General features: G+C 49.2%; 112 protein-coding genes and 1 tRNA gene (2 of these 113 cut by a window edge). 34 read left to right on the top strand and 79 right to left on the bottom strand.

Going from position 1 to position 115,343, the window contains the following annotated elements; all coding sequences use genetic code 11:
- From ACJJIV_RS10345 to ACJJIV_RS10365, 5 genes are all read right to left on the bottom strand, one after another.
- A protein-coding gene (locus tag ACJJIV_RS10345; RefSeq protein ID WP_444891633.1) for an amidase crosses the window boundary here: on the bottom strand, window positions 1-694 show its 5' portion. 707 nt of this gene lie to the left of the window's left edge; only the first 694 of its 1,401 coding nucleotides appear in the window; the start codon lies at window positions 692-694; its stop codon lies beyond the left edge, outside the window.
- Between the two features lie 66 nt (window positions 695-760).
- Window positions 761-1,645 carry a helix-turn-helix domain-containing protein gene (locus ACJJIV_RS10350; protein ID WP_444891634.1) on the bottom strand — a complete coding sequence of 295 codons (885 nt, stop codon included), beginning with the start codon at window positions 1,643-1,645 and terminating at the stop codon, window positions 761-763.
- A 395-nt stretch (window positions 1,646-2,040) separates the two neighbouring features.
- A complete protein-coding gene (locus ACJJIV_RS10355) occupies window positions 2,041-3,201 on the bottom strand; it encodes a slipin family protein (protein ID WP_444891635.1) in 1,161 nt (386 codons plus the stop codon).
- 374 nt (window positions 3,202-3,575) lie between these two features.
- Window positions 3,576-3,644 (bottom strand) — tRNA-OTHER (locus tag ACJJIV_RS10360).
- Window positions 3,645-3,828: 184 nt separating this feature from the next.
- Window positions 3,829-5,058, bottom strand: a complete 1,230-nt coding sequence (locus tag ACJJIV_RS10365; protein ID WP_444891636.1) for an RtcB family protein — start codon at window positions 5,056-5,058, stop codon at window positions 3,829-3,831.
- A 229-nt stretch (window positions 5,059-5,287) separates the two neighbouring features.
- Here ACJJIV_RS10365 and rtcR point away from each other — a divergent pair, with 229 nt between their 5' ends.
- From rtcR to ACJJIV_RS10380, 3 genes are all read left to right on the top strand, one after another.
- Window positions 5,288-6,886 carry an RNA repair transcriptional activator RtcR gene (gene rtcR / locus ACJJIV_RS10370; protein WP_444891637.1) on the top strand — a complete coding sequence of 533 codons (1,599 nt, stop codon included), beginning with the start codon at window positions 5,288-5,290 and terminating at the stop codon, window positions 6,884-6,886.
- A gap of 60 nt (window positions 6,887-6,946) precedes the next feature.
- Entirely contained in the window at window positions 6,947-8,437 is a 1,491-nt protein-coding gene (locus ACJJIV_RS10375; RefSeq protein WP_444891638.1) for a C13 family peptidase, read from the top strand.
- 133 nt (window positions 8,438-8,570) lie between these two features.
- Window positions 8,571-9,350, top strand: a complete 780-nt coding sequence (locus ACJJIV_RS10380) for a TSUP family transporter (RefSeq protein ID WP_444883358.1) — start codon at window positions 8,571-8,573, stop codon at window positions 9,348-9,350.
- A 106-nt stretch (window positions 9,351-9,456) separates the two neighbouring features.
- Here ACJJIV_RS10380 and ACJJIV_RS10385 read toward each other — a convergent pair whose 3' ends face one another.
- Window positions 9,457-11,241, bottom strand: a complete 1,785-nt coding sequence (locus tag ACJJIV_RS10385; protein ID WP_444891639.1) for a DUF885 domain-containing protein — start codon at window positions 11,239-11,241, stop codon at window positions 9,457-9,459.
- 229 nt (window positions 11,242-11,470) lie between these two features.
- Window positions 11,471-12,208, bottom strand: coding sequence for a YopT-type cysteine protease domain-containing protein (locus ACJJIV_RS10390; RefSeq protein ID WP_252084082.1), 738 nt, complete (start codon window positions 12,206-12,208; stop codon window positions 11,471-11,473).
- Window positions 12,209-12,849: 641 nt separating this feature from the next.
- Between ACJJIV_RS10390 and ACJJIV_RS10395 the strand changes: the two genes are divergently transcribed.
- Window positions 12,850-13,707, top strand: a complete 858-nt coding sequence (locus ACJJIV_RS10395; protein ID WP_444891640.1) for a carbon-nitrogen hydrolase family protein — start codon at window positions 12,850-12,852, stop codon at window positions 13,705-13,707.
- 94 nt (window positions 13,708-13,801) lie between these two features.
- Here ACJJIV_RS10395 and ACJJIV_RS10400 read toward each other — a convergent pair whose 3' ends face one another.
- From ACJJIV_RS10400 to ACJJIV_RS10415, 4 genes are all read right to left on the bottom strand, one after another.
- On the bottom strand, window positions 13,802-14,809 hold the full coding sequence (locus tag ACJJIV_RS10400; protein WP_444891641.1) for a fumarylacetoacetate hydrolase family protein: 1,008 nt from the start codon (window positions 14,807-14,809) through the stop codon (window positions 13,802-13,804).
- Window positions 14,806-15,366, bottom strand: coding sequence for a VOC family protein (locus tag ACJJIV_RS10405; RefSeq protein ID WP_252084079.1), 561 nt, complete (start codon window positions 15,364-15,366; stop codon window positions 14,806-14,808). The genes ACJJIV_RS10400 and ACJJIV_RS10405 overlap by 4 nt, the downstream gene beginning before the upstream one ends.
- 15 nt (window positions 15,367-15,381) lie before the next feature.
- A complete protein-coding gene (gene hppD, locus ACJJIV_RS10410; protein WP_444887697.1) occupies window positions 15,382-16,461 on the bottom strand; it encodes a 4-hydroxyphenylpyruvate dioxygenase in 1,080 nt (359 codons plus the stop codon).
- Between the two features lie 256 nt (window positions 16,462-16,717).
- Window positions 16,718-16,966 carry a hypothetical protein gene (locus ACJJIV_RS10415; RefSeq protein ID WP_252084077.1) on the bottom strand — a complete coding sequence of 83 codons (249 nt, stop codon included), beginning with the start codon at window positions 16,964-16,966 and terminating at the stop codon, window positions 16,718-16,720.
- Window positions 16,967-17,314: 348 nt separating this feature from the next.
- Between ACJJIV_RS10415 and ACJJIV_RS10420 the strand changes: the two genes are divergently transcribed.
- Both ACJJIV_RS10420 and ACJJIV_RS10425 read left to right on the top strand, forming a co-directional pair.
- Window positions 17,315-18,295, top strand: a complete 981-nt coding sequence (locus ACJJIV_RS10420; protein WP_444891642.1) for a calcium/sodium antiporter — start codon at window positions 17,315-17,317, stop codon at window positions 18,293-18,295.
- A 140-nt stretch (window positions 18,296-18,435) separates the two neighbouring features.
- Window positions 18,436-19,425, top strand: a complete 990-nt coding sequence (locus ACJJIV_RS10425; protein WP_444891643.1) for a glycerophosphodiester phosphodiesterase family protein — start codon at window positions 18,436-18,438, stop codon at window positions 19,423-19,425.
- A gap of 3 nt (window positions 19,426-19,428) precedes the next feature.
- On the opposite strand, the gene ACJJIV_RS10430 is transcribed toward ACJJIV_RS10425, so the two are convergent.
- From ACJJIV_RS10430 to ACJJIV_RS10465, 8 genes are all read right to left on the bottom strand, one after another.
- Window positions 19,429-19,752: a chaperone modulator CbpM gene (locus tag ACJJIV_RS10430; protein ID WP_252084074.1), complete on the bottom strand. Its 324-nt coding sequence runs from the start codon at window positions 19,750-19,752 to the stop codon at window positions 19,429-19,431.
- Between the two features lie 2 nt (window positions 19,753-19,754).
- Window positions 19,755-20,708: a DnaJ C-terminal domain-containing protein gene (locus ACJJIV_RS10435; RefSeq protein ID WP_444891644.1), complete on the bottom strand. Its 954-nt coding sequence runs from the start codon at window positions 20,706-20,708 to the stop codon at window positions 19,755-19,757.
- Between the two features lie 137 nt (window positions 20,709-20,845).
- Window positions 20,846-21,214: a hypothetical protein gene (locus tag ACJJIV_RS10440; protein WP_444891645.1), complete on the bottom strand. Its 369-nt coding sequence runs from the start codon at window positions 21,212-21,214 to the stop codon at window positions 20,846-20,848.
- A 355-nt stretch (window positions 21,215-21,569) separates the two neighbouring features.
- Window positions 21,570-22,133 (bottom strand): TFIIB-type zinc ribbon-containing protein, encoded by a 564-nt coding sequence (locus tag ACJJIV_RS10445; RefSeq protein ID WP_444891646.1) that lies wholly within the window; start codon window positions 22,131-22,133, stop codon window positions 21,570-21,572.
- A gap of 128 nt (window positions 22,134-22,261) precedes the next feature.
- Window positions 22,262-23,971 carry a flotillin family protein gene (locus ACJJIV_RS10450; protein ID WP_444891647.1) on the bottom strand — a complete coding sequence of 570 codons (1,710 nt, stop codon included), beginning with the start codon at window positions 23,969-23,971 and terminating at the stop codon, window positions 22,262-22,264.
- Window positions 23,972-24,625, bottom strand: coding sequence for a YqiJ family protein (locus ACJJIV_RS10455; protein ID WP_444891648.1), 654 nt, complete (start codon window positions 24,623-24,625; stop codon window positions 23,972-23,974).
- Window positions 24,625-25,287: a PspA/IM30 family protein gene (locus ACJJIV_RS10460; protein ID WP_444891649.1), complete on the bottom strand. Its 663-nt coding sequence runs from the start codon at window positions 25,285-25,287 to the stop codon at window positions 24,625-24,627. Before ACJJIV_RS10460 ends, ACJJIV_RS10455 begins: the two co-directional genes overlap by 1 nt.
- 166 nt (window positions 25,288-25,453) lie before the next feature.
- Window positions 25,454-25,909, bottom strand: a complete 456-nt coding sequence (locus ACJJIV_RS10465; RefSeq protein ID WP_444891650.1) for a hypothetical protein — start codon at window positions 25,907-25,909, stop codon at window positions 25,454-25,456.
- Between the two features lie 295 nt (window positions 25,910-26,204).
- Between ACJJIV_RS10465 and ACJJIV_RS10470 the strand changes: the two genes are divergently transcribed.
- From ACJJIV_RS10470 to ACJJIV_RS10515, 10 genes are all read left to right on the top strand, one after another.
- Window positions 26,205-27,587: a nicotinate phosphoribosyltransferase gene (locus ACJJIV_RS10470; protein ID WP_444891651.1), complete on the top strand. Its 1,383-nt coding sequence runs from the start codon at window positions 26,205-26,207 to the stop codon at window positions 27,585-27,587.
- Window positions 27,588-27,796: 209 nt separating this feature from the next.
- Window positions 27,797-29,428 (top strand): TldD/PmbA family protein, encoded by a 1,632-nt coding sequence (locus ACJJIV_RS10475; RefSeq protein WP_252084065.1) that lies wholly within the window; start codon window positions 27,797-27,799, stop codon window positions 29,426-29,428.
- Between the two features lie 35 nt (window positions 29,429-29,463).
- On the top strand, window positions 29,464-30,795 hold the full coding sequence (locus tag ACJJIV_RS10480; protein ID WP_444891652.1) for a TldD/PmbA family protein: 1,332 nt from the start codon (window positions 29,464-29,466) through the stop codon (window positions 30,793-30,795).
- A 27-nt stretch (window positions 30,796-30,822) separates the two neighbouring features.
- Window positions 30,823-32,454, top strand: coding sequence for a TldD/PmbA family protein (locus tag ACJJIV_RS10485; protein WP_444891653.1), 1,632 nt, complete (start codon window positions 30,823-30,825; stop codon window positions 32,452-32,454).
- A gap of 214 nt (window positions 32,455-32,668) precedes the next feature.
- Window positions 32,669-33,394 carry a DUF4159 domain-containing protein gene (locus tag ACJJIV_RS10490; RefSeq protein WP_282930459.1) on the top strand — a complete coding sequence of 242 codons (726 nt, stop codon included), beginning with the start codon at window positions 32,669-32,671 and terminating at the stop codon, window positions 33,392-33,394.
- A 2-nt stretch (window positions 33,395-33,396) separates the two neighbouring features.
- A complete protein-coding gene (locus tag ACJJIV_RS10495) occupies window positions 33,397-34,395 on the top strand; it encodes an AAA family ATPase (RefSeq protein ID WP_444891654.1) in 999 nt (332 codons plus the stop codon).
- A gap of 5 nt (window positions 34,396-34,400) precedes the next feature.
- The gene (locus ACJJIV_RS10500; RefSeq protein WP_444891655.1) at window positions 34,401-35,303 is read left to right on the top strand and encodes a DUF58 domain-containing protein; all 903 of its coding nucleotides are present in this window, start codon (window positions 34,401-34,403) and stop codon (window positions 35,301-35,303) included.
- A 1-nt stretch (window position 35,304) separates the two neighbouring features.
- A complete protein-coding gene (locus tag ACJJIV_RS10505; protein WP_444891656.1) occupies window positions 35,305-36,534 on the top strand; it encodes an N-terminal double-transmembrane domain-containing protein in 1,230 nt (409 codons plus the stop codon).
- A complete protein-coding gene (locus tag ACJJIV_RS10510; RefSeq protein ID WP_444891657.1) occupies window positions 36,527-38,755 on the top strand; it encodes a hypothetical protein in 2,229 nt (742 codons plus the stop codon). Before ACJJIV_RS10505 ends, ACJJIV_RS10510 begins: the two co-directional genes overlap by 8 nt.
- The gene (locus ACJJIV_RS10515; RefSeq protein WP_444891658.1) at window positions 38,752-40,443 is read left to right on the top strand and encodes a hypothetical protein; all 1,692 of its coding nucleotides are present in this window, start codon (window positions 38,752-38,754) and stop codon (window positions 40,441-40,443) included. Before ACJJIV_RS10510 ends, ACJJIV_RS10515 begins: the two co-directional genes overlap by 4 nt.
- Here the strand turns inward: ACJJIV_RS10515 and ACJJIV_RS10520 are convergent.
- On the bottom strand, window positions 40,435-40,995 hold the full coding sequence (locus tag ACJJIV_RS10520; protein WP_444891659.1) for a lipocalin family protein: 561 nt from the start codon (window positions 40,993-40,995) through the stop codon (window positions 40,435-40,437). The genes ACJJIV_RS10515 and ACJJIV_RS10520 overlap by 9 nt on opposite strands.
- Before the next feature lie 140 nt (window positions 40,996-41,135).
- Complete coding sequence (locus ACJJIV_RS10525; RefSeq protein ID WP_252084055.1) at window positions 41,136-41,912, bottom strand: ferredoxin--NADP reductase; 777 nt, start codon at window positions 41,910-41,912, stop codon at window positions 41,136-41,138.
- A gap of 124 nt (window positions 41,913-42,036) precedes the next feature.
- Between ACJJIV_RS10525 and ACJJIV_RS10530 the strand changes: the two genes are divergently transcribed.
- The 3 genes from ACJJIV_RS10530 to ACJJIV_RS10540 all read left to right on the top strand — a co-directional run bounded on the left by ACJJIV_RS10530 (window position 42,037) and on the right by ACJJIV_RS10540 (window position 44,148).
- On the top strand, window positions 42,037-42,924 hold the full coding sequence (locus ACJJIV_RS10530) for a LysR family transcriptional regulator (protein ID WP_444891660.1): 888 nt from the start codon (window positions 42,037-42,039) through the stop codon (window positions 42,922-42,924).
- Between the two features lie 300 nt (window positions 42,925-43,224).
- Window positions 43,225-43,722: a hypothetical protein gene (locus tag ACJJIV_RS10535; RefSeq protein WP_444891661.1), complete on the top strand. Its 498-nt coding sequence runs from the start codon at window positions 43,225-43,227 to the stop codon at window positions 43,720-43,722.
- A gap of 27 nt (window positions 43,723-43,749) precedes the next feature.
- Window positions 43,750-44,148, top strand: coding sequence for an ApeA family protein (locus tag ACJJIV_RS10540; RefSeq protein ID WP_444883332.1), 399 nt, complete (start codon window positions 43,750-43,752; stop codon window positions 44,146-44,148).
- Between the two features lie 52 nt (window positions 44,149-44,200).
- Here ACJJIV_RS10540 and ACJJIV_RS10545 read toward each other — a convergent pair whose 3' ends face one another.
- From ACJJIV_RS10545 to ACJJIV_RS10635, 19 genes are read right to left on the bottom strand one after another with little or no spacing between them, the layout of a single operon-like run.
- On the bottom strand, window positions 44,201-44,734 hold the full coding sequence (locus ACJJIV_RS10545) for an acyloxyacyl hydrolase (RefSeq protein ID WP_444891662.1): 534 nt from the start codon (window positions 44,732-44,734) through the stop codon (window positions 44,201-44,203).
- A 36-nt stretch (window positions 44,735-44,770) separates the two neighbouring features.
- A complete protein-coding gene (locus ACJJIV_RS10550; protein ID WP_252084050.1) occupies window positions 44,771-45,997 on the bottom strand; it encodes a beta-ketoacyl-ACP synthase in 1,227 nt (408 codons plus the stop codon).
- Window positions 45,997-46,725, bottom strand: coding sequence for a 3-oxoacyl-ACP reductase FabG (gene fabG / locus ACJJIV_RS10555; protein ID WP_252084049.1), 729 nt, complete (start codon window positions 46,723-46,725; stop codon window positions 45,997-45,999). Before fabG ends, ACJJIV_RS10550 begins: the two co-directional genes overlap by 1 nt.
- A complete protein-coding gene (locus ACJJIV_RS10560) occupies window positions 46,726-47,172 on the bottom strand; it encodes a hotdog family protein (RefSeq protein WP_444883328.1) in 447 nt (148 codons plus the stop codon). It abuts the gene before it with no gap.
- Between the two features lie 5 nt (window positions 47,173-47,177).
- The gene (locus ACJJIV_RS10565; RefSeq protein WP_444891663.1) at window positions 47,178-48,338 is read right to left on the bottom strand and encodes a beta-ketoacyl-ACP synthase; all 1,161 of its coding nucleotides are present in this window, start codon (window positions 48,336-48,338) and stop codon (window positions 47,178-47,180) included.
- Window positions 48,339-48,340: 2 nt separating this feature from the next.
- Complete coding sequence (locus ACJJIV_RS10570; RefSeq protein WP_444891664.1) at window positions 48,341-48,892, bottom strand: ApeN family LolB-like membrane protein; 552 nt, start codon at window positions 48,890-48,892, stop codon at window positions 48,341-48,343.
- Window positions 48,877-50,106 (bottom strand): NAD(P)/FAD-dependent oxidoreductase, encoded by a 1,230-nt coding sequence (locus ACJJIV_RS10575; protein WP_444891665.1) that lies wholly within the window; start codon window positions 50,104-50,106, stop codon window positions 48,877-48,879. The genes ACJJIV_RS10570 and ACJJIV_RS10575 overlap by 16 nt, the downstream gene beginning before the upstream one ends.
- A 3-nt stretch (window positions 50,107-50,109) precedes the next feature.
- Window positions 50,110-52,374: an MMPL family transporter gene (locus ACJJIV_RS10580; protein WP_444891666.1), complete on the bottom strand. Its 2,265-nt coding sequence runs from the start codon at window positions 52,372-52,374 to the stop codon at window positions 50,110-50,112.
- Window positions 52,375-52,378: 4 nt separating this feature from the next.
- The gene (locus ACJJIV_RS10585) at window positions 52,379-52,996 is read right to left on the bottom strand and encodes a LolA family protein (protein ID WP_444891667.1); all 618 of its coding nucleotides are present in this window, start codon (window positions 52,994-52,996) and stop codon (window positions 52,379-52,381) included.
- Window positions 52,996-53,430: an acyl-CoA thioesterase gene (locus ACJJIV_RS10590; RefSeq protein ID WP_444891668.1), complete on the bottom strand. Its 435-nt coding sequence runs from the start codon at window positions 53,428-53,430 to the stop codon at window positions 52,996-52,998. The genes ACJJIV_RS10585 and ACJJIV_RS10590 overlap by 1 nt, the downstream gene beginning before the upstream one ends.
- Window positions 53,420-54,979 (bottom strand): HAL/PAL/TAL family ammonia-lyase, encoded by a 1,560-nt coding sequence (locus ACJJIV_RS10595; protein ID WP_444891669.1) that lies wholly within the window; start codon window positions 54,977-54,979, stop codon window positions 53,420-53,422. The genes ACJJIV_RS10590 and ACJJIV_RS10595 overlap by 11 nt, the downstream gene beginning before the upstream one ends.
- Entirely contained in the window at window positions 54,976-55,899 is a 924-nt protein-coding gene (locus tag ACJJIV_RS10600; RefSeq protein ID WP_444891670.1) for a lysophospholipid acyltransferase family protein, read from the bottom strand. The genes ACJJIV_RS10595 and ACJJIV_RS10600 overlap by 4 nt, the downstream gene beginning before the upstream one ends.
- Entirely contained in the window at window positions 55,896-56,636 is a 741-nt protein-coding gene (locus ACJJIV_RS10605; protein ID WP_252084039.1) for a glycosyltransferase family 2 protein, read from the bottom strand. Before ACJJIV_RS10605 ends, ACJJIV_RS10600 begins: the two co-directional genes overlap by 4 nt.
- A complete protein-coding gene (locus tag ACJJIV_RS10610; RefSeq protein WP_252084038.1) occupies window positions 56,629-58,335 on the bottom strand; it encodes an ApeI family dehydratase in 1,707 nt (568 codons plus the stop codon). The genes ACJJIV_RS10605 and ACJJIV_RS10610 overlap by 8 nt, the downstream gene beginning before the upstream one ends.
- A gap of 9 nt (window positions 58,336-58,344) precedes the next feature.
- The gene (locus ACJJIV_RS10615; RefSeq protein ID WP_444891671.1) at window positions 58,345-58,896 is read right to left on the bottom strand and encodes a COG4648 family protein; all 552 of its coding nucleotides are present in this window, start codon (window positions 58,894-58,896) and stop codon (window positions 58,345-58,347) included.
- Entirely contained in the window at window positions 58,893-59,147 is a 255-nt protein-coding gene (locus tag ACJJIV_RS10620) for an acyl carrier protein (RefSeq protein WP_252084036.1), read from the bottom strand. Before ACJJIV_RS10620 ends, ACJJIV_RS10615 begins: the two co-directional genes overlap by 4 nt.
- Window positions 59,148-59,158: 11 nt before the next feature.
- The gene (locus tag ACJJIV_RS10625; RefSeq protein WP_252084035.1) at window positions 59,159-59,416 is read right to left on the bottom strand and encodes an ApeE family acyl carrier protein; all 258 of its coding nucleotides are present in this window, start codon (window positions 59,414-59,416) and stop codon (window positions 59,159-59,161) included.
- A complete protein-coding gene (locus ACJJIV_RS10630; RefSeq protein ID WP_444891672.1) occupies window positions 59,413-60,198 on the bottom strand; it encodes a lysophospholipid acyltransferase family protein in 786 nt (261 codons plus the stop codon). The genes ACJJIV_RS10625 and ACJJIV_RS10630 overlap by 4 nt, the downstream gene beginning before the upstream one ends.
- Complete coding sequence (locus tag ACJJIV_RS10635; protein WP_444891673.1) at window positions 60,188-60,919, bottom strand: beta-ketoacyl synthase chain length factor; 732 nt, start codon at window positions 60,917-60,919, stop codon at window positions 60,188-60,190. The genes ACJJIV_RS10630 and ACJJIV_RS10635 overlap by 11 nt, the downstream gene beginning before the upstream one ends.
- Before the next feature lie 521 nt (window positions 60,920-61,440).
- Here ACJJIV_RS10635 and ACJJIV_RS10640 point away from each other — a divergent pair.
- Complete coding sequence (locus tag ACJJIV_RS10640; protein ID WP_444891674.1) at window positions 61,441-62,148, top strand: 4'-phosphopantetheinyl transferase family protein; 708 nt, start codon at window positions 61,441-61,443, stop codon at window positions 62,146-62,148.
- 68 nt (window positions 62,149-62,216) lie between these two features.
- Here ACJJIV_RS10640 and ACJJIV_RS10645 read toward each other — a convergent pair whose 3' ends face one another.
- From ACJJIV_RS10645 to ACJJIV_RS10685, 9 genes are all read right to left on the bottom strand, one after another.
- Window positions 62,217-63,836 carry a M28 family metallopeptidase gene (locus ACJJIV_RS10645; protein WP_444891675.1) on the bottom strand — a complete coding sequence of 540 codons (1,620 nt, stop codon included), beginning with the start codon at window positions 63,834-63,836 and terminating at the stop codon, window positions 62,217-62,219.
- 149 nt (window positions 63,837-63,985) lie between these two features.
- Complete coding sequence (locus tag ACJJIV_RS10650; RefSeq protein WP_252084030.1) at window positions 63,986-64,729, bottom strand: hypothetical protein; 744 nt, start codon at window positions 64,727-64,729, stop codon at window positions 63,986-63,988.
- Window positions 64,730-64,739: 10 nt separating this feature from the next.
- Window positions 64,740-65,150, bottom strand: coding sequence for an ACT domain-containing protein (locus tag ACJJIV_RS10655; RefSeq protein ID WP_444883311.1), 411 nt, complete (start codon window positions 65,148-65,150; stop codon window positions 64,740-64,742).
- Window positions 65,151-65,336: 186 nt separating this feature from the next.
- A complete protein-coding gene (locus ACJJIV_RS10660) occupies window positions 65,337-66,062 on the bottom strand; it encodes a hypothetical protein (protein ID WP_444891676.1) in 726 nt (241 codons plus the stop codon).
- Between the two features lie 75 nt (window positions 66,063-66,137).
- On the bottom strand, window positions 66,138-66,623 hold the full coding sequence (locus ACJJIV_RS10665) for a hypothetical protein (RefSeq protein ID WP_444887657.1): 486 nt from the start codon (window positions 66,621-66,623) through the stop codon (window positions 66,138-66,140).
- Between the two features lie 276 nt (window positions 66,624-66,899).
- Window positions 66,900-67,364 carry an ecotin family protein gene (locus ACJJIV_RS10670; protein ID WP_444887656.1) on the bottom strand — a complete coding sequence of 155 codons (465 nt, stop codon included), beginning with the start codon at window positions 67,362-67,364 and terminating at the stop codon, window positions 66,900-66,902.
- Window positions 67,365-67,409: 45 nt separating this feature from the next.
- Window positions 67,410-68,603, bottom strand: coding sequence for a c-type cytochrome (locus tag ACJJIV_RS10675; protein ID WP_444891677.1), 1,194 nt, complete (start codon window positions 68,601-68,603; stop codon window positions 67,410-67,412).
- A 112-nt stretch (window positions 68,604-68,715) separates the two neighbouring features.
- Window positions 68,716-69,402, bottom strand: coding sequence for a thiol:disulfide interchange protein DsbA/DsbL (locus ACJJIV_RS10680; protein WP_252084024.1), 687 nt, complete (start codon window positions 69,400-69,402; stop codon window positions 68,716-68,718).
- Between the two features lie 229 nt (window positions 69,403-69,631).
- Window positions 69,632-70,291 carry a c-type cytochrome gene (locus tag ACJJIV_RS10685; RefSeq protein WP_444891678.1) on the bottom strand — a complete coding sequence of 220 codons (660 nt, stop codon included), beginning with the start codon at window positions 70,289-70,291 and terminating at the stop codon, window positions 69,632-69,634.
- 124 nt (window positions 70,292-70,415) lie between these two features.
- Here ACJJIV_RS10685 and yihA point away from each other — a divergent pair, with 124 nt between their 5' ends.
- Complete coding sequence (gene yihA, locus ACJJIV_RS10690; RefSeq protein ID WP_444891679.1) at window positions 70,416-71,084, top strand: ribosome biogenesis GTP-binding protein YihA/YsxC; 669 nt, start codon at window positions 70,416-70,418, stop codon at window positions 71,082-71,084.
- Window positions 71,085-71,216: 132 nt separating this feature from the next.
- On the opposite strand, the gene ACJJIV_RS10695 is transcribed toward yihA, so the two are convergent.
- From ACJJIV_RS10695 to polA, 5 genes are all read right to left on the bottom strand, one after another.
- On the bottom strand, window positions 71,217-71,453 hold the full coding sequence (locus tag ACJJIV_RS10695; RefSeq protein WP_444891680.1) for a hypothetical protein: 237 nt from the start codon (window positions 71,451-71,453) through the stop codon (window positions 71,217-71,219).
- Entirely contained in the window at window positions 71,425-71,883 is a 459-nt protein-coding gene (locus tag ACJJIV_RS10700; protein WP_444891681.1) for a hypothetical protein, read from the bottom strand. The genes ACJJIV_RS10695 and ACJJIV_RS10700 overlap by 29 nt, the downstream gene beginning before the upstream one ends.
- Window positions 71,884-72,576: 693 nt before the next feature.
- Window positions 72,577-73,545, bottom strand: a complete 969-nt coding sequence (locus ACJJIV_RS10705) for a ribose-phosphate diphosphokinase (protein ID WP_252084020.1) — start codon at window positions 73,543-73,545, stop codon at window positions 72,577-72,579.
- A complete protein-coding gene (locus ACJJIV_RS10710) occupies window positions 73,542-74,186 on the bottom strand; it encodes a dienelactone hydrolase family protein (protein ID WP_444891682.1) in 645 nt (214 codons plus the stop codon). Before ACJJIV_RS10710 ends, ACJJIV_RS10705 begins: the two co-directional genes overlap by 4 nt.
- Window positions 74,187-74,646: 460 nt before the next feature.
- The gene (gene polA / locus ACJJIV_RS10715; protein ID WP_444891683.1) at window positions 74,647-77,385 is read right to left on the bottom strand and encodes a DNA polymerase I; all 2,739 of its coding nucleotides are present in this window, start codon (window positions 77,383-77,385) and stop codon (window positions 74,647-74,649) included.
- 339 nt (window positions 77,386-77,724) lie between these two features.
- On the opposite strand from polA, the gene ACJJIV_RS10720 reads away from it, so the two are divergent.
- On the top strand, window positions 77,725-78,021 hold the full coding sequence (locus ACJJIV_RS10720) for a hypothetical protein (RefSeq protein ID WP_444891684.1): 297 nt from the start codon (window positions 77,725-77,727) through the stop codon (window positions 78,019-78,021).
- A gap of 88 nt (window positions 78,022-78,109) precedes the next feature.
- Here the strand turns inward: ACJJIV_RS10720 and ACJJIV_RS10725 are convergent, their stop codons facing one another.
- Window positions 78,110-79,015 carry a metal ABC transporter substrate-binding protein gene (locus tag ACJJIV_RS10725; protein WP_444891685.1) on the bottom strand — a complete coding sequence of 302 codons (906 nt, stop codon included), beginning with the start codon at window positions 79,013-79,015 and terminating at the stop codon, window positions 78,110-78,112.
- A 135-nt stretch (window positions 79,016-79,150) separates the two neighbouring features.
- On the opposite strand from ACJJIV_RS10725, the gene znuC reads away from it, so the two are divergent.
- The 3 genes from znuC (at window position 79,151) to ACJJIV_RS10740 (ending at window position 83,611) form a co-directional block, all read left to right on the top strand.
- Entirely contained in the window at window positions 79,151-79,936 is a 786-nt protein-coding gene (znuC, locus tag ACJJIV_RS10730) for a zinc ABC transporter ATP-binding protein ZnuC (RefSeq protein ID WP_444891713.1), read from the top strand.
- The gene (gene znuB / locus ACJJIV_RS10735) at window positions 79,937-80,746 is read left to right on the top strand and encodes a zinc ABC transporter permease subunit ZnuB (RefSeq protein ID WP_444888953.1); all 810 of its coding nucleotides are present in this window, start codon (window positions 79,937-79,939) and stop codon (window positions 80,744-80,746) included.
- Window positions 80,747-80,977: 231 nt separating this feature from the next.
- Window positions 80,978-83,611, top strand: a complete 2,634-nt coding sequence (locus ACJJIV_RS10740) for a TonB-dependent receptor (protein ID WP_444888954.1) — start codon at window positions 80,978-80,980, stop codon at window positions 83,609-83,611.
- Window positions 83,612-84,022: 411 nt separating this feature from the next.
- On the opposite strand, the gene ACJJIV_RS10745 is transcribed toward ACJJIV_RS10740, so the two are convergent.
- The 8 genes from ACJJIV_RS10745 to ACJJIV_RS10780 all read right to left on the bottom strand — a co-directional run bounded on the left by ACJJIV_RS10745 (window position 84,023) and on the right by ACJJIV_RS10780 (window position 90,613).
- Entirely contained in the window at window positions 84,023-84,232 is a 210-nt protein-coding gene (locus ACJJIV_RS10745) for a hypothetical protein (RefSeq protein WP_444888955.1), read from the bottom strand.
- A gap of 98 nt (window positions 84,233-84,330) precedes the next feature.
- Window positions 84,331-85,527, bottom strand: a complete 1,197-nt coding sequence (locus tag ACJJIV_RS10750) for a dipeptidase (protein ID WP_444888956.1) — start codon at window positions 85,525-85,527, stop codon at window positions 84,331-84,333.
- A 110-nt stretch (window positions 85,528-85,637) separates the two neighbouring features.
- Window positions 85,638-86,417 carry a CPBP family intramembrane glutamic endopeptidase gene (locus ACJJIV_RS10755; RefSeq protein WP_444888957.1) on the bottom strand — a complete coding sequence of 260 codons (780 nt, stop codon included), beginning with the start codon at window positions 86,415-86,417 and terminating at the stop codon, window positions 85,638-85,640.
- Window positions 86,418-86,484: 67 nt separating this feature from the next.
- A complete protein-coding gene (locus ACJJIV_RS10760; protein WP_444888958.1) occupies window positions 86,485-87,168 on the bottom strand; it encodes an SCO family protein in 684 nt (227 codons plus the stop codon).
- A gap of 3 nt (window positions 87,169-87,171) precedes the next feature.
- On the bottom strand, window positions 87,172-88,065 hold the full coding sequence (gene cyoE, locus ACJJIV_RS10765) for a heme o synthase (RefSeq protein ID WP_444888959.1): 894 nt from the start codon (window positions 88,063-88,065) through the stop codon (window positions 87,172-87,174).
- A 43-nt stretch (window positions 88,066-88,108) separates the two neighbouring features.
- Entirely contained in the window at window positions 88,109-89,215 is a 1,107-nt protein-coding gene (locus ACJJIV_RS10770; protein WP_444888960.1) for a COX15/CtaA family protein, read from the bottom strand.
- Between the two features lie 11 nt (window positions 89,216-89,226).
- A complete protein-coding gene (locus ACJJIV_RS10775; RefSeq protein WP_444888961.1) occupies window positions 89,227-89,868 on the bottom strand; it encodes a redox-active disulfide-containing membrane protein in 642 nt (213 codons plus the stop codon).
- Window positions 89,869-89,878: 10 nt separating this feature from the next.
- Window positions 89,879-90,613, bottom strand: a complete 735-nt coding sequence (locus ACJJIV_RS10780; RefSeq protein WP_444888962.1) for an SURF1 family protein — start codon at window positions 90,611-90,613, stop codon at window positions 89,879-89,881.
- A 33-nt stretch (window positions 90,614-90,646) separates the two neighbouring features.
- Here ACJJIV_RS10780 and ACJJIV_RS10785 point away from each other — a divergent pair, with 33 nt between their 5' ends.
- Window positions 90,647-90,871: a DUF2909 domain-containing protein gene (locus ACJJIV_RS10785; protein ID WP_252086046.1), complete on the top strand. Its 225-nt coding sequence runs from the start codon at window positions 90,647-90,649 to the stop codon at window positions 90,869-90,871.
- A gap of 53 nt (window positions 90,872-90,924) precedes the next feature.
- Here the strand turns inward: ACJJIV_RS10785 and ACJJIV_RS10790 are convergent, their stop codons facing one another.
- The 4 genes from ACJJIV_RS10790 to coxB are packed head-to-tail and all read right to left on the bottom strand — an operon-like array spanning window position 90,925 to window position 95,123.
- On the bottom strand, window positions 90,925-91,815 hold the full coding sequence (locus ACJJIV_RS10790; RefSeq protein ID WP_252084005.1) for a cytochrome c oxidase subunit 3: 891 nt from the start codon (window positions 91,813-91,815) through the stop codon (window positions 90,925-90,927).
- 5 nt (window positions 91,816-91,820) lie between these two features.
- Window positions 91,821-92,390 carry a cytochrome c oxidase assembly protein gene (locus ACJJIV_RS10795; protein WP_444888963.1) on the bottom strand — a complete coding sequence of 190 codons (570 nt, stop codon included), beginning with the start codon at window positions 92,388-92,390 and terminating at the stop codon, window positions 91,821-91,823.
- A gap of 18 nt (window positions 92,391-92,408) precedes the next feature.
- Window positions 92,409-93,959: a cytochrome c oxidase subunit I gene (gene ctaD / locus ACJJIV_RS10800; protein ID WP_444883290.1), complete on the bottom strand. Its 1,551-nt coding sequence runs from the start codon at window positions 93,957-93,959 to the stop codon at window positions 92,409-92,411.
- A gap of 18 nt (window positions 93,960-93,977) precedes the next feature.
- Window positions 93,978-95,123, bottom strand: a complete 1,146-nt coding sequence (gene coxB / locus ACJJIV_RS10805; protein ID WP_444883289.1) for a cytochrome c oxidase subunit II — start codon at window positions 95,121-95,123, stop codon at window positions 93,978-93,980.
- A 740-nt stretch (window positions 95,124-95,863) separates the two neighbouring features.
- Here coxB and ACJJIV_RS10810 point away from each other — a divergent pair.
- Window positions 95,864-97,204, top strand: a complete 1,341-nt coding sequence (locus ACJJIV_RS10810; protein ID WP_444888964.1) for an MATE family efflux transporter — start codon at window positions 95,864-95,866, stop codon at window positions 97,202-97,204.
- Between the two features lie 280 nt (window positions 97,205-97,484).
- On the opposite strand, the gene ACJJIV_RS10815 is transcribed toward ACJJIV_RS10810, so the two are convergent.
- The 3 genes from ACJJIV_RS10815 to ACJJIV_RS10825 are packed head-to-tail and all read right to left on the bottom strand — an operon-like array spanning window position 97,485 to window position 100,675.
- Window positions 97,485-98,315 carry a hypothetical protein gene (locus ACJJIV_RS10815; RefSeq protein WP_444883287.1) on the bottom strand — a complete coding sequence of 277 codons (831 nt, stop codon included), beginning with the start codon at window positions 98,313-98,315 and terminating at the stop codon, window positions 97,485-97,487.
- Between the two features lie 3 nt (window positions 98,316-98,318).
- Complete coding sequence (locus ACJJIV_RS10820) at window positions 98,319-98,591, bottom strand: YheV family putative zinc ribbon protein (protein WP_444888965.1); 273 nt, start codon at window positions 98,589-98,591, stop codon at window positions 98,319-98,321.
- Between the two features lie 35 nt (window positions 98,592-98,626).
- Entirely contained in the window at window positions 98,627-100,675 is a 2,049-nt protein-coding gene (locus ACJJIV_RS10825) for a M3 family metallopeptidase (protein ID WP_444888966.1), read from the bottom strand.
- A gap of 65 nt (window positions 100,676-100,740) precedes the next feature.
- Here ACJJIV_RS10825 and ACJJIV_RS10830 point away from each other — a divergent pair, with 65 nt between their 5' ends.
- From ACJJIV_RS10830 to ACJJIV_RS10840, 3 genes are all read left to right on the top strand, one after another.
- A complete protein-coding gene (locus ACJJIV_RS10830; RefSeq protein WP_444887638.1) occupies window positions 100,741-101,295 on the top strand; it encodes a gamma carbonic anhydrase family protein in 555 nt (184 codons plus the stop codon).
- Between the two features lie 25 nt (window positions 101,296-101,320).
- Window positions 101,321-102,235 (top strand): LysR family transcriptional regulator, encoded by a 915-nt coding sequence (locus tag ACJJIV_RS10835; protein ID WP_444887637.1) that lies wholly within the window; start codon window positions 101,321-101,323, stop codon window positions 102,233-102,235.
- Between the two features lie 86 nt (window positions 102,236-102,321).
- Window positions 102,322-102,840 (top strand): hypothetical protein, encoded by a 519-nt coding sequence (locus ACJJIV_RS10840; protein WP_252083995.1) that lies wholly within the window; start codon window positions 102,322-102,324, stop codon window positions 102,838-102,840.
- Window positions 102,841-102,893: 53 nt separating this feature from the next.
- Here the strand turns inward: ACJJIV_RS10840 and ACJJIV_RS10845 are convergent, their stop codons facing one another.
- From ACJJIV_RS10845 to ACJJIV_RS10885, 9 genes are all read right to left on the bottom strand, one after another.
- Window positions 102,894-103,304 carry a hypothetical protein gene (locus tag ACJJIV_RS10845; protein ID WP_444888967.1) on the bottom strand — a complete coding sequence of 137 codons (411 nt, stop codon included), beginning with the start codon at window positions 103,302-103,304 and terminating at the stop codon, window positions 102,894-102,896.
- A 38-nt stretch (window positions 103,305-103,342) separates the two neighbouring features.
- Window positions 103,343-104,164, bottom strand: coding sequence for a shikimate dehydrogenase (gene aroE / locus ACJJIV_RS10850; protein WP_444888968.1), 822 nt, complete (start codon window positions 104,162-104,164; stop codon window positions 103,343-103,345).
- On the bottom strand, window positions 104,161-104,613 hold the full coding sequence (locus ACJJIV_RS10855; protein WP_444888969.1) for a DUF6841 family protein: 453 nt from the start codon (window positions 104,611-104,613) through the stop codon (window positions 104,161-104,163). The genes aroE and ACJJIV_RS10855 overlap by 4 nt, the downstream gene beginning before the upstream one ends.
- A 29-nt stretch (window positions 104,614-104,642) precedes the next feature.
- Complete coding sequence (gene hemF, locus ACJJIV_RS10860) at window positions 104,643-105,548, bottom strand: oxygen-dependent coproporphyrinogen oxidase (RefSeq protein ID WP_444883280.1); 906 nt, start codon at window positions 105,546-105,548, stop codon at window positions 104,643-104,645.
- Between the two features lie 28 nt (window positions 105,549-105,576).
- Window positions 105,577-106,143, bottom strand: a complete 567-nt coding sequence (tsaC, locus tag ACJJIV_RS10865) for an L-threonylcarbamoyladenylate synthase type 1 TsaC (RefSeq protein ID WP_444888970.1) — start codon at window positions 106,141-106,143, stop codon at window positions 105,577-105,579.
- 278 nt (window positions 106,144-106,421) lie between these two features.
- The gene (locus tag ACJJIV_RS10870; protein ID WP_444888971.1) at window positions 106,422-107,645 is read right to left on the bottom strand and encodes a transglutaminase domain-containing protein; all 1,224 of its coding nucleotides are present in this window, start codon (window positions 107,643-107,645) and stop codon (window positions 106,422-106,424) included.
- Between the two features lie 87 nt (window positions 107,646-107,732).
- Window positions 107,733-109,175 carry a catalase gene (locus ACJJIV_RS10875; RefSeq protein WP_444888972.1) on the bottom strand — a complete coding sequence of 481 codons (1,443 nt, stop codon included), beginning with the start codon at window positions 109,173-109,175 and terminating at the stop codon, window positions 107,733-107,735.
- A gap of 89 nt (window positions 109,176-109,264) precedes the next feature.
- On the bottom strand, window positions 109,265-110,410 hold the full coding sequence (gene dprA / locus ACJJIV_RS10880) for a DNA-processing protein DprA (protein WP_444888973.1): 1,146 nt from the start codon (window positions 110,408-110,410) through the stop codon (window positions 109,265-109,267).
- A gap of 95 nt (window positions 110,411-110,505) precedes the next feature.
- Window positions 110,506-111,576 carry a LysM peptidoglycan-binding domain-containing protein gene (locus ACJJIV_RS10885; protein WP_444888974.1) on the bottom strand — a complete coding sequence of 357 codons (1,071 nt, stop codon included), beginning with the start codon at window positions 111,574-111,576 and terminating at the stop codon, window positions 110,506-110,508.
- Between the two features lie 183 nt (window positions 111,577-111,759).
- Between ACJJIV_RS10885 and def the strand changes: the two genes are divergently transcribed.
- The 4 genes from def to trkA form a co-directional block, all read left to right on the top strand.
- Window positions 111,760-112,266, top strand: a complete 507-nt coding sequence (gene def, locus ACJJIV_RS10890; protein WP_444887632.1) for a peptide deformylase — start codon at window positions 111,760-111,762, stop codon at window positions 112,264-112,266.
- A gap of 64 nt (window positions 112,267-112,330) precedes the next feature.
- Entirely contained in the window at window positions 112,331-113,284 is a 954-nt protein-coding gene (gene fmt, locus ACJJIV_RS10895) for a methionyl-tRNA formyltransferase (RefSeq protein ID WP_444888975.1), read from the top strand.
- Window positions 113,281-114,588: a 16S rRNA (cytosine(967)-C(5))-methyltransferase RsmB gene (rsmB, locus tag ACJJIV_RS10900; protein WP_444888976.1), complete on the top strand. Its 1,308-nt coding sequence runs from the start codon at window positions 113,281-113,283 to the stop codon at window positions 114,586-114,588. Before fmt ends, rsmB begins: the two co-directional genes overlap by 4 nt.
- A gap of 30 nt (window positions 114,589-114,618) precedes the next feature.
- A protein-coding gene (gene trkA, locus ACJJIV_RS10905) for a Trk system potassium transporter TrkA (protein ID WP_252083983.1) crosses the window boundary here: on the top strand, window positions 114,619-115,343 show its 5' portion. Its footprint extends 661 nt past the window's final position; only the first 725 of its 1,386 coding nucleotides appear in the window; its start codon is at window positions 114,619-114,621; the stop codon falls past the right edge of the window.

The following is a 115,343-nucleotide window of genomic DNA, read 5'->3' on the forward strand; positions in this document are numbered from 1 at the left end:
ACTCTTTCTGCCCAACGTCTGGCTGGTTATTCATATGTGTCCATACCAGGTCCAAGTCATCGCAATTTCTGGCAATCGGCCCCATACGCGCAAAATGCTTCAGCGGTGCAGCCTGGTTTGGCATAGTCCCATCAATGGGAATGGCATCCTCGCTCGGCAAAAGGCTAAACACACCACAAAATGAGGCGGGGATACGCAAAGACCCACTCAAGTCTGTACCAATATCGACAAAGCTCATCCCCCCCGCTATCGCAGCTGCGCCGCCACCACTACTCCCGCCCGGTGTGTATTCTAAATTCCAAGGGTTGTTAGTGGTGCCAAATAGAGTATTACTGCACTGAAAGTCCATCGAGAGGGGCGGGAGATTCGTTTTACCCATAACCTGTGCACCAGCATTCAGCAGTCGTTCCACGGCAGATGCGGTTTGGGTAGGGTGGAACCCCTTGAAACGTTCCGACCCGAATGTGCAGGCCATCCCTCGATAGTAAATTTGATCCTTCAGGGTGATGGGCAAACCCGCCAACGGACGCATGTTACTTGTAGGCTGGTTTTCATTGAGTGTTACAACGGCATTGATCACCGGGTTGAGGCGCTGTATACGTTCTAGCTGGTGGTGTATTACCTCTTTGGCCTGGATATCCCCTGCCGACAAGGCTGCACAAATCTGGGTGGCTGGGTATTGATGAAGTTGCATGGCTTAATCCCGAACAATTTTGTTCCGGACGAATTTAGCAAGTAAAGTGGAAACCTGCTGTTCCTATCATGCTTTTCTGAGTGGAATATAAATACGAGTGAGTTGTTTTGCTGGGGCGATGTAGTTCGGTGTTCCCGAATAAGCTTCGAACGGAAATTCATCACGCAGCCTATACGCTGTCTGAGCAAGCCAGTTGCGATAAATCTGGTTCCAAGTTTGGTAGAGGAATTTGTAATCCCCCCAGTGTTCAAAGACCGCCCATATTCCAGCGTCGAACATGTGCCAATTATAGCTTTTGTTGTTGTTCGGGCGTTCTGAGTAGGCTCCACCGTACCAAACTGTAACGGTATCATCATTGAGCATCTGGGGGGTGTTAGGAAAACAGCTCATTAAGAATTGATCCGGTGGCACTGTCTCTTTCAGTAGCGCTAAAAAATATGCACCAATATCTAAATCACTCTTGTGGAAAAACTGGCCTTCATAGGTTCCTCTCGACTGCTGAAACCGGAAATAGAATGGTCGTAGAGTGACGATCTCGACTGGCTCAATCACCTGGCGCGGCGGCTGATTGATCAAATACGGGCGGCCCTGTTGCACCCCTGTTTCCGCGGCTTCGGGAGAATTGCGAAAAGCAGAGGGGCTTATTCCGAACTGTTTTTTGAATGCCCGAGAAAAAGCGCTATGGGTTTGAAAACCGCAATTTATTGCAAGCTGCAGTAAGTTGATGTTTGGAGTGTTGGTGAGTTCCAATGCTGCGGTCTCCAGACGGCGCACAGCAATATAGCGATTCACAGGTTCTCCCATATAAGCAAAAAACAATCGTTGAAAATGAAAAGGCGATAGATGAACATGATTAGCAATATCGGTGATTTTCAAATTTCTATGAAGGTTTTCCTCAATTAACTGCGCTGCTTGAGTTACTTTATTTCTATTTTTATCTAACTTCTTCATCGGATTACTTTAGTAGCCCTTGAACCGATCTCTCATGAAAAATCTACAGCCAGTATTTATATCTTCGTCCAGCTTCTTTTCCTGCACCCATACGCATTAACGCTGGTAAAAAATTCTTTTTAGAAAAATCCAAGCTGGGGAATTTTTTATTGTAGGTACAGCATTCAAAGCATAATTTTCTTAAGCCATGGTCAACAATAGCGGTGGCAATACGATTTGAAAGGCCAGGCTTTTACGGCCTGCACGAATAGTTTTAATAAGAATCGGCATTCCCAGGCACAAGGACAAAGTAAGGGAAGTCCGCAAAATCTGTCTGCGGCCCGTCCCCTGAGCACCGCCTATCTTAGCACTGCCTAAGTCCTTAAAACTCAAAGCTTACTCGGTGGCTTGCTACCTTAAGCTGTTGGACGCAGCTTCACCAAATCATTAAGCACGCCTTCTAGGCCGCCATAAACTGATATTTTATCGATGCGTGTACTGACTTTTTCTAAGGATTCCAATTCTTTTAGACGCAGTAATGTAGGATTGTTATCCATCATCTTGGCAGTGTTATGCAGGGAACGCATAGCCTGGGTCTCTTCACGACGCTTTATTAAATTCGCTTCAGACTCCTTCTGATCTTCCACTACCTGATTAAGAATCATCTTCATGTCGCCTGGTAAGATAATATCTTTCACTCCGACACTGACAATTTCGATACCGTAATGCGCTAGTTTTTTATGGATAGCCGTTGCAATAACAATATTCAGTCGATCTTTATCTGCCAATAAGCTATCCAGAGTCTGGGTACCCACTGCTTCACGCAAACTTAGTTGTAATTCACGATAAATATGGTTTTTATAATCACTGAGCTTCAATGCCACCCGCTGTGGATCTGTAATCTTGAAACTGCCACTTAAGTTGATACGCAGGCTAACTCTATCTTTGGTTAGAATTTCCTGGCCACTCACTTCAATAGTTTGCAGGCGCATATCTATCAATTTCACTGCGATAGAGCGATTGTATTTCCAAAATCCATAGCGACCCGGCTGCAGCGCTTTCTCCAACTTTCCATTGACAACTAAAAGACCCACATGCTCATCGGGAACTTCGTTATAGCTTACCGCCTGAGCAGCGATGCGTATTTGGCTTGCGCAGGCACCGCGACCGAGAAGCCCCAGTACATTGTCATCAATGGTGAATTCCCTGGAAATATCCACAATACCTACACGAACGGTTTCCCCTCCTTTCCATACGGCCCGGTATGAACCAGGGGGAAGGATATCTACCAGGTTACCATCACGATAGAAAAGTCCGACTTGTTGATCAGACAATTCGTAGGACTGCAAATATTCACCTAACACTTCGCTATAAGTATTCAGCAGGAATTTTGCTTTAATCGCATCAAAAACCACCTCAGTAATATCATAGGTCTCCACCCGTACATCACCTGAGAGCAGCCAAATACGGTGACGCCCTGGTGGCAGCACCCTTTCAAATCGGCTGCGGCGAAACAGTAGTGCTCGCTCGTTATCAGCCACATTGACAATCTTCCATATTTTAAAGAGAGACTTCATTTCTCCGATCTCTTATCATTTTATTCCTTTAGGGTGGGGCCCACTTGATCTCAGAGTGGCCCAACGCTTATACACAGGGGGTGCAAAATACAGCGGTTCTGCAAAGTTCTTCTTGCACCCATCCTGGGTAACGAAGCCAACATCCTTGGCCAGAATAGAATCAATGCAAATGCTGTAATCCACACGCACAGCGTAAACCCACGCAAGGCGACACTGTCGCCGGCGTGCCTTTATGGCTGGCTATTGCTGCAATTCCCAATAACCGAAACCATAAGGCACTGTAGGCCCCGGATAGATTTCAACAAAGAGGGCTTCTTTGTGGGGACTCGAACCCCAGGCTCTCGCCTTCCCTTAAAGTCGCTTTCCAGGCGACGTGACTTTGACAGGAATCGAACCTGTAACAAACCGATTTAACGGTTGCTCTACCAATTGAGCGACAAAGTAGGCGTTTGAAGATTGCCCCAGTGGGTACACCTACCGCCAGCGTCGGGGGTGCCAGGCCGGCATACAGAACCGGCTCCGCTGACTGGAACACAAACATTCAAACTTGCTTGCGGAGAGCCTGCCCTTTAGGCATTACTTCCGACATTCCTCACTATTAAACGCCTTATCCCTGGCCGGTGCTAACTATCCTTTGACACAGACTACCTGCTTGAGGGTGTAAACGATTTCCACCAGGTCTTTTTGTGCTGCCATAACCTTGTCAATAGGTTTGTAGGCCGATGGGGTTTCGTCGATCACACCTTCATCTTTACGGCATTCCACGTCGACAGTAGCCGCGCGATGCTCTTCCAGGGACACCAGTTTTTTCGCCTTGGTGCGGGACATCACCCGCCCGGCACCATGGCTACAGCTGCAGAAGCTTTCCTCGTTTCCTAACCCCCGCACAATAAAAGACTTGGCCCCCATACTTCCGGGAATAATGCCCATTTCATCAACACGCGCCCTTACAGCGCCCTTGCGCGTTACCAGAACCTCCTTGCCGTAGTGTTGTTCGCGGGAAACGTAATTGTGATGGCAGTTAACCGCCTCCATGCGCGCCTCAAAATCTATACCCAGTGCCTGCTTCACCGCGCCAATAGTGCGTACCATCATGACTTCACGATTGATGCGAGCAAATTCCTGCGCCCACTCCACCGCCTGCACATAGTCATCGAAATGCTCGCTACCCTCGGGGAAATAGGCCAAGTCACTATCGGGCAAGTGGATATGCCAGCGTTCCATATCCCGCTTGGCCTTTTCGATAAAGTAGGTACCAATACGGTTACCCACACCACGAGAGCCACTGTGCAACATCAGCCACACGCTGCTTTGCTCATCCAGACACATCTCAATAAAGTGATTACCGGTACCAAGCGTTCCCAAGTGATTGATATTATTGGTATTTTTCAATACTGGGTGTTTCTCTTTCAGCGTCTCAAACTGCGCTGCCAACGGCGCCCAGCCGGCAAGTGCATCGTCCGGCGGATTCTCCCAGGCACCCTTATCCCGACCCCTACCCCGGTGTCGACCAGTGCGGCCGTGGGGCACGGCGCGCTCAATGGCACTGCGGACGCCCGCCAGGTTGTCTGGCAGCTGTGCTGCGGTGAGGCTGGTGCGGACTGCCATCATGCCACAGCCAATATCCACACCCACAGCTGCGGGGATTACCGCTCCCAGGGTGGGTACCACACTGCCAATGGTGGCGCCTTTGCCCAGGTGTACATCGGGCATTGCCGCCACCCACTTGTGGATAAAAGGCAACTGCGAAATATTTTTAAGCTGAGCCCTGGCTTCTTCTTCAAAGGGCACACCTAAAGTCCAGGACTTAATCGGTACCCCACCTGCCTGCATCACTTCATACGGCAATGGTTTCATCTCTCGCTCCTTTAAGAATCTCATGAAACCGCGTTACCACTTCACGCGCTTCTTTTGCCATTGATATAGCGAATTGAGTGCCAACTTTTACAGAAACTTTCCAAATTTCTGTAACTCATTGTTTTTTATGAAAAAATTATTTTATAGGTAGCATTCTAAGGGATGGTTAGCCCAGTACGATGTATAGGAAATCTATCTTTTAAGATAGCTATTTATTATTTTAGATAGTATGAAAACAGTAGCTATCAGTATTCTCGGCACGACTAAAGACCGGCGCGGTAAAAGTGACAAGCGTTGGGACAAGTGGCGCCCCAATATCTCTATGTGCCAGCACGATGACCTGCTGATCAATCGGCTGGAGCTCCTTTTCGACAACCACTCAAAAAACCTGGCAGACCAGGTCACTGAGGACATTGCACGTATTTCCCCTGAAACCAACGTGGTCCATCACCGGGTCAACTTCAATGACCCCTGGGATTTCGAGAGTGTGTACAGCAACCTGCTGGATTTCGCCCGCGATTACACTTTTAAGCCGGATCAGGAGCAATACCTGGTACATATCACGACTGGTACCCACGTGGCCCAGATTTGCCTCTACCTGCTCACAGAGGCCGGATACCTCCCTGGGCGCCTGCTGCAAACTTCTCCTGCACAGAAAAACAGTAATTTGCCGGGTCAGTACCAGATTATCGATTTGGATCTATCCAAGTACGACCAGATTGCCTCACGTTTCCAGCGAGAACACCAGGAGGGCACCACCTACCTGAAAGGCGGCATCGAAACCAATAACCAGGCCTTTAACCAGATGATCGAGCAGTTAGAGAAGGTCTCTATTCGCTCCGATGCGCCCATTCTCATTACAGGACCGACGGGGGCAGGAAAATCCCAGCTGGCCCAGCGTGTCTATGAGTTACGTAAACAGCGTGGAAAATTGGAAGGAGGCCTGCTAGCAGTAAACTGCGCCACCCTGCGTGGTGAGAATGCCATGTCCGCCCTATTCGGCCACCGCAAAGGGGCCTTTACCGGTGCCACCACACACCGCCCTGGGCTATTAATGGAGGCGGATAAGGGTCTGCTATTTCTGGATGAGATTGGCGAGTTGGGACTGGACGAACAGGCAATGCTACTGCGGGCCATAGAGCACAAGCGCTTTATGCCCTTTGGCTCAGATAAAGAAGTGAGCAGTCACTTCCAGCTGATCGCTGGCACCAACCGGGATCTAGTACAGCTCAGTCGCGAGGGTAAGTTTCGTGCAGACCTGCTGGCCCGTATCGACTTATGGACCTACCGCTTGCCCTCTCTGCGTGAGCGTATTGAAGACCTGGAACCCAATATCGACTTTGAGCTTGAAGCCTTCTCCACAAAGTCTGGCCACCTGGTGAGCTTCAATAAAGCGGCGCGGGAGAGGTACCTAAACTTTGGCCGCTCGGTAGAGGCCAGCTGGTCAGCGAACTTTCGCGATCTTAACGCCAGTATCCTGCGCATGGGCACCCTCGCCGACGGCGGGCGTATCACGACCCAGGTAGTGGAGGAGGAAATTCACAGATTACAGATTAAGTGGCAAAGCCCACAGAGTAAGTCATCACTGCCCTTGGTCCGTATTGAAACGTTGTTGGGCCGTGACCGCATCGAACAGATGGATTACTACGAGCAGATCAAGCTGGCGGGACTGATTCAAGTTTGTGAGGAGTCCAACTCTATGGCGGCGGCCGGGCGCAAATTGTTTCAAGTGAGCCGCACAGCAAAAAAATCCAATAACGACTCTCACCGGATACGCCAACTTTTAGATAAATACGGTCTTAAATTCGACCAACTGAATAAAACATAGAGGCCGCCTGGCACCATTTTTTGTTAGTCTCATTCCTAAACCCTGATGCTGGATCATGGAATGAGATCTATCTACTTTTTCCCGCTTATTTTTTTACTCAGTGCCTGCGAGCCAACTCAGTTTGCAGGCGGAACCGCCTTGCCAGATGGCTCGGTATACAAAGGCGATATGTTAAACGGCCTGTTTCATGGGCAGGGCCAACTCGAATGGCCCAATGGCAGCCTTTATCGTGGCTTCTTTCGAGAAGGCCGCATGACGGGCGAAGGCGTATTAACCGGAAATGATGGTTGTACTTATGAAGGCGAGTTTCTCAATGGGGAGCCCCACGGCAAAGGTCGCTATACCTGCAATGGAACTGTGTGGATAGGTGAATTCCTTGAAGGGGAGCTAAAAAACGGTACGTTAAATTGGGATGACGGTGACATTTACAATGGCGAGTTTTTGGCTTTTGACCCTCATGGCGAAGGCAAACTCAGTACCGATGATGGCAGCCTTTATCAGGGCACTTTTGAAAACGGCTATTTAATACAAGGCAACTACTCGGATAGCGATGGCTATCGTTATACCGGCGGCTTCGAGTACGGCTCATACTCTGGCGAGGGTGAACTCACTCAGCCTGACGGCACTGTGATCCATGCAACATTCAGCTATGGGGAAGCTGAGGGGGAAGGTACACAAATTAGTACGGATGCTGAAGGCAACATTATCGAGAAACCTGGCTATTTCTCCGAAGGTATTTATTACCCTAGCGAAGCCGCTTGGCGCGCACTGGCGAATATACCCGGCGCCCAAGCGGAAACCCGCCTCTACAGTGAGAGTGAACGCTTACGAAATGCTATAAACGCACTGCCCCCACAAAGACCCGGCATCCGTGATATTTACACACTACTAGTAGGTGGTGATGGTACCTCTCCGGTATTTGCAAGGGAGCTGGAGTGGGTGGCAGAACGCCTAGATGAAGCTTTTGATATCGACCAGCGACTGCTGCGCCTTAGTAACGGTGGCGGTTACGGTTTTCCCTTGGCCACTCGAACCAGTATCCAGGAAAGTCTAACAGCTCTAGATCAACTGATGGACCCCAAAGAAGATCTGCTTCTGGTGCACCTTGTAAGCCATGGTGCTCGCAATGGAGACTTCAAAATTGCCGAAGGTGAAATACCACTTAACGACCTATCTCTAAAAGATGGGCAACAGTGGTTAGACAATATTAACGCCCAGCACCAATGGATCATAATTTCGGCTTGCTTTTCCGGACAGTGGATAGAAGCTTTAAATAACCCCAACAGAGTAATCTTTACTTCAGCCGCTGCCGACCGCAGCTCCTTTGGTTGCAGTGACGACTCTCAGCGCACCTGGTTTAGCTCAGCCCTTTACGGTGAGGCCCTTAACCAAGGTGTGGACAATCCTGAAGCCTGGTTTGAAGCTACAAAATTAAAAGTAACCGAAATGGAGCAGGAGCAGGAAATTAGCAGAAGCCGCCACTCCCTGCCCCAGTATTCAGTGGGAGAGGACTTCCTGATGTGGTGGCAGGGGAAAGAGAAAGCAAATTAGACGGGTATTTCTTCGTCAGAAATAAGTTATTTCTTATTAGTTTGGCGGGAAATTTATAAATGCTTCTTCCTGTAAAAAATATTCAGGCTTTATTAGCTAATAAATCTAACAGTAAGCGAAAGGAGGTATCTTTTTGGATTTCGCTAGTTTCTCTACAGAGTTATTACTTATCTTATTTTTCGTTGCTATTGTTGCCGGCCTACTCGATACATTAGCGGGTGGCGGCGGCCTGATAACCGTTCCGGCCTTAATCTTAAGCGGTGTTCCACCACTATCTGCCTTAGGTACCAATAAATTACAAGGCAGTATCGGTACAGCAACAGCCACTTATATGATGATTAGGGGTAAAAAAGTAAGCTGGGATGGGGTTAGGAGGTTGATGCTATCCGCCTTTATTGGAGCCGCTATTGGAACCATAGCCGTACAACTTATCAATACTGACATCTTATCTTTTGTTATCCCTATAGTACTGTTATTTATTGCTATTTACTTTCTGATTTCTCCGGCTATAGCGCAGAATAATGATGAACCAAAACTATCTAGCAAGAAATATCAATATGGGGTAATTCCATTTATTGGATACTACGATGGCATGTTTGGGCCTGGGACTGGGTCATTTTTCACCTTGTCAGGCATTGCTTGCCGAGGACAAGATTTATTGACAGCCACCGCAATGGCAAAGCCTCTTAACTTCTCCACCAACGTAGCCTCTTTATTGGTATTTTTAGTTGCAGGGCAAGTGGTATGGGTCATAGGCATTTTGATGATGGCTGGACAAGTCATAGGTGCATGGATAGGGTCACACTGCCTTTTTAAAATCAACCCCACCTATTTGAGAGGGGTAGTCGTACTGATGTGTAGCGGGATGCTAATAAAATACGCACACGCTATGGGATGGATAGATTTTATCTGAAAACAAGCTGCTTTACCGTTTGTATCAATAATTTGCCGGTTATACGCCGGCTTATTCTTGCAATCCCGCCCTAACAATGAAGAGTGGGATTGCAAAACAAGACACTTTAAGAGGCTTTCTGCTCCGCAATAAACCGTTGCATCTGCTCTTCCAACATGGAAAGCGGTAGGGCTCCATTTTTTAACAGTGCATCGTGGAAAGCACGCAGATCAAATTTTTCTCCCAACTCCTTTTCCGCTTGAGCGCGTAACTGGCGGATCTTAATTTCTCCCATTTTGTAAGAGAGGGCTTGGCCCGGCCAGGATATATAACGATCCACTTCTGCGCGTACATTCGCGGGAGATAGCGAGGTATTACTGGAGAGGAAATCGAGCGCCTGCTGGCGAGTCCAGCCCTGAGAGTGAATACCGGTATCAATCACCAAACGTGCCGCACGCCACATTTCATAGCTGAGACGGCCAAAGTGTTCATAAGGCGTTGTATATAAGCCCATTTCCTTGCCAAGGCGCTCGGAGTAAAGCGCCCATCCCTCACCAAAAGCGCTTAAGTAAAGTTCACGGCGGAAGTCCGGTACATTCTCCAGTTCCTGAGACAAAGCACCTTGCAAGTGATGACCGGGTACCGCCTCGTGTAAGGTCAGTGCAGGCAGTTCATATAAGGGGCGCTGATCCAGGCCGTGTGTATTCAGCCAATAGGCCCCACCACGGGTGCCACCGATAGCGGCAGGATTATAGGAAGCCGTGGTGTAGTTGGGCGCGATTTCGCTGGGTACCGGAACGACGCCATAGGGGGTGCGTGGCAGCAGATTAAAGAACTCCGGCAACACATAGTCGATTCGCTTAGAGATATAGGCAGTCTCCTTTAGCAGCTCTTCCGGCGTTTTGGCATAGAACTGGGGGTCCGTACGCAGAAAGTGAGTAAATTCCGCAAAGCTACCTTTAAAACCAGATTCCTTTATTAACGCTTCCATTTCTGCACGAATACGCTTCACCTCGGCCAAACCTGTGCGGTGAATTTCCGTTGGATCCATATCCAAGGTGACGTAATAGCCGATGTTGTAGCGATAGTAATCCTTACCACCACGCAGCTGTTCAGCCCCAAGGGTCTCACTGGCGGCTTTCAGATAATCCCCTTCCAGGAAGTTTGCTACACGGTCAAAAGCCGGAATAGCGACCTGTTCAATGGCTTCTTTGCCGGCATTGCGCAGGCGCTGCTGCTCTTCAGTAGTAATTGCAGCAGGCATCTCCGCAAATGGCTTATACAAGCTGCTTTTAGTTGGGTCTTTATAAACCTGGGCTCGCACCGTAGGGGCTATGCCTTGCACCACTATTTTGGGCAAAACAAAACCTGTGCGAATACCCTCGCGCATATTGGCAATATTCTCATCAAAGAAGCGGCCAAACTCGCGGATACGAGCGGTGTAATCCTCATAATCCGCGACGCTGGTCATCGCCAGGCCACTGTGCGCATCCAGGGCTGTACCGAAGAAACTAGAGAAGGTATTGAGCGGTATACGCTTTAAGAATAACTGATTGGCCTCGATGGAGTTTTCCAGTACCCAGGTGAGCAACTCCCGATTAACCTTGTCCGAATCCGCTAACTCGCTAGGGTCTATCGTTTGCAAGCGCTGTAGCAATTCCTGTTCAGACTTCAACCGACGCGCTCTATCCTCAGCAGTCACCCCCGGCAACTGACGGTTATAGTCCGACACCCCCATACGTCCCGCGGTAATTGGATCCTCGCGCAGGCGATACTGCCAGTGGTCTTCGATCACATCCTGAAGCTGTTCTGTTGCCGTTGTGGCCCAAGATACTGGGGTTAGTACACAAGTGGCCAAGATAACGCCAGATAGCCGCTTAAAGTGTTTTGCCAGGGCCTTGCCGGATTTCACGCTGCTCTCCATTTAATCGCTAAGTTTATGCTCATCGAAATTGATATTCGTTATGATCGGCCAACCTTAACATGAGTGACACACTGCAAGATTGTTTTCCGTGACTCTGAAACCGAGATAGTTCGTGACTTGAGGACGAGGTGGTTAAAGATTGATTACATAAAAAGGTGTGAATTGAGAGGACTGTGGGAGCCGCAGTGGCTGCAACTCCCACACTATCGGTGACTAATTAGCCCCTGCGCGCATAAGAGCGAATAGCAAAGCCACCACTCAAACCGGCGGAATACATGGACTGATACCAGAAGGATTGGGTAAACCAATTAAAGAAAGACGCGCGGGATTCAAACCAGAATTCGCCAAAGTTCGGATCAAAGAAGGCGATGTCTTGCGCTACCCAGGCAGCCATGGTGTGACCGGCGAAAGTGCCATCCAGGCTGATTTTTTTATAGCAGCCCGCTCCGCCCGTTTGATCGAGAATAATTTCCCGAGCCAAGGCATTGGGAGAGAACAAACCGCTCTGCCCATTGGCTCTGCGCGGATTATTAATACCACGAATCGTATTACCACCACGCCCATTGGGGAAAGCCCCCCCAAAAATATTCTGACTGACAGGATACAGGTTTTGCACCCCCAACCAGGCTTCGGTAATCCGATCCTGATCATCGTGCATGCCTGCCTGTTGTAAAGTCATCACATGATAGAGATGGCGCTCATCGAGCGTGTTATTGGGGTATAACCAGCTCCACAAAGTACCGCCTTCAGAGTGATACTTCATCCAAAAAGCCGAGAGGGATTCACACACACCACCAGCAGTATCTTCATGCATGGTGATCAACCCCTTCACCGGATCGAAGCATTGGCTAAAGTCCTTGACAATTACTCCATTGTATCTGGGCACCGCCTGTTGCACGGGCTGTACACGTGTACCAGTTACGGTAAGAATGGTTTTGTCGACCCAAATAGGCATTTTTATTCTCTCACTTCTACTAGGCAAGAAAAGCGCTTTTAAAATCCCTTTTAAAAATTTAGTGGAATTTTTCTACGCCACTTATCAGATTGGGCCGGCATTGAAGCAGAAAAGTTTCAGCGCCAACAGGAAATAGAAAAGCTTTTTAAATCGACTCTGGCACTCTTTTTCCAGGCCGCATAAATGCTTATTTTGAAGGGAGGTTTTAAGTGGTGCTGGCCAAATTTTATTGGCTATAGTGGTATTTTTTTGTTCAACCACGAAAAAAATAGATAGTAAGAGTCTAAAAATTACTGCTGAAATTTTAATTGGTAGGGCTTTCCCTCGGAATTACCATTTCTGCTAAGACCATATACAAAACCACCCAGTTTTTTAATTGCTTAAAAAGTATAAAGAAAAATGGAGAGGGAAATTTTGGCAGAAAACTATTGAGAAATTTCAGTAGCCATCCCCCTACGAAACTGGACCTACACTAAAAAGAGCTTGTTAAACCAATATGGGGTTCACCCTATCCAAAGTTCGCCTCAAGATAAGTGGGGCTAGCAAAGTGAGAATTATCATTCTGTTACATTTCATTCTCATCATCAGATTTTAGCTTTATCAATACTCCGCAATAAAACTGGAGAAAAAGGAGACCCGTAGTGAAAAGCCTTTGTGTTGCTGCAGTGCAAATGGTCAGTGGCGAGAGCGTTACAAATAATCTCTCACAGGCTTACAAACTTCTTGTGGAAGCAGTCGGGCACGGCGCGCAACTGATACTACTGCCGGAAAACTTTGCGCATTTCTCGGATAAAGGTAGTTTTTCCGTGGCCGAACCTTTTTGTGTTTCTGGTAAAGCCAACGCAGATAGACAACCCATTCAACACGCACTTGCAAATTGGGCAGAGGAGCTGGGTATCTGGCTGGTCGCAGGCTCGATACCCTTACTGGAGCGAGCCGACAGTAGTCCTACTGAGGGGAGGCGCAGCCGCTCAGCGTGCCTGCTATTCGACGATCAAGGCGCTTTGCTTGCTCGCTACGACAAAATACATTTATTTGATGTGGAAGTTGAGGACGCTACCGGCAGCTATCGTGAATCCGCCAGTATTGAACCCGGCAACGAGCCCTGTGTGGCGACATCGCCCTGGGGGGCTCTGGGGCTCAGTATCTGTTTTGATCTGCGCTTTCCCGAACTCTACCGCCAGCTGGCCATAGCCGGTGCTGAGATTTTTTTGGTGCCTGCGGCATTTACCCACACCACAGGGCGGGCACACTGGATGACCCTATTGCAAGCACGTGCGATTGAGAACGGCTGCTTTGTAATTGCAGCCAATCAGGGGGGGATCCACTCGGAGAAAAGACGTACCTGGGGACATTCCGCGATTATTGATCCCTGGGGTGAAATCCTGGCCGAAGCCGGCGAGGGTGAAGCAGTCATCACTGCCACATTGGAAGCTGAAAAGTTGGCCAATATACGGCGGCAAATGCCATTACTTTCCATGCGTCGGCTTGGGGTCTAAATAAAAGGAATCTAAACAAAAGGTATCTAAATAAAAAAGGGGCACCTAACGGTTGCCCCTTTTTTACGACATAGACTGTGGCAAGAAGGTGATATTAAACCTTCTCCACTGTCTGCTCGATACGCCCAAAAATAGACTGACCTTCACCATCGAACATCTCGATAGCGATAGTGTTGCCGAAATCCATAAACGGTGTACTAGGTGAACCTTTCTGGATGGTTTCGATCATGCGGATCTCAGCGATGCAGCTGTAGCCAACTCCACCCTCTGCTACCGGTTTGCCGGGACCGCCATCCAGCTTATTGGATACGGTACCGGAACCGATAATAGTACCCGCACAGAGTGGGCGGGTCTTCGCCGCGTGGGCGATCAACTGGCCAAAGTGGAAGGTCATATCCACACCAGCATTGGGCTCACCAAACTTCTCACCGTTCAGTTGTGAGACCAGTGGCAGGTGCAATTTGCCCTCACGCCAGTTTTCACCCAGCTGCTCTGGAGTCACGCATACCGGTGAGAAAGCACTGGAGGGTTTGGACTGGTAGAAGCCAAAACCTTTAGCCAACTCCGCAGGAATCAATCCACGCAGGGAAACGTCATTAACCAACATTACCAATTTGATATGGGAGAGCGCATCCTCGGCGGATACTCCCATGGGTACATCGTCGGTGATTACGGCGATTTCCGCCTCGAAATCGATACCAAAGCCCTCACTTTGCGGCATGGTCACCGGCTCACGCGGGGCCAGGAAGGTATCAGAGCCCCCTTGGTACATCAGCGGATCGCTGTAAAAGCTCTCAGGCACCTCGGCACCACGGGCTTTGCGCACCAACTCAACATGGTTCACATAGGCACTGCCATCCGCCCAGTGATAAGCGCGCGGTAGAGGCGATGCACACAGGCTCTGATCGAATGGCTCACCGGCAATCTCGCCGTTGTGCAAACGCTCGTGCAGCTTCTCCAGCTCGCCACTGACGGCTGCCCAGTTGTCCAATGCACTCTGCATGGTTGGGGCAATATCGCCAGCTGGCACCATACGGGTAAGATCGTCGCTAACAACAACCAATTGGCCATCGCGGCCGGATTTAAGGCTGGCTAACTTCACTGTGCCTCCCCTTCAGTTTTTTCCACAAATTCTTCTTCCCCATGCATCCAGGCGGCGTGCCTTGGGGCTTTTTTAGTACGCGACCACTCTTCCAACATATCCTCAGCAACCCGCTTCAGCTCTTTGTGCATACCGGGCTTGGCGGTATTAGCGGCCAGCTCGATACGATGGCCGTTGGGGTCGAAGAAGTAAATCGACTGGAAGATAGTGTGATTGGTAGGGCCGAGTACGTCGACCCCGGCCGCTTCCAGTCGTGCTTTGGTCTCAAGCATTTCTTCCATGGACTCCACTTCGAAAGCGATATGCTGCACCCATTTGGGTGTGTTCTCATCGCGCCCCATCTCCGGGGAGTTGGGGATTTCGAAGAAGGCAAGCACATTCCCCATACCCGCATCCATAAAGACATGCATGTAAGGGTCCGGCTCACCGGTTGAGGGTACCTCGTTTTCGGCAATGGCCAGCTGGAAGTCCATGCCGAGAAGATCGCGGTAAAATTCCACCGTCTCCTTAGCGTCCCTGCAGCGATACGCCACGTGGTGAATGCGCTTAATGCCCATAGAAGCCTCCGATTGTTATTCCTTTTCTTTAATGACGCCACGCTTGAGCTGGTCACGCTCAATGGATTCAAACAGGGCTTTGAAGTTGCCCTCACCGAACCCTTCGTCTTCCTTGCGCTGGATAAACTCGAAGAATACCGGGCCGAGCATATTGGCAGAGAAAATTTGCAGCAGCAGACGCGGCTGGCCGCCCTCAGTGGTGCCATCCAGCAGGATGCCGCGGCTCTGGAATTCCTCAGTAGGTTCGCCATGCCCTGGCAGGCGCTCTTCCAGCATTTCGTAGTAAGTGTCCGGCGGCGGGGTCATAAACTCCATACCGCGTTCTTTCAGGCGATCCCAACAGGCAATTAAGTCATCACAAGCAAAGGCGATATGCTGGATACCTTCGCCGTTGTACTTCATCAGGAACTCTTCGATCTGGCCACCGCCACCAGCTGCTTCTTCGTTCAGCGGGATACGGATCTTGCCATCCGGTGCTGTCATCGCCTTGGACAGCAGGCCGGTGTATTCGCCTTTAATGTCGAAGTAACGGATCTCGCGGAAATTAAACAGATCTTCGTAGTACTTGGCCCAGTAATCCATGCGGCCGCGATACACGTTGTGGGTGAGGTGATCCAGAGTGTGGAAGCCGCAACCTTCCGGACGACGGTCAACGCCCTCTTCCCAGATAAAGTCGATATCGTAGATAGACTCACCATCTTCGTAACGGTCGATCAGGTACAGAGTCGCACCACCGATACCCTTGATAGCCGGCAGCTTCAGCTCCATAGGGCCTGTCTGTACATCTACCGGTTGAGCGCCCTTGCGCAAAGCTTCTTCGTAGGCAAACTTGGCATCTTTCACCCGGAAGGCTAGGCCACAGGCAGAGGGACCATGCTCCTGGGCATAGTAGTAGGCGTGGCTGTCGGGCTCGTAGTTGGTGACAAAGTTGATATCACCCTGGCGCCACAACTCCACAGCTTTAGAGCGGTGGCTGGCCACCTTAGTAAAGCCCATGGCGCTAAACACAGTCTCGAGAATGCCTTTCTCCGGCGCAGTGAATTCTACAAATTCGAAGCCATCCAAACCCATCGGGTTCTCAAATAAGTCGGCCATGCAGTCCTCCGTCTCTTATCATCGCGGCGCCATTTATCGGGGCTGCGCGCTGGTTAATTTCTAGCGCAAAGGAAGTTAGTTGCAGATGTAACTAATGTCAAGGGGGCCAGGAATACGTACCCAAAGGCAGTATTCAGTCACTGAACATGAGGGGATTATGCATTCACGTGAATTGTAAAAAGGACCGCTAGATAAGCGATTCAGGTGAGAAAGAGAGGCGCAGCACAGGCTTGTACCGCACCCTCAGCAGCAGATGCTATTTACGAGCGCACTTGCCGGTATCGGTGCGGCACATATGCTCTTTATGAAACTTGCCGCTCATCTGGTCGCACTGGGATTTGGTAACATCCCCGGCGCAGGCACTTTCTGCATGCTGGCAGCACCCGGTTTCAGCAGTGCCCATACCGCCTTTGTCCATGGACTCTTCCTTTTTCCTCTGTTCACAAGCGGAGAGGGTCAGCACCAGCGCAGCCGCCAGTATTCCGATTGAAGCTTTGAATTGCATATAGGCCTCCTAACTAGCCGGCGAGTGGCCGGTGACATGGATGTCGCGGAATCCGCCGCCCATGGCTCTGTGCGACCCGCGTAAACATACCCGACATCTCCACCAACTGAGCGGGCTTCGCACCGGGGCACAGAGCCTCTCAGCCATCCCGTAGATTTACCGGGCCATGCATTGACTGTAGCCCACACTGGCAGCGGAACCATCTGACTGGCGGGACACTTTCGATTTTTTACAGATATCGCGCCTACCTTTTCAGCAATTCACTGATTGTGACGCCGAGAGCCGGTACAATCGCTGACCGTTTGTCGGGCCATGCCCCAATCCGCCTGTATCTTTTGAGGACTGCCTATGCTTCTCGCCGCTCTCGCCATTATCGCCGGCTTTATTGTGCTGGTCTGGAGTGCTGACCGCTTCGTGGAAGGCGCCGCTGCCACAGCCAAGCACGCCGGTATGCCCACGCTGTTGATCGGCATGGTGATTGTCGGTTTCGGTACTTCTGCCCCTGAGATGGTAGTTTCAGCCATTGCCGCGCTGGATGGCAGCCCCGGCCTGGCCCTGGGCAACGCCTATGGTTCCAATATCACCAATACCGGCCTGATCCTTGGCCTCAGCGCCCTGATAATTCCCTTGAGCGTACATTCGAAAATTGTGCGCAAAGAGCTACCGCTATTAATGGCCATCACTCTTCTGAGTGGCGCCTTCCTATGGAATGACAAGCTGGAGCGCTGGGAATCAATCATTCTGTTACTGGGTTTCTTCGGCTTGATCGGTTGGAGTGTATTCTCCGCCCTGCGCGGCAAAGGCGATAATCTGGAAGGTGAGGTCGCTGAGGAGCTGGAAGAACACGCCATGCCCCTGGGCCGGGCTCTGTTCTGGGTAGTCGCCGGCTTGGTACTTCTGATTATCAGCTCGCGGTTGTTGGTTTGGGGCGCAGTGACCATCGCCGAATCGCTGGGCGTTAGCGATCTGATTATCGGCCTTACTATTGTCGCCCTCGGTACTTCTCTACCAGAACTGGCAGCCACCATAGTAGCCGCGCGCAAAGGCGAACACGATATTGCGATAGGCAACGTGGTGGGTTCGAATATGTTCAATCTGCTGGCCGTGGTGGGGATTGCCGGCACTATCGCTCCCATGTCCAGTGTGCCACCGGAAGTACTCACCAGAGACTGGCCCATGGTGATCGGCTTGACCCTGGCCCTATTTGTCTTCGCCTATGGCTTTCGTGGCCAGGGTCGAATCAACCGCTGGGAAGGCGGTGCTCTTTTGACAGCTTACCTTATCTACACTGGCTACCTCATCACCACCATTACTAAAGCCGCACTTTGACCGTACTTGGGGTGGCTTCACACCACCCCAAGTTTACCGCCTGAATTCGCCATAATTTGCCCCCAAAAAGCCCGTTCTTCCAGACCAGTGCCAGCTAGTATTGGCAGCACCTCAAGGGAAATAATGACGGAGATGCTTTTATGAGGCGGAGCTTTTTTGCCAAAGTTGGCATGTTGGGTTCTTTATTCGGCTTTGGAGCTATTTACCTATTAAATGCTTCCTGGTTGGCTCCAACACCCCAGGGCGAGCCCGTTCTTATTTCCCATCGCGGTGTCTACCAAACCTACAATCGCGATAATCTAGGGCGTGACGATTGTACGGCTATTCGCATATTCCAGCCTGAGCACCGCTATCTTGAAAACACCATTCCCTCCATGGAAGCAGCATTTGCGCATGGCGCGGATATTGTCGAACTCGATATCCATCCCACAACCGACGGTGAATTTGCCGTATTTCATGACTGGACTTTGGATTGCCGTACAAATGGAAGAGGCGTCACTCGGAAGCATGCCATCACTGACCTAAAGAAGCTCGATATCGGCTATGGGTACACCTTCGATGGCGGAAAAAGCTTCCCTTTTCGCGGCCAGGGCATTGGACTGCTACCCACATTGAAAGAAGTTCTGCAACACTTCCCAGATCGACAATTCCTGATCAATATAAAAAGTAATGACCCCAAAGAAGCAGACCTACTCAATAACTATTTACGCCAACACCAACTACTCTCCGATTCGCGCTTAATGGTCTACGGCGGCCCCCGCCCAGTCGCAAGAATACGGGAGTTAAGGCCCAAAGCTTTGGCCTTCAGTAGGGACAGCGCAAAAAGTTGTGCACTGGGATATTTGCTGATTGGGTGGAGCGGCTATATCCCCGAGGCTTGCCGCAACAGTATTGTTATGGCACCCAATACCTGGCAATGGGCACTCTGGGGCTGGCCGAACCGATTTATCGACCGGGTAGCCCGAAGCGGCAGTTTAGTCATAGTGCTGGATCATCGAGACAAAAAGGGCGGCCTTACCGCTATCTACCGACCAGAGGATTTAAATTTCCTGCCTAAGAATTACAACGGTGTTATCTGGATTGAGAAAATTGAAGTCATTGGTCCACTGTTACAAGCCAGCCATGAATAAACACTAACGTTTTCGCCGCTGTTCTAATCGCGCCAGCTGTGCTTGTAACCGCTCTATCTCTTCGAGTAATTCCAGCGCCAGCGCAGCACCGGCAAGATTGACTCCAAGATCCCGCTCCAGGGTGTAGACACGACGAACCCTGCGCACGCAAATACCACTAAAGCGCCAGCGGGGTTTGCGCGCACGTGGCTCGATAATACCTTCCTCCACCAGTGCCAATATACGTTCAGCAGGAAGCTCACAGGCGCGACACAATTCGCTCAAACTCAGTTCACTCTCTTCATCAAGCAGCACACCGGTGACCTGTTCGGCCTTTCTAACTCTCATTATCAGCTCCCCATGGATTGGCGCGGATTAAAGTCAAAGGCCTTACTGAATTGACGATAGGCCTCGCGCTGGGCATCGCTAGTGGCAGAGGGGGTAACTGTCTGCAGCACGATGTACATATCACCAGGTTGTTTGGCAGGGATACCCCGCCCCTTGAGGCGAAGCTTCTTGCCGTTATCACTATTGGCAGGGATGGTAACTTTCAGGGGCCCGCTCGGTGTTGGTACCTGTACTTTGGCCCCCAAGGCCATCTCCCAAGGGGCCATGGGTAAGTCCAGGTAAACCGTTGGGCCCTCGGTATGATAGAGACGGTGAGAGTTGAACATGATCTCGAGGTAAAGGTCACCGGGTTTACCGCCGCCAATGCCTGCTTCACCCTGCCCGGCCAGACGAATTTGCTGACCTTCAGTAATCCCTTTTGGAATCTTGACGTTTAGTGTGCGCTCCTGCAGTTGCGGGCGCCCATTCTCCCCCAACACCGTGTGTTTAAGGGTAATCTGCCGACTGCTGCCGCGATAACTGTCTTCCAGGTCTATGGCGATTCGCGCGTAGGTGTTTTCCCCCTGAGCACTGTACTGGCGCCGCTGTCTGCCGCCGTAGCCCTGACTAAATCCGCCTCGCCCAAATAAGCTCTCAAAAAAATCGCTGAAGGCCTCGCTATCAGCATCGGTATAACCACCACCGTGAAACTCAAACCCCTGATCCCAATTAGGGGGCGGCCGGAAATCCTGACCGGACTGAAAGCCACTACCCAACTGGTCATAGGCCGCACGTTTCTCTGGATCCTTAAGCACTTCGTAGGCCTCATTCACCTCTTTGAAGCGCTCCTCGGCATCCTTCTCACTACTGACATCGGGATGGTATTTACGTGCCAACTTTCGATAGGCACGCTTGACCTCCGCCTGATCAGCATTCCGCTCCAGACCGAGAATCTTGTAATAGTCCTTGTATTCCATGGCTTTAATAAAAGCCGATGATGAGAGGGTTCGCCACGTATTTAAAGTGAGAAAATCGACGCGACTATTATCTGATTAAGTAGATATCCACTGGTAAATAGAAGCGCCGATAGAACAATCGGCGCCGTAGTATTAACTTAATGCCCAGTTTCGTACCACATGTTGGCTGTTACATATTCGATACTTCCATCCTTGTAATGGATATAGGCCTGCGCCTCGTTGGATGAATAAGCTCTGACTGTCACACCGCATGAGAGCCCAGAATTACAGCCTTTTACCCAATGGACTCGATCAATAGACTTAGAGATATTGGTAATACTCCAACTCCCAGAAGTGGAGCTTCCAAAACTGAAATCTATTCCATTACAGTGGGAAGTGCCATTACCCATTACATGGCCACCAGGCTTAACATTTAGTTGGCAAACAAGATTGGCAGAAAAAGCCGGCACGGCTAAAGAAGAGGCAAAAATTAGGGAACTCGCTAATAGAATTTTTTTGATAGTCATTTTCCTAACCTAGTTATTTTTATATATTAGTTGTCGCAGCAAACCAAATTAGCGACCTTAATCAGGTTAACATCCAGATTTTAATCTTCAAAGGCGCTTCCAGAATCCTAACGAAAAAAATTGAGAATCTTTTATCAATTTTATGCAATTTTTTTCCATTATTAATAGATCAATTTATAAAATCCAAATACGGATAATTTAAATGACGATTCAGCCTTTAAAGACGACATCAAAAAAAGAGTATTGATACGCCATTTCAATTAGCGACTTAAATAGCACATAAACATCAACTACTCAGCTAAAGGAAACAAAAATGAATCATGCTCCCAGGGTAACATTACTACAAAACTGGTAATTATCGCTCGGCAGAATAAGGATCTTCCGCGGTCAAATAGGCAAGAATATCTGCTTTCTTTTCTTGGGAATGTAACCACTCTCGAATTTCTTTTACTTTGTCATATAACTCTTCGCCAAATCTGCTTCTATAAACCTCCGAAAAAGTCTCTTGTGCCCTAGTATCCCTAACCTTTTTCTGCCACTCATGGGTAACCAATGAATTCAAAGAAGCAGCAAGCCCCTCAGCTCTCAGAAGCTCCCACTCCCCCTTATCCAGCCAAATACCACCAACTGTCGGGCTATAATCTAAACGGTGCTCACTACCCGCAGTAATTTTTAACTTCTGCATGATCATGCCTGTTACCGGACATAAAATAGCTTTCTTGGTATCTTCGGCCACGATTTCATTTAGCACAGCTATATTATCGGAAAACTTATACTCGGGATTTTTTCTTTTCCAAGTCAGATAGTCTTCAATCAGAATCCAGTTCCCACCACAACTTGAGCAGGTATGTGCACGAAACAACTGCTCAATGACAACTGGTTTGAGCACACCTTTTTTACAACTGGTACAGCGTTTCATAATTTCTTTTCCATAAAAAATAACCCAGATCTTTTTTAAAGACCTGGGTTGCGAGATTAGAGTTTTTATCAGATAAATAACTAGTAAATAAAGCCCGAATATCGTTTATCTACCAAATCTGAAAAATATTAACTCTCTGTCTCAACGGGTTTACTTAAGTTGCCAACACCCGCTTCTTTCAAGAGAGAATCCACTAAGGGGGCCATCGCACGGTGCTTCAGAGCACTGCCGACTAAAGCTTCCGGCAGGCTTTGGCCTTTAGCTTCCGACTCTCCATCCAGAATTCCACTGGAGGCACGACCATCCACACCATTTAAACCTTCGACAGAAATAATTTTCATGCCATCAATACTTTCCATCGGTTTAACACTTTCACGGATAATATTGGGCAGATTCTCATGCAGGCTCAGCACCTTCTTCAATGCAATCTGAGCTTCACTGAGACTGTTGTATGCCTCGTTCATCAGACGCTGACCTTCAGCATCCACGGCGTATTTCTCGCGATCTGCTTCAACCTTAATACGAATTGCCTCTGCCTCTGCAGAAGCCTGCAGGCGAAGTGCTTCGGCTTTATCTTCTGCAGCTGACTTCTCCGCTTCGGCCATTACTTTAATACCGGTAGCCTGACGCTCAGCCACTTTCTGGGCTTCGATAATCTCAATGCGCTTATCACGCTCTGCCACTTCCACGTCCTTGGCAGTGCGCACCTGCTCCTCCGCTTTTACCGCTTCAGCCAGTGCAACGTTGGCCTGCTGGTCTGCCTGGGACTGCTCTTTGGATTTTTCCGCAACGGCAATTGCCCGCTCCTGCTCCGCAATCTCTACAGATTTCTCTTTGGAGATACGCTGCTCATCGAGAATACGCTCGCGCTCAATTTCCTGCTCTTTCAGGCGGCGCTCCTTTTCAATCTCCAACAGTTTAGTCGCCTGCTCTGCAGCAATCTGGGATTGGCTAACTTCACGCTGGGCTTCAATTTCTGCCTGACGCGCAGCCCTGTCTTGTGCGGCCAATTCACGAGCAATATCAGCTTTTTGTGCGGCTTCGCGATTTTCCAGCTCGCGTTGTTGCTCTAAATGGGCGTAACGTTTTTCCTTATCAATTTCCAGTTTCTGGCGCTCGGCTTCGAGGTTTTTCTTCTCGATCTGCACCATAGTTTCCTGTTCGACGTCGTTCACTTCCTTGCGGCGCGCTTCAATGGAGCGGGTCATGCTGGCAAGGCCTTCGGCATCGAAGACATTATCCTGGTTAAAAAACTCTTTGTGAGTCTGGTCCAGACCGGTCAAAGAAACAGACTCCAGTTCCAGTCCGTTTTTCAACAAATCCTCGGAAACTACCTGTTGTACTTTTTGTACAAACTGACTGCGTTGTTCATGCAACTCTGCCATTTCCATTTCGGCGGCCACAGAGCGAAGCGCATCGACAAATTTGCCCTCAATCATTTCTTTCAAGGCTTCCGGGTCCAGAGTGCGTAGGCCCAAAGTCTGTGCCGCATTGGCAATCGCCTCGGCATCGGGCTTCACGCGCAAATAGAATTCCGCAAGTACATCCACACGCATGCGATCCTTGGTAATCAGCGCCTGGTGCTCTTTGCGGGATACCGCAAGGCGCAGGGTATTCATATTCACCGGAATAATTTCATGTAACACCGGCAATACCAGTGCACCACCATTCATAATAACTTTTTGCCCACCCATACCGGTACGCACAAAAGAACGCTCTTTAGAGGCACGGGTATAAAGCCGTGCAAAAATAGTCCCAATAACAATCAGGGCCACTAATATAGCCCCGGCAATAAATACCATAATCGGAAGGTTTCCTATCACTGCTAGATTCTCCATTTAGTTATTCTCCATAAGATGTATACTGCTGGGGCGAGTTACTCGAAAATGTGCTCCCAGCTCTTCAACCAGTAACACCTTATCCCCCTGATTAAATATTTCACTCTCATCCGGCTCCACCATTACATAGTGTGTGGTTCCATATTCATCACTAAAACGCGCCTCTGCCGGTGAACCGGCTTCTGCTCTGCCGATCGTAATAATCGCTACACGGCCAATAAAGGAGTTTCTCTCAACCGCCTCAGATTCATCACCCACGGCAAAGCGTCGCATAATATTGCCAACAAAACGTACCTGGGGGAGAGCCAGGAAAAGGACTCCGACAGCAAGTAAACCACCCGGCAATAGATACCCAAAGAATGACTCCATGAGCATTTGGATTAATAAGCCCGTTACTCCAAAACCAACCAAAAAAGTAACTAACAGGATAAGTGCAGGCACTTCCCCAAAGCGTAACCATCCGAGTAGTTTAGTCATCCCCCCTGATAACCCTGTGTCTGGTACGTCAACATTAAAATCTGGTAGTACGTTATCCAGTAAGTCTGAAATACCAACACCAATCAATGTCATCACGCCTTCAAGAAGCGCTATCATAAACATTAAAAGTAGCGCGCCAGTGAAGATCAGGTTTTGATCTTGCAACAAAAATATCATCAGCCCCCCGATTTAATTTTGGCTAAACGTTCTTTCACACGATTATTTCGTGCAAACTCCTCAAGCTCTGCTAACTTGCTGGCATCTATTTCGGAATCAAATGCCGATATAGCTGTACTACCTATTGCTCGATTAAATGCATCTGTAGCTTGTTCTACCTGGGCTTTCGACTTTCTATCCCTACCATATTCATCAGTAACAACGCTACCTCTTGCATTTTTATTGACTGCAATAAATTCCTGTAATTGCTCACGCATTTCACGCTTCTTACCTTGCAGAGCAAGAATATAAGAACCTAGTTCCTTTATTTCTATCTCATTTTCACTGATCGCTTTCTCTAAAATTGGAAGCTGCACCTCAATATCCATTTGCTTGGCGATGGCGACTTCAGCCAAATCATCACGACCTTCATTTACAGCGATGGTAATTTGTTCAGCTAAACGTTTATGACGTGTTTTTTCTTCGTTTAACGTTCTACTATTTAGATATTTAGATGCTTCTGCTTTCCCTAGCTGATCTCGCACATCCTTAATCGCATCATCCACATCCCGGATTGCCTGTTCCATCACTGACTCTGGCGCAGCGGCTTCAACTGAGTCTACAACTGCATTCGCAGACACAGAGATTAAGCGTGAAATGCGCTTAATTAATCCTTCTCTCAAAATTTTCTTTCCTTTTACTGTTTAATTTCCACCAAAGCCAGACCAAGTCCCTCAAGATCTGACAAACTCTATTAAGTACTTACCACAACAGACTGTGGAATTACCGTTTTTATTTCAACAGTAATTCTGCCGCTTGCTTAACCATAAAACTCATTTGCGCAGATACTTATTCCGCAGTTTCACTTTCAAGGCGTTCACGTATTTTCACAACGGAATCACGGTGAATGCTGCGTGGACTGCTCTGTTGGGACAACAGCAACATTTTTTCCAGGAAAGCCTCGACACTTGGCAACAAGTCTTTCTCCAATTCCGGTGCCATTGGTTCTTTTCCGGCCACATTTTGGATAATGGCGGCACCTTCTGTGAGCAACTCCATTACCGCCTCAATCAACAGGCTCCGCTGGTTTTCCTCTATATAGCGGGCCTTTAACGGCAGCATGGCTTCTGCAGAGGAGAGATAGCTGCGGGAAAGACAATCCCCGCCAATAGACTCTCTCGCCATTGCAATAATTTCGCGTACTTTTTCACTTTGGGTGACCGCCCCATTGCGATCAATCGACATCAAATATGCATAATCTTCCGCCGATAGGCGTGCCGATATAGATTGTGTTTTATTGAGCATAATGATCCCTTGCTTGCCATGTATACAAAAGTACACACCACTATGTGTAGGGTCAATTAAAACTCGCATGACCTATTGGTACGACAGAACCAGCCGGTGTGGAAAAATAATCTTTTGTTGATTGTGCTATCTATAATTCAGGGGATTTTTGTAAGGAATTGTTCTTATTACCGCCAGTTGTTTTAAATTACACATCCTTACAGGGATAAATTCCCGCAAAAATATTTTTATTTTTCACACCTGGAACAGGCTTTTGGCGACACACCCATAGTTCCATCGCCAACTGACGGATGTAATGTCGATAGAAAACCTGATTCTCAATGTCGATAGCTATAAAGCCAGCCACTACCTGCAGTATCCACCAGGTACGGAATTTATTAGCAGCTATATCGAGTGCCGCGGCGGGGAATTTTCTGAAACGGTATTTTTTGGTTTACAAGCTTTTATTAAACAGTACCTACAAAGACCTATCACATTTGCCAATATCGAAGAGGCAGGAAAGCTACTCAAGGCCCACGGTTTGCCCTTTAATCGCGCGGGCTGGGAACATATCGTCAGTAAACATCGGGGGCTGCTGCCTTTAGAGATTTGTGCTGTAGAGGAAGGAGGCATTATTCCTTTACACAATGTTATGGCACAAATTGTTAACACCTGCCCATCCTGTTTCTGGTTGACCTGTTATCTTGAGACCGCACTGGTACGCGCTCTCTGGTATCCGTGTACTGTCGCCACACAGAGTCGGGAAATCAAAAAAATCATTGCGCATTATTTACAGCAAACGGCCGACAGCCAAAAGAGTCTCCCCTTTCAATTACACGATTTCGGTGCGCGTGGGGCCAGTAGCTTGGAAAGTGCCACGTTGGGCGGTATGGCTCATCTGGTGAATTTTCAAGGAACCGATACGCTCTCAGGAATATTAGGTGCGAGAAATTTTTACCATGCCGATATGCCTGGATTTTCTATTCCGGCTGCGGAGCATAGCACCATTACCGCCTGGGGCCGGGATGGGGAAGCATTGGCCTATCAGAACATTCTGCAACATTTTTCCGGAAAAAATAAAACCGTTGCGGTGGTCAGTGATAGCTATGATTTATGGCATGCAGTGGAAAATATCTGGGGTGGCCAATTTAAAAACACGATTCAAAACAGTGGTGGGACCTTGGTTATCCGCCCAGACTCCGGCAACCCTGTACAGATTGTTGTCGATTGTATAGAGCGATTGATGCATATATTTGGAGCTCACACCAACAGCAAAGGTTACCGTGTTTTGCCTGAGTATATTCGTGTTATCCAAGGAGATAGTATCTCCCGCTTCACTATCCCCAAAATACTGCAGGCAATGCAGAAGCATAAGCAGAGTGCCGAGAATGTCGCTTTCGGTATGGGCGGCGGACTGCTGCAAAAAGTCGACAGGGACTTAATGAGCTTTGCCATGAAAGCCAGTGCTATTCGCATCAACGGTATCTGGCGGGACATCTACAAGGACCCGCGCACAGGGCCAGAGAAAAAATCCAAGCGCGGACGCCTGGCACTGATTCAATGCGAGAATGGCGACTTCAGAACCATTCGTCTGGAGGATGTAAATCAATACAAGAACTTTCTGAGACCAGTGTTTCGTAACGGCAATTTGCTTATAGAAACGACTTTTGCTGAGGTGCGCCAGCGCGCAGCCATATAGCAACTTGATTCATCCCCCTCCTCTTTCCGTAACCATTTGCCCCTAGCAAACCTCATTTCACCGAACCAACACTTTACAAAAGCAATCATGGCCTGTTACCTGTATAGGTTTGTTGTCTGGACAAGGCGCCCGGCCGGGCCTCTTGTATGTATCGGGCACAATAACAATAAGCACACCCCCAAACCCTATTGGGGGGATAAAGGTAGCCAATGGAAAGAAGAAAATTCCTCAAGATCGCCGGCGTCGGCTCCAGTGGTATTTTATTACCACTGCAGGGTATTCAGGTCAGCGCCGAGCAACTGCTCAATGAGGGCATGCACAGCTCGCACAAACGACACCTGGCAGATGTCGCCCTGAATACGGCGCGCAAAGCCGGTGCCAGTTATACCGATGTGCGCATCGGTCGCTATCTCAACCAGTACGTGATGACCCGCGAAACTAACGTGGAGAATATCGTCAATACGGAATCCCTCGGCGCCGGTATCCGCGTAATCGCCAATGGCACCTGGGGTTTCGCCGCCACCAACGATCTGACTGCCGATGGCGTTGCCCGCGCCGCACGCCAGGCGGTTGCCGTTGCCAAGGCCAACGCCAAATATCAGACCGAGCCCGTGCGCTTGGCACCGGTTAAAGGCGCAGGCGAGGTTTCCTGGCAGACACCGATCAAACAGAATGCCCTGCAGGTGCCCATCAGTGAGAAAGTCGATTTCCTGATGGATGTTAACAATGGGGCACTTAAAGCCGGAGCCAGCTATATCCGCTCTTCCCTGTATTTAGTCAATGAGCAGAAATACTTTGCTTCCAGCGACGGCTCCTATATCGACCAGGATATCCACCGCCTGTGGGCGCCCATGCAGGTGACCGCTGTGGATAAGAAAAGTGGGGCCTTCAAAACGCGCAATGGCCTCAGCGATCCAGTGGGAAGGGGTTATGAATACCTGGCTGGTCACGACAAAGACAAAATTCGCGGACAGACCACGCTCTACAAAGCCTCCTACGATATGGCTGAGGATGCCGTGCTCGCGGCCGAGCAGGCCAAGGCCAAACTTTCGGCCAAATCCATCGATCCGGGCAAGTACGACTTGGTACTGGAACCCTCGCACCTATGCCTGACCATCCATGAATCTGTAGGCCACCCATTAGAGCTGGACCGCGTGCTGGGCTACGAAGCCAACTATGCCGGAACCTCCTTCGCCACCCTGGATAAGTGGCGCAGCGGTAAATTCCAGTACGGCAGCGATAAGGTCACTCTGTTTGCCGACAAGGTACAACCAGGCTCCCTCGGTGCCGTCGCCTATGACGACGAAGGGGTAAAAACCAAACGTTGGGATCTGGTGAAAGATGGCATCCTGGTGAACTACCAGGCCACTCGCGATCAGGTGCATATGATCGACCAAAAGGAATCCCACGGCTGCAGCTACGGCGATAGCTGGTCCAGCGTGCAGTTCCAGCGCATGCCCAATGTCTCCCTGGCTCCGGGAGAGAAGAAGTACTCAGCCAAAGACATGATCCGCGATGTGGAAAAAGGCATTTACATCGTCGGGCGCGGCTCCTACTCCATCGATCAGCAGCGCTACAACTTCCAGTTCGGCGGACAGCTGTTCTACGAGATCAAAAACGGTGAGATCGTCGGTCAGGTTGAGGACGTCGCCTACCAGTCCAACACGCAGGAATTCTGGAATTCCTGCTCGGCGATATGCGACAGCAGCGACTACCGCCTGGGCGGAACCTTCTTCGATGGTAAGGGCCAACCCAGCCAGGTGAGTGCGGTATCCCACGGCTGCTCCACCACCCGTTTTGACAAAATTAATGTAATCAATACCAAGCGCAAGATTTCCTGAAGGGCGCACAAGAATAAGTAATTGGAGAAAAGGCAATGGCAATTCTGAGTAGAAGTGAAGCGAAGCGTATTCTCGATAAGGTTTTGAAATACAGCCGCGCCGATGAAGCCAGCGCACAGCTGGCCGGCAGCGAGACCGGCAACATTCGCTATGCGCGCAACAGTGTTTCCACCAGTGGCATCGTCAACGATATCGAGCTGGCGGTAGAGGCCCGTTTCGGCAAGAAATCCGGTGTAGCCACCATCAACGAATTCAGCGATGCCTCCCTGGAAAAAGTGATGCGTCGCGCCGAAGAACTGGCCAAGCTGTCCCCGGAAAATCCTGAAGCCATGCCGATGCTGGGACCACAGAAATATGTCAGCGTAGACGGCTTCGCCAAGTCCACTGCAGATATCACTCCAGACCAGCGCGCCAAGGCTGCGGCAGATTCCATTATTGCAGCCAAGGAAAAGAAAGTGGTTGCCGCAGGTTACCTGGAAGACCAGCGTTCTTTTGCTGCAGTCGCCACCAGTAAAGGCTTGTTCGGCTACCACGCTTCTACCTCTGCCAATTTCACTGTAACTATGCGCACCGAGAATGGCCTGGGTTCTGGTTGGGCCGAAAGTGACGTTACCGATTTCGGTGCAATGAATACCGGCCGCACTTCCTCTGTCGCCATCGACAAAGCGGTCCTGTCCCAGGAAGCCCGTGCCCTGGAACCGGGCAAGTACACCGTGATCCTGGAGCCCAATGCGGTGTCCGGCCTAGTGGGTTACATGATGAGCGGCTTCGATGCGCGCAGTGCCGACGAGGGCCGCAGCTTTATGAGCAAAAAGGGCGGCGGCAACCGTACCGGCGAGAAGATGTTCGACAAGCGAGTAAATTTCTACTCCGACCCCACCAGCCTCGATGTGCCGGCTCAACCCTGGACCGACGGTGATTTTATGCAGCTGGGACGCACCGAATGGGTGAAAGACGGCGTAGTGAAAAACCTGGCGCGCAGCCGCTACTGGGCCGAGCAAAGCAAAGGCGAAGTGGTCCCCGAACCCAACAACCTGATTATGATCGGCGGCGATAAAACCACCGAAGAACTGATCAAAAATACCCGCCGCGGTATTTTGGTATCCCGCACCTGGTATATCCGTATGGTCGATCCACAGTCCATGCTGCTCACCGGCCTCACCCGCGACGGCACCTTCTATATCGAAAACGGCAAGATCAAATACCCGGTGAAGAACTTCCGCTTCAACGAGAGCCCGGTAATCATGCTCAACAATATCGAAGATATGGGCGTCCCCCAGCGAGTGGGTATGTGGGGCATGTCCGCCATGATTCCCGCGTTGAAAGTGCGCGACTTCACCTTCAGCAGCCTTTCCGACGCCGTATAACAGCCAGCACCCATCGAGGATAACGAAATGGAAAGAAGAAAATTTCTCCAGCTCAGCGGTGCCGGCCTGGGTGTTTCCATGTTGCCGCTGTCCGGCAATCTGGTCGCCGAGAGCAAACTGACGCAAAGCGGTATTGATCTCTCGGTAAAAAAAGAATTTGCCGATGTCGCCCTGAATACCGCCACTAAACTCGGCGCCACTTATGCCGATGTGCGTATTGGTCGCTACCTGAACCAATACGTGATCACCCGCGAGATGAAAGTGCAGGACGTGGTGAACACCGAATCTATCGGCATGGGGATTCGGGTTATTGCCAACGGCACCTGGGGCTTTGCTGCCACCAATGACCTGACAGCCGATGGCGTTGCTCGCGCCACCCGCCAGGCAGTAGCTACCGCCAAGGCCAACTCCAAGTACCAGCAGGAGCCCGTACAGTTGGCTCCGGTAAAAGGCCACGGCGAGGTGAGCTGGCAGACACCCATCCAGAAAAACGCTATGCAGATCCCCCTGGCCGACAAGGTGGACCTGTTAATGGACGTGAACAAGTCCGCTATGGATGCCGGCGCCAGCTATATCAACTCCATGTTGTACCTGGTGAATGAACAAAAGTATTTTGCCTCTACCGACGGCTCCTATATCGACCAGGACGTTCACCGTTTGTGGGCGCCCTTCTCGGTCACCGCAGTGGACAAGAAAACTGGCGGTTTCCGTACCCGCCAGGGCCTCAGCCAGCCGGTAGGACGCGGCTTTGAATACCTGGATGGCCGCGCCGAAGACAAGATCCAAGCACAGACAGTGCTCTACCGCGACTCCTACGATATGGCCGAAGACGCACGCCTGGCGGCGCAACAAGCCAAGGAAAAGCTTACGGCTAAATCGGTCAAACCGGGCAAGTACGACCTGGTGCTGGACCCAAGCCACCTCTGGCTCACCATCCACGAATCCGTCGGCCACCCACTGGAGCTGGACCGCGTGCTCGGCTACGAGGCCAATTTTGCCGGTACCTCTTTCGCCACTATCGATAAATGGCGCAGCGGCAAATTCCAATACGGCAGCGACAAGGTCAACCTGTTTGCCGATAAGGTACAGCCCGGCTCTCTCGGCGCCGTCGGCTACGACGATGAAGGCGTGAAGACCCGCAACTGGGATCTGGTAAAAGACGGTGTGCTGGTGAACTATCAGGCCACCCGCGACCAGGTACATATGCTGGGGCAAAAGGAATCCCACGGCTGCTGCTACGCCGACAGCTGGTCCAGCGTGCAATTCCAGCGCATGTCCAACGTTTCGCTGTTGCCTGGCAAGGAGGAGCTGAGCGTCGACGATATGATCAAGGATGTGGAGAAAGGCATTTATATTGTGGGTGCCGGTTCCTTCTCCATCGATCAGCAGCGCTACAACTTCCAGTTTGGTGGACAACTGTTCTACGAGATTGAAGACGGCAAGATTACCGGCATGGTGGAGGATGTCGCCTACCAGTCCAACACCCAGGAATTCTGGAATGCCTGTTCGCAGGTCTGCGGCAAAGATGATTATCGTCTGGGTGGTTCCTTCTTTGACGGTAAGGGACAGCCGATGCAAACCAGTGCCGTGTCCCACGGTAGTTCCACAGCACGCTTCGACGGTATCAATGTGATCAATACCAAGCGCAAGCTGGGCTAACCACTGATCCACACGGGAGCTGGCCAGCAAACCAGTCAGCTCCCAGTATTGAAAATAAATGGGTAGAAGGAAAGAAGGTGCTCCGTTCGAGACCGTATGAGGCATGGATGCCGATTACGAGCGTACAGGGATGTATTTACAGCGTGTCTCGAACGGAGCACTTTCTTTCCTTTGCTCTCAACAATAAAAACCAACGCAGTAACAGAGTTATCCCGTGTCCCTCACCCGCAAGGCTTTTCTTCAGCGCCTGATCCTGGGTAGCTGCGCCGCAGCGCTGCCTCTGGGCACACGCGCACAAAATACAGCACCGGGTAGTGCACAGGAGCACTACGATTTTTATTTCACCCGCTTGATGTACGAATCCGGTGACTGGGATGTGGATCAGCGCATGCCCTCCAACCTGCTCAATTCACTGGTGGAATACACCAATCTCAGGGTTGATCCCAAAGAGCACATAGTGCCGCTGGCCGATAAGAAAATGCTGCTGGCGCCTTTCTGCTACTTGGCCGGACACAAGCTGGTGCAATTCACTACGGAAGAGGCAAAGAATTTTCGCGATTACGTCAATCGCGGTGGCTTTGTATTTGTTGACGACTGCAACCACGATATCGACGGTCTCTTTGCCAAATCCTTCGAAGCGCAAATGGCCGAGCTGTTTGGCGAAGACTGCCTGCAAAAACTCCCGGACAATCACGACCTCTACCGCTGTTTCTTTCAATTCGATGAATTGCCGGTAACCAGCTTTGAATTAAATGGCTGGGGTGATGATCTGGTACACGACTACCTGAAAGCCATTGTTGTAAACGGCCGTATCGCCGTGCTTTACAGCAACAAAGATTTCGGCTGCGAATGGGACTACGACTACCGCAACAAACGCTGGCTCGCCATCGATAACACAAAATTTGCGGTGAACATTGTTATTTACGCACTGACGAGCTGATTATGCTGACCACCCTGGAAAATAGTATCGAAGAACAACTGCACAGCCTCGACAATCTTCAACAGGAAATTGCGCGGGTGATTGTCGGCCAGAAACCTGTGGTGGAACAGATGCTGATCTGCCTGTTGGCCGGCGGCCACGCCCTACTCGAAGGGGTGCCGGGACTGGGTAAAACCCTGCTGGTAAAAACCCTCGCCGATGCCAGTGCGTTGGATTTTAAGCGGGTACAGTTCACCCCGGATTTAATGCCCGGAGATATTCTCGGCAGTGAGATCCTCGAAGAGGATCACAGCACCGGCAAGCGCTTTTTTAAATTCCAGCAGGGCCCGGTTTTCACCAATATCCTGCTCGCCGATGAAATTAACCGCACACCGCCGAAAACCCAGGCAGCCCTATTGGAATCCATGCAGGAAGGCTCGGTAACCGTGGGCGGTAAAACACTGAAATTGCCCGATCCTTATTTCGTACTGGCCACACAAAACCCCATCGAGCAGGCCGGCACCTATCCGCTGCCGGAAGCTCAGCTGGACCGCTTCCTGTTAAATATTCATATCGACTATCCCGATGAGCGGGATGAAGTTGAAATCCTGCGCTCCACCACCGGTGCCAGCAGGGTCAAACCCAGCCCCAGCCTGGATGCGGAGCAATTGCGCGAAATGCAGAAACTGGTGCGGGAAATTCATGTAAGCGACGATTTGTACCGCTACGTGGCGGCACTAGTGCGCGCTACCCGTATGGAAACCAGCGGCAGCGATACCCTGCAACAGTGGATCAAGTGGGGCGCCGGCCCTCGCGCGGGGCAGGCTCTGATTCTCGCCGCCAAGGCGCGGGCCCTGTTGCAGCGACGCCTCGCCGTCACCCGCGAGGATATCCGCAGCCTGTTACTGCCAGTGCTGCGCCACCGGGTGCTGCTCAGCTTCCAGGCCCAGGCCGATGGCGTGCAGATGCCACAGCTGATTGATGAATTACTGACGGCGGTGCCGGAACCGGGCCGGGACTGATCAGCGTGGAATACCTGTCCCCCAAAACCCTGGCCAGTTGTCGCGACCTGGTGTGGCTGTCGCGGCATATCGCCGAGGGCGTGATGCTCGGTGTGCAACACAGCCAGCGCCGTGGCACCGGTCTGGAATTTCACCAATACCGAGGCTATCAAGCGGGTGATTCCATCCGCCATATCGACTGGAAACTGTTCGCCCGCAGTGATCGCTACTACGTGCGCGAGACCGAGCAGGAGAGTCGTATGCACGTGTGCTTTGTGCTCGATACCAGCGCCTCCCAGGGCCAGGCAAGCTTTGTCGAGCCCAGCCTGAATAAACTGCATTACGCCAAGTGCTGGATTGCCAGCCTATGCTGGCTGCTCAACGCCCAGGGAGACAGCTATTCCCTATTGGCGTTTAACAGCAGTCGGACGGTTTATGTGCCCGAAGGCCAGGGCGAGAGCCACCAGCGTCAAATCGCCCTTCAGCTACAACAACTCGACGCCAGCGACCACTGGCCAGATCGCGCTCAACTGGCGCCGCTGTGGCAATACTTTGAACGCCCTTGTCAGGTGGTGTTGCTGAGTGATTTTTTTCAACAGGGCAATGAGATCGGCGATTTTGCTGCACGCTTGCATGCCGCCGGCCGCCCCTGCCTGCCACTGCAATTGTTAGTTGAGGCAGAGCAGACTTTTCCTTTTGGCGGAGAGCTAAAGCTGCTCAATCCAGAAGTAAGCGCCATTACTCCCGCAACTTTAGAAGTGGACGCCGAGCGGCAACGCCAGTCTTACCTGGATGCTTTTACTCAAGCACAGAGCGAGTTAAAAGCGCGCTTTGCCACACTGGAGTGTTCACTACAGACCGACCTTATCGAGCAGCCTGTGGAAAAGTCATTGCAGCAATTTATTCAACTGCACGGCAGGTTGTGCTGAGATGTTGTGGATAAATAACTTATTTCAATCCCCACAGTGGCTATGGCTATTCACAGCCCTGATTATCCCTATCGCCATTCATTTGCTACGCCGAAGTAATCCACAGCAGATCTCCTTTGCTGCGCTGCAATGGGTACAAAGATATTCACAGAGTCGCGCGCGCCGCCCTATTGTGGATAACAAGTGGCTGCTGCTATTGCGCCTGCTAATCGTCGCCCTGCTAGCAAGTTTGTTGGCACAGCCGCTGATTAAACGGGAAATTTATCCCCAAGAGGGCGTGATACTGGTAGACCCCAGAATTGGGGCGGGCGAAGCGAATACATTTATCCACAATTCACTGCCACAGCTTGTCGGGGAAGGTTATAAAGTGCTGTGGTTATCCCCAGAAACACCCTCAGTAACCTCACCCCCACCACAAAATGTGGACCTGTGGAAAACTCTATCGGTACTATCACGCCGGGCGGATTTGCGCAGGGCTCATATCCTGTTGATAAACAACGGGGTTCCAGCATCCCACCAGGCACTGAGAGTCAGCCCCCACTGGCAGTGGCACAGCCTTGATAAACCATCCACAGATCGGAAACCGGTATTACCGAGTATCGCTTTAATCGGCAAAGCGCCCAGCTGGTGGGCGCCAGTGCTGGAAGACTGGCACAGCAATATGCCGGGACTATCGGTGCATATTCAGGAACAAGAAGAGACCCCCAATGCCGAGCAGACAGATTGGTTGATCTACACAGGCCTCGCTCCTCTGCCACAAGCCGTGCTGGAATTTGTTACAGATGGGGGCCTGTTAATCACCGACAACAGTATCCCCCCTGCCGATAATCTCAACTTCGTTGCTGTGGATAACAGCCAGTCAGCTCAGGCGGCCTCAGTGGGACGGGGAAGTTGGCTGCGCTACGAAAGTGACTGGTATAGCGAAGCCTTTTATCGCCGCGCAGATTTACCTGAACGCTTATGGCAGCAGTGGTCTGGGCAAGACTGGGATCTGCAACACCAAAATCGTGGCTATTGGTCTGCCAATAAAAAAGTAGTGGCAGACATAGCTGGGGCAGGCCTTCCTGTAGAAGACAGCGAGGTGGAAAATCGCCGTATTGAACAACTACAACCCTGGTTAATTATCGCCCTACTGTTACTTCTGGCCTTTGAACGCCTAATTGCCCTATCGCGACCTCCAGCCATCATGGCGACCGATAGTAATCGGGATGGGGAGGCCAACTTTGGATAAGTACCAGTTAACCCTTAACGCTGTGCGCAGGCGCTGGCAACTGACAGCTCTGCGGCCCTATCTCTGGCTCGCCACTGGCCTCAGCCTTCTGGCCGGCTTGGGTATCTTTATATTCGGTTGGCCCCAGTGGCTATTGCCCGCCTGGCTCGGGATTATTGTTGTAGCGATACTGCTAGATCGCAGCTGGCGCCCAAGCCCCGAGCGCCTGTGTCGACAGTTGGATGGACAATATCCACAGCTGCAAGACAGCAGCCAGTTGCTTAGCCAACAGAAAACCAACCTAAGTCCATTGCAGCAATTACAGCGCACGCGTATCGAAACAGCGCTGCAACAACTGCTGGAAAGTGGCGACCGGCCGTCTTTCGGTCCAAAAAAACTCCGCAGTGCCCTGACAAATGCTTTTGGTGCCTGCCTGGGGCTATTGTTATTTGTACTGAGCGATTCTCACTTAACCGGGGATAAAACTGAGACCACACAACAAAATACGGCTATTCCCGTTGCCGAAAAGCTCGCCATAACGCGCGCGGCAACCCATATCCAGCCGCCCGCCTACTCTGGGATCGCAGCTGACAGCCAATCCCTACAAGTCGATGTGCCGGAGCAGTCCAAGGTCGAGTGGCAACTTGAATTGAATCAGCCGGTGCAAGGGCTGGAAATGCTGGCCGAGGCTGAGCGCTTCGCCTTTTCTCCACTAGGTGATCTGCCCAGTACAAAATGGCAATTACAACGCACTATCGCTAAGGCAGACTTTTACCAGCTCTCAGTGCAACTCGCGGAAAGCCAAATACTTTTGCCGGAAATCCATAATATTCGAGTGCAAAAAGACAGTGCCCCGGAGTTTACCTTTGAGGCACCCAGCCTGCGCGTCGATACCATTCAGGGGAGCACCCAGGGTATTCCCGTGAAAGTAATCATTAATGATGATTACCAGGTGAGTTCTGCGGATTTATTGGTCACCCTCGCCAGCGGCACCGGGGAAAATTTACGTTTTCGCGAAGAGCGTATTGCACTCACCAGTTTGCAATCCACTGCTTTATCAACAACCCCCTCGGAAGATAAGAAAGCAGCTCGCTACGATTTCATCCTACCCATCCACCAGTTTTCCATGGAAGCGGGAGATGAACTCTACTGGTATCTGGAGGCCAGGGATAACCGCGAGCCCAGCGCCAACGTTGCCAAGAGCCAACACTTTATCTTGCGCTGGCCGCAAGAAGAGATTTTCGGGCTGAGTGACAGCGAGGGGATGGCGATTAAGATATTACCGGAGTACTTCCGCAGCCAACGCCAGCTGATTATTGACACCGAGGCCTTGCTAGCCGAGCGAGAGCAGCTGCATCCACAGGAGTTTCGCAAACGCTCCGAGGGTTTAGCCTATGAACAGAATTTGCTGCGCATGCGCTACGGCCGTTTTCTCGGCGAAGAGGATTCGGAAGCGGAGCATTCTGGCGCAGAGAGCGAGAAGCACGATGATAAAGAAGAATCCGAACACGGCCATAGCCACGATCACACAGAACAAGGTGAGCACCAGTCACATGGCGAAGAAAATGCCACTCCCTTTGCACAGCAAGACTCCCATTTCCAACAGGCAGAGCGCATAGCTGCTTCTGCCGGACACCGGCATGACAGCTCAGAGCATGCCACCCTGTTTGATCCCCAAACCAAGGAGCTACTGCGCAATGCGCTGAATGCCATGTGGAGGTCCTGGCGCGACCTGTCGGTTATAGAGCCCCAAGCTTCCCTGCCCCATCAGCACCGGGCTCTGCGGTTTATCAAGGAAGTACAGCAGGCTTCGCGTATTTACTTACAAAGAGTCGGCTTCGAGGCGCCCCCCATTGACGAAAGCCGCCGGCTTAGCGGTGAACGGGAAGACGTAGCGCCAGAAAGTGTCGACAGTGCCTTTGAACAAAAACAAAGAGCACAGGTGCTCGCCCTAATGGCCCAAGTAGACTCTGGCGCCGAACTCGATACCGATCTGCTGGTGCAGATAAATGAGCTAGCCGCAGAGCAATCATTAGATCTCGGCCTGGAACTGTCCAAACAGCTGCGTTTATACCAGCAGCGCCACCAGCAACCGAATTGCATTGATTGCACAAACTCCCTGAATCAGCTGCTCTATCAGCTACTGCCAGCACCGAAATCTGCGCCTTCACTGCCTTTGCAAACTGAGGCCGACGGCCATTTCAGCCGTTGGCTGCACCAGCAAGGGGAGAAGTCATTGTGATTGATTTCTTGATACCTGGCCTGTGCCTATTGGCCTGTTTTACATCATTGGTATTGTTGCGCCGCCGAGGCGCCAAGCCGTTTGACTATGGCCTGCAACTGGCAATTTGGTTGAGTGCCTGGATGCTCTGGCAGCCGCCGGCGATCATTCCCGCCGAGCGCAATATCTCTATCAACAGCAAACAGCTGGCGAGTTCACATCCAATAAATCTCAATGGTGTGGAATATATCTCTCTCAATGGGGAGCCACTCGGCCGCGACAAACTTCGGGACCTGGCACCGGTGCGTCTGGAGTTATCGAAGATCCTGGAATCTGATGGCCGCTGGGAATTGGACTGGCAGCGGCGAATTACCTTGGGTGATTCTTTAAAATTAAAGGTTCACAACAACCAGCCACTGACTGAAAACCTACAAATTAGTCTGCTCAATCCCTACGGCCATATTGAAGACAGTCTTGAGCTGAAAGTGGGAGAAGCAATTCAGGCACAACTCACTGCCACTCCAAAACTCGCAGGCCCCCAGCTATACCGCGTACAGACGGAAAGCGAAGCAGGCGAAACCCATACAGATCCCTTACCCATATTGGTGCGAGAACCACTCCAACCCAAGTTATTACTGTGGCTGGCACGCCCCTCTTTTGAGACGGCAGCCCTCTCTCGCTGGCTGCGCCAATCCGGTGTAGCAGCACAAGTGATGACCCAGTTGGCACCTGAAATCATAAGAAAAGAAACTCTCAACGGCCTTCCACTTACCGGGTCTGCAGATTTATTCACGAATGAAAGTCCCTTCGATTTAGTGATACTCGACAGCAGTTTGTGGCCACAATTTTCCGCTCTGCAAAAGCGTCAGCTCAACGAGCTGGCCACTACAAAGTCACTGTTATGGTTAGTCAGTGGCGATAGCTCTGAAGAGTTTCTCCAATACGCCGCTAGCCAATCCATGCCTCTGCAAAGGAGGGAAACTACTCATTTACACTCCGGCTTTGGCTACCAAAAAGCGCACAATGCGGAAATTCCCCCATTGCGTAATCTTGGCTTCAAAGTCACACAGCCCGGCTCCTACGACTTTTTACTGGGCAATGGAGAGTCCCCACTTTTCTGGGGGCGTTCAACCCAGACTCAGCACTTGGGTTTTACTCTATTTAGCGACAGCCACCGCTGGCTAACCAGTGGGTTGGCTACTGAATTCGCCAGCCTGTGGAAGTCCATTATTGATTACCAACTTAGGCATTTGGGTAGTCAGCAGCCAGTAATCCTCTCCAATGAGTTACCGCGTACACAAGAACGCATCACCCTTTGCAGCCCACTTTTTTCTGATCAGAGACCAATATTATTAAGCTCCCAAGAAAACTCCCTACCCATCAGTGGTGTCGCCGTAAGTAGTAATTCCCAGGGCCAGTGCTACAGCTTCTGGCCACAGGGTTCTGGCTGGCATCAGCTTAAGACGGATTTGAAGGGCGAAGCGACATTGGATTTCTATATCTTTGCCAAGGAGGACTGGCCTCAGTGGCAGCAGTCTGTAAATGCCAAAGAGACCCGACAAATGGCCACCGCACGCTTGGGACCAATAGCTAATATCCACACGAGTAAAGAACCGATAGAACGCCAGTGGCCGGCCCTAATTTTGCTGTTATTGGTATGCACAAGCTGGTGGCGGGAGCGTAGAATCTTGAACAGGCCGTTATCTTGAAGACTTCGCGGAGGGTTTATTACCCGGCTGTGCCTCCTGCTTGGGGAAAATCAGCTGGTCGACGGGATAACCCATCGCCTTAGCTTTCTGTAAAAACCGCTCCAGTACATCCTTGGGCATAGTCGGGGTGCGGGACAATATCCACAGATAGGATTTGTTATAGCCGGAAACCATCGCATATTGATAATCGCCTGCCAGGGCAATCACGATATAGGAAGAATAGAAGGGCCCAAGGAAAGAAACTTTCAAGTGTCCTACATCTTTTGCGCCAACAAACTCAGCCTTCCCTCTCGCCAATTGCCAATCATCACGCGCTTGTGAATAACCGGTATTCACCACTGCAACAGAGCCATCGGGGTTGAGGGTGTAGTCCGCTGTTACCAGGGTCAGGCCGCGTTCGAAAGAGTGGTCCAAGCGGGCTATCTCATACCAGTGGCCTAAATAGCGCTGAAGCTGGAAATTCTGTACTGGCTCAACCCCCTCCGGCACTCGTGTACAGGCACCTAGCCACAGGAAGGAAAACAGTAGTACTCCCAGCGAAAACCGCTTCATCTAGCCACTCCCAGCAAATTCACCCTCGAATCAAAATAGAAGGTAAGGGTTTCACAAGGTCAGGATAGTTTCGGGAGCCTGTATTTCACCCATAAAAAAACCACCGCAAAGGTGGTTTTTTTATCGCTGGGCTGGCCAACTTATTTTTCGACGAAAGCGCGCTCAATCACATACTCGTGCGGTACACCTGCGCGGGTCTCCTTGAATCCCCAGTCATCTAGGATGTTGGTGAGATCTTTCAGCATTGCCGGGCTGCCGCACAACATAAAGCGGTCTTCCTCGACATTCGGCTTGGGCACATCGAGATCTGTAAAGAGCTTACCGGTCAGCATCAAGTCGGTCAGGCGGCCGGTATTACGGTAAGGCTCACGAGTTACAGTGGGGTAGTAGAGCAGCTGCTCACGCACCATCTCACCAAAATACTCATGCTCAGGTAGCTCATTCTCGATCTGTTCCTGATAAGCCAGCTCAGAGACATAGCGCACCCCGTGGGTAAGAATCACTTGGTCGAAACGCTCGTAGACAGTGGGGTCTTTAATAATGCTCATGAAAGGTGCCAAACCAGTACCCGTAGACAGCAACCACAGACGCTTGCCAGGTAACAGGTGATCCGCAACCAAAGTACCGGTGGGCTTCTGGCTCACATAGATCTCATCGCCCGGCACAATCTTCTGCAGACGAGAAGTCAGGGGACCGTCGGGTACCTTGATGCTGAAGAATTCCAGCTCATCTTCGTAGTTGGCACTGGCAATGGAGTAGGCACGCAGCAGTGGACGGCCGTTGTCCTGCTGCAGACCGATCATCGTGAAATGTCCGTTCTCAAAGCGAAAACCCGAATCTCGGGTGGTCTTAAAGCTAAACAGCGTGTCGTTCCAGTGATGGACATCCAACACCTTCTCTATATTCAATTTGGACATAAACTTAAAACCGGTTATTCCACGAGTCTCTTGATAGTTGAATTTTAGCCCTGGAAGATCTATTGGCAAAGTGGGATATTTCGATATTCCTTATCTATTTTAACGATTAAGTGGAGAATTCCCTTTGCGCTATACCTTGCGCCAACTGGAGGTATTCCTGGCCTGTGCCCACCACGAGAATGTGAGCCGCGCGGCAGAGAGCCTGAGCATGTCCCAGTCTGCCGCCTCCACCGCCCTAAAAGAGTTCGAACAACAGTTTGAGCTGCGCTTATTCGAGCGCACCGGCAAGCGCCTGCGCCTGAATGAGCTGGGTAGGCAACTATGGCCCAAGGCGGAGGAACTGCTGGAACGGGCACAGGAATTAGAACAGAGCCTGGCCAGTCATCGCGATCTGGGCCGCCTAAAAATAGGGGCAACCCTAACCATCGGCAATTACCTGGCTGCGAACGTAATGGCGCGCTACATGGAGGAGCAACCCGGCACACGCGTGGAGCTGGAGGTCGCCAATACCTCGGCAATTACCGAGCGGGTGCTCAACTTTGAGCTGGATCTTGGACTTATTGAGGGTGAATTTAATCACCCGGATCTGGAGATGATTCCCTGGCGTAGTGATGAATTAGTCGTCTTTTGCGCCCCCTCTCACCCCCTGGCCAAACGCAAGCGCCTGACAGACAAAGATCTGCTCAAAGCCACCTGGATTACCCGGGAACCTGGCTCCGGCACACGTCAGACTTTTGAGCGTGCAATGGTCGGACTACTACCAAAACTCCATATTTTGTTGGAGCTTCAGCATACAGAGGCCATTAAGCGAGCGGTGGAAGCTGGGCTCGGTATCAGCTGCCTATCTAGAGTCTCTTTAGCTGATGCCCTGAAGCGGGGTTCATTGATCGAATTGCCGGTATCGCAGAGAAATTTCCACAGAGAATTTTATTTCGCCCTACATCGACAAAAATATAGAAGTACGGGGATTGAGCGATGGTTGGAGTTATGCCAATCCATCGAAATCAATTAAATGAACCCTCAATGAGATTGAGTTTTCCGAGTACTGCGGCAGCAACTACTAAAATTTAGCTTTTGACGGCAATATACATTTGTCAGTGTCGAGAAATTTAAAGATGACTGATGGGTATAAAATGAATATTGAGTTCCGCTATATTACTTTTCAGTGAAAAATTCTCTGTCCTAAAGTTCGTTTAACCACTATTGTCAGGCTTTCTTATCTGGTAAATTATCGCGCATAAAAATTCGACAATTTATCAATTTGGCTACATCTGTATACTTCCTGGCAGTTGTAATATTCCTTTGAGGCAATATGAATATCAGCGGATTTAAAGTCGTACTAGCTGGTACAATTTTAAGTATCTCTTCTTTAGCAATGGCAAAAGATATCATTAAGATCCATTCAGCAGCTCACTATCATGATGAGAAAGTAATTGCTGCCAATATACTTAGTGAATGCCCAAATCTCGGCTCTCAGTTTTCTAATTCGACCCAGAAGTTTCTTAGTAAATATGGATACTATATCTCTTCAACGTCTGAACTAAATCCTCAGTCAGAGGGCTATAGTCTCAAACTAAGTATTCTAAATGCCCTGAGTTCTGGTAACGCTTGGTTAGGACATAGAAAGTCGGTATCTATTGAGGCGGAACTTTACAATAATGGAAAATTAGTAGACAGTTTTACTAATACTAGAAATTCTAGCGGTGGATTTGGTGCAAATTTTAAAAACTCTTGCCAAGTACTCCAACGCTGTGTTCATACACTTGGTAATGATGTAGCGAAGTGGATGAAGAAAAACCACGAAATTTGATCCTAAAACTACCAACAGGATATTTAAATGAAAAATTTTAAGAAAATATTGTTCTCTGCGGCTTTTGCATTAACTCTCGCTGGCTGCACCAGTAATCCAGTCATGAATATCCAAGAAAGAAGTATTCCTGACCGCCTTGATGGTTCTGCACAAACTCAGGATACCATTAAAAAATCAATTATCGCGGGATGTATAGCAAGAAACTGGACTTGTCGTGAGGTCGCCCCTGGACAAATAATCGCTTCAATTAATGTTCGCAAACATCACGCTGAGGCAGATATCAAATACGATATGGATAATTATAGTATTACTTATAAAGATAGCGACCTGCTTGATTACAATGAAAAATACTATACTATCCACAGAAATTACAATCGCTGGGTACGTAACTTGAATGATGCGATTATTAAGCAGTTATCAATTTAAAGCTTAAGCATTCTCCCAATGATATCTATCATTGGGAAAATACGAGTATTTTTTAAAGCCTTATGCCAACATTTAAGACAAATGGCATATCTATACCATCATTTTCATCAAACAAATTAGCATTTGAAAAGTGCTTCCAAGATACCATTAGTACCAGATCCTCCTTTTTCCTCCAGTTAATTCTTGCGCCATAACCCACCTGCGCCTGAAAAGAAAAGTTGTTCTCTTGGTGTCGATCGCCTAAATAGTTACTGGATATATAACTGGGGCCCAATGCTCGAACAAAGAAAAAGGGTTGCCCCCAACTTCTTTGCCTTGGGTACAGATTTAACTGCGGGTAAATGGAAAAAGCCCTTATGCGTTTATTTTCATCCGCACTAGTACTAATTTCTGTGTAACTTACACCTATATCAATATACTGCCGATAGCTCTTTTCAAACGTTTTAAAGGAGTAGTCTAAGCCAAAGGTCTTGTTATTTTGTTTTGAATCCGGCTGTGGTCCACCACCAAAACTCAACAACAAATCGTCAGCTAATACTGGCTGAGCCAAGAAAATTATTGAAACTACAGCCAGTATCCACTTCATCTACGATCCCTTATTTAAAAGTCACTCATCTATTAATTAAGAAATTCTTTTAAATATTAATGAAGTATTAATTCCACCAAAGGCGAAATTATTACTCATGACATATTCTGTATCGATGTGCTTGCCAGGGCCTTGGATAAATTCCAAGTCAGCACAATCAGAATCAATCTCTGCCAAATTCATTGTGGGATGGAACCAACCATTGCGCATCATCTGGATACTTGTCCAAGCTTCCAAAGCGCCGCAGGCACCCAGCGTATGGCCGGTATAGCTCTTGAGGGAACTGATAGGCACAGCACGACCAAACGCATTGCGAGTCGCATGGCTCTCGGCGATATCTCCTCGGTCCGTGGCAGTACCATGTGCGCTGACATAACCTATCTCACTAGCATCTACACCAGATTGAGCTATAGCTTGCTCCAGAGCCACCTGCATAGTCCCCGACTGGGGTTGAGTAACATGGCTACCGTCAGAATTTGTACCAAAGCCAACAACTTCCGCATAAATTCTGGCTCCACGTGCAACAGCATGCTCATACTCCTCCAGAATCAGCGTGCCAGCACCTTCACCGATCACCAATCCATCCCGGTTTCTATCAAAGGGACGTGGGGTCGCTTCAGGAGTATCATTTTTTGTAGAGGTAGCATAAAGCGTATCGAAAACTGCCGCCTCAGTTGCACACAGCTCCTCTGCACCACCGGCGACCATAATAGTTTGGCTACCATTGCGGATCGCTTCATAGGCATACCCAATTCCCTGGCTGCCAGAGGTACAAGCAGAGCTGGTGGTGTAAACCCGCCCACACAAACCAAAAAATACTCCGATATTGACCGCAGCCGTGTGAGACATCATTTTTATATAGCTGGTGGCATTAAGGCCGTCGGTGCGGTGATTTATCAACATATTGCCGAAATCAGCCACTGCTGACGGAGTGCCTGCTGACGAGCCATATGAAACTCCGACAGCTCCACTTTTGAGAATGGGGTCATCCAACAATCCCGCATCCTGAAGAGCAATTTCACTGGCGCGAACCGCCATTAATGAGACGCGCCCCATGCTGCGAACGCGTTTGCGATTGTAATGAGATGGCTTTTCAAAATCTTTTACTGGGGCACCAAGGCGAGTTTCAAGTCCCTCATACTTGTCCCAGTCCTCCATATAAACAATTCCGGAACGACGGCTCTGCAAAGACTCACTAACCGACTCCCAATCTTGGCCTATAGGAGATATTCCGGCCATTCCTGTAACAACAACACGCTTCATTAGCAGAGACCACCATTTACGGAAATAACTTGACGGGTAATGTAAGCAGCCCGCTCATGCATTAAAAAGGCTACAGTCGCTGCGACTTCTTCAGGCTTGCCCATTCTGCGGGCTGGAACCATTTTTAAAATGTCTTCAACCGGCAAATCTTCATCCAGCATATCGGTATCAATAAGACCCGGAGCAACACAATTAACGGTGATTTTTCGTTTCGCCAGCTCCAGTGCGAGCGCTTTACTCGCACCAATCAAACCAGCTTTAGACGCGGAATAGTTTACCTGTCCTCGATTTCCAGCGACGCCGGAGACTGAAGTCATCACAACTATTCGACCGGGAGCACGGCGTCTAACCATGGGCATAGTCAGCGGATGCAAGACATTGTAGAAACCATCTAGATTTGTGTGAACGACTGAATCCCAGTCCTCGGCAGGCATTGCGGGAAAAGCATTGTCAGCAGTTACACCTGCATTGCATACAACCCCATAGTAACAACCGTGTTCATCGACATCTTCTAGCAAAACATCTTTAGTTTGGTTCCGATCAGAAATATCAAACTGAAGAATTCTGCTTTTACTTCCTAGCTTGGCAATTTCCCCTGCAACCTCTTCAGCTTGGTCACGGCGGCTTCGGCAATGTAAAACGATATTATAACCATCTTCAGCTAACTGAAGGGCAATTGCCCGACCTATACCACGGCTTGAACCCGTAACTAAAATCCACTCAGACATTTAATTTCTACCCTTCAAATACTGTTCCACATTGTCCGGTTGATATACATTTAACCGCGCGCTTTGCTCGATGGAGGGGCCCTTTATTACACACTCAAATGTCGCCATGCCATTCTCAGCCTGCAGCAAACGCTGGACTTCAATCGTCAGTTCATCGCCACAGCGATAACTTTCAACATTTGACACAAATTTACGGGTACCCAATAGAAAGCCCAGGCGCACCTCTTCGCCCCGTTCCTTGGCGTGGTAACCGGAAAATGCCGCTATTGACTGGGCCATATACTCAATTCCCACATAGGCGGGAACACGACCGTTGCGAGAAAAAATTCCGTCATCTCGGACCCGCAATTTTGCCAGCAGTTGTTCCTCATCTACTGAAACTACTTCATCGAGAAGTGACATATTTCCACTGTGTGGAACCAATTCTTCAGCAGTATATTTTTGCATATATTTTACCTCTGACTGCCCATAATTACCGAGCAGTTACTCCCACCAAACGCGAAGGAATTACTCATTACGTAGCGCAATCCTCCAGCAGCTTCTTGGCCCTGGCAAAGGTTCAGCCGCACAATCTCCGGATCATAATGCCCATCATACTGATGGGGGGGGAGTTGATCATTTTGCAGGGCAAGCCAGCAAAAGGCCGCTTCAAGTGCACCAGCAGCTCCCAATGTGTGCCCGGTTAAAGGTTTAGTGGAAGAGCAAGGCAGTTGGCTTCCAAACACCCTTTCAACGGCTAAAGCCTCCATAGAGTCATTTTGTGGTGTGCCCGTACCATGGAGATTTAGATAATCAATATCGCTTGCATCCAAGCTCGCATTTTCCAGTGCTCTGCGCATACAGGCCTCTGCACCGCGCCCCTCTGGATCTGGAGCCGACATATGGTGGGCATCAGACGTGGCAGCAACACCGGATAGAATCACAGGCCCAGGTTCTTTGGTCATCACAAATATTGCGCCAGCTTCCCCAAGATTAATACCATCCCGATTAACGCTGAAGGGGTTGATCTGGCCCGCACTAAGTGCCCCCAGGCTATGAAAGCCACGAATCGTCATGCCACAAAGAGAATCCACACCGCCAACAACCACAGCATCACAAACATTGGTAGAGAGAAGGCGCCGGGCACTGGCAAGGGCATTCGCACTGGATGAACACGCTGTAGAAACTGTAAGTTGTACGCCTTGCACACCCAGATACTTTGCGACAAAAGTACTAAGTCCTGCCATTTGCTGTTGAAGCCGGTAATTGTAACCAGTGTCTTTTTTACCACTGAGGTAAGATTCACCAGAATCGATCCCAGAAGTTGAAGTTCCCATAACCACTCCAACTCGGCTTGTACCATATCTTTCAACAAGACTACCGATTTCTGATTCGATTTGGCCCAGTGCAGCCAAAGCCAGCTGATTATTACGGCAGTGATAGGCTTGTAGCGAACTCGGTAATTCTGGCAACTTCTCCTGCACAATACCCAGGTTTCCCTGATAGTTTAATAATCGGTTTTCATCCGGTCGCATAAAAGAGCTATCACCGCTAAAAAGGGGTTTAGCTACCGATTCAGCAGAATTTCCCAGGGTACAGATGATGCCCATATGATTAAGATAGAAATTAGTCATACCTAAAAATTCCTGATGCTTAACCTGTAACCAAGTCGTTTGTGCTCAAGCTCAACTTGTGCTTCCCAAATATCATTAGTACTGTAGCGCGCCTCTGTACTTATTTCTCCATTGTGGAAGAGCTGACGGATATAATTCCCCTCAACTACGGACTCTTGCAACTTCCAACCAACAGGTAATTGTTTCTGCAGCTGAGTAACTGGCCAATAGACAAACTGAATGTCTGCTAACAGTTTTTCAGGTGGCAGACTTGCCGCTCTACGCATGTAGTGATGAGTGCTGATCTCATTACCATCATATGCAATATCTAACAAACTCATACCTTCAGGGCTGAGAAGCGAAACCCTCATGTTCTCTGAAGAGAGCAAGGTGGCCGCAATCACTTCGTACACATTGTTTTGATAAACAATACGCAAATGTTGATTCATCTGACGCGGTTGCTCAGCTAAAAGAGGCGCCAAAGACCAGCCTTCAGACTTATCTTTTTCCACCCTTGGGGAAATACAACCCACCAGAGTAAAGATACTAAAATAAAGCACTAACCAGCGGAGCATATTTCCACCAGTGTATTCAATCTACGCTCAGCAGCAGCAACAAACGGATTTTTCTTATCCCAGGCATAACCTGCCAAAATTGAGCAAATCATTCCTTTGATTTCTTTTTGCTCAGTTTGATAAAAAATCACATCCTGAAAACGGCCATCATACCAAGCCTTTACATACGTTTTAAAAACTTCAACACCCTGCTTTAAAGGCACAGAAAACTCTTTGTCCCAATCAACGCTCTCTCCAGAGAGTTGACGGTGTAAACATTCAGCGGCTAACTCTGAAGACTTCATTGCGATGGTAACGCCTGAAGAAAATACTGGATCAAGGAATTCACCAGCATTTCCCAAAAGAGCAAAGCCTGGACCTGCCAGCTTGGTTACATTGCTTGAATATCCACGAATACGTTGAATCTCGGTATCAAATTTTGCGTTGTATAAAGTTTTTGCCAACTCTGGTGCGGCCGAAATAGCACCTTTCAGGATCTGTTCTGGATCCTGACCCCAAGCCGCGATCTTTTCCTTCTCACCAACAACGCCAACAGAAGCTCTGCCATCGGCGAAAGGTATCAACCAATACCAAATATCTCTCTCATTGGGATTGACTGTGATAAGTATTTTATCTCTGTCAAAATTACTATCAGTAATATTGTCCTCTACATGTGTGAATACTGATTCACGTTCAGGAAACTCTGATGGACGATTCAGGTCCAGTAATCTTGGTAGAACTCGTCCAAAACCACTTGCATCCAGAACAAAACGGCCCTGGAAGGCAAGCTCTTCGCCATTGTGTTCTGCAATCAGTTCCGCACCATTTTCGGCAATATCCGCTGATACAATAGAATGACGATAATAAATCTTTACTCCCTGCCGCTCAGCTTCATCGGCCAGTATTTTGTCAAACTTGGCGCGCTGTACCTGGAAAGTTGTGCCATGCCCAGGTGTGAATTTTTCACGAAAATCAAATGAAGTACGGGCACCATCCCATTCAAAAGCAGCACCATTTTTAAATTGGAAGCCTGCGGATTTTACTGCCTCCAACATATCTGCGTTTTCAAGAGATTCCATACACTGTGCCAGTAAACTCTCGCCGATAGAGAAGCGAGGGAACATCTCTCGTTCAACGATCGATACACTCCAGCCATTTTTAGCCAACAAAGCACCGGCTACAGCTCCAGCAGGTCCGGCACCAATAATAACAACGTCAGACTTAATTTCTTTCATTGGCTAATATCCCTTACCCCGTGTACAAAAAAATAGAAATGCCAACAACAAAGTTAATACTGTGCCCACAGCCAGCACTAACCCAAAATTTGCAATCGCCGGTGTGCCAGACAATGCTAGCAAACCAAACCCTAAAAAAGTTGTTAACCCAGCCATAGCTATCGCCAGCAGGGTATAATGCTGCTCTGCTTTCCGGCTTGTATGGCTAAATATTGCGTAATCTATACCAATTCCAAAGACAAGTAATAAAGCCGCAACATGAAATAAATTAATTGCTGATCCCTGTAAAATCACTATCGCCAGGGTGCCTAGCACTGCGCTGGATGGAAGTGCAACTATACTTAAGGCTTGCTTTATTCCTGTTTTAGTTGCAGTTACCAGAAATACAACAATGAATATTAATGGAAGTAATTGCAGCAACAGATCACGCTGTTGTGACATCACATTAGAGATACTTCTGGTAGTATCGACATAGGTTACTCCAGGCAGTAACTCTAAAGATGACAAATCTTCTTTTAAACCATAAATACGAACCACAGAATAACAGTGATTATTTTCACAACCCAACCATAGTCCTTTATATTGCCGACCTGAAACTGGCAACCATTCAGAGAAGTTAAAGGTAGTGAATGGCTGTATTTTAGAACTTAACTGCTGGTTAATATCTTGTGCAGAATAACCCAATTGCTGATAAAAAGATCTGACAGCATCCCCACTGTAAAACTTCGACAATAACTTCCAGTCAGCTTCTTGAACCTCTTTTGGAGGTACCCGGTTGGTTACCCCCTGAAAACCACTAATAATTTCCTTTTCTACTAAATAGTCCAGTTGATTTCTAAGTTCCCACTCCCGTGTTAATACTTGTTGCTCATCTTCACCAAAAACCAGAAAGTAACGGGAATCCGGCCGGGATCTAATCAGAGAATTTAGATCTATTTCATCTTGTGTAAGAAATTCTGGAGGCTGGTAAAACAGTTTTAGATCATCATTAAATTGAATTTTCTGAAGTGCCGCAGCTCCAAAAATCAACAGCCCAATCAATGGAAACAGGTAGTACTTAATATTGAGTTTAGGAAACTGACTGGAAAACGATAAAGGCCTATGCTTAATATTAATCCAGCCTGGGAATAGCAGGATTACAGTCAACCAAGCCCCTATTAAACCACAGCCGACAAAAACCCCTATTTGTTGTAAAAGCGGAAAGGGTGTTAATGCAAGAGAGAAAAATGCCAAGCAGCTTGATATCAAGCCCAGCAATAGCCCAGGTAATATATCCTTATCTTTTGGCTTGCCCAGCCGCAATCTATTACAAATAAAGTGAAATGCGTAATCGATTGCCAATCCAGAAACCGTTGTACCAAATACAAAAGCCAGTATATGAATTTGGCCCAAAATGATAATGACGCCAGATATGCCACTGGCCACGCCACATAGAATTGCGAATGTACAGGCTAGTAGAGGTTTTAATGAGCGAAAGACAACAATACATAGACAGCAAATAGCAAGGATCGAAAGGGAGCCAATCAGGCGTATTTCATCCTGTGCCATAGCAGCAGCATACTCTGTGTGCAGGGGGGCCCCAGCTACCAGCAGCGAATAACCATTTTTTTGGGCCCATTGTTTTAATTCTGACTGTAAAGAAAGAAGTGATATACCGCTCTCTCCAGCCAAATCTACCGGTGCGGCCAGTGTATAAAGCAGGGTAAAAGCTTTATGCCCCTCTGTATGTACCGGGATTCCATCAAAGACTTGTGGAGTAACTCCAATATCAGCGGTGAAGTAATTGAGAAAAGTTGAGAAAGTATCTTTCTCCAAATCAATTCCAGCGCCGTCAGGCCCGTATAATTTACTCAATTGACGCTGTATAAGTTCCTCTGGCGTAGCGTCTAATAACGCCCTATCTTCAGGGCTGAGTAGCTGTTGGCGCAGAGGAAAGAGCAGCTCCCACTCCTCTTTATAGCTTTCAGAATCGGCCCAACGATATTCAACAGACTCTAAAGATTTAGTGGCCTTTAGTTTCTGTGCCAACTCTTGGGTATGCCTGGCCAGACGTTGTGCTTCTTTTCCTTCAGAAACTAAAACCCAAATTAGACTTCCCTGTAATTGCTGACTGACTTTTTTCTGGATGCCAGCACTACTTACCGAGTCGGAGTTATTATCAGCTAATAACAAAATATCTGTTTGTAGCCAGCTAGATTGATAGCGTAATACAGTTATCCCAATAATTACACTAACAAAAGAAAGCCAAATAACAACTCGACGTGACATGAGATTATTTCTGGTTATCTTCTGAGAATTCACTCAGTAGTTGACTGTTATTAGCTTCAACTGAATGTAAATTCATAATATCTATTTCAGTAATTGCCATGTTGGCTTCGGCTAGTACTATTTTCCGAATCTTTTTGTCTCCCACGACTTCTATCGATTCAATAACCTTTCTAAAAGCCTCTTGCTTGGGAATTAAGTTAATTCGCCATTGCTCTTCTGCGATCTGTGGCCCCACCGTAAAAGTCTGATCCAGCTCGCTAAAATCACCATTGATAATCTTTAATAGAGGATCAGCTACATGATTTCCTACAATATTGCTATTGACCCGATTTCCGGAATCAACATCATCTAGTTTAAATATTCGATGGGATTCTATTGGATTCTCTATTCGCCAGCTTAATCCTAACTCTTCAGAAATAGCCAGGACGCCTGAAGAAACCAGAGGCCTGGGCAATTGGGGCAGCCTCTTTGTCTGGGAAAAAGTGCCAAGCATCTGTGGAGATGACACAATATTTTTCTCTATCTCCCGCAAAACCGCCTGCTGCTCCAAAGTCAAAGCAGAAGTTACTATGGAAAATAGAAAACAAATAAAAAATAAAACCAAACGCTTGGCAGTCATCACTAATTTACCCCCAATTTTTCCAGCAAAATTGGAGGCGATGCAAACAGCATTTCGGTACTGCTTATTTCGACAGCTACCTGTACGGTATGTCCTTTTGTTAAGCGTACACCGGTATCTCTATCGGTTATCGTATAATTGATCTTAAACCGATTTTCATATTCAGAAACCTCAGCGCGAATAACAATCCACTGCTGAAATCGCAAAGGCTTTGCATATCGTACACGCAAATCTATGACCGGCCAGGCAAAACCTGATTCCTTCATCTGCTGGTAGTTATATTCCAACTGATCAAACAATGCACATCGGGCTATTTCAAAGTACTTTGCATAATGCCCATGCCAGGCTATTTCCATCATATCCACATCGTGGAAAGGAATTTGTAGTTCAACTTGCGCCATCCATTTTTCAGGGCGCATAGGTTTATTAGTTTTCATATAAGCGCCAATGTCTTTGCTGAATTAATGAAACGAATTTTCTCAATGGCTGTTCAAGCTCTCTATCTTCCTCCAGAAAAGAAAATTCATCTCCTATCTGCCTGATTGTGGTATTAAGAGCGGTAGATAATTTTTCCAAATCCACTCCCCCACTACGAACTCGAAGCTGAATGCCCTGCCAAGCAACCATCAGTGCCGCTGCGGTCGTTTGCTCCGTTAACTGTAATACCCTGTTACAGTCCCTGGCAGCAATGGTGCCCATACTGACCTTATCCTGGTTATGACACTCCGTTGATCTGGAAAAAACACTTGCGGGCATGGTCTGCTTTAGTGCTTCAGCAGTCCAGGCACTCACACCAATTTGAACAGCCTTAAAGCCGTGGTTAATCGATCTTCGAGGCCCGGTTACACCTGAGAGGTTTGCCGGGAGCCCATTATTGAACTTAACGTCAACCAGTTGGGCTATTTGTCGATCCAGTAAATCAGAGAGATTTGCTACCGCATTCTTCAGGCTATCCATGGCGAAGGCTATATGCCCACCATAGAAGTGCCCACCATGAAGCACCCTCTCGTTTTCACCATCGATGATCGGGTTATCATTAGCACTGTTTAGTTCGTTATGAATAAACTGCTGGAGCCAGGGCAGAGAGTCCTGTAATACACCCACTACATGGGGAGCGCACCGAAGTGAATAGCGATCCTGCAATCGGCTATTTTGTCTTGGAGCGGCACCAACATTGAGATCGTCATGAATCCACTTTGCAATCTGGTTTTGACCGGGGTGTGGCTTCACTGCAAAAAGCGCGCTATCGAAATGGTAGGCATTGCCATCCAACGCAACGCTCATCATGGAGGTAATACGAGCACTCAGCTGTGCTAGATACTCTGCCCGTTTATAGGCTAAGCACGCTAAGCCAGTCATTGCGGCGGTGCCATTCATTATCGCCAAACCCTCTTTGGGGTACAGCTTTAATGGCTCAATCTGTAATTCATCGAATACCTCAGCAGTATCTCTCTGATGGCCTCGGTACCAAACTTTGCGCTCCCCGCACAAAACCGCAGCAACATAAGACAGTGGGGTCAAGTCGCCACTGGCTCCCACAGACCCCTCTTGGGGAATTACCGGAATAATGTCTTTCTGAAGTAACAGAACCAATTGCTGCAACAACCGAAATCGGACCCCTGAACTGCCCTTTGCAAGGCTGGCAATCCGGGCTGCGACAATCGCTCTACTCTGCTCAAGAGTAAAGACTTCCCCCATTCCACAACCATGGAAGGTAAATAATCGATGAGGTAACTCTTCCACCAGATCTGCAGGAATACTTTCGGTACAAGAATCACCATATCCAGTGGTTACTCCGTAGATCACACCTTCCTTCTGCCAAAGGCTATCTAGGAACTCGGCACCGCGATTTATCCTTGCGACAAAGCTCTCTTCATCAGATAGAGAGATATCGCCACGGCCAGCTGCAATGGTATTTACCTGATCAATAGATAGATCTGTGCCATCAAAGACTATTTGGGTTCGTTGTAGTACTGCTGAATTCATTTTTGTTGATCCCAGAACGGGTAAAAGTTATACCATTGCAAAGGTGCTATATGACAATAGCGCTCCAACCGTCGTGCAAACTCCTCGACAAGAGAGCGAATATGCCCTTCTCTGTCACCGCGTTTCATCACAACGCGATCGCAGAGTTTTTCCATATAGATATCGTATCCGGAAGTACTGCGCAGACAGAAAAGTGTGTACACCGGGCATTTGAGCAGCGCAGCAAGAATATAGGGCCCCTGGGGAAAAGGCGCTTTTCGCCCTAGGAATTCTGCCTCACAAGTGCGTCCCATAGAGTTAATCGGTGTTCTATCACCGACAATAACAACCAGCTCCCCAGCCTCAACAGCCTCGGAGAGTCGCATCGCTAAAGCGGGAGTTACTTCTGTCACCTGGATAAGCCGTACTTGACTCAGGGGATTGAGCATCTTCATCATGCGATTAAATTTCACCGCATGCTTTGTATGCACCAACACATTTACCCGTACCTTTGTCAGGCTGCCAAGTGCCCTGCAAACCTCCAGGTTCCCAAGGTGAGAGCCAATAATTAATCCACCCTGGCCACTAGCGGCCAACTGGTGAAGACCCGCTCTTTCTGGGAAATTTACCTGACTATCCGGGATACCCACAAACCAAGCTTCAAGCTTTTCTCTAGCACTGTTAGCAAAATTAAGGAAAATTTTAAATCCGGTTTTCCAATTCGGTTCTATACCGCTAGATGGGTAGCGTTTAGTGAATAATTCCAAGTACTCCTGGATCGAATTGCGGCCACTCTGATTTTTTAGGTAGTAGCATAAAACTACCGGGTATACCGCAACTTTAAAGGCAATCGGACCCAACCAGTGATGCAACCAGAATAAGAACTTGATACCCAGGAAAAAGCCTTGTTCCCGGTATTTTGACCAGTGTAAATTACTCACGCTTTTCGCCCTACTGTCGAAATACGCAGAGTTCTGGCCAACATGCCAAAAAATAGACGGGTGTGCATTGCCGATATATGGAAGTTATCCTTAAATCCCCGGAAATGGGAAACGCCATCTATTGGGTAGCTCACATTTACAGGTACCTGGCAGAGACCGCCTTTGCTCCAATACCACCGTACCAAGATCTCTGGATCAAAATCCATTCGATCACCGGTATACTCGTTATCTAACAAATCTACAGTTCGAGATAAGGGATAACAACGCAGCCCACACATGGAATCCTTAATCTCCAGAGAAAGAGTATTAATCCAGATCCATACATGAGTTAGATAGCGTCCCCACAAACGAACTTTAGGTACTGATTTATCGTATTGCGGATAGCCACAAATCAGTGAATCAGGGCACTTTCTGCTTTTCTCTAGGAATTGAGGTATATCAGCAGGGCTGTGTTGACCATCGGCATCGACTTGAATTCCATGACTATATCCAAGCGCTTTCGCAGCTCGCAGACCACTTTTTACCGCAGCACCTTTTCCACCATTAGCCTGGCGAACAACCAAGTGAACCCGCGGACCATAGCCCTGCTCTAAGCGTTGTAGTTCAATTCTACAGGGTTCATCACAGCCATCATCTACCAGAATGTAAGGCAGGTTAAAGTCATCCAGAGATGCTAGCGTCTCTGCGATTGCCCCCTCATGATTATAAACGGGTATTACAAAACAAAAGTTAGACATGGCTGAAGCACAATCTACCACTGCTATATTCTAAATTGCCATCTTGAGTGTTCCGAAAAGAATAATTTAATTTGTTCTTTTCCTGGCTGAACTCCAAAGATAAAGTGACAGCATCACCGGGCATCATTAATTGCTTAAATTTAATCACTTCCATTTGGGTAAACGTACTGCCGGCTTTTACAAGTGGGCGGCCAAAATGCATAGCCCAATCCAGCTGTACTACTCCCGGCACTACCGGTGAGCCTTCAAAATGACCATCCAAGCAAGGCAAATCGTCATTAACCGTAAAATTAACTTGACGAGCATTATCTAATATTTCGCTGCTAATAATCTGTGGCACCATTGCTGCCGGAATTTCATCAAAAAGTTGCATTAGCAGGTCTCTCGTTATTTTTCCCTGTAAGTTAGCGGGGATTTCATCAACAAAACGCCAAGAACGTGGCACAGCCACGCCATCAAGATCCTTGGCCAGGGTTTCTCTAAGTTTACGAACAAGAGAAGCCTTTCCTTTCTTTTGTAATAGTTCTTTCCCGGATTCCGTTAGTGTGGCAACAGCGGCAACTATTTTTCTTTTACGCTCCAGAACAAGTGCATTGGCTTTTACAATATATGAGCTTCCAACTAGTAGGGACTCAACTTGTGTAAGAGAAATTCTTTTCTCTTCAATCTTAACAATGCGATCAGCTCGTCCTTTGAGTTCGAACATACCATCTGTACTTATTTGTACTTTGTCCTGACAAATAAACTCCTTGGGCAACCACGGAGAAGAGACTTTGAGTAACCCATCGCTGTTTTTTGCAATGTTCACTCCCTTTAGTGGACTCCAACTTTTCTGACGCAATTGATTACGCCAGGCAATCCCCCCCGTTTCAGTGCTTCCATAGACCTCTATGGGCTGGATTCCACACAACTGATCAATCGCCTTTGCATCTACTTCCAGTAAAGGCCCCCCAGAAGAAAAGATATCTACTAAGGATTTTCCCAACGCCCATGGCCAGGAAGAAATACGGCGGCTTAACTGTGCAGGGCTTGCAACCCACACGGCAGGCCCCCACTTGTGGGCGTCTTGGAGTAATCCCACAATATCCACATATGTCTTACTAACAAATCGACGCCCGCTGGCTAGTGGCCACAGTAATTTAAACAGTAAGCCATATATATGCTGATGGCTTACAGTTGCCAAAGTAGTTGTATTAGCTACCCGGGGTGACCACTTAAGATTATGGGCCTTAACCTCATTGAGCAGTTGATATAAGGTTTTATCAACGGTTTGTGGTTCACCACTGCTTCCTGATGTGAATAATTGAATACCAGCATCAAAACAACTGGGAACAGAAAGCTCCTCTCTACATTGATCCGGAATATTTATACTAAATGCCGAGCTATCTTCCCAGCTGCCCAGTAATAGGGTTTGCTCACCCAGTTTTTGCTGGGTAAATCGCTTATTATTTGCCGGTATAACAACGACTTCACAACAAGACATAGCAGCAAAAAAGAGCAAGCTAAACTCGTAACTATCTTCACAGAAAATGGCAGCTCTTTTGAACCCAGTTTCGTTTAGGGATTTTTTTAGCTTTCGCTCAATAAATGCCAATTCACGTTTAAATTGGGCGAAAGAAATTTCCCCACGACTTGAATAGCTAACTATTGCTTGGTCATTCGAGTAACCAAACACTTGTTCAAACTGTACTTTGTCCACGACCTTAACTCACACCTTATTTTGGACACGACAACGCAGTAGCCATTCACCGCCCATCATAGTTCCCATTAGCACATATGAAACAAGGCCATTGTAAAGAGTCCAGACTTTCATATCGCCGTTTAAAACAGTTGCCAGTGCGAAGCTTCCATTAATTAAAAAGAATAGGCACCATGCCTTGGTAACCTTTCGTGTATATAGAATACCTTCAGGTGGTAAATCTGGAGTCGTAAGGCGAGCAAGCCGTTCTACTAATGTTTGTGGTTGACTCAAACTGTATAAAAACAGTGAAAATAGAATCAGGTTACAAAGTACTGGATACCAAAGAAGTCCACTTGAATCGCCCCTTAACCAGGAGACGCCAACAACAAAAGCCAAGGCCACGGCCATTAGCTTGGTGCCAATCGCCTTATTCGCGCCGCCAAACAATACCCTTGAAACCGCAACAATCAACAGCAGTAACAGAATACTACTTAAAGACAAGTATTCTATGCCAAAATAAATTGCCACAGGGTACAGTGTCAGAATTATGACCAATATTAGCTGCGCGAATCGACTCACTTCTCCGCCATTACCTTTTCAATTGCACCAACTACATCTCCAACAGTTCTTACACTTTTGAATTCTTCAGGTGCAATTTTCTTTCCAGTAAGCTCTTTTAAACGAACTATCAGGTCAACCGCATCAATGCTATCTATATCCAGATCATCAGCAAGGTGGGCTTCTTCTGTTATATCCTCTTCATCAACCTCAAACATCTCAACAAGGATTTCGGTCAATTTTGGAAAAATGTCTTCTCTATCTTTCAACATACATATCTCTCTTACGCGCGGCTACCATCAACAAATTTTGCCAGGCTGTTCACACTAGCAAAATGTGATTTGGTATCTTCATTTTCTGCATCGATAGATATGTTATATTTCTTCTGCAATGCCAGACCTAGCTCAAGCGCATCAATGGAATCCAAACCTAGACCTTCACCAAATAAAGGCTCATCTGCGATGATTTCCTCTGGTGTAATATCCTCTAGGTTTAGAACCTCAATAATCAGTGTCTTTAGCTCTTCAACCAAATCATTCACGCAGCACACTCCTCAGTATAAAATGCTTTTAATTCTTGGGTAACTTGCCTGGCTACCAATGGGCTTTCGCTTTTTTCTTTCATCTTGAGAATCTCCCAAGATTCAGAGACATCAAATTCAAAATGTGGCCGCGATAACGGAATGCTGTACCACGGGATATTTTTCATCAGCATTGGCGGGTTGCAGCGAATGGTAACCAGAGTCGGACTAATACCAGAACGAAGTGCCATATAGGCAGCCCCCCGCTGGAACTTGAATGGTTTCCCTGGCACAGAGCGGGTTCCTTCCGGAAATAAAACCACTGACTCCCCTTTTTTCAAAGATTTTGAGGCAAGCTCAATTATTTTTTCCGGGTCATCATTGGGAATATAACCCGCAGTCATTACAGCACCACGCATAAAGGGATTTCGAAATAGACTCGCCTTTACAATACAGTTTGCATTAGGTATTCGAGATATAAGAAAAACGACATCAATAAGAGTGGGATGATTAGCCAGTATTAATTGGCCGGGCTCTTGCAGTTTAATCTCATCCTTGAAATCATAAGTATATATCCCTGTTTTGTGCATAAATCCAATAAACAAACGGAAGGCATGATGTATGATTAACCTAGCCTTACGCATACGTACATTTGCATTAGGGTATAAAATTCTGAGAGGTGGAAATAAAATAAATCGAAGGATCAGACCACCAAAACCAAATAGACTAAACGCAACGGCAGTGGCTATCAGCCTAAACCAATACCGATCATACCTCTTGCCAGACTCCAAATTAGTTTGCATTGATTAGTAACTCCCACCCTTTGGCAACAGGTACTTTTCCTGAGTTTTTAATAAGCGCGCTTATCAGAGGTAGCTGATAATCAGCCTCTTCAAATGCCGTTTTTAGTCTGACGCTCGAAGAATTTAGCAAAGTCACTCCAGTACCCTTACTTCCCTCAACTGGTAAGGTTAAGAGTAAAGCTGTAGCACAAACACCTGAGGGACTTTGGGTGCTAGGGTGATACATTTCTGGCAGGGGTTCCTCACAAAATATCAGCAGTATTTCTTTTGCACCTTCCCGCAAAATACCGGTAGCTTCCATTAAACCTGCCAGTAATGGATAGTCACCACCGGCTAAAGCGAGAGCTGGAGATCGTACTTTATTCGCTATAGACAATTGGCCGGCGATCGCATTGTGTACTGATAAGCCAAACGCCGTAGGGGATAAATCTTCTTCCGCAGCAACCCCCTGTAGAAGAGAGTAAGTTCTCATCGCCTCTCCGTGCACAGAGCAACACAGCAGGGGGATATCTCTCTGCTGCAGAAGTGGGTAAGCACTATTAAATACGGCTTTAGACAATGGGCTCAGGCGGCGCCTGAGCATCGCCGGAAGAAAGGAGACATCAGCCAGGGTATCTTCCTGCAGTTCTAACTCGCCACTGTGCCATCGATGCCAGTCCGCAGGTTCCGAAACCCCCGCATACCAAGCTCGCCAATCGGAAATTACAAATTCAATAGACAAACTACTCTTATGGAGCTTGGCTCCAACCCTCAATATCAAGCCTTAGTATCCAGCCAGCTCTACCATTGTTTTTAGGTGGCTTTTTGAGCTTTTCGTGACCGGCAACAGGGCGGGAATGGTACACAAAATGATCAATTCTCGCTAGCAAAAGAACCTTCAATTGGGACTGGTGAGTTTCTTTATTACACCTAAATACACGAGAACTATTCCTTAGGACATTTCTCGTATACTAGCGCCCTTAATTTCACTGGCATAAGGTCAACTTAAGACTTCGTGAGCCTCTAAAAATGATAAAGCTCTCACCAAGAATAAAATTCCCTTAAGGTGACAACTTAAAGGAAAAAACTCTAAACTTAAGAATGATCCTTAATTACCCAATCCGGTATTTATGGTCTATTTCTGAGGCAATTCTGAAGATGTACGTACCCCATCTTTTCCTCAACCATTTACCATGAGAGCCGTTCTGCTATTCAGCTTTGTTAGTGATTACAATCTAAGTCTGAATCGATAGATAAGACTTTATGCTTTATTTTACTTGTTCTTCATTCAAAAATTGGCCTGAAGATTGGCAGGCGAACTCATCTTTCTTATTGAGTGGCACGGAACATTTACGTTTAAAAAACATTCGCAACCAGAATCGGAGGATGCAATTTTTAGCCGGGCGCCTACTCGCGAAAACCCTTATTGCTGAACGGTTCGGATATCCCCCTTCTGATCTAGAGATTGACCCTAAGAACCCTACAGTTGCCAATTTCTCAGGAACCCCTATTGTCAACCTCTCAATCAGCCATACGGCAGACTACCTTGCAGTCTCCATTGGAAAAATTCCGGTTGGTATTGACTGTGAAAGAGACCATCCCAAAAGAGATTGGCTGGCAATAGCCCAGAATTACTTTAGCTCCTATGAGGTGTCCTGGTTACAAAGCTTACCGATAGCCCTCTTAAAGCAAGAGTTTATAAAATCTTGGACCATAAAGGAGGCGCTTGCCAAGTGCAGTGGTGATCCACTCGGTAAGCTGCTTAAAGTCTCTTCACTGGTCGGCCAAGAAGAAAATTGGCCTGAACCCTACTCTGAATACCGATGTTGGAGTGGGCAACCTGAAGAAGATATCTACCTTTCACTTGTAGTTAGGCCTAGGCCCAATTTTACTTCTAAAGAGGTAATAGGAACTTACCGCAATAGTTTTAAAGGCCCTGCAACTCGAGAAATTCGGCTGAAAGCATCATGACCTGGAGATTCCCTGCTCAAATTAGCCAGGTATCGAGGGAATCTCCAATAACCACTAGTGCACGTTAACTACTGGCTAAACAGGTCCCCAAAGAAATCTCCCTCATACCATGAAGGCTTATCCGCAGCATCCGCCACTTCCCTAGCAATTAGATAATTAACTTCGGTAAATTGCTTAGCAGCTGCATAGCTCACCCCAGCATCAGGCGCATCTCCGGGTTTGTGATAGCTCTCTTTCAGGAATGCCACTTGTTTAGCGGTACCATCAATATTCGGGTCCTGAGCTTCGCGCCCAGTAATTAGGTAAATAGAGGGCACACCGCGGCGAACGAAATTATAGTGATCACTACGAACAAAGATCACTTCTTCTGGCATGGGATCAGGGCTCAATTTTAAACCGCAGAGTTTTGCCGCATGCTCCGCAATCTGGCCAAGGGATGAATGCTCGGCACCAAAGGCAATAATATCGCGGAATGGGTAGAGCAGCATGGGCATATCCAGATTGATATTGGCCACGATGGACTGCAGAGGTACGGTAGGGTATTCGGCAAAGTAGTCCGAGCCGAGTAATCCTTTCTCTTCCCCGGTCACCGCAACAAACAATAGAGAGCGTCGCGGTGCTTGGCCAGACTCCGCAAACAACCGTGCGGTTTCCAGCATTACTGCGATACCTGCGGCGTTATCTTGAGCTCCATAATAAATCTGGCCATCTTCTTTTTTACCGATATGGTCCAGGTGTGCAGAGAAGACCACATATTCATTTTTAAGCACCGGGTCGCTACCCGGTAATACAGCCACAACATTGGGGCTACGCACTTCCTGATGCTTAGAGCTTGTACTCAGGGCAGCACGGTAAGGCAGCGAAAATCCACGGGGATTTTGACCTTTTTCCATAATGCTGAAGATAGCTGCGAGGCTCTGTTGGGCACCGTCGAAGAGTTTGCTCGCCGCATCGATATCGAGCAATACACCAGGATACAAACCGGGGATAGCGCTGCCCGGCTCGCCTTTTCGGTTTACCCAGTCGAAAGTCTCATCGTGACGATGCTCCGCATAGCGCACGAAGGGGCGGCGCTTCTCACGCTCGGGGGTATAAACGGTGATATAACCCACCGCACCATGACGAGCAGCGGCCTCACTCTTGTTGCGGCTTGATGCATAGTGAGCCCCCACTTCACTGGGCAGACTCTTCGGGCGACCACTCAGTATCACTGCAATCTTACCCTTCACATCCAATCCGGCATAATCATCAAGGCCATAGTCCGGCGCTTCAATTCCGTAGCCAACAAACACCAGCTCGGCCTCCAAGCGTGCCTGCTCACTGAACGCAGAAGGCGAGGTGATAAAGTCCCCCCCGAAGGCAAAGCCGACCTCACCTTTGCTCCCCTTTAAAACAAAAGTCGGCTCAGTGCCATTCCAGCTGGCACTACGGAAAGGTACATCCTGGAAATACCCCTGCTCGCCAGCCGGAGCGAGCCCCATGGAGTGGAACTGCGCGGCCACATATTGCGCTGCCTTGAGGTAACCTTCGCTGCCTGTGTCTCTTCCCGCCAGTTCTGCAGAAGCCAGGTAATTCACATCCCGACTGATATTGTCGATATTCGCGCTTGGGGCTGTGCTGGTGGAAACTGGCATACAGGCCACCAGCAGCAACGACAGCAGGCCGCTGAGCAGGACTTTTCTTTTCATCGGATTACTACTTCTCGAATAAATCTTTGCGGTCTGCCAGACAGAACCAACACCGCACCAAAAAGGAGCGCAATCTTACCACGTTCAGACTTAGTGCAGAGCACCAAGATGTGAGTGATCACTTACTTGAAAGGGTTAATATATAGAATTCAGGCGGCCTTGTAGAGCCCAGGAAAGGCTCGGCTTATTGCTGCGGTCACTTCCTCATGGGCCCGATCCGCACAAAACTCTCCATGGGCTGCCAGAAAGTGTAGGAAGGGCAGCTGTAGCAGGCGCTCAAAATCCTCCTGCAGCCAACAGCGTTGGTCCCGGCCTTCAGGAGTCATCCGTGTTCGCCAGGCAGGCGGTACCTGCATCCCCGAGCGCATACCGGACAGTCGCAGCAGATTTCGGCCAAACCAGCTACAACCGCTCCACTTCCCCCAATACTGCAGAGCATCACAGCCCAGCAACAGGCCGTCATTGAAGGGCAGCCACCAGAATGCCTCTGGGTAACGGCTGTAACGCAGTTCCACGAAGCGACTGCCGGGTATTGGACAAACACCACCATCCCTCACCAATCTATCGGCACTAGGTGGATAAAAGTTCGAGCCGGTCTGCCGCCAAAAAGTCAGATCAAAATGGTCACGGTAATAAAGATCATCCTGGCCGTGATGGTAGCCAAGACGCACTGCATGAGCTATTCGGCCGAGATCCTGCAACTTCTCTTCTTGCGCTGGACGCAGGCGTATCGGGTTCACCAGTATCAGCTCTTCCTGCCAACGCACAATGGCCATGTTGCGGTTAATGGTAACCGCCGGAGCCAGTTTTACGGTCCCAGGGACGAAGAACAGGTCTGGTAGTAGTTGGCGAATCTCGCCGTGGGGCTGGGGTTCGGGGTAATTAATACGCACTGGCAAGCGCTCAGGTGTAATACACCCGATTACTGAGCCCGCGTAAAAGCTGTAAGGCTCGCTGCGCGCTCTCTTCAGGGACAAAGACATGATCGTGACGCAGAGCATTTACCATATTGGCCACTATGCCCGCATCAGCCAGCTCCCTGGCGACTGTAGCGGTAAGGCCCACCGCACTGAGACCGGAAAAGACCTGCAGGGTAATTTGTCTGAAGGGCCCGCTGGAAGCAATCCCATACTGCTGTGCCAAGCATCTGGGTAAGATCGCACTCATCCCCTCGCCTTCGCGGAAGATACACAGGCTTTGAGTCAAGACTTCTTCGAGCCGAGCATCCGACACCTGGCAAAACACGTAGGTTTCCTCATGTAACTTTGGGCACATATTTCTCAGGATATTTGCGAGGGAAACTTCTGCAGTCATATCCGGTTTGCCGTTGAAAAAACCTGCTGTGAAAATACTCAGAGAATGGGTGCCAGTCAGAAACCACCTAGTGTAATTATCCAGAGGGAACATTTCCCACAGGTAGAACTACATGGCCATAAGACTTGCTGGATCATCACGTTCTATTAATGGATGACAACACCACTGTCTCAGTGGTTTTTTATTTTAATTTCGCTGACGGGTTTTCACCCTCTTTTTATTGGTTTTTTTCAATTCCTCTCCTTCTAGCTCTGGCTCGCCCGGAGCTGGTGCAGTATTCACCTCTAAATCGGGGGTATCTTTCTTTTCCCAGCGTTGCAACATTCTATCAATCGCTTTTTCCAGACGCACACGAGGGAACTCGGGACAGGGAGCACCCTTGCCAGGATCATGCCAGGCAGATAATGGTGCAACAAAAACAATCAGAGATTTATGCAAGCGATCCCGACCGATACTCACTTCCGTCCAGGTAGTCTGCCAGGCAAATTTACCTCGCACTGAATAATCGCTCTCATAGGATTTTAAAGTGAGAAAATAGGGATATATTTTTCCTCTGCGGCAAATGATTCTACGACCGGTTTTTATATTGGCCATTTGGGTGAAAGGATCAAAATACCAGTGGATATCGTAGCCAAAAGCAAATTGCATTTTTCCGTCATGTGGGAGAAAAGCGTAGGAGCGGCCAGTACCATCGGGTTTTAGGCTCCATACATGGCGGGCCTCCCCATCTCTGGAGATTAGCCAGGCACCTACCCACTGGCTGGCATTCAGCTTGGATTGAGCGTGCCAGCCCGCATTGCGCTGCTGTGTCTGTTCACTCTGTTTTTCTTTTTTTTTCTGCTCCTCCTTGGCAAAAGCTGAAAATGCTGTGAGCAAAAATACCAGAGTCAAAACCAAGGACTTTTGCATCACAGCTCTACTCCAATGTTCGGCGCTCCCCTCCCTGAGTGGAAAATTCCTGTTTTGTTTCTTACTCGGACCCAAAAATCAGCTGGCAATGTTGGGGCAGTTGCTACCCGCTTTAGGCGTACTCCAGTCACTCAATCGGCGCTGGAAACTCAGTAATCCACCGCCAGCCTGCAGCCAGTGCCGCCCGTCTATTACGGCAAATAACAGAGTGGAGCGGCTCCAACCACGAAACGCCACCGAGACCACACCGCCCTTACAGCTAACGGAAGCACCGGTGCGGACCCGCACACGATCACCATCCAGTTGCCAGTTAATGGCAAAGCCATGAGTCAATCTGCCACCGGAGTTAAAGCCATAGGCATAACCGGAGCCATCGGCATTGAGTTGCCAAACCAGTTGGTCGTCACCTTCACTCACTACCAACCAGTTGCCAGCCCACCTTTGTTGAGCTGATTCCGCCGTTGCCATCGAGGGCAATAACAGGAACAGCATTAAGGCAATGGCACAACTCTGTCGTATGGCGACAAACACAAAATTCGAAGGGGGATTACGCAAATACTTCATGCGCTGCTCTACCGTAAGTGCTCCACGGTAAGAACCGCGGAAAGGGGTTGCTGTAAACGGCGGCTGGCGTCACCGCCAATTTTCCTGGCCGGTTACGGCCACAGGCCAAAAAAACCGGCGTGAAAAATCGCACAGGCGCTATTTTTCACATCCCTTGCTTAGTAAGGCTAGACGCTAAATCCCACAGTGGCATTAGAAGCATTAAAAATATTTATTGAGGCGCCACTATGGGGGAGTGGAATTAGAAAGGCTGTTAGATAGGGCTACGAGCAATCATTATTTTGAGTGAGCATCAGACAGGTTTTTATCCGCACGCCACACACGGTATTTCAATTGGACGCCCTCCGGCAGATACACCACCAGGGGCTGGCTACTTGAATAAGGCAGTATCAGGCCGTTACCGCGCACGCGGATAAAACGGCGCGATTCGGAATCGGACCCGCAAACTTTACTGGTACCTTTGGAGGGCTTTGGTTCTGCCAGCACATAATAGGGGTAACCCCAACCCGGTAGAACCTGGCGCTGTAAGGGCGCGCTATAACTGCGCAGGTTGCAATCGGCCAATGCATTCTTGCCTGGCACTAACTCAACCATAAAGCGGCTCTCATCGACCACCTTGGGCAACTCAATAACATGGCGCCGCTTACCCTCAACTTCTGCAGGAAAGGCATCTAGCGGTTCGGCCGCCTGAAGCGGCACCACACAACAGAGAATAAGAGCGGAGAATAAGGATCTTGCCACGGCGACTTCCTCACGGCTGATCAGCTGATTTGGCGCACAAACCCTTTAAAGTCTAGACCGCTTTCTCCAGCGCAGTCCCCACCAAAGTGACACCCCCAGTGCTAGTGCCAATGCAAAGAGCAATGCCGCCCATAAATAGCTGATGTGTCCCCCCGGCATTGGTTCCAGGCGTGCTCTGGCTCTTCCCAGCAAGGTGCCTAAATTTTGAATTGAAGCGATCACATCAGTATTGGGCGCGTTTGAGAGCACTTCTCGGCGCAATGTTTGCCATTGGGCTTGTAACTTGCTGTACAAAACCCGGTCGCTCATTTCAATGGATTGCTGTAACGGCTTATAGCCCTCTCGATAGGCAAGCATCAATTTGTGATAAGCACCGGCATTGTCACCGCCTCGATAAGCGGTTTCCGCCAAGCTTAGTAACCCCTCTGCGCGAGTAAGGGGGTGTTCGAGGGAGCGGATCAGGTGCGGGTGGCCCCGCCACCACAATAAGGCACTCCTGGCATCAGTGGGCAACTCAATCGGTCGGGTTACCGCCATACCCGGCAGACTGATCAGTGCTGGATAGCGCTCGGCAAGATCGGCGGAGGGTGGCAGCTGATTTTTTACTGCAAAAGCGGCCACCGTCACCGCGAGAGCCCAGCGCTGGCGACTATTTAAGTCGCCATCAACCCGCTCGCTATGCACGCTATCCACGTTAGGGTCGAGAGTATTGTAGAGGTCATAAAGACTGAAACTCGCCATCCGCCTAGCATCGCGCAGATCGGGCAGGGCTCCATCACCCTGGCCCCATCTACCGTGGCAGCTGGCGCAGCGCTGTTGGAAAAGGGGAGCAGCCAAGCTGGCTGAAGGCAGTGAGTGGGCTGGTGAACGCTGCATTTGATAGAGAGCCGCCAATCGGTCGGCTATCTCATTGGCGCGCCTTCGCACTTTTTCAGCATCCTCGCGTCGGCTCAAAGCCTCCTGTAACCCTGTCATGCTGTTTTCCAGGGCTGAACGGCCCGGTTTATCTGGCAAGTTCCGCACCAGATCCAGCGCCTCGGCAGCATGGTCTTGCTGGAGTTGATAGAGACCTGTATCGATGATTTGGCCTTTATCGATGGCATCCCCGTAACCCACAGCGATATAGGAAAGCAGGTTGCTCGCGCGCGCGGCAAGCTTGTCATTTTCCGCGACCTGCTGCGCCCAAAGAGATTGAACTGAGAGGGCCAGCAAGAGTAGTAAAGTCCATGAATTTCGCAAAAATGACTTCCTGTTACTGGCAGATAACGAATGGGGTGGTAGTCGTTAATTGTGGCAAACGCCTAGATACAAAAAACCCCGCACTGGGCGGGGTTTGTTTTCAGCTGGACTGTTAGCCTCGATCGGCGCGCTCCTTGGCGATCAAGTAATCCGCTACCTGCAGCATCAATTCCTGACCATTGCTCTTGCCCTTGTAACCCGGCAGAGAGGAGCTGATACGGTACTTACCAGCCACAACCACTTCAGGTGTACCAGTCATTTTATAGGCGCGCTGATTGGCGACACCCTGCTTGACCTTGCTGTTGATGGCGAAGGAGTTCATCAGCTTGGCCGCTTTGGCACCATCGGCGCCATGCTTGTTAAATAAGGCTTCAATAGCAGCCAGGTCGGGCTTAAAGTTGCGACCTTCACGAATCGCCAGCATTTGGCGCTGGTTGTAGATGGTGTTGAACAGCGGAGTGTGCATTTTTTCCAGAACACCCATGGCATCAGCCACGTAGAACAAGCGGGCGTGAACATCCATCACTGGCTGCCAGATAGCCGGCAGCTTCACCAAGGAGACATCACTGGGCATTTTTTCTTTCCAGCGCTCCAGCGTCGGTTCGAAATGAAAGCAGTGGGCGCAGCCATACCAGAACATCTCGGTCACTTCGATTTTATTGGCGTTTTTTTGCGCTACCGCCTGTGGCAGCACTTGGTAGTGTTGGCCCGCCTTGAATTCACCGCCTTCTTGGGCGCAGGCGACTAGGCTGAACAACACAGCCAAAACCATCGTTATAGGGGCGAGAACTGCTCTCATAAGTCTTCTCCAGCTTGTACATTCGTGGTTCGAGCGCCTGATTTGGCGGCATACTGTCGGGCCACTGAGGACACAATAGACAGCGCAGATTATTTAAGTTCCCAGCGCCAGGCGCAAGGAAAGGTCGCAAAAGTGGCAATACTTTACCCAATTCCCGCCCACTTGAGCGAGCGTCGGGCACAAAAAAGGCCGGTGTGTGACCGGCCTCTCGTTACTGTGGCTAACCCTTTTAGTCGGTCAGACCAGCGATATAGTTGGCAACCGCCTTGATCTCTGCATCGGAGAGCTGCTTGGCAACGGTGCGCATGGTGCGGACCTCACCATCATTGGCACGAGTACCCGCACGGAAGGCTTTCAGCTGCGCTTCAATATACTCCGGATACTGACCGGACAGGCGCGGATAACCCGCTGGCGCATTGCCCTGACCGGTGGGAGAGTGACAGCCCATGCAAGCCGGTACGCCAGTTTCTTTATTGCCTGCGCGGAACAGCTTGCGGCCAAGGATTAGGCTATCGACACTGTCGCCACTATTAAGCATCACCGGGAAGGCTGTGGAGCCAGTCAGCTGCATTGGCTGGGAGGCGAAGTAGGCGGCGATATCCTGCAGGTCTTGGTCGTTAAAGTTATCCAGCTGACCGATCATCTGCGGTATGTCGCGAGTTTTGCTCTGGATGTCTTGGAGCTGCTTATAAAGGTACTTTTCACCGAGGCCAGCGATTTTTGGGAAAGCCGGTGACAGGCTGTTGCCATCAGCACCGTGGCAGGCGGCGCACTGGGCGGCCTTAGCCTTGCCCGCAGCAGCATCGCCAGAAGCCATTGCAAAAGGTACGGCCCCCAAGCCGAAAACCAAACCGAGTGCCAGAGCAGTGTTCTTGATAATGCTGTTCATACGTCGTCCCGTTGCGCGCTGAAATATGGCGTTTCGTGTCGCCCCCGATAGTCCTGCGACGCGAAAACCGCGGCATTATATACTTGCGCGCCAAGCGAGTGTACTGAATCAGCAGACTTAAACGATGCCAATTAACAAATTTGAAGCCCAACCACAGAAACTGAACTATCGTTCCATACGATTTCTCACCAGCGCCCCCACTCTGGCACAGTGTCCTGAAGACATTGGCGCCGAGGTGGCCTTTGCCGGCCGCTCCAATGCGGGCAAGTCCAGCGCCATCAATGCCCTGACCAGCAACAACAAGCTGGCGCGTACCTCTAAAACCCCCGGGCGCACCCAGCTGATCAACTTTTTCAGCCTGTCAGAAGACCAGCGCTTAGTAGACTTGCCAGGCTATGGCTACGCCAAGGTAGCCCGTGCTATGAAAGACGAGTGGCAGCGCCATCTGGCCGAGTACCTGGAGCAGCGCACCTGCCTGCGCGGCCTGGTGCTATTAATGGATATACGCCAGCCTCTCAAGGAGTTCGATCTGCATATGCTCACCTGGGCGGTAGAGGCCGGACTGCCCGTGCATATCCTGCTTACCAAGGCCGATAAAATGAAAAATGGCCCGGCCAACAACGTCCTGTTCGCCGTGGAGAAATCCCTCAAGGAGCAAGGGTTGAGTCGCGGCGTTACCCTACAGACCTTTTCTTCACTGAAAAAAACCGGCCTCGACAAGCTGGAGCGCAAGCTAAACACCTGGCTGGCGCCCCAGACCGATGCTGAAGTGCCAACCGAGACTGAGAGCTAAAGCAAACTCTGGGGGAGACGAAATCCAGTTACGCCTTTGCACGCGGTTCTGCTCAGTGAACATCTAGCCAAAGCCACCGATCTGCAAGTCAAAGCGATGATCAAGGAGGTCGGGGGCTCCAAGATCACCCTGTCAGTTCCGGCCCGGCGAAATGTTCTCTCCCCCGGGCAACAGCGAACGCAGTAGCAACTCACGCAGACGACGTCGCGCTTGGGGGGTCGCACAGTGCAGGGCCTCTGCGCAGAGGGCACGCTGTGCTAACAGATCCACCAGGGTATCCTCGCAAATAGCAACGGTGAGCAGACGCGAGGATTTTTCGACCTCTGCTGCCGCCTCCCCTTTAATGCAACTGCAGGTTCGCCCCGCCATGGGATACGAGCTTTCCCCCGGCAAGTAAGGGTGCCGGCTCGTCGTCCCCATCCGTATAGAGTGCGCTGATGCAGTCAGCGGCAAGCCGCTGTTTATCGCGATCTCCCAGTTGGCGGGCGAGAACAGAACTGGCTCCAACAAGGAGGTAGTGGTGGTGTTTTTCATCTCCCTGCTTCCGGTAAGCCGCCATTAATTGAGCGGCACATTCACTAAAACGTGTTGCAGATACGGCATAGCTGGGCCACTCGCTTGTGAGCAGCATTCCCGCCACATCAAACGCGCAACCCAGGTAGGGAATTGCCTCACTATGATTTCCCTCTTCGCACAGCATCCTGCCGCGCTCCATCCAATCCAACCACGCCTGTTCCGCACGATCGTTATTCTCAATCAGCCACTGGCGGTGATTAGCACATAGGTAACGTAAATTCACGGTAACCCCCCTGTAAGGTTTAAATTAAAGATAATGAGAAACATTATCATTTGCAAGCGCATTTAATTGAAAGAGACAAATGAAAAGACTCTTAGGGAGGTATTGAGAACAAGGCATAAAAAAAGCCGGCAGATGGGGGCTGCCGGCTAGGGGTCAGTGCCCTTGGGGTGGGGCACTTGCCAGACGCACCCAGGGGGACGGGTACGTCTGAGGGTTCCTCTACATATGCAAACACCTTGCATATTGGAAGGTTAGGCTGGCTCAGATTCGTTTCCCAGCCAGTAAACACCACGATCAGAGGTGCGCGAATACTATGCCCTTTAATCACTAATTTCCGGAAATAGGTTCCAAAGACACCAATAAATCAGCGGCTAATAAGAAAGGTCCAGAGAGGCGGAAAACAAATCCTCCTGCGCGCAGACAAAAAAAACCCCGGGTTTGGGGAATTCCGGGGTTAAAAAGCTGAACGCTTTGGGGTTAGGGAGCAACAATGATCTGTTTTATTCGATAGGACATTTGCCCCATTTGTTCCCATTGCTTAAGTAAATAAATGTAAATGCGGCTCAGGGGCGGAAAAAATAACGCGTGATAGGGATGGAACGGATTCCAGAGGAGTATTTATGCGCCAAAATTGCGTAAGACAGATGTGAAGCAGAGAGTTACTTTGTCGATAAGACTAATTTACTGAAAAAATTAAAGTGTAAGCTCACTCACCGGACCACAATCATGCAGGCGCCGAATCGCTTCCGCCATCAATGGGGCGCAGTCGAGTAGATGGAAACTCTGTGGCAAATTTAACTGGGGTAAAGAGTTGGTCACTGCCACCGCCTCCAAGGGTAGTTGTGACAAGTTTGAGAAAGCATCGCCACTAAATTGGCCGTGGCTGGCCAGTGCCAGGATACGCTGCGCCCCGCCTCCATGGGCAGCTTCCACCGCCCGACAGAGCGTTGCACCACTAGCGATAAGATCATCCACAACCAACACGACCGCCCCCTGCACTTCCCCCACCAAGGTGCCCCCGCTGATTTTTTCTCCACTGCGATACTTCTCGACGAAAGCGCAACCTACTGGGCGCCCCAGACGCTCACTCAGGGCCTCGCGCAAGGCCTCCGCGCGCTTTATACCGCCCTCATCCGGCGATAAAACCGATAGTGGTCGCGGCTCCGCCAACAGCTGACTCAGCGCAAACTCCAGTAACAGCGATTCCGACAGCAAATGTAAGGTGCGGCAGCGAAAAGCATTCTCGAACGCAGCCAGGTTGTGGGCATCGAGAGTCACGACCACCTGAGTCCCCACGGCCTCAAACAAGCTGGCCAGATAGCGAGTCGGCAGTGGATCGTGTAATTTGGTGCGGCGGTCTTTGCGTCCGTAGCAAAGGTAGGGCATTACTGCGGTAATACGTGCCGCCCCTGCATCGCGCAGTGCGCCAATGAAGAACAAACAACGCAGCAGTTTTTCATCGACACTACTGCAATGGTCCCTGTATAGGGATTGCACCAGGAAGACATCCGCCCCCTCGACATCATCCAATGGACGCACTTTATGCTCACCATCGGCAAAGCATCGCTCTTCGTGGCGAGCTAGTGGTTCACCCAGGGCTGCAGCCACACGACCAGCAAAATCGGCGCCGGCATCCAGGCTAAATAGTTTCAGTCTACTCATAGTAAACTCGCACGAAACCAGCGCTCGGTCATGCGCACTACTTCATCCATGGCACCGGGTTCCTCAAATAAATGACCGGCGTGGGATATCAAGTGCAAGCGGGGCTCATTGACCATATGATTTAGGGCCTCTTTATTTAATTCCAGCACCTGCTTGTCATCACCGCCTACCAACAACAGCGTGGGCGCCTTAACTAGGGGGAGATCGGAACCGGCCAGGTCCGGTCTGCCGCCCCGTGAAACCACCGCACCCACCAGGGACGGACGCTCGGCGGCGGCAATCAACGCTGCCGCAGCCCCAGTGCTGGCGCCGAATAGTCCGATGTGCAGAGTCCGGGTAGTTTCCCCATGTGCGGCCCAATCGATCACTTCCACCAGACGCCGGGCACTCAGGTCGATATCAAAGCGGTATTCGCTGGTGGCCTCATCTGCACGGGTTTCCTCTTTGCTGAGCAGATCAAATAAAAGTGTGGCAAATCCATCATCGTTCAGACGTCGAGCCACGGCGATATTGCGCGGACTGTTGCGGTTACTACCACTGCCATGGGCAAAGATCACCAGCGCACGCGCCTCCTGGGGCAGCGTGAGAGAAGCCTGGAGAGTTTTGTGCTCCGCTGCCAACGCTATAGTTTTGTTCTGCATTGATGGCCCTCTCGGTAACCAGGGGACAAGGGCAGTTAATAATCCTAGCCGCCCAGACGTTATGGCAAACGAATGAAATCTTTGTAGTGCTCAGACTAGACCAGATGAACGCCAGCGGGCCTGCGGGAATTACTTGTGTCGCTTAATCCATGAAAAAGCGAGAGCTGTAGAAGGGTTTAATTTGAAGGCAAAAAAATGCCCCGGACTTGGGGGAGTTCCGGGGCAAACATCTGACTTCCTTGGGGGATGATGACGCATTCCAACGATCTTGCCTTTTTAGAGGGGATGTCGCCGGAACAGTTCCACGATTTCGCGCAAAGAATGCAAAAACGCCGACTTAAACACACTTATTGGCACTTTTTTCATCAAAAAGACGCCTATTAAGCCATCTTGTACCGGCGTATCTCATTGAACTGGCTCTTTTACTTAATGGATGAACCAGTCGCTTAAATTGAGAAACTCAATGCGCTTCATCCCAGCTCTTGCCGCGCCCCAGATCCACAATCAAAGGCACATGCAATTGGGCAGCGCCCTGCATAATCTCCTGTACACCACTGGCCACTGTCTCAACCTCATCCTTAGGCACTTCGAGTACCAGTTCATCGTGTACCTGCATAATCAGTTTTGTCGACAGCTGCTGCTCTTTCAGCCAGGCATCCACGGCTATCATGGCGCGCTTGATAATATCTGCGGCGGTGCCCTGCATCGGCGCATTGATCGCGGTACGCTCGGCCGCCTGGCGTTGCATGCCGTTGCGCGAGTTGATCTCCAGCAGATACAAGCGACGACCAAACAGGGTCTCTACGTAGCCCTTTTCCGCCGCCTGCTTGCGGGTATCCTCCATATAGCGCAACACACCGGGATAGCGTTCGAAATAGCGGTCGATATAAGTCTGCGCATCGGCGCGTGGGATATCCAATTGCTTGGCCAAGCCAAACGCTGACATACCGTAGATCAGGCCAAAGTTGATGGCTTTGGCACGGCGGCGCTGTTCATCACTAACTTCATCCAGCGCCACTTCAAAGACCTCTGCAGCAGTGGCGCGGTGAATGTCGGCTCCGTGGGCGAAGGCATCCACTAAGCCCTTGTCCCCAGACAAGTGCGCCATGATGCGCAGCTCAATTTGTGAATAGTCCGCCGCAATAATTTCACTACCGCCATTAATGCGCGGGTCCGCAGTAAAGGCACGGCGGATACGACGCCCTTCCTCAGTGCGGATGGGAATGTTCTGTAAGTTGGGGTCACTGGAGGACAGTCGACCGGTGGCCGCCACCGCCTGGTGGTAAGAGGTATGCACCCGTCCGCTGCTGGGGTCGATCATTTTCGGCAGCTTGTCGGTATAGGTATTCTTCAATTTGGCCAGACCGCGATACTGCATGATCAGCGCTGGCAGCTCGTGATTGTGGGCCAGTTCCTGCAGTACCGCTTCGGCAGTGGATGGCGCCCCCTTGGGGGTTTTCTTAATCACCGGGATCTGCAGTTTCTCAAACAGAATGACTCCCAGCTGCTTGGTGGAACCCAGGTTGAATTCCTCACCGGCCACCTCATAGGCCTTTTGCTCCAACGCGCGCATCTTCTGTTCGAGTTCGGCACTCTGCTCGGCGAGCATTTTCGCATCGATATAGGCACCGTTACGCTCCATAAGTGCGAGTACCGGCAGCAGTGGCATCTCGATTTCATCGAGTACCTTCTGCAGCGTCGGCTCCCTCTGTAGGCGTGCGCTCAACTCATTGTGCAGACGCAAAGTGATATCCGCATCTTCAGCAGCATAGGGACCGGCTTTATCCAGCTCGATCTGGTTGAAGGTAAGCTGTTTGGCGCCTTTACCGGCGATATCCTCGAAATGAACTGTGTGCTCGCCCAGGTATTTTAGTGCCAGGCTGTCCATATCGTGGCGGCTGCCGGTGCTGTCCAGTACATAAGACTCCAACATCGTATCCCGTGCGATACCACGCAGCTCAATGCCGTAGTTGGCCAGGATATGACTGTCGTATTTAAGGTTTTGCCCCACCTTTTTCTGCTTTTCGTCTTCCAACAGAGGTTTCAGCTTGGCGAGAATCTCATCGAAGGGCAGTTGCTCAGGTGCGCCCATATAGTCGTGGGCCAGAGGCACATAAGCGGCTCGATAGGGCTCGACTGCGAAAGACACCCCCACTAGTTTTGCCTGCATATAGTTAAGGCTGGTGGTCTCGGTATCGAAAGCAAAGATCTCAGATGCCTTGAGCTGTTCAAGCCAGGCGTCGAATTCAGTCATCTCGGTAACGATGACATAATCCCGCTCAACCGCCTCAGCCATGGCCTCTTCAGACTCTTCACTGGTCAGCTCTTCCAGCCAGCCGCGAAATTCATTTTGGGTGAACAGCTCTATCAAGGCATCGGTATTGGGATCCGCATTATGAAGATCCTGTGGGTGATAAGGCATCTCCACATCGGTCTTGATGGTGGCCAATTTGTAGGAGAGTTCTGCCGCCTCGCGGTGTTCTGCCATTTTCTTGCCGAGAGTCTTGGCGCCGCGGAATCCCAACGGTGCAATGGCGTCCAGGTCTGCGTAGATATTTTCGAGGCTGCCGAGATTTTGCAGCAGCGCCAGCGCCGTCTTTTCCCCTACTCCGGGGACACCGGGAATATTGTCGGATTTATCCCCCATCAAGGCGAGGAAGTCGATAATCAACTCCGGCCCAACGCCGAACTTATTCACAACCCCTTCGCTATCCATCTCCGTGTTGGACATGGTATTGACCAGAGTGACGCCGGGGCGCACCAATTGCGCCATGTCTTTATCACCGGTGGAGATAATCACTTCCTGGCCCTTACGCTGGGCTTCCAGGGCCAGGGTGCCGATCACATCGTCCGCCTCGACCCCATCTACCACCAGGCGCGGTAGCCCCATGGCATCGATAATGTCGTGGATCGGCTGAATTTGCTCGCGCAGGTCGTCCGGCATGGGAGGGCGATGGGACTTGTATTCGGCAAACATCTCATCGCGGAAGGTTTTTCCCTTCGCATCAAACACCACTACCACTGGGCTTTGCGGATGCTCCTTCAAGTGGCGGCGCAGCATGCTGATCACACCACGCACGGCGCCGGTGGGTTTGCCCTGGCTGGTGGTCAACGGCGGAAGAGCGTGAAAGGCGCGGTACAGATAGGAGGAGCCATCCACCAGGATCAGCGGGGCGGCAGGGGTGCTTTGTTTACTCATAAATCTCGGGATTCTGTTATTTGTCCTGTCGGGCGCTCGCGGCGCTGGATTGGCCGATAGGATACCCCCCTTTGCACAGTTTTTCCGCTCGCTAGCACCAGGCAGAACATTTACCGCCACCACAGCCCCTGCGGCAAAGCCAACTCATCTCGACGCTGGGTTACTAACAATCGACGCAGCAATCTCACCAAATGCTCAGGCTTGTCTAGTCTTGCCGGTAGCGACTTTCATTAATCGCCAACTCCCCGGAAACAAATGCCAATGGCCGCCCACAGGCGGCACGGGGCCTTTTATTTCCGCAAAAAAGTTACCCACAGATGTACAGGAAGGATTCTTATTATGAGAGGAGTGATGTACGCCGCACTGCTATTTACCGCCTCATTTCTAGCAACGCCAGTAGCCGCGGTATCTGCCTGCCAAACGGAAAAGTCCCAGCAAACGGTCTCTGCTACAGCAGATTATCCACAGATACCAAGTCACGAGCTGATGCTGGAAGAAGCCACCAGGGAACAGAGTGAAGCGTTATTTCAACGCCAGATGCGTCAACTGGAAAAGATGCAGCGCAAGGCCGAGCGAGATTCAGCGCGCGCAGAAAAACTTCTGCAATTCAAAAATAAATCCGGTAATGCCGGTTAAGCGGCTCTAATAAGGTATGGTTCCAAGGTATGGCCCGCGCCTCTACTGTCGGGCCATCTTTTTTTTCCCACATTGCCTGGGGCCCAGTTTACTCCTCTGCTTCATCTACACCGCTGTCGGGTATCTCACTAAGACAGCTGCGCGCTTGTACCAACAGTGACTCGATCAAGTCGCGATAGCTGGCATCGGGCCCCAGCTGTTCGCCGAGGGGGTCCAGAGCGACATATTCCAGTCCCAAATGCTCTGCCACTTGCCGGTCCCTAGTATTTTCTGGGACTTCTCCAAACAGGCAACCTCGCCCCATCCCACTGAGGTTTAACATAGCGCGTGCACCACGACCGCTACCGCTACCGCTTCCATTGCTTAGAGCACGGGTATTCACCCCAGCGGAGCCAAAGAAATGTCCATAAGCATCATGGGTCACCACTATAGGTACATCGCGGTAGGCCCATAGGGCCCTGTCCAGCACTTTCTGAAGGCTGGCCATAGATTGGGAAAAGTCGCGGGCGCGACTGCGATACAGCTCAGCCTGTTGCGGCTGCAATTGTGCCAGGCGCTCAGCGATCAGGGCCCCAGCCAATGCCGCATTGCGCGGACGCAGCCACAGGTGGGGATCGGCTGCATTGGCCCCCTGGTACTCAAATTCAGTTGCGCCCAATAATTGCAATTGCCTTTCCTCGGGTAGCGAATTCACCTGCCCGGCCAGCAGCCCCTCCATCTGCGGCCCCAGCCAAATCATCAATAAGGCGCGCTCCAGACGTGCCCGCTCCGCAACACTGGGGGCGTAATGGTGGGGATCGACCCCCTGGATTAATATTTTCACCGGCAGGTTATCACCGGCAATTTCCCGTGCGATCAGTGCCAGCGGGCGCACGCTCACCACCAGCTCTGTGCGCTCAATGGGCTGAGATTTACCACAGGCCAGCAGGCTGAGGCAGAACAACATCAGGGCAGAAAAGGAGAAAACACGCGAAGAGGGAGACATCGGAGACATTTGGCGAAGAAAAACTGCGATATAATCACAACCGGCTTCACGCCGCCAGCCCAACTGGCAACAGGCTCTCTTTTTGAGTCCTCGCTTGAAAGCCACAAACATACAGTTTTTCACACCCGCCCCGGAGATTTTGTCCTGAACCCTTCCCCGCCGCTAATTACCGCCGATCGCGTCGCGCTACAACTCGCCGGCCGGCAATTACTCCGGGACATCTCCGTGGAGTTGACTCGGGGGGAGATTGTCACCCTGATCGGCCCCAATGGCGCCGGCAAGACCACCCTGCTGCGACTACTACTGGGGCTGACCAAACCCACATCTGGCACCGTCTGGCGCCAACCGGGCTTGCGAATCGGTTATATGCCCCAGCGTTTACACATAGACAACTCTATGCCCATGTCCGTGCAGCGTTTCCTACAAATAGGCCAACCGGGAATAAAGACCACTCAAGCGCAGGCCGCACTGGATAGGGTGGGTGCCGAGCAACTGTTACAAGCCAGCCTAGCAAACCTCTCTGGCGGGGAGATGCAGAGAGTACTACTCGCACGCGCCGCCTCCCGCAAACCGCAATTACTGGTGCTGGATGAGCCCACCCAGGGCGTCGATGTTGGCGGGCAGAGTGAGTTGTATCAATTGATAGCCACCCTTCGCGATGAGCTGGGCTGCGGGGTGTTGCTGGTGTCGCACGATTTACATCTGGTGATGGCCGCCACCGACAGGGTGCTGTGTCTCAATCAACACATCTGCTGTCACGGACACCCGGAACAGGTGAGCAAAGATCCCGCCTACCTGGCGCTCTTTGGCGATACCGTGGCTCCCTATACCCACCAGCATAACCATCAGCACAAACTGAGTGGCGATATTGCCGGAGAGTGCAATCACTCTGGTACAAAGTCGAACGGCAAAAATAGAGAGCAATATTAAGTGGTCGAATTCGGCGAATTACTGCACAGCCAATTTCTCTGGTATGCCCTGGGTGCCGGTCTGCTAGTCGCATTAGTTAGCGGCCCACTGGGCTGTTTTGCCGTCTGGCGGCGCATGGCTTACTTCGGTGACACACTGGCACACTCAGCCTTGCTCGGTGTCACCCTCGGCTTTGTACTACACATCATGCCCACCCTCGCCGTTGGCGCAACCTGCTGTTTGCTGGCAATTCTACTGGTGTACCTGCAGCGCAGGCAGAAGTTAGCCGTGGATACTCTATTGGGGATTCTCTCCCACTCGATGCTCGCTCTCGGAATCGTGACCGTCAGCCTGTTCGAAATTAAGGTGGACCTACTCTCCCTGTTACTCGGCGACTTACTCGCCGTAGGCAGCCAAGATTTGGTGCTGATGTCTGTTACTGCCGTGGGCATCCTCGCTCTGCTTTATTGGCTATGGGAAAAATTATTAGCCTTCACTCTGCACGAGGAGCTGGCCTCGGTGGAAGGTGTGCCGGTAGAGAGAATACGTATGGCGCTAATGCTGATGCTAGCCCTGCTAATTGCCATTGCCATGAAAGTGGTTGGTGTGTTGCTGATCACCGCCTTGCTGATTATTCCCGCTGCTGCAGCACGCAGGCTCTCCCGCACTCCAGAGCAAATGGCGCTGCTGGCATCCCTGATCGGCTGCCTCGCCGTAGTGCTCGGCTTGCTCGCCTCTATTTTATGGGACACGCCAGCCGGGCCCTCTATTGTCCTGGCAGCGGCTGTGTTTTTTCTCTGTAGCCAACTACGTCCACTTCATAATTACTAGCGTTCCTTTTGACAGTCTTTAAGCGCTGCCACAGCTTCTAATACACTGCCTTTAGTAGTTTTGGCGTTTATTTCATCCAAAAAAAGCGACTTACTTCACCCATTTATCCACAGGGTCTTTGCCCAGCTCTGAGCTAATTGTTTCAGTTTTCCGCCATTGCTAGTGTTGCTCGACGACCAGCCAATTTGGGCCAGTCATGGACTATGACAATAAAAAAGTTGAGCAATAAACATGGAAAAATTCACTCTCCGTCGCAATGTGTTGGCCTCTGCCATTTTGGCCGCGGCCGCTTCAACAACCCCGCAGGCTCTCTTCGCCGCCGAGGAAGGTGCTATTGAAGAGGTCACCGTTGTCGGCTCCCGAATCAGCCGCAACTCTGAATTTGAAAATGCTACCCCGATCCAGGTAATGGACCGCGAAAGCATCGAGAAATCCGGTTATACCAACCTACAGCAACTGTTTGAGAAAAACCCCGCCGCCGGTAACGGCACCTTCTCCACCCGCGGCAACAACCAGGATTCCACCGCCAACGGTGCTGCTGCGGTGAGTTTGCGTGGTATGGGGGCTGATGCCACGCTGGTATTGGTTAATGGCCGCCGTGTTGCTATCAGTTCCTTTGCCGAGGGGGTAACCACCAACTTCGTGGATATCAACAGTGTTCCGTTGGCCGCTGTTGAACGTGTGGAAGTTTTGAAGGATGGTGCCTCCGCAATTTACGGCTCCGATGCGGTAGCCGGTGTGGTCAACCTGGTACTGCGCAAAGACTTCGAAGGCACTGAAGTTTCTATGGATTACGGCAGTGCAGATGGCTATGACGAGCAGTCTTTCTCGGCTGTTTGGGGCATCAATGGGGAAAACTCCAATTTCACTGTTATTTTTGATCATCATAAAAATAGCCGCCTAGCAAGCACCGAACGTAGCGGTTTAGGTACCGCCAACCAGTCCGGTAATGGAGGCCTGGACCTTCGTTCAGCTCGCGGTTTTCCGGGAAGTTTCATCCTTCCAGGCGCCACTAAAACAGTAGAAGATCCTAACTGTCCAGAAGATCGCATAAAAGAAACCCGTACTGGCAATGTATGTGCTTACGATTACGGCCCCTGGACCCTACTTACTCCCGAAGCGGAACGCACCGGGTTAATTATGCTTGGTCATAAGCAGTTAAATGAGGAGATAGAGTTTTTCAGCGAGATCGCTGTGCAACATAATACTTCTGTAGCCCAGGGTGCCCCAACACCCCTAGATGCTGATGCAGGGCTCTATGTACTGGCCGACCACCCCAACAACCCCTTTGGCGAAGATGTCGATATCGCCTTTTACCGCACTGTAGATGCTGGGGCACGCCAATGGGATATAGAAACCGATAACCTACGTGGTGTTTTCGGCTTGCGGGGTTCTATCGCCGATTGGGATTGGGAGACATCCATTCAGCGCTCACGGAGCGAATCAGAACAAACCGGGAGTAAATCCCAAGGCTGGGTACGCACCGACCTACTGCAAGAACAGATTAATGCCGGCAATTACAACCCCTTTGGCGGCGTACAAAATCCGGACTCTGTGATTGATGCCATCACCACCAATCTGGTTCGTAAAGGTAAGTCTGATCTGACAAGCTACAATTTCTCAATCAATGGCGATTTATTTGATACCTCCAATGGCACCATTGCTATGGCTGCTGGCTTGGAATATCGTGAGGAAAAGGCCTCCGATATCCCCGACGATCAATTCCAACGTGGCCTCATTTTTGGTACTGAGTCTGTATCAGCCAGCGCCAGCCGTGATATTTCCTCGGCTTATGTCGAAGTAGCCATCCCCCTTCCCGCTAGGTTCGACCTCACACTGGCGGCCCGCTACGATGATTACAGCGACTTTGGCAGCACCACTAATCCCATGGCCAAGCTATTGTGGACTGCCACTGAGCAATTATCCTTACGCGCCTCTTGGGGTACCGGTTTTCGTGCGCCATCTCTTGCGCAGATAGGTCTTGGTGACTCACAAGAATCAAAATTTTTGACAGACTATTATGGCTGTGAAGCCAATGGTATACCTAGTGAGGATTGCACTAAGCTCGATTACACAATTATCTACTCTCAAAACCCGGACTTAGAGGCAGAGGAATCAGAGTCCTTCAACATAGGTGCCGTTTACGAGCCTATTGAGAATCTGCGTCTTTCCCTCGACTACTGGAATATCACCCAGGAAGGAAAGATCGATGACATTCCATATACCGGCATCTATAGTCTTCATTGTAACGATCAAGACAGCACCGTCTGCCGACGCAATGAACCACTTGCAGGCCAATCTTTAGGACAGCTGCAATCCCTGCTTAGTAGCTACACCAATATTGGCGAACAAGACGTGTCTGGTGTCGACCTTAGCGCTGTATACAGTGGGTTGGAACTAGTCAGTGGAGAGTTAAACCTACGTTTGGATTATTCCTATTTAACTGAGTTTGAGCGTGTGGAACTCAACTTAAACGGTGATGCACTTATGACCCATGATTTAGCAGGGAAATACGAGTATCCACAGCACCGTTGGAATGCCACAGCTGATTGGAACTTTGATACCTTCGGTATAAGTGCCTTGCTCAGCTATATCGGTGAATTTGAGGATACCCCAAATATCTATGGAAACCTCGATTATGGTGATAATGCTTATCGCACAGTGGATTCATTCCTCACTTTAGGTATACAGGCTCGATATACCGGCTTTGAAAATATGGTTTTAAGTCTCGGCGCCGACAATGTCTTCGACGAAGAGCCACCTTTCGCAATTGGCAATCAAGATGGCGATCTTTATGGCTATGTACAATCTCAGCACGACCCTCGCGGACGCTTTATCTACGGAAAAATGACTTATAGCTTCTAATCAAAGGGCTTTCGCAAACAAAAAGGGAAGCCATTGGCTTCCCTTTTTATCTTATAGATTTTTCGAAATTATTTAATAGACTTATTCTTCTTCGATCGATCTCTAACTGGCTCATAACCCGCCTTATGGAATTCATAGATAGTCAGTCCTACCCCTATTAATATACAGATAGATACGCCAATTCCTATTATCAAAATTAATGTATCTGACATAGCCTTTATCTTCTTGCCAGAAGGGCTGATACTTTAAAGTAGATGCCAAAACTTAAAATACTGGGCACCCATAAGGCAGTAAAAATACCCTGTTCCTTATAGCCGTTAAACCATAAGTACCCAGATAAAAAAAATGAGATAAGAACAGCCAATAAAATAAAGAAATCAGATGCCTTCAACATTGATTTAACCGCCAAATTTAATCATAGTCCCAAAACCCTACCGCAGCTAATAACAGCCCTGATATTGTAATCATCGCGGGAATACCTATCCCTTGAATTCCAAAATATTGAATCATTGATGGAACAATATTTAGCACACTTGCCAATCCCCAAAGAAAAAATGGCATAGCAATTAAAAGACCAAACCAACCAAGAAAAAGCCTTGCTTTCCTCAGCCGATGAAACATACAAATTAATCTCTTCAAAAGACCTGTGTTCAGGTTCGACAGTAAAATTTATAAAATTGCTAAAAGCATAGCTCACCAACTTGAGGCCAATGTCTAAATCAGTGCCTTTGTGAAGTCGCATGCTCTTCATTACTTTGCCAGATTCTCAGTAGATTACCCCCGAGGATCTTTTTGATGTCTTCTTCATTATAACCTCGTTCAAGTAAACCAAAGACAAGGTTTGGATATTCTGAAACATCTTTTAGCCCAACAGGTAAACTGTCACCAACACCATCAAAATCTGAACCTATTCCAATATGGTCAACACCAACTAAATCGCGAATATGATCAAAGTGATCAAGTACATCACTTAAATCGGCATAGACAAACATATCCTGATGTAACGTTTCCGTATATTTTTCAACTTCCGGACTATGTATATCTAAGTTATTTTCTTTAATATATTTTTCAGTCAGCCGACTAATTGAGTTATAGGAATCTCTAGATTTAGCACTAATAAATGTTGAGCCAAAATTGACCATAATCAACCCTCCCTGCTTTGCAAGCGCAGTTATCATTGCATCACTCATATTGCGTTCAAAACCTGGGGTGAAATGTCTCGCTGAGGAATGTGAGGCGATTACAGGAACTGATGAAATTTCCATTACCTGCCAAAAGGCCTCATCAGAAATATGGGACACATCAATCATAATACCTAGTGCATTCATCCCTCTCACTAGATCCTTACCAAACTCACTCAATCCTTTCCACGGCCTTGACTCATCATAGGAAGAATCCGAGATATGATTACTCTTAGAGTGGGTTAGGGTAATATACCGAACCCCGCGGTTATAAAAATGCCTTAAATTATCTAAGCTTCCGTCGACACCTGCACCATTTTCCATGCCCAGAGGCAGTGAAATTTTACCCTGCTCAACTTGAGCTTTTAATTCTTTTAAAGATTTAGGAATCGCAAATTTTTCTGGATGCATTTCTACCAATGTCTCGACATTAGTAATCAGCTGGTCTGCATAATCCTTAGCAGTTCCATCAATTTCCTTTTCGGCAGGAATGTAGATCGACATAAAAGGAGCGTTTAAACCACCTTTGATGGCCCTATGATAATCAAAGTCTCCACCTTCTACGCTGGAACCAACATCAACATTTTCTTTCGACAACCTATATGGAACATCTATATGACCATCCACTAACATATTTTCCAGTACAAGTTTTTTCGCAAGTGAATGGTGATTTTCAACATTCCACTCAGCACAAGCCGACAAGAATATCAAAATAAAAGCCAAGCATTTTTTCATAAGAATCTCCCAATCAAATAGTAAACGTGAATAAGATCTGCGGTAAAAACTTGAAAATTATCAGTACGCTTCAACGTATATCTTGGTTAGATTATTATCACTTTTCAGTTTTAAGCCGGAAGAGGATAAGGGAGTAATAACATATGAAATACATTGACCGCCCAGTGAGCCATCACACAAAGCCAAAAATTTCTACGTAAATACCAGAGAATTGCATAACAAAAAGAGGCTAAACCAAGTAGAATAATTGCTAAAGTATCTGCAGACCACCCAACATGAAGCATGGTAAAAATAACTGTGACTATTGGAACAGAAAGCCATCGCCACTCAGCAAGGGATTCTTCTAATCCTCTTTGTAACACCCAGCGAAAAAATCCTTCCTCACTAATACATACGACTAAAAGATTGATAACTGCTGCTATTAATATTGTATTAGATATTTTTACCGAAGGACCATACAAAACCAATCCAATAGCGATGGGAATAGCAATAGTAATTATTAAAAAAAATAAATCGATAGGTCGTACGATTTGTTTTTGACGAAGCATAAAAGCGAGCAAGCCAATAGCAACTAATGCTTTACCACTATTGAAACTTGCATATATCAAATTCCCTGCACTATCAGAGTAGGGAGTTAAAATTTGAATTCGCTCACTACCAGGAATGATATTAAAGCCGGCCAACAGCATAAGGGCAATACAAACAAAATATAAAGCCGCACGACTCCACCCTCGGCATATTTCAAGTGTGGTTAAAGCGATCCAGGTAAGAGGTGCAAGAAAGCCAGCCCAGCCAAAAGGAATAATACATAAGGATAATATAAGTGGTGCACTCCAAGGAACTTTAGAAACATCCGTTGTGTGAACCTTGTCAAGGCTTTTCAACTGCACTTTACTTCCTTACATCTAAGCATACACAGGTCAAAGAATAATTTATGAGAATACACCAATATGTAAATTAACCATTAAAAGTGGCACGAATTGAACGGTAGGTTAATTTCATTTTTGCCGGATCTAGTGGAGCTCTAAAGAAAGCATGGTAATGTCCAAGGGGATTTATTAATACAACTTGAGAACCATGATCCATCGTATAATCATTATTTTCTAGAATAACTTTATTAAAAGGAACATTAAGTTGACTAGCAAAACGCTTTATTTCTATGAAATTGCCAGTAACACCGAGAAAATCATTATTAAAATATCGAACATAATCATGTAAGATCAGTGGTTTATCTCTGGCAGGATCAACCGAAACTAAAATAACATCGGTATCTGCACGAATATCTTCATCAAGGAGTTTATAGAAACTATTGAGACTCGACAGAGTTGTAGGGCAAACATCGGGACAATGGGTAAATCCAAAGAATATGAAAGTCCATTGGCCTTTCAAATTTTTTGTTTCGAATGCACTGCCTGTATCGGCGATTAACTGAAAATTATCTAAAATTCTTGCTCGCTGTAATTTCACGGCACCATTTATGCGAAGCTCAGAATGACTTAATATCCGTGGCTGACTTAACTTATGAACAAAGCCAACCAAAACTGCCACAATAAACATCAGTAAAACAGTAATCGTTATACGAACACCACGCTTTTGGCGTTGTATGAATTTAGGCTCAGCCATCTTATGAATATTAGTCATTTTTTACACCGATATTAAATAGTGATCCAACAACATAATGCAAAATAAAGCCATTAGATAAATAATAGAATACTTAAAGGTTTCAATTCCCGCATTGGGGTCTCGACCCCGTAGCATTACCAAACTCCAATATATAAATCCAAGACCTAGCACCACCGCCCCAAGAAGATATAACCAACCTAACATTGCAGTCGCAAAAGGAAGTAAGCTAACTGCAAATAAAATAAATGTATAAAGTAAAATATGCAGATTTGTGTATGGCACACCGTGAGTAACTGGAAGCATAGGAACTTTTGCTCTGGCGTAATCCTCTTTCCTATGTACTGCTAATGCCCAAAAGTGCGGAGGTGTCCAAGCAAATATGATCAGTACCAGTAACAGGGCATGTGGATGAATTTCATTAGTTACCGCTGTCCAGCCGAGTAGTGGCGGTGATGCACCAGCGAGTCCGCCAATGACAATATTCTGAGGTGTGGCATGCTTTAAAAACATAGTGTAAATAACAGCGTAACCAATCAGAGATATCAGTGTTAACCAAGCAGTTAAGACATTCACAAATACCATTAACACTGCCATACCAAGAACCCCCAGCAACAGAGAAAATAGTATGGCCTTGCGTGGCTCAACCCTTCCTCTTGCGACTGGGCGATTGCTAGTACGCGCCATTTTTGTATCAATGTAACGATCAACCAGATGATTAATCGCTGCAGCGCTACCAGCGCAAAGGGCAATACCTAAATTACCCAATATTAAAATTTCTAACGAAACCATTCCTGGAACAGCTAACAACATACCAATCAGAGATGTAAGAATCATCAGCATGACTACTCTGGGTTTGGTCAGTTCATAATAATCACGCCAGTTAGTGAAGCTCAATTTAGCAGTTTGTATAGCCATAATATTCTTCTTCTCTAATTCTTCCTTGATAAGACATAGATCATTACAACTCGGCAGCCAATTCTGAATCTTTTATAATTCTATTTTTTTTAGAATTATTTTCTCGTACTTCAATAGAGCCAGCTGAGTAAATACGATAACAGAAAGTTAAAATTCCTAATAATAGAAATGCGGCACCGGCATTATGAGCAACAGCAATTGATAGTGGTAAAAACATAATTACATTTGCGACACCCAAACTTACCTGCATCCCTATCAAAGCAATCAATATAAGGGCCCAACGATACTCACCAGCTTTCCAGGAAAAAAATGAAAGGCTAAGGACTAGTCCGGTCACGATTAAAGCGCCGATACGATGAATAAAGTGAATAGCCGTACGTGCATCACTTTCCAAAGCACCACCTAAATAATTTGGCCCAATTTGTTGGAGGATATTAAACCCTTCCTTAAAATCAGCTTTAGGAAGCCACTCTCCATGACACGTGGGGAAGTCTGGACAGGCAAGTGCAGCATAATTTGAACTCGTCCAGCCTCCCAAGGCTATCTGAACAGCTACTGCTATAGCAGTCAAAACGGCAAGGGGTAATAGATTATGAAGCTTACGGTAATTTTTAAATTGACCTGATAATTTGTCATATCTCATTCTTTCTACGAGTAACCACAGCATAGATAATGTTGCCATTCCTCCTAGTAAGTGCGCAGTGACAACCTGAGGCCATAACTTCAAGGTGACAGTCCACATACCGAAAGCCGCTTGCAAAGTAATCAGGGCCATCAAAAAATGTATCTGTTTAAAAGTGCGTTGTTTAGGTTTACGCCAGGATATGTAAACAAGCGAAGCGACTAATAAAAGCAGGATGCCTGCAAAGTATCTATGCACCATTTCAGGCCAAGTTTTGCTAGTATCTACAGGCGTATCTGGAAATGCATAGTTAGCAGCTTGAATTTCATGATTTTTATCTGGCCAAGTAAGATGGCCGTAGCAACCAGGCCAATCGGGGCAGCCCAACCCAGCATCAACAAGCCTAGTAAATGCTCCTAAAGTAACAACAATTATGGCTAAGACACATCCAGCCAATGTTAACTTCAAACGCCAACCAAATTGCTCTTTTATAGGTTGCTTTAATTTCGTTTTTTCTAAAGATTCCATGTCACTCTCCATTACTTTTCATAGGAGTACTTCAACAGGCGTTTGATATCTTTCAATAGTTGATTACCACTATGTTGGTTGTCATAGATCATCATTGCGAATCCTTCCTGATCTATTAATATTGCTTTAACATCATCAATTTTTTTATGGTCGGTCAGTTCATGTAGCGTATTTACGCTATTGTCATTCAATCTGAAAATCTTTAGACGAGGATGTTCTAACTGTAGTTTTTCTTTTTTTTCTTCAGTCATGGAATGATGAGTTGCAAGAAGCCTCTCAACTCGGCTGGCTTTCTCACCCAATCGAATATGCACTTGGCGACTGGTATATAATAGTTTTTCACAGTCCTCACCACAGTCTGAAGGACTTATAATGAGATATCTCCACTTTTGGTGTTCCCCCCCAATTAACTGTGTCTCCTCTTCAAGTGAAGATATTTTTAAATCATTAAAATTAATCGGTGGTTGAAGTAACTCGCCTTGATTAGTTGTTCCATCAGGTATTCCTACTCCCGTATAAAATACTATATAAGCCGCAACAATCGGTAGAAATACCGATGCTGCAATAGAAAATATCTGTATTTTTTTTGAAGAAGAATTTGCTTTTTTTTCTCCATTTTCTTGCAGAGTGGAGGACCCTTCACTTCCTTCCATTATCGTACCCCTAATTATTTATTTTATTTACTTTTATAAAATTGGTAGCAGTAAAAATCCAAAGAAAAAATAAAGCTGCAGCCATAGCAAACCATTGAATCGCATAAGCGATATGTCTATCCACGCTGCTATTTACTAATTGCCAATCCGTTATGAGTGCTGATTTTGAGTCAGCACTTAACCTAACAATCCAGCTGTTATTACTGAGCGTCATATTCTGAACAATTTCTTTATTAACAATCTGTATTCTTCGATTTATTATTTTTTCTTTAGTCTCTATAGATTTTAAGTTTTCAACCGGGTATAAAAACCCATTGATTTTTATCTTATCTTTAGGGTATTTAACTTCAGGCATTACATCCCGACTAGCTGAAAATGGAATCCAGCCTCGATTTATTAGCCATCTCTGTTCACCAGATATAAAGACTTGAAGAACCTCATACCCTACCTTTCCAGTGCGAGTTCGATTATCCAATAAGAAATATTCATCAGAATAATTTCCATCTAATTTTACAGGCAGGAACCTTTTTAAATTCGTAACTAAATGAAGATTTTCTGGTTGGGATGACAATCTTGAATTGATTTCAAAATCTATGATTCTCTTATCATCAGCTCTACCGAGCTGCCAAAATCCCAACAACACAAAAACTGGAATAAACCCAAAAGAAAACAGGGTGATCGACCAGTTACGAATCAATGATACACTGGTATTATCTGAAGAAACTGATGGTATATCTACTGTCATGTGCTACTACATAAAATAATGGAAAATAATTATATGTGGCTCAAAATCGTTATAGTCGTTCTTTTTCTCGCGATACTGGTGAGCCTATCCAGTGCTTTATTTTTTCTACTGCGAGATATGGGTGCTCCCCAGTCTAAACGTACTCTTTATGCTTTAGGTATACGGATTTCTCTTGCCGCACTCCTTTTATTAGCCATCTGGTATGGCTTCGAAAGCGGCATTTTGGCTAATACTGCTCCCTGGACAGATAAATATTAGTTTATATCGCCTCAAGTTAATTCAACCTGAGGCGAATCCTATGTACTTATAAATTATGCACCTAGCACATATACAAAAATAAATAAGCCAACCCAGACAACATCTACAAAATGCCAGTACCAGCTTGCTGCTTCAAAGCCAAAATGATCATTAGGTTTGAAATGATGTGCGATTACAGAACGTAGCAACATTATGAGAAGCATTATCGTTCCCAGAGTTACATGAGCTCCATGGAAACCCGTCAACATGAAAAAAGTTGTGCCATAAATACCTGACTCTAAAGTGAGTCCAAGATGTTGATAGGCTTCATAGTATTCTTGCGCCTGAAGATATAAAAATATGAAACCTAGTAGAACAGTTCCTCCCAGCCACAGATTAAATTTTCCACGCTCACCTTTTTTAAGAAACACATGGGCGAAATGTACGGTAACGCTGGAAGATAAAAGAATTATTGTATTCCAAAGAGGTAAATGCCACGGATCAATAACATCTTTAGGTCCTATAAATTGTGCTGTATCACCATGAGCTGCTGCATCCGGAGTCACATAGAGAGGCCAAGTATTCTCAAACCCCTCCCACAACATGTTGGATATTCCATTATCGCCTTCTCCAGCTAGCCAAGGAACAGAGAAGTTTCTTATGTAGTATAGGGCCCCAAAAAATGCAGCAAAAAACATAACCTCAGAGAAAATAAACCATCCCATTCCCCAGACATAAGATCTCTTTAACTGTTCACTGTTCAGACCAGCCATATTTTCTCTGATTACCGCTGCAAACCAGAACCATAAGACTGCTGCCAAAGCCAACGCACCGGTAAAGAAAATATAGGAGCTACCACCGTTGATCCAATTTGCAGCACCAAAGGCAATTAAAAACAAACCTATAGTGGCAAATATCGGCAGCTTGGATTGTTCTGGAACATAATAACTGCTTTCACTAGCCATGAATTTTATCCCTCTCGCTCGGGCTCGTTATTTTTTTCGATATTTTTAGAAATTCTTTCCGTAACATCGAACAGCGTGTAGGAAAGGGTTATGGTATTTACACTGTTAGGAATCTCGGGATCAACGATAAATCGCAATGGCAACTCTGCCTGTTCACCCGCTTTTAAAATTTGCTGATTGAAGCAAAAACATTCAGTTTTGTGAAAGTATTCCGCGGCTTTAAAAGGAACCAAGCTGGGAATGGCCTGACCGATCATATCCCTTCCAGTAGGATTAAAAGCGATAAAAACGGTATCCATAACCTCACCCGGATGGACTTCAACCGACATTACACTGGGAGAAAACTTCCAAGGCATATTGTCGTTATTGCTCGCAATAAACTGAACGGTGATAGACCTGCTGGTATCGATAGCAGCAGGGACCGCTTCGTAACGCCTGCCAGTTTTACCATTCAAACCAGTAATCTCGCAGAAAGCATCATAAAGTGGTGGCATCACGAATATGGCGAACACCAGCATGCTGGCGGCAAGCGCCAGCAATTTCGCAGAAACTTTCGTATTTTCGCTAAATTTCATCGGCACAAGAACCAGAAATTAACGAATAACCGGAGGGGTACTAAAGGTGTGATAGGGAGCCGGTGATGGCACCGTCCATTCCAACCCCTCCGGGTTATCCCATACTTTATCAGTTGCTTTTTTGCCACCCATGACTGTACGTACCACATTAAAGAGGAATACCACCTGAGCCGCACCGAAAAGAAATGCCCCCATACTGGCCATCTGATTAAAGTCAGCGAATTGTAGTGCGTAGTCTGGAATTCTTCTGGGCATACCCGCCAGACCGACAAAATGCATCGGGAAAAAGGTTAAATTCAATCCGATGAAAGCTAACCAGAAATGCACTTTCCCCATAGTTTCGTTGTACATATTCCCTGTCCACTTAGGCAACCAGTAATAAACCCCTGCCGTAATGGAAAAAATAGCCCCAGGAACCAGTACGTAATGGAAATGGGCAACTACAAAGTAGGTATCATGATACTGGAAATCCGCTGGAGCAATGGCCAACATCAATCCTGAGAATCCGCCAATGGCAAACAGAATAATAAAAGCTATAGCGAACAACATGGGAGTTTCAAATGTCATGGAGCCTCTAAACATGGTAGAAACCCAATTAAAAATTTTCACACCCGTGGGTACTGAAATCAGCATAGTGGCATACATAAAGAACAGCTCGCCGGCTATAGGCATACCCACTGTAAACATATGGTGAGCCCACACAATCATGCTGAGGAATGCAATGGCAGCTGTGGCATAAACCATGGAACTATATCCAAATAGTGGTTTACGCGTAAAAGTGGGAATGATCGCCGAAATAATACCGAAGGCAGGCAAGATCATGATGTATACCTCTGGGTGCCCAAAGAACCAGAAAACATGCTGGAATAGAACTGGGTCACCACCACCTGCAGCACTGAAGAAACTGGTACCAAAGTGGATATCCATCAGCATCATCGTCACTACACCAGCTAGTACTGGCATCACTGCGATTAGAAGATAAGCAGTGATCAACCAGGTCCAGACGAAAAGCGGCATTTTCATTAAAGTCATGCCTGGAGCACGCATATTCAGAATGGTCGCTATGATATTAATGGCTCCCATAATGGAAGATGCACCCAGAATATGAATGGAAAATATAAAAAACGTGACGCTCGGTGGTGCATATTCTGTCGACAAGGGGGCATAGAATGTCCAACCAAAGTTAGGTGCTCCCCCTTCCATAAATAAGGTCGATGCCAACATTGCAAAACCGAAAGGTAAAATCCAAAAGCTCCAATTATTCATCCGTGGTAATGCCATATCCGGAGCGCCGATCATCATCGGTACCATCCAGTTTGCTAGCCCGACAAATGCCGGCATTACCGCCCCAAAGACCATGATTAATCCATGCATGGTCGTCATTTGATTAAAAAATTCTGGCTGTACGATTTGTAGTCCAGGCTCGAAAAGCTCAGCACGTATAATGAGCGCCATACAGCCACCCAGGAAAAACATTGCAAAGCTGAACCAAAGATACAAAGTACCAATATCTTTGTGGTTTGTGGTGTATAGCCAGCGTTTCAAGCCAGATTGAGGTCCGTGTGCCATGTTAAAATCCCCCAGCGCTTACTGCTTATTCTTAAAATTAAGGATATCAACGGGCTGAACCGTATCGCCCATTTCATTACCAAAGGCATTGCGTTGATAGGTTATCACTGCGGCTATATCCACCTCAGATAACTGTTCTCCAAATGCTTGCATGGCAGGGTTTACCTGTGATCCATCAATGACTATATCGAGATGGGTATTCAGGGGACCTGTCGCAATTTTTGATCCGGCAATCGCTGGAAATACGCCGGGAACCCCTTTTCCATTTGGCTGATGACAGGCTGCACACATGCTGTTGTAGACTTTTTCCCCTTGTGCAAAAAGCTCATCAAAAGTAAAAGTTTTTCCCGTAAGCTCGCGCATTTTTACTGCAGAGGCTACTCGCCCATCCAGCCAAGCGTTGTACTCTTCTTGGGGAACAGCTTTTACCACGATCGGCATAAATCCATGATCTTTGCCACAGAGTTCTGCACATTGCCCACGATAAATTCCAGGCTCTTCAATACGTGTCCAGGATTCATTAATGAAACCTGGAATAGCATCTTTTTTTACAGCTAGGTCAGGTACCCACCAAGCATGAATCACATCATTGGCAGTAATTAAGAATCGAATTTTTTTCTTAATAGGAACAACCAAGGGTTCATCAACTTCCAATAGATAGTTTGGGCTTTTTGGCTGTTCGTTATTAATTTGGCTGCGTGGGGTTGAGAGATTTGAGAAAAAAGTAACATCCGAACCAATGTAGTCGTATTTCCACTTCCACTGATACCCCGTAATCATGATATCAAGATCCGCTTTATCGGTATCATAGATCTCATAGAGGGTTTTGGTCGCAGGAATAGCCATGAGAATCAAAATGACAGTGGGAATTATTGTCCACACCAGCTCCACAGCTGTACTTTCATGAAACTGTGCAGCCTTGTACCCCTTACTCTTACGATGACGCCACATACTGTAAAACATGACACCAAATACAAGAGCACCAATGGCTACACAAATCCAGAAAATCAGCATGTGTAATTCATAGGTCGTTTGGGCAACTTCTGTCACCCCTTTGGGCATATTGACCCCCCAGCGCTCAACAGCCTGCTCTTCCGCCATTACGGATTGGACAGATAGCGAAGCGGCCAGCAAGGCGAACAGCCGATCAAAGCCTCTCAACATCGCCTACAGATCTCCGTGGTTGCGGGTTTCCTTCGAAAACCCGAATTTTATTTTTGGCCGCCGGCCTTCACGGATAGCTGAAATAGCCCTGTCTATGTACTGTTACAGGGTTAAATCCACTCAATAATTTTGGACATACTGTAGTAACACAAGACTACATACACTGGACGAGGTGACATCCCCGCATTACTGCCGTCAGTGCAACTTGTTATTTTAGTAAAAAAATTTTTACTTCAGATGTCGTCGCCCGGAAGGTACAACCAACAACCTGTGTTTCTTTATTTGTCGCAACTACTGCAGGTACAACAGGAACATATTGTCAATGAAAAGTCAATCAGGCCTTATAGCGATAAATTATGCTCAAACCAGCTTCCTGCATAGGAAATTTCAAATAAATTTAATCATTATTTGATGATATAACTCCTATTTTGCAATAAGCTCAAGTTCTGTTGTCCCGGGACGATTAATTTGTATTAAAAAGATTATTTGCGTTGTGCATTCACACAGACTCTCCACTTCAGTACCACTTTATTGCTTGTATAAAATTGCTCTCCTTTATTGCTCCCTTCTGTCCAATCCTGCCTTCAACAATCATCAAATTGAACAATAAGGTATAATCGACAGCTTAGTAACAGATGATTTATGCGCCAAAACGATACTAATCCCTCTTAAAATACATCAGACAAAACTCCAAACTGATACGTTTTTTTTCTTACAGTTATTAATCATAAGTAGTCCCTATGAAGTACCTAACAATTGATTCAAGAAGCATGAGTCGGGTTTGGAATCTTGCCTGGCCTATGATTCTTAGTAATATTTCAGTTCCTTTACTTGGGGCAGTAGATACCGCAATTCTCGGTCACCTTTCTTCGGCCGTTTACCTCTCTGGAGTAGCCATTGGCGCAAGTGTTATGACAATGCTGCTTTGGGCCTTCGGTTTTCTTCGCATGGGCACCACTGGTGTCGTTGCACGCAGTCAGGATGGTGGTGTTGAATGGTTGCTAAGAGCAATACTATTGGCAATGGCATTAGGGATACTACTTCAGATTATTACCTATCCTTTGCTAGACAATATTGTTGGTTGGATGAATGCCAGTAGTGCAGCCAGCCCGCATGCAGTGGCTTATTTACAGATTCGTCTGATAAGTGCTCCTCTTGCACTAGTTAACTTTGCCATACTGGGTTTCTTTATAGGCCGACAGGATAGCCGGGCTCCACTATATATTTTGCTAGCAGCAAATATACTCAATATCCTTTTGGATTTTCTTTTTATTCTCGGTCTTGGTTTAGGGGCAAAAGGCGCTGCGATAGCCACAGTTTGTGCCGACACTTTCGCCTTGCTGATGGGATTGTTTTTACTTAAGCGTGTTAATCCTAAAATTTGGATAGCATTAAAAAAGTGTCTTCAAACCCCTCAATTTCAACCATGGATAGAGTGGAAGCCTTGGTTTGAGTTACTACAAATCAATACAGATTTATTTATTCGCACCTGCCTACTGTTATTAACGTTTACATTCTTTACTGCTCAAGGGGCCGCCCAAGGAGACTCCACCCTTGCAGCCAATGCAATATTATTACAACTATTAATGATGACTTCTTACGCGCTGGATGGCTTTGCCCATGCAACTGAGGCATTAGTAGGTGAATCAATAGGAAAAAAATCAAAAAAACTATTTCAGGAAATGGTCAATGCAGCAGGCACTTGGGCTTTAGGAAGTGCACTCTTTATTACTCTATTGTTGATATTTTGTCAGCCAATAATAATAAAGTTGTTTACAGATCTCTCTAGTGTGATCCAGCAAGTAAATAACGTTTATTGGTGGCTTTGCGCTCTGCCGCTATTAGCCGTATGGAGTTACCAACTTGATGGTGTTTTTATTGGCGCCGGAAGAAGCCGACAAATGCGCAATACTATGTTTATAGCTACTATTCTAATTTTTTTCCCAAGCTGGTGGTTAACTCGAGATTGGGGAAACCATGGCATATGGTTTAGTCTTTTTTTGTGGATTGGCGCACGATCTTTAGGCCTTGTTGCCTACTTTCGATACTACACTGTAACCGACACATGGATTAAGAAATAATTTAATACTTTTATAAATTAAGTTTTAGAGGATTTCTGGCTTGTAATAGGCTGAATTATTCAGCTGAATACAGAATAGAGTAGTATGATACTGAATTTATATCGGAGATGATGTACAACAATTGATTAGACTTAAAACCATTAGAAGATCAATGTCTAAAAATTTTTTCAGGAATTTTGTTGATCTATGAAACTCATGGTTTCAGGAAATAAAAACAATAATCTCAGGATGACAAATATTGAGCGGGAACAATAATGTATTAATACCCGCTCACGATTTTTTAAAATCCCAAAGCTCTTATCTGCTTACTGACCAAAATCTGAGTGTAGTTGGAAAAGAACTCACTTTCTCCTTGTAAAATTGCTCGATTCAAAATATCAATTTTGCTTCTTAGAGAGCGGTCATAAAAATAAAGACTGCCACTACGCACAGTGTAAGCTTTCGGATTTTCGGCCATCAACTTATAAAAGGTTGATAATCTTTCAAGATATACATTGGCATTATTAAGTGAAAAATTCCCTTTCTGATAATAGTCCAGAACTTCTGTGTTTATTTGTTTTTGAATAAATTCTTTTTCTTCATCAGAAAATCTATAAACTTTCATCTGAGTACTTATATCACTGCGTAAATCTTTCAGGTATCTATCTGCTGCCTGAGCTGACTCTCTCAGTGCACCAATAGTTTTCTTACGTTTTCTCAGAGACTTTCTACTTTTAAACGTAGCAGCATCTGACATTTCAAATGAAGCGAGGTCGGCAAGCGGTCTGAAAATAGTAATATGTTGTAAATTGCTATTTCTTGTTAATTTATTACAGATATCGACAGCATACTCCCATTTCTTAAAGGATTTTCCCTCTAAAATCTTTTCCGGTAGCCCTTCGACACTCTCATTAAGTGATCGCTGCTGTTGCAGAACAAAGCCTGGATTCTTGTGCCAATCATTTGCCTGTAAACGAAATAGGCTGAGAAGTCCTTGGTTGACGCAACTGGCCAATAGATGTGAGGTCTGCTCCAGTTGCTGTTTCTGAATTTTTCGATAATGATTTAGGCCGTACAAGCCAGCAATAATTGCAATGGCAAGCACGGCTATAACTACAATTGCCTTTTTCACTACTTATTTTTTTTTGGTAGGTTGAATAAATTTTACCGGTTCTTCACTCGCCTCTTTTCTCTGCCCAGTACTAACCCGGGTTAATAGCTCAGAAGGCGCGGACTGCAGGCGTATTTCATCTTTAAATCCGCAGGAAACACACTCACGAAAATTTTTTCCATCCTCCTGGTAATTGACTATACGATCCATCTCGCTACAGCGTGGGCAAACAGCGCCAGCAATAAATCGTTTTTTGGACTTTTTGGAATGCCCACCGGAATTTTCCTGATCGACCATAGTTACTGCTCAACATGCATGACTTAACGGCCTTTTCAGGCCGGGCTGATATTTAATTCAAGCTGCTCAATACCTGAGTGACGCAATAGTGCATCAACATCGGGTTTTCTACCTCGGAATTCTACAAACAGGTCTAAAGCATCCCGGCTGCCACCCTGTTCGAGGATAGAATGCAAAAAACTCTCGCCAGTAGCACTGTCAAAAATACCCTTTTCTTCAAATAGTGAAAAGGCGTCTGCTGAGAGCACCTCTGCCCACTTATAGCTGTAATATCCTGCAGCGTAGCCACCAGCAAAAATATGGCTAAAACCATGCTGGAAGCGATTTTCCTTAGCCACAGGAACTACAGCCACCTCGGTGCGTACCTCTGACATCAGCTGCTGAATTTTCTGCGTATCCATCACTTCTTCACTGGCGTGAAGTCGAAAATCAAAAATTGCAAACTCCAGTTGTCGCACAGTGAACATAGCGGACTGGAAATTCTTTGCCGCAAGCATTTTTTCTAGTAATTCTGAAGGCAACGGCTCTCCAGTTTGGTAATTAGAAGAGATCATGGCGATCGCCTCAGGTTGCCAACACCAATTTTCCAGGAACTGGCTAGGCATTTCTACCGCATCCCAGGCCACACCATTGATACCCGAAACCGCCGCTATAGCAATTTGCGTTAGCATGTGATGCAGGCCATGGCCAAACTCGTGAAACAGGGTAGTGACTTCGTAATGTGTTAGCAGAGAGGGCATATCTCCCACTGCGGGGCTAAAGTTACACACCAAATAAGCGATAGGCAGCTGCAAGCCCTCTTCACCTTGGCGACGTGTGGCAACAGTATCCATCCAGGCACCCCCACGCTTTTTCTCTCGCGCGAAGGCATCCAGATAAAAGCCCGCAATACGTTCACCATTGCGATAAAGCCAGAAAAACTGTACATCTTTATGCCAGGTTTCCACAGTAGTGTCTTCCTGCACAGCAACTCCAAAGAGCTTTTCCACTACGGCGAATAAACCTTCCAGAACCTTGGCATAAGGGAAGTAAGGGCGTAGCTCTTCCTGGCTAATGGCATAACGCTGCTGCTTGAGTTTTTCCGCAACCCAAGCAATATCCCAAGGTTGAAGCTCTTCTAACTTATACTCTTCGCTGGCAAATACGCGTAATTCAGCCATCTCCCGCTCGGCTGCGGGCTTGGCTCTCTTCGCCAGGTCATTGAGAAACTCCAATACGCCTTCGCAATCTGGCGCCATTTTACTGGCCAGAGACAACTCGGCGTAATTAGCCATTCCCAATAGCTGGGCCTGCTCTGCGCGAAGTGCCAAGATAGATTCCATCACTCCTGAATTGTCGAACTCTCCAGCGTTGGGCCCAACCTCAGAGGCACGGCTCACAAATGCGGTATGCACCAACCGGCGCAACTCTCGGTTCTCCGCATGAGTCATTACCGCCAAATAGCTCGGACCCTCTAGGGTGATCAACCAACCACTTTTGCCTTTTGTGTTTGCCGCACTTTTCGCCGCCGCTATAGCGGTTTCCGGCAAGCCAATTAAATCTGCCTTATCTTCCGTATGCCAGGTCCAGGCATTGGTAGCATCCAAAACATTGTTGGCGAACTGGCTGGAAAGTTCAGCCAGGCGCTTGCTATTGGCTGCAAAGCGCTCCCGAGCTTCACCCTCCAGGCCGACCCCACTTAATTCGAAATCCCGTAAACCCAACTCTACAGATTTCTTTTGCGGCTGCGGCCAGCTCACAAATTCAGACGAGGCCGCCAGCTGTTGATACACCTCGTACAATTCGCGGTTTTGCCCCTGCTCAGTCCAATAGGCAGTTACCTGAGCAAGCGCCGCTTCATAGGGCGCTCGCCATTCACCACTCAGTACACTGTTGAGATGACTGATCGGAGAGAAGGCCCGGTTGAGTTGATCCTGAACCTGTTCAAGTGGCTGCAAGGTGCTCTCCCAGCCAGGGTTCTCTAAGCCTCTTTGTAACTGCCCTTGGCAGTCTCCGATGAGTTTTGCAATTGCAGGCTTAACCTGCTCGGGCTGCAGCTGGGTAAACGGTGGCAGAAGAGGGAGATTCAACAATGGATTGGACATACGGGACCCTGTGCTCGAAATAGGATACAGCTATGATAGAGGATTCATTGTACAGGAGCTTCTTTATGTCCCCACTGCGCAGCCACAACGATTCTGCGAGCGAGAAATCCCCGCAACTTGGCCATCGTGTTTTTGTTGACCCACAGTCAGCTGTGATTGGCGATGTCACTCTGGGTGATGATTGCTCCGTATGGCCCATGGCGGTGGTGCGCGGGGATATGCATCGAATTCAGATAGGTGCCCGTACCAGTGTCCAAGACGGTGCAGTATTACATATCACCCATGCGGGGCCGTTTAATCCCGAGGGGTGGCCACTGACAATCGGCGAAGACGTCACAATTGGCCACAAGGCCTGCCTGCATGGCTGTAGCATCGGCAACCGGATTTTGATCGGTATCGGCGCCATAGTACTCGACGGTGCGGTTATAGAAGACGAGGTCGTTTTAGCAGCCGGCGCGTTGGTACCACCAGGCAAAACCTTGGAGAGCGGTTATCTCTATGTGGGTTCCCCCTGCCGCAAAGCCCGCCCGTTATCCGACAAGGAAAAGGCGTTTTTTAGCTACTCTGCGCAAAATTATGTGAATCTGAAGGATCAATATCTGCGCCAGGATATTGAATAACTCATCGCCGGACGATTCGACACTCATGCTCAATCTGAATACTGATCAATTGCATACTTTTGTACGCGCCTGCGAGCTGGACTCTTTCTCCGCTGTTGCCCGCGAACAGGGGCGTGCTCAATCCTCGGTAAGTGCCTGTATTCAGAATCTTGAGCTGGACCTGGGACTCGCCCTTTTCGACCGTAGCGGAAAATTCCCACACCCCACAGCTGCGGCCATGGCCCTATTGCCGCTTGCCCGCCAAGCGCTGGGGCAGCTGCAGCGTTTTCAGCAGGCCGCGGACTCCTACCAGCGCGGCGAGGAACCCGTGCTGCGTATCCTGTTTGAGGAGTTGGTGATGCCCGATCGCCTCAACGATGTACTGGCAAGCTTCAGCCAGCGTTTTGCCCACACCCAGCTGCAACTGCGCAGTTCCAGTCATCATCAGGCAGTGCAAAGTATCGCCAAAGGCGAAGCCGATTTTGCGTTTGTGACAAGCGGCGGCAGCTACCCGGGCGCACTAGAGTTCAACACACTCGGACGCCAACAAATTCTCTGCCTGGCCACACCGGACCATCCACTGGCGCATCAGCAGCCTAGCTCTCTGCGTGAGGCCGCGCGCCACCGGCAAATAATCGCAGCCATGGAGGAGGGCCAACAACGCTGGCAGCTCTCGTCGCAGGTCTGGGTCTGCGACTCCCTGCTACAGGCCCTGGATCTGGCCTGCAAAGGCATAGGCTGGGTCAACGCGCCCTATGAGTTGGCTCGCCCTTTCCTCAAAAGTGGAAAACTGGTGGAGCTGAAACTCACCAGCGCACTGAGCGCCTGGAGCCTGGATGTCGACCTGTTGTGGTCGGCAAAAACAGCTCAAGGCAAAGCCGGCCTTTGGTTCGCCCGGGAAGCTCGGCGTCTGTACGGTAATTATTACAGCCCACCTATCGAGAAATCCGATAGTTATTAATTTTTATCTAACAGCAATACCGATAAAACTTGGCTGCAGGACCGAGGAGGTCCGACTTTCTATCACCGGCAATAGGAGCCATAGAGATGACAGAACAGCAGCAGCTGCAAGAAATGGATGCCTTCTCCAAGAAATATCGCTACGACATGGAGTATCTAAAAGAGTTTTTACGCTCATCTCCAGAGGGCTTTGAAAAATTTGTACAGTTCCAGCCCCTGTCGATGCACCGGGAATTCTTACCGCTGGAGGTTTTTTGGGTGAGCAAACTGGCCGCCATGCAGGTGGCGGACTGCGGTGCCTGCCTGCAATTGAATGTGCGCATGGCGTTGGAAGCCAATGTCGCTCCGCAATTGGTGAAGGCCTGCATTCAGGGCGGCAGTAATTTACCGGAGCCTCTCAAGGATATTTTTGACTTTGCCACTGCGCTGGCCAGTTACAAAAACATTGATCCGTTGTTGGACCAGCGTATCTCTGAGCAGCTGGATAAAAAACAGCGAATCGAGCTGGGCGTCAGCGTCGCCACCGCCTCTGTATATCCCACTATCAAGAGAGCTATGGGCCACACCCAGAGCTGTAGCCTTATCGAAATTGAGTTTGAGGCCTGATTGGAGCAGCCGCCGCAGTCACTTGCGGCGGTGCCTAACTGGCCTCAGTTACTTTACCTACCCTGTAGTCGCAGCAGCGCGGATGCGGCAATACCGCCAATAGCACAGGCGAGAACGATCACTAGCGGAGTCATAGTTCCCAGCACAAAAGCGCCATAGTCATAGCCACGCTGGGGCAGGAGGTAGAACAGCAGGAATGCGGCAGGTAGCAGTGATAATAAAGCACCGCGCAATAGCCACGCATTGCGCAAGGGGAGCAAGAACAACAGACCGCAGAGCCCGCCCCAAACGATACGCTGGTATAGATAAGCATTACTGAGGTGCGGTGCCAAGTCTACCCCCAACCAGCGGGTAAACCCGTAGCTGCCCATAGCCCACAGACCCAGGGCATAACAAAGGCCGCCGAAACAACCCACCGCAAAGCACATAGAGAGATTACGCAACCACTCGCGCACAGCCAGCATCCTCTTAATTTTTGTTGTTATAACTTCAGCCGCATTAATCAGGCTGTTAGTGTTCGCCGCAACTGCGCCAACACCGGCTCAACACGGGGCTTCACCCCGCGCCATAAATAGAAGGCTTCCGCGGCCTGCCCCACCAGCATGCCGAGACCATCGGCTGCTTCAACCCCCAGTTCATGGGCCCAGTGTACAAAAGGCGTCGGCTTTGCACCGTAGACCATGTCATAGGCCCGACCAGTGCTTGTAAAAAGGTGTTCAGGCAGGGGGGGCAACTGGTTACCCAGGCTCGCCGAACTGGCATTGATAACCAGATCAAAACCTCCACACAGCTGATCCAGTCCGCCTGCAGTCATAGCCCCATAGTGGGAAAACTCATCTGCCAGCTGACAGGCTTTAGCGGCGGTGCGGTTAGCGATATGTAGCTGTGAGGGATGCTCAGCCAGCAGCGGCAATAGGGCTCCGCGGGCGGCGCCACCGGCCCCCAGAAGTAACACCCTCTTATCCTGAATTGTCCAACCCAGATTGTTGCGGATATCTGAAACCAAGCCGGCGCCATCGGTATTGTCGCCCAGCAGATTTCCACTCTCTCCGTATACCAGGGTGTTCACCGCACCGGCAGCGGCCGCGCGCTCGGTAAGCGCATCAGCCAGCTCGCAAGCTTCAAGCTTAAATGGCACTGTCACATTGAGGCCGCGCCCACCCTCGGCAAAAAAGGTTTGTACCGACTCAGTAAAACGATCGAGAGGGGCAAGTATCTTTTCGTATACCAGGTCCTCGCCGGTCTGGGCGGCAAAGGCGGCGTGAATTTGTGGAGACAGGGAGTGGTCGACGGGATTGCCTACCACTGCATAGCGGTCACTCACGACTGGGCCCTCTTGCGCGCCCTGACCGCCTCGCGGATCTTGGCACTTTCATCGACCAGTACTAAAGCGTCGACTTTAAGGCCCTGCTCGGTATCAGTGAGCAGGTAACGTGTGTGTGAACTGTAGAGTTCGAGGGTCTTATCGTCTTCTTCTCTGTGATGTAACAGGGTCCAGCGTACACTGGCCAAGCTGCTGTAATCATTCAATTCGATGATTTCAGTGACAGTGCCGAGTATCTGGCATACCTCCAGGCGCTTATAAGCGTTGAGCAGCTTCTCAACCTGCTGCACGAAGGCGCCGCGATCTACCGCCAGTTTGTTGCCATCTTCACGGTAATAATGCAGAGGAAAACGGTAATAGTCCGCTATCTGTTCCGCATCCCCGGTCTCAAAGTGACGCCTGTAATCCAAAAATAGCGAGTTGATGGCTTCCAATCGCGTTTGTTGCACAGCGAACCTCCGTAGTGCGTGACCTGGGGTTATACCCAGTCCCTATGCGGCAGAAAATCCGTGTAGAGTTTTTCCTCCGCCGAACCTGCTTCTGGGTGCCAGTCGTATTTCCAACTCACCAGCGAGGGCAATGACATAAGGATAGATTCGGTGCGCCCACCGCTCTGCAGGCCAAACAAGGTGCCGCGATCGAATACCAGGTTAAATTCCACATAACGGCCGCGGCGGTAAAGCTGGAAATCCCGCTCGCGTTCGCCGTAAGACGTATCCTTGCGCTTTTGAATAATGGGCAGATAAGCATCCAAATAACTATCACCCACGGCGCGAGTTAGGGCAAAGGCGTTTTCAAAACCACCTTCGTTAAAATCATCGAAGAAAAGGCCGCCTACTCCGCGGGCCTCATCGCGATGCTTCAGGTAAAAATACTTGTCACACCACTGCTTGAAGCGCGGATAGATCTCTTCACCAAAGGGCGCACAGGCGCTCTTTGCAGTATTGTGCCAATGCACCACATCCTCTTCGAAACCGTAGTAAGGAGTGAGGTCATAGCCCCCACCAAACCACCAGATCGGCTCGGCGCCAGGCTTTTTGGCCACGAACAGGCGCACGTTGGCATGACTTGTGGGTACATAGGGGTTGCGCGGGTGGATCACCAAAGAAACCCCCATCGCTTCGAAAGAGCAGCCAGCCAACTCTGGGCGGCTGGCCGTGGCAGAGGGCGGCAGGCCGTCACCATAGACGTGCGAGAAATTGACCCCACCTTTCTCGATTAAATTTCCCTCTTCCAACACCCGGGTTCTACCGCCCCCGCCGCCGGGCCTCTCCCAGGCGTCTTCGTGAAACTCCAGGCCGTCCTCGCTACCCAGCGCGCTGCAGATTCGATCCTGTAGATCCAGCAGGTAGCCCTTTACTTCCTTGGTATCAATATCACTCATTGGGAAACACTAACTCGTTTTAAAGAATTCATCCGCCCGCCCGCAACTGCTCTCCGCTGAGCAGGTCGCGAATCTCACTAGGGGAATTTCGGCCCCCGGTGGAACCACCGCCGACAAAGTCGAGGGCATCACCAAAATAGCGAAGTACCTGGTACTTGTGCCGGGCAGGTTGACACCCCGCCGGATTGGCAGAAGTGGATACGATAGCACCGCCAAAAGCCCTTGTTAACGCAGCGGTAAAAGAGTGGTCGGTATGACGCAGGGCCACTGCGGGATGGGCGCCACAGACCCAATAGGGTATGCGGTCGCGATGGGGCACCAGCCAGGTCACGGGTCCGGGCCAGGTTTCCCGTATCTTTGCGCGCTGCTCGGCGCTGAGTGGGTCGAGCAGCTGACTAAAACTTTCCTCCTCACCGGAAACCAGGATTAGACCCTTTTCCAGTGGGCGGTTCTTCAGGCGCAGCAGGCGCCTTACGGCCTGCAGGTTATTTGGATCACAGGCGAGGCCCCACACGGACTCGGTGGGGTGCGCGATAACACCACCCGCCGCAAGAGCACGGGCAGCCTTCTGTACAGCAAGCGGAGAGTACCTCATGACAGTATCGCTGCTACTTCGCTTCGCACTGCTGGATGTCTAACTTCTCCAGTACACCGAAGGCGGCTTTCATAACTGGCAGATCGGGGCCGGCCCCCATCAGGATCGCTACAAAAGGCTTGCTCATTTCAACTCTCTCAACTGTCAAAGTAGGGACAAGCGCCAAAATCTAGCGGATTGCGCAACCATGCACAAGGTGTGCCTACAGCAATTGAAAACAGAGGCAACTTTGTGCTCATGATACAAATAGCATCATATTTTGTTATATGATGTCTTATTTAAGTATCTAGATACCACCAGTCCCATAGAGAGAATGGGTGTCTATATTCTTTATTTCGAATTACTGGGTCAATATTTTGTATTCCCAGAGCATCAAACTTTTTCTTATAACGCGTTTGACCATACTTTGTCTCCGACAGAATTAAAGCCTCCTGAAAATTCTTACGATAACCTCGACTCCCAGACTTGAATCGCGCAAGCCCCAGCAGGTAATGAAAGCGATGGTCATTTTTTTCTAGAGAAATTGCATCCTTGATGTTTCGGATTGCTGAAGCGTAATCTTTTTTTGAGTAAGCTGCCTGAGCACTGGCATACCAGTAGTAAGGGTTTTGTTCACGGTAATTTTGTAACTGTTTAGAGAGAATCTGGGCGGACTCCAAATCTCCCCTCTCCCTGAGCGCCCTTTCCATATTATTCAATGCAACCATATTATGGCTGTCCAGTTCTAGAGAGACTCTATAAGTGCTGATTGCCAGATTTCGGTAGCCTGCAGATCGATAAATTGCACCTAGATTACTCCATAGATTTGAGGAATCAGGCGACAATAATAATGCCTTACGAATATAGAGAAAGGCCTGTTTGAAGTTCCTCTCTGAAAGGAAATCTACTGATAAATTACTATAGAATTTAGAAAATGCTTCCGAGTCATCTAACACCTCCCCATGATAATTTGATTCGTAGTCAATAAAATTAAAATCCAAAACCTGTTTTTTACTTCCTAGGTCTGAAATAGTATTGATGTGTTGATAAACATAGGTCTGCTGATCCTCCAAGTATCGAGTTTCTGGAACAAATACCTGATTAAAGTTTATTTCTATTCCGAGTTCCCTAACCATGGCAACCATAAAAGCACTAAAGGCCATACAGTTGCCCCTCTTTTCCAAAAACACTTCAGAGGCATTTAAAGTGGCATTAGCTTCATAAAAAAGAGAGAAATTAATTTCCTGCAACTTTAGCAAAAAATTATTTAACCGGTCAGTATCGTCTTTACCTTTTATTTCATCTAAAAACATTTCCATTTCGGAATTTATTGCCAAAATATCAACTTCTGGCAGATCATTAATTTTTACAGGCTCTCCAATTAAAATAGAACCAGATAAAAGCTGCTTTTTAGAAAACTCTGAAGGTGGTAACAAATCGACAATAGATGGTTGAACTGAACAAGCTGACAGCCAAACAGTGAAAAATGAGAGGGCAGTTATTTTTTTTATCATCCAATCCATAAGCTTATCTTCTTTTTATAAAAAGTAAGAAATACATTTTTACCATAATTGTCAGGTAATTAAAGCTTTACGAAATAGAAAGTATTTTTATTTTTTTCCTAAAGATAACTCTACGCCCTCAGCATAACTAGAGTCGACTTGGGAAAAAAGTACCAATTGTCGCTGTACTATCTCATCCGGAACTCCGGCCATGGCTCTGGCAATATTGCCAAAGAGTCTCTGTTTTTCGGCGTCATCAAAAAGATTGAAAAGCGCCCGCACTTGGCCGTAATCATCGTCGCCCTCGCGATGATCGTAGCGATCGGCAGCACCGGAAAGCTTTAGTGGCGGCTCCTTGGCACTGGAGTCTTGCTGCGGGCCGTTGAAACTGTTGGGTTCGTAATAAGCATCGGGATTGCCTGTGCGAATCCCGCTGGTATTCATCTCGCCGTCTCGATAGTAGTTATGCACTTGGCATTGAGGTGCATTTACAGGAAGACTCTCATAGTGAGTACCCAAACGATGGCGATGGGCATCGGCATAGGAAAACACTCGCGCTTGTAGCATTTTATCCGGGGAGAAACTAATGCCCGGTACTACGTTTGAGGGAGAGAAGGCTGCCTGTTCCAGTTCGGCAAAATAATCATCGGGGTTGCGATTCAACTCCATTTCGCCAATCTCAATCAGCGGGTAATCCCCATGTGGCCACACTTTGGTGAGATCGAAAGGGTTGTAATTTGTCTTGACAGCATCGGCCTCGGGCATTACTTGTAGCTGTAGACTCCACTTGGGATAGTCACCCTTCTCAATCGCACCAAACAGGGCTTCCTGATAACTCTCGCGAGTGCGGCCAATCACTGACTCCGCTTCGGCATCGGTATGAAATTTGTGCCCCTGGCAGGTCTTGAAATGGAACTTCACCCAGAAGCGCTCGCCGGCACTGTTCCACAGAGAGTAGGTGTGGGAGCCGTAACCATTCATATGCATAGGTGAAATTGGCAGGCCGCGATCTGAAAACAGGATCGTAACTTGGTGCAGGCTCTCTGGAGATAGCGACCAAAAATCCCACATGGCTGTAGGGGAGCGTAAGTGCGTGCGGGGATGACGTTTTTGCGTGTGGATAAAATCGGGAAACTTATAGGGGTCGCGTACGAAGAAGACCGGGGTGTTATTGCCCACCAGATCCCAGTTGCCGTCTTCTGTATAAAACTTGAGGGCAAAGCCGCGCACATCGCGCTCGGCATCCGCCGCCCCCAACTCTCCGGCTACAGTGGAGAAGCGGGCTATCATTGGTGTTTCAGCACCGGGCTGCAATACCTTGGCGCAGGTGTACTTGGCAATATCTCCGCTAATCCGCAGAGTACCGTAAGCTCCCCAGCCCTTGGCATGTACCGTGCGTTCGGGAATCCGCTCACGGTTTTGATGAGCGAGCTTCTCCAGCAGTTGATAATCCTGCATCAATAGGGGGCCACGTGGTCCGGCGCTAAGGCTATTTTGGTTATCCGCGATGGGTGCGCCAGCATCCGTGGTGAGCTTGGAATTATTCGCCATGACTTGCCTCCTGTGTTCGAGTCCACAGAGTATTAACGCAGCGCTTTGACTTCGCGAATCGTTCGGCGGCTGGTCCTTCAGGGGAGGATTCAGGTGGCCACGCCTTCTTTCTGGAGACAACAGGCAGCTCCCTGAGCCGTCAATTGATAACCACCGGGCAGCTGCTCCAATAGCTCTAGCAACTCCATTTGCAATAGCAGCGCCATCAGTTCACCCGCCGGCTCCCCAGTATCCACGGCCAACTGCTCGATACTGCGAGGCCCTCCCTGCAGGGCTAATAACACTGACAGCTGCTGATTATCCAGCGGGGTATTGCTTAGGGGCTCACTATCCGCGGGCTCCGCTAACAGCCCCCCCAATTGCCCAGCGATATCTGCGCTGGTCTCCACCAAAGTTGCCCCCTCGCGAATCAGGTGGTGACAACCCCTGGCCATCGGGTTGTGGATGGAGCCGGGGATAGCGAAAACCTCTCGATTTTGCTCCAACGCCAGCCGCGCAGTGATTAGCGACCCCGATCGCATCGCAGCCTCCACTAGCAGCACCCCCATAGAGAGCCCACTGATAATCCGGTTGCGACGCGGGAAGTTTTTCGCCTCAGCGCCACTGCCGAGTGGAAGCTCACTGACAATGGCGCCACCCGCGCCCAGGATTTCTTCCGCCAGGGCGCGGTTCTGACGCGGATATACAGAATCGACACCGCTGCCCAGCACCGCAACTGTGGCTCCCTGTCCCCGCAAAGCACCCTGGTGCGCGGCCGCATCCACCCCCAGTGCTAACCCCGAAGTGATGGCAAAACCGGATCCGGCGAGCTCCATGGCAAAACTGCGGGCGTTATCCAGGCCAGAAGTCGTGGCGCGACGCGCACCGACAATGGCGATTTGGGGCAAGCTGAGAGCAGCAGCTTCGCCCCGTACATAGAGTATTGGCGGTGGTCGCGAGATCTCTGCGAGCAAATTCGGGAAACCTGCATCACCGTGGTACAGCAGCTGCACGCCGATTTGTACACAGCGGGCGCGCTCGGCTGCCACCCACTCCAACAATTCGCTCTGCAGGCCAAGACGACAACAATCACGCCACTGGGATTGGGCCCGCGGCGGTAGTTTGCTCAACAAAGTTGGGGGGAATTGCAGTAAGGCCCGATCGGGGCTGCCAAAGTGCTCTAGCAGCTGCCAGTAGCGGGCGGGCCCCAGGCCCTCTAAACGCAGCAGGGCCATACTGGCGGTCAACGCATCCATGCGGGCTCACCATTTCGTCTGTTTTACAGGAAGGGTTGTATTCAGATTTGCGGCGCTCCAAACAGCAAGAGGCGCCGCTCGATTTCAATACTTATTTAGGGGTTGCGCACCGAGTCCATCACCACCAAGGGGCGATCAGCTTCGAGAATAAGCGCCAGGCTCATCTTTTCAAAAGTGCGGAAAACCATCATCTCACCAGCGCGCTCATCGGGCAGCTTCACGCTGTCTCCGGCGATACGATCGCGCACTACAGAACCGCGCTTATAAACTGCCATCACATTGCCAGGCACTATGCCATCGCGCTCACCCAGATTGAGGATAACTACGTCGAATTTACCAATCTGAGTCACACCCTCATCGACACCAACAATCAACCCATTCACTGTCACGGCCGGGGCACTGGGGTGAAAGAGTGCATCGATAGAGCGCTCTTCCACCGGCATCAAATGATCCTCGAGACGGATCTCGCGGGCGGTGCTGGCCACGCCCAGGGTGGCGACGGAGAATCCAGGGCGGTTATCCGGGTCCAGCTGTAGCAAATCCACTTCACCTATCCCAAGAGCCTGGCGTCCCAGAGTCTCATTGCTGACGGGGTCCACATACACCGGGCCCGGGCGGTAGAGACCGTAGGAGGCCAGGGGCACTTCAAAATCACCGCGAGCATAGATGGTATCGCCGGCCCCCATCAAAATGTGGTTATCGGAGCCGGACACAATATAGGGCGTACCTTCGAAGGCATTGGGCTCGACGATACGGGTGCGCGAGAGGAAGGCATTGATGGCATCGAGGGGAATCGCCGGAATCGCATCCTCCACCGCCTCACGGCGGATCTGCGGCGTTAAGCGGTTACCATTAACACCGGGGGACAATTGATAAGCCCGTGGGCCGCGCTGCAGCTGCAGTTGCGGCTGGCCATCCACATACACCAGGCGCAGGCTGTCGCCGGGGTAGATCAAGTGGGGGTTTTCAACCTGGGGGTTTACTTGCCAGATCTCCGGCCAATACCAGGGCTGTACCAGAAATTCACTGGAGATATCCCAGAGGGTATCGCCCTTTTGCACAACATAGGCATCCGGATGGCTGGGGTTCAGGCGCACCTGATCCTGCGCTTGGGTGCCAAGGGCGACCGCCAACATCGAGACGGCGGCCAGGATTATTTTTTTCATGGAAGCATTCCTATGCTCTTTATCGCTATAATTCTCAGCGCCGAACCACCCTTCTACAGGAAATGTGGCCGGCCCCGGGCGCAAGGCGCCAGCGAAAATCGGGGTCCACTCGGTAAATATTGAGCGCGATCATAATGTTATCAGCGCACGTTCAACGAATACTAGAAGTTTGTCACAGGTGTTATGGCTAAACTCGAGATACTGGAATTTCCCGATCCGCGCCTGCGTGAGATCGCCAAACCCGTCGCAGAAGTTACCGACGCACACCGTCAACTGCTGGACGACATGTTCGAAACCATGTATGCCGCACCTGGCATAGGCCTCGCCGCCACCCAGGTCAATGTGCACGAGCGCGTCGTGGTGGTGGATATTTCCGAAGACAGCAGCGAGCCGTACGGATTTATCAACCCGGAGATCGAAGTACTGGACCCGGAGATCCACCAGTACGACGAGGGTTGCCTGTCGGTACCCGGTTTCTACGAGACGGTAGAACGCCCGCGCAGGGTGCGAGTCAAGGCGCTGGATCGCAACGGCGAACCTTTTGCCATAGAGGCAGAGGGGCTGCTGGCAGTGTGTATCCAGCACGAAGTTGACCACCTGGATGGCAAACTGTTTGTGGATTACATCTCCCCACTCAAGCGCAACCGCATTCGCTCCAAGCTGGAAAAGTCCCAGCGCCGACGCGCCTGATCTATAAAAACTGGCCGCCGGCAGGCCCGGCGCCATCTCCATCCCTCGATCTGAGAATCCGCCAGTGAATATCATTTTTGCCGGCACGCCGGACTTTGCCGCCGTGCATCTGCAGGCGCTGCTCGACAGCGACCACACTGTCATCGCCGTTTACACCCAACCGGACAGGCCGGCGGGGCGCGGTAAGAAACTGCTGGCCAGCCCGGTCAAGCAGCTGGCCCTCTCCCACGATATCCCCGTGTATCAACCTCAGAGCCTGCGCGACCAGGCAGCGCAGGAAGAGCTGACGGCACTCGGCGCCGATATCATGGTGGTGGTGGCCTATGGACTGATCCTGCCGCAAGCAGTGCTGGACACCCCGCAACTGGGCTGTATCAACGTACACGCCTCCCTGCTGCCGCGCTGGCGCGGCGCCGCTCCCATTCAGCGCGCCGTCGAGGCGGGAGACAGCCACAGCGGTGTGGCAATCATGCAAATGGAAGCCGGGCTTGATACGGGTCCGGTACTGGTGGAGCGCCGCTGTGACATTACTGAGCAAGATACGGGAGGCAGCCTGCACGACAAGCTCGCCGAACTCGGCGGCCCGGCTCTGATTGAAGCCCTAGCGCAGCTGGCCTCAGGCGTCGCCAAGCCGGTGACTCAAGATGATGCTACAGCCAATTACGCTAATAAAATCAGCAAAGAGGAAGCGCGCATCGACTGGCAGCGCCCGGCGCAAGAATTGCAGCGCCAGATCCGCGCCTTCAATCCCTTCCCGGTGTGTTGGACTACCTATAGCGAAAGTAAAGGCGAACAACGCCTGCGTATCTACAGCGCCAGCCTGGAACGCGGCTGCCACAGCAATACGCCCGGTACCATTCTAGCCAGCGATGACGAGGGTATTCTGGTCGCCTGTGGTCGCGAAGCCCTGCGTCTGCAAGTACTTCAGCTACCCGGTAAAAAAGCGCTGCCCGCAGCGGAAATTTTGAAAGGCTACCGGGCGCTGTTCACTCCCGGCACACAATTGGGATCACTATGAGTAGAGATGTACGCGCCGAAGCAGCCCGAGTGATGGCCGCACTACTGGAAGCGCAAGGTTCACTGGCACGCCTGTTACCTAAAGCCGAAGACAAGGTTGAGGAGCGCGACCGCGCCCTGCTCCGCGAGCTGTGCTACGGCAGTGCCCGCACCGCCCCGCGCCTGCAACTGATCGCTACCAAGCTACTGCGCAAAACCCCCAGCGATAGCCTGGTGAGCGCACTGATCCTGCTGGGCCTGTATCAACTGGAATACACCCGCATCCCCGATCACGCTGCTATCTCTGCCACGGTCAATGCCGCCCGCAGTCTCAAGCTGGATCGCGCCACTGGCCTGATCAACGGCGTACTGCGCAACGCTATACGCGAACGCGAGCGTTTGCAGCGAAAATTGTCCGGCAACCCCCAGTTCAGCTCTATGCACCCCGCCTGGATGCAACAGGCGATCAAAGCCGCCTGGCCAGTGCAAGCGTCGGAGATTTTTCGCGCTAACAATACCAATCCCCCCATGACCTTGAGGGTCAACAGCGCGCGCATTTCCCGCGAGGATTACCTGCAGCAGCTCGACGAGATCGGCCTGTCCGCCGAGGCCTGTACCCTCTCTCCGGTTGGCATCACCCTGCTCGAAGCAGTTCCTGTGGGAATTCTGCCCGGTTTTGCCGAGGGCCTGGTGAGTGTGCAAGATGAATCCGCCCAGCTGGCAGCGCAACTACTGGCACCCTGTGAAGGCGAGCGGGTGCTGGATGCCTGTGCCGCGCCGGGAGGCAAAAGCTGCCATCTATTGGAGCAGCAGCCCGCTATAGAATTGAGTGCCCTCGATATCGAGGAGGAGCGACTCGATCGGGTGCAGGAAAACCTCGAACGTTGTGGCCTCTCCGCACAGTTAATTTGCGCTGATGCGGCTGCGCCGGATGCCTGGTGGGATGGACAGCAGTACGACCGTATTCTGCTCGATGCACCCTGCTCTGCCACCGGGGTGATTCGCCGCAACCCGGATATCAAACTGCTGCGCCGTGCCGAGGATATCGCCGAGCTGGCCAAGCTGCAGGCTGAAATTCTGCGCGCCACCTGGGCACTGCTCAAACCCGGTGGCAGTCTGTTATACGCCACCTGTTCAGTGTTACCAGCCGAAAATAGTGAAGTTGTCGCCGCCTTCGTTGCGGAGACCGACGATGCGAGCGACAATACCCCGCAACTGCTGCACGGTAAGTCCTGGGGTGAAAAACAAGTTGCTGGAATGCAACTGTTACCCCATAACGGTGGCGGCGACGGTTTCTACTACGCTCTGCTCAGCAAGGCCGAATAACAGCAGCGCTAGCCGCGAGTCTCATCCGATATGAAAATTGTCATTCTCGGCGCCGGCCAGGTGGGCGGCTCACTGGCGGAGGCTCTGGCCTCCGAGCGCAATGATATTGTGCTGGTGGACAGCGACGAAAAAACCCTGCGCGAGTTGCGTGATCGCATTGATATTGGCGTGGTTAACGGCCATGCCTCCCATCCCGATGTGCTGATGAATGCCGGCATTGAGGATGCCGATATTCTGGTGGCGGTCACCAATAACGATGAAACCAATATGGCAGCCTGCCAGATTGCCCATTCATTGTTCCGTGTGCCCACCAAGATCGCGCGTGTGCGCGCCTCTTCTTATCTGCAGTACCCCGAGTTATTCGACAACCAGGCGATTCCCATCGACGTTTTGATCAGCCCCGAGCAGCTGGTTTCCGAATATATCGCACGCCTGATGGAACACCCCGGCGCGCTGCAGGTGCTGGATTTCGCCGGCGGTCGTGTGCAGCTGGTCACTGTATTGGCAGTTCAGGGCGGTCCTCTGGTAGGCCATCAGCTGCGCTATCTGCGCGAGCACATGCCCAAGGTGGATACCCGTGTGGCGGCCATCTACCGACGCAACCGGCCGATCATTCCCCAGGGGGACACGGTGCTCGAGGCCGGCGACGAGGTATTTTTTATCGCCGCACGCGCCGATATCCGTGCGGTAATGAGCGAGTTGCGCCGCCTGGAACACGGTTATAAGCGCGTGGTAATTGCCGGTGGTGGCAATAT

Source organism: Microbulbifer mixtoriginis (SeqCode), assembly GCF_052466765.1.

Bases quoted from the DNA above. Each gene is read 5' to 3' on its own strand.
- ACJJIV_RS10350 (WP_444891634.1), bottom strand. From the start codon at position 1,645: ATGAAGAAGTTAGATAAAAATAGAAATAAAGTAACTCAAGCAGCGCAG.
- ACJJIV_RS10355 (WP_444891635.1), bottom strand. From the start codon at position 3,201: ATGAAGTCTCTCTTTAAAATATGGAAGATTGTCAATGTGGCTGATAAC.
- ACJJIV_RS10365 (WP_444891636.1), bottom strand. From the start codon at position 5,058: ATGAAACCATTGCCGTATGAAGTGATGCAGGCAGGTGGGGTACCGATT.
- rtcR (WP_444891637.1), top strand. From the start codon at position 5,288: ATGAAAACAGTAGCTATCAGTATTCTCGGCACGACTAAAGACCGGCGC.
- ACJJIV_RS10375 (WP_444891638.1), top strand. From the start codon at position 6,947: ATGAGATCTATCTACTTTTTCCCGCTTATTTTTTTACTCAGTGCCTGC.
- ACJJIV_RS10390 (WP_252084082.1), bottom strand. From the start codon at position 12,208: ATGCCTATTTGGGTCGACAAAACCATTCTTACCGTAACTGGTACACGT.
- ACJJIV_RS10405 (WP_252084079.1), bottom strand. From the start codon at position 15,366: ATGGGCATTAAGCGCATTCACCACGTGGCGTATCGCTGCAGGGACGCT.
- hppD (WP_444887697.1), bottom strand. From the start codon at position 16,461: ATGGCCGACTTATTTGAGAACCCGATGGGTTTGGATGGCTTCGAATTT.
- ACJJIV_RS10415 (WP_252084077.1), bottom strand. From the start codon at position 16,966: ATGCAATTCAAAGCTTCAATCGGAATACTGGCGGCTGCGCTGGTGCTG.
- ACJJIV_RS10420 (WP_444891642.1), top strand. From the start codon at position 17,315: ATGCTTCTCGCCGCTCTCGCCATTATCGCCGGCTTTATTGTGCTGGTC.
- ACJJIV_RS10425 (WP_444891643.1), top strand. From the start codon at position 18,436: ATGAGGCGGAGCTTTTTTGCCAAAGTTGGCATGTTGGGTTCTTTATTC.
- ACJJIV_RS10430 (WP_252084074.1), bottom strand. From the start codon at position 19,752: ATGAGAGTTAGAAAGGCCGAACAGGTCACCGGTGTGCTGCTTGATGAA.
- ACJJIV_RS10435 (WP_444891644.1), bottom strand. From the start codon at position 20,708: ATGGAATACAAGGACTATTACAAGATTCTCGGTCTGGAGCGGAATGCT.
- ACJJIV_RS10440 (WP_444891645.1), bottom strand. From the start codon at position 21,214: ATGACTATCAAAAAAATTCTATTAGCGAGTTCCCTAATTTTTGCCTCT.
- ACJJIV_RS10445 (WP_444891646.1), bottom strand. From the start codon at position 22,133: ATGAAACGCTGTACCAGTTGTAAAAAAGGTGTGCTCAAACCAGTTGTC.
- ACJJIV_RS10450 (WP_444891647.1), bottom strand. From the start codon at position 23,971: ATGGAGAATCTAGCAGTGATAGGAAACCTTCCGATTATGGTATTTATT.
- ACJJIV_RS10455 (WP_444891648.1), bottom strand. From the start codon at position 24,625: ATGATATTTTTGTTGCAAGATCAAAACCTGATCTTCACTGGCGCGCTA.
- ACJJIV_RS10465 (WP_444891650.1), bottom strand. From the start codon at position 25,909: ATGCTCAATAAAACACAATCTATATCGGCACGCCTATCGGCGGAAGAT.
- ACJJIV_RS10470 (WP_444891651.1), top strand. From the start codon at position 26,205: ATGTCGATAGAAAACCTGATTCTCAATGTCGATAGCTATAAAGCCAGC.
- ACJJIV_RS10475 (WP_252084065.1), top strand. From the start codon at position 27,797: ATGGAAAGAAGAAAATTCCTCAAGATCGCCGGCGTCGGCTCCAGTGGT.
- ACJJIV_RS10480 (WP_444891652.1), top strand. From the start codon at position 29,464: ATGGCAATTCTGAGTAGAAGTGAAGCGAAGCGTATTCTCGATAAGGTT.
- ACJJIV_RS10485 (WP_444891653.1), top strand. From the start codon at position 30,823: ATGGAAAGAAGAAAATTTCTCCAGCTCAGCGGTGCCGGCCTGGGTGTT.
- ACJJIV_RS10495 (WP_444891654.1), top strand. From the start codon at position 33,397: ATGCTGACCACCCTGGAAAATAGTATCGAAGAACAACTGCACAGCCTC.
- ACJJIV_RS10505 (WP_444891656.1), top strand. From the start codon at position 35,305: ATGTTGTGGATAAATAACTTATTTCAATCCCCACAGTGGCTATGGCTA.
- ACJJIV_RS10520 (WP_444891659.1), bottom strand. From the start codon at position 40,995: ATGAAGCGGTTTTCGCTGGGAGTACTACTGTTTTCCTTCCTGTGGCTA.
- ACJJIV_RS10525 (WP_252084055.1), bottom strand. From the start codon at position 41,912: ATGTCCAAATTGAATATAGAGAAGGTGTTGGATGTCCATCACTGGAAC.
- ACJJIV_RS10535 (WP_444891661.1), top strand. From the start codon at position 43,225: ATGAATATCAGCGGATTTAAAGTCGTACTAGCTGGTACAATTTTAAGT.
- ACJJIV_RS10540 (WP_444883332.1), top strand. From the start codon at position 43,750: ATGAAAAATTTTAAGAAAATATTGTTCTCTGCGGCTTTTGCATTAACT.
- ACJJIV_RS10545 (WP_444891662.1), bottom strand. From the start codon at position 44,734: ATGAAGTGGATACTGGCTGTAGTTTCAATAATTTTCTTGGCTCAGCCA.
- ACJJIV_RS10550 (WP_252084050.1), bottom strand. From the start codon at position 45,997: ATGAAGCGTGTTGTTGTTACAGGAATGGCCGGAATATCTCCTATAGGC.
- fabG (WP_252084049.1), bottom strand. From the start codon at position 46,725: ATGTCTGAGTGGATTTTAGTTACGGGTTCAAGCCGTGGTATAGGTCGG.
- ACJJIV_RS10560 (WP_444883328.1), bottom strand. From the start codon at position 47,172: ATGCAAAAATATACTGCTGAAGAATTGGTTCCACACAGTGGAAATATG.
- ACJJIV_RS10565 (WP_444891663.1), bottom strand. From the start codon at position 48,338: ATGACTAATTTCTATCTTAATCATATGGGCATCATCTGTACCCTGGGA.
- ACJJIV_RS10570 (WP_444891664.1), bottom strand. From the start codon at position 48,892: ATGCTCCGCTGGTTAGTGCTTTATTTTAGTATCTTTACTCTGGTGGGT.
- ACJJIV_RS10575 (WP_444891665.1), bottom strand. From the start codon at position 50,106: ATGAAAGAAATTAAGTCTGACGTTGTTATTATTGGTGCCGGACCTGCT.
- ACJJIV_RS10580 (WP_444891666.1), bottom strand. From the start codon at position 52,374: ATGTCACGTCGAGTTGTTATTTGGCTTTCTTTTGTTAGTGTAATTATT.
- ACJJIV_RS10590 (WP_444891668.1), bottom strand. From the start codon at position 53,430: ATGAAAACTAATAAACCTATGCGCCCTGAAAAATGGATGGCGCAAGTT.
- ACJJIV_RS10595 (WP_444891669.1), bottom strand. From the start codon at position 54,979: ATGAATTCAGCAGTACTACAACGAACCCAAATAGTCTTTGATGGCACA.
- ACJJIV_RS10605 (WP_252084039.1), bottom strand. From the start codon at position 56,636: ATGTCTAACTTTTGTTTTGTAATACCCGTTTATAATCATGAGGGGGCA.
- ACJJIV_RS10620 (WP_252084036.1), bottom strand. From the start codon at position 59,147: ATGTTGAAAGATAGAGAAGACATTTTTCCAAAATTGACCGAAATCCTT.
- ACJJIV_RS10630 (WP_444891672.1), bottom strand. From the start codon at position 60,198: ATGCAAACTAATTTGGAGTCTGGCAAGAGGTATGATCGGTATTGGTTT.
- ACJJIV_RS10640 (WP_444891674.1), top strand. From the start codon at position 61,441: ATGCTTTATTTTACTTGTTCTTCATTCAAAAATTGGCCTGAAGATTGG.
- ACJJIV_RS10645 (WP_444891675.1), bottom strand. From the start codon at position 63,836: ATGAAAAGAAAAGTCCTGCTCAGCGGCCTGCTGTCGTTGCTGCTGGTG.
- ACJJIV_RS10655 (WP_444883311.1), bottom strand. From the start codon at position 65,150: ATGACTGCAGAAGTTTCCCTCGCAAATATCCTGAGAAATATGTGCCCA.
- ACJJIV_RS10665 (WP_444887657.1), bottom strand. From the start codon at position 66,623: ATGAAGTATTTGCGTAATCCCCCTTCGAATTTTGTGTTTGTCGCCATA.
- ACJJIV_RS10680 (WP_252084024.1), bottom strand. From the start codon at position 69,402: ATGAGAGCAGTTCTCGCCCCTATAACGATGGTTTTGGCTGTGTTGTTC.
- ACJJIV_RS10685 (WP_444891678.1), bottom strand. From the start codon at position 70,291: ATGAACAGCATTATCAAGAACACTGCTCTGGCACTCGGTTTGGTTTTC.
- yihA (WP_444891679.1), top strand. From the start codon at position 70,416: ATGCCAATTAACAAATTTGAAGCCCAACCACAGAAACTGAACTATCGT.
- ACJJIV_RS10695 (WP_444891680.1), bottom strand. From the start codon at position 71,453: ATGGCGGGGCGAACCTGCAGTTGCATTAAAGGGGAGGCGGCAGCAGAG.
- ACJJIV_RS10705 (WP_252084020.1), bottom strand. From the start codon at position 73,545: ATGAGTAGACTGAAACTATTTAGCCTGGATGCCGGCGCCGATTTTGCT.
- ACJJIV_RS10710 (WP_444891682.1), bottom strand. From the start codon at position 74,186: ATGCAGAACAAAACTATAGCGTTGGCAGCGGAGCACAAAACTCTCCAG.
- polA (WP_444891683.1), bottom strand. From the start codon at position 77,385: ATGAGTAAACAAAGCACCCCTGCCGCCCCGCTGATCCTGGTGGATGGC.
- ACJJIV_RS10720 (WP_444891684.1), top strand. From the start codon at position 77,725: ATGAGAGGAGTGATGTACGCCGCACTGCTATTTACCGCCTCATTTCTA.
- ACJJIV_RS10725 (WP_444891685.1), bottom strand. From the start codon at position 79,015: ATGTCTCCGATGTCTCCCTCTTCGCGTGTTTTCTCCTTTTCTGCCCTG.
- ACJJIV_RS10740 (WP_444888954.1), top strand. From the start codon at position 80,978: ATGGAAAAATTCACTCTCCGTCGCAATGTGTTGGCCTCTGCCATTTTG.
- ACJJIV_RS10745 (WP_444888955.1), bottom strand. From the start codon at position 84,232: ATGTTTCATCGGCTGAGGAAAGCAAGGCTTTTTCTTGGTTGGTTTGGT.
- ACJJIV_RS10750 (WP_444888956.1), bottom strand. From the start codon at position 85,527: ATGAAAAAATGCTTGGCTTTTATTTTGATATTCTTGTCGGCTTGTGCT.
- ACJJIV_RS10760 (WP_444888958.1), bottom strand. From the start codon at position 87,168: ATGACTAATATTCATAAGATGGCTGAGCCTAAATTCATACAACGCCAA.
- cyoE (WP_444888959.1), bottom strand. From the start codon at position 88,065: ATGGCTATACAAACTGCTAAATTGAGCTTCACTAACTGGCGTGATTAT.
- ACJJIV_RS10770 (WP_444888960.1), bottom strand. From the start codon at position 89,215: ATGGAATCTTTAGAAAAAACGAAATTAAAGCAACCTATAAAAGAGCAA.
- ACJJIV_RS10775 (WP_444888961.1), bottom strand. From the start codon at position 89,868: ATGGAAGGAAGTGAAGGGTCCTCCACTCTGCAAGAAAATGGAGAAAAA.
- ACJJIV_RS10780 (WP_444888962.1), bottom strand. From the start codon at position 90,613: ATGACAGTAGATATACCATCAGTTTCTTCAGATAATACCAGTGTATCA.
- ACJJIV_RS10785 (WP_252086046.1), top strand. From the start codon at position 90,647: ATGTGGCTCAAAATCGTTATAGTCGTTCTTTTTCTCGCGATACTGGTG.
- ACJJIV_RS10790 (WP_252084005.1), bottom strand. From the start codon at position 91,815: ATGGCTAGTGAAAGCAGTTATTATGTTCCAGAACAATCCAAGCTGCCG.
- ACJJIV_RS10795 (WP_444888963.1), bottom strand. From the start codon at position 92,390: ATGAAATTTAGCGAAAATACGAAAGTTTCTGCGAAATTGCTGGCGCTT.
- ctaD (WP_444883290.1), bottom strand. From the start codon at position 93,959: ATGGCACACGGACCTCAATCTGGCTTGAAACGCTGGCTATACACCACA.
- coxB (WP_444883289.1), bottom strand. From the start codon at position 95,123: ATGTTGAGAGGCTTTGATCGGCTGTTCGCCTTGCTGGCCGCTTCGCTA.
- ACJJIV_RS10810 (WP_444888964.1), top strand. From the start codon at position 95,864: ATGAAGTACCTAACAATTGATTCAAGAAGCATGAGTCGGGTTTGGAAT.
- ACJJIV_RS10820 (WP_444888965.1), bottom strand. From the start codon at position 98,591: ATGGTCGATCAGGAAAATTCCGGTGGGCATTCCAAAAAGTCCAAAAAA.
- ACJJIV_RS10825 (WP_444888966.1), bottom strand. From the start codon at position 100,675: ATGTCCAATCCATTGTTGAATCTCCCTCTTCTGCCACCGTTTACCCAG.
- ACJJIV_RS10830 (WP_444887638.1), top strand. From the start codon at position 100,741: ATGTCCCCACTGCGCAGCCACAACGATTCTGCGAGCGAGAAATCCCCG.
- ACJJIV_RS10835 (WP_444887637.1), top strand. From the start codon at position 101,321: ATGCTCAATCTGAATACTGATCAATTGCATACTTTTGTACGCGCCTGC.
- ACJJIV_RS10840 (WP_252083995.1), top strand. From the start codon at position 102,322: ATGACAGAACAGCAGCAGCTGCAAGAAATGGATGCCTTCTCCAAGAAA.
- ACJJIV_RS10845 (WP_444888967.1), bottom strand. From the start codon at position 103,304: ATGCTGGCTGTGCGCGAGTGGTTGCGTAATCTCTCTATGTGCTTTGCG.
- hemF (WP_444883280.1), bottom strand. From the start codon at position 105,548: ATGAGTGATATTGATACCAAGGAAGTAAAGGGCTACCTGCTGGATCTA.
- tsaC (WP_444888970.1), bottom strand. From the start codon at position 106,143: ATGAGGTACTCTCCGCTTGCTGTACAGAAGGCTGCCCGTGCTCTTGCG.
- ACJJIV_RS10870 (WP_444888971.1), bottom strand. From the start codon at position 107,645: ATGGATTGGATGATAAAAAAAATAACTGCCCTCTCATTTTTCACTGTT.
- ACJJIV_RS10875 (WP_444888972.1), bottom strand. From the start codon at position 109,175: ATGGCGAATAATTCCAAGCTCACCACGGATGCTGGCGCACCCATCGCG.
- dprA (WP_444888973.1), bottom strand. From the start codon at position 110,410: ATGGATGCGTTGACCGCCAGTATGGCCCTGCTGCGTTTAGAGGGCCTG.
- ACJJIV_RS10885 (WP_444888974.1), bottom strand. From the start codon at position 111,576: ATGAAAAAAATAATCCTGGCCGCCGTCTCGATGTTGGCGGTCGCCCTT.
- def (WP_444887632.1), top strand. From the start codon at position 111,760: ATGGCTAAACTCGAGATACTGGAATTTCCCGATCCGCGCCTGCGTGAG.
- rsmB (WP_444888976.1), top strand. From the start codon at position 113,281: ATGAGTAGAGATGTACGCGCCGAAGCAGCCCGAGTGATGGCCGCACTA.